Source organism: Rhodococcus sp. Leaf247, assembly GCF_001426185.1.
Taxonomy (GTDB): Bacteria; Actinomycetota; Actinomycetes; order Mycobacteriales; family Mycobacteriaceae; genus Rhodococcoides.
On record NZ_LMRP01000001.1, the window covers coordinates 1,489,717 to 1,603,209 of the forward strand.

At 65.9% G+C, this 113,493-nt stretch carries 121 protein-coding genes, 1 tRNA gene and 1 riboswitch (2 of these 123 cut by a window edge); of the genes, 39 read left to right on the plus strand and 83 right to left on the minus strand.

Annotated features, from left to right (window positions below):
- Both ASG64_RS06940 and ASG64_RS06945 read left to right on the plus strand, forming a co-directional pair.
- On the plus strand, positions 1-441 hold the end of the coding sequence (locus ASG64_RS06940; RefSeq protein ID WP_056071407.1) for a sugar transferase. Its footprint begins 1,092 nt before the window's first position; 441 of the gene's 1,533 nt are visible here — the last part of the coding sequence; the start codon falls outside the window, past its left edge; the stop codon is at positions 439-441.
- A 5-nt stretch (positions 442-446) separates the two neighbouring features.
- Entirely contained in the window at positions 447-980 is a 534-nt protein-coding gene (locus tag ASG64_RS06945) for a YdcF family protein (protein WP_056071410.1), read from the plus strand.
- A 209-nt stretch (positions 981-1,189) separates the two neighbouring features.
- On the opposite strand, the gene ASG64_RS06950 is transcribed toward ASG64_RS06945, so the two are convergent.
- Together ASG64_RS06950 and ASG64_RS06955 are read right to left on the minus strand one after the other, a co-directional pair.
- Positions 1,190-2,653: an Hsp70 family protein gene (locus ASG64_RS06950; RefSeq protein ID WP_056071413.1), complete on the minus strand. Its 1,464-nt coding sequence runs from the start codon at positions 2,651-2,653 to the stop codon at positions 1,190-1,192.
- A 147-nt stretch (positions 2,654-2,800) separates the two neighbouring features.
- Complete coding sequence (locus ASG64_RS06955) at positions 2,801-4,123, minus strand: NAD(P)/FAD-dependent oxidoreductase (RefSeq protein WP_056071416.1); 1,323 nt, start codon at positions 4,121-4,123, stop codon at positions 2,801-2,803.
- A 112-nt stretch (positions 4,124-4,235) separates the two neighbouring features.
- On the opposite strand from ASG64_RS06955, the gene ASG64_RS06960 reads away from it, so the two are divergent.
- From ASG64_RS06960 to ASG64_RS06970, 3 genes are all read left to right on the plus strand, one after another.
- Positions 4,236-5,348 carry a GGDEF domain-containing protein gene (locus ASG64_RS06960; RefSeq protein ID WP_082518162.1) on the plus strand — a complete coding sequence of 371 codons (1,113 nt, stop codon included), beginning with the start codon at positions 4,236-4,238 and terminating at the stop codon, positions 5,346-5,348.
- A gap of 26 nt (positions 5,349-5,374) precedes the next feature.
- Positions 5,375-5,887: an arsenate reductase/protein-tyrosine-phosphatase family protein gene (locus ASG64_RS06965; protein ID WP_056071422.1), complete on the plus strand. Its 513-nt coding sequence runs from the start codon at positions 5,375-5,377 to the stop codon at positions 5,885-5,887.
- Positions 5,888-5,972: 85 nt separating this feature from the next.
- Entirely contained in the window at positions 5,973-6,335 is a 363-nt protein-coding gene (locus ASG64_RS06970) for a hypothetical protein (protein WP_056071425.1), read from the plus strand.
- A gap of 238 nt (positions 6,336-6,573) precedes the next feature.
- On the opposite strand, the gene ASG64_RS06975 is transcribed toward ASG64_RS06970, so the two are convergent.
- On the minus strand, positions 6,574-7,119 hold the full coding sequence (locus ASG64_RS06975) for a LecA/PA-IL family lectin (protein WP_162245368.1): 546 nt from the start codon (positions 7,117-7,119) through the stop codon (positions 6,574-6,576).
- A gap of 266 nt (positions 7,120-7,385) precedes the next feature.
- On the opposite strand from ASG64_RS06975, the gene ASG64_RS21505 reads away from it, so the two are divergent.
- Complete coding sequence (locus ASG64_RS21505; RefSeq protein ID WP_156388273.1) at positions 7,386-7,571, plus strand: hypothetical protein; 186 nt, start codon at positions 7,386-7,388, stop codon at positions 7,569-7,571.
- 76 nt (positions 7,572-7,647) lie between these two features.
- Here ASG64_RS21505 and ASG64_RS06980 read toward each other — a convergent pair whose 3' ends face one another.
- Entirely contained in the window at positions 7,648-9,261 is a 1,614-nt protein-coding gene (locus ASG64_RS06980) for a polysaccharide biosynthesis tyrosine autokinase (protein ID WP_082518164.1), read from the minus strand.
- Positions 9,262-9,502: 241 nt separating this feature from the next.
- On the opposite strand from ASG64_RS06980, the gene ASG64_RS06985 reads away from it, so the two are divergent.
- From ASG64_RS06985 to ASG64_RS06995, 3 genes are all read left to right on the plus strand, one after another.
- Positions 9,503-9,985 (plus strand): Lrp/AsnC family transcriptional regulator, encoded by a 483-nt coding sequence (locus ASG64_RS06985; protein ID WP_056071434.1) that lies wholly within the window; start codon positions 9,503-9,505, stop codon positions 9,983-9,985.
- 97 nt (positions 9,986-10,082) lie between these two features.
- On the plus strand, positions 10,083-11,174 hold the full coding sequence (locus ASG64_RS06990; protein WP_156388274.1) for a GGDEF domain-containing protein: 1,092 nt from the start codon (positions 10,083-10,085) through the stop codon (positions 11,172-11,174).
- A gap of 77 nt (positions 11,175-11,251) precedes the next feature.
- Positions 11,252-11,440 (plus strand): DUF2795 domain-containing protein, encoded by a 189-nt coding sequence (locus tag ASG64_RS06995; protein ID WP_056071440.1) that lies wholly within the window; start codon positions 11,252-11,254, stop codon positions 11,438-11,440.
- Position 11,441: 1 nt separating this feature from the next.
- On the opposite strand, the gene ASG64_RS07000 is transcribed toward ASG64_RS06995, so the two are convergent.
- From ASG64_RS07000 to ASG64_RS07050, 17 genes are all read right to left on the minus strand, one after another.
- Entirely contained in the window at positions 11,442-12,206 is a 765-nt protein-coding gene (locus ASG64_RS07000; protein ID WP_056071442.1) for a GAF domain-containing protein, read from the minus strand.
- A complete protein-coding gene (locus tag ASG64_RS07005; protein ID WP_056071445.1) occupies positions 12,203-12,511 on the minus strand; it encodes an ANTAR domain-containing protein in 309 nt (102 codons plus the stop codon). The genes ASG64_RS07000 and ASG64_RS07005 overlap by 4 nt, the downstream gene beginning before the upstream one ends.
- A complete protein-coding gene (locus ASG64_RS07010) occupies positions 12,465-12,995 on the minus strand; it encodes a GAF domain-containing protein (RefSeq protein ID WP_056071449.1) in 531 nt (176 codons plus the stop codon). The genes ASG64_RS07005 and ASG64_RS07010 overlap by 47 nt, the downstream gene beginning before the upstream one ends.
- A gap of 82 nt (positions 12,996-13,077) precedes the next feature.
- Positions 13,078-13,833, minus strand: coding sequence for a polyprenol monophosphomannose synthase (locus tag ASG64_RS07015; RefSeq protein WP_056072857.1), 756 nt, complete (start codon positions 13,831-13,833; stop codon positions 13,078-13,080).
- Positions 13,834-13,888: 55 nt separating this feature from the next.
- Positions 13,889-14,770 carry a GGDEF domain-containing protein gene (locus ASG64_RS07020; RefSeq protein WP_056071452.1) on the minus strand — a complete coding sequence of 294 codons (882 nt, stop codon included), beginning with the start codon at positions 14,768-14,770 and terminating at the stop codon, positions 13,889-13,891.
- Between the two features lie 30 nt (positions 14,771-14,800).
- Positions 14,801-14,959 carry a hypothetical protein gene (locus tag ASG64_RS21510; protein WP_156388275.1) on the minus strand — a complete coding sequence of 53 codons (159 nt, stop codon included), beginning with the start codon at positions 14,957-14,959 and terminating at the stop codon, positions 14,801-14,803.
- The gene (locus tag ASG64_RS07025; RefSeq protein ID WP_056071454.1) at positions 14,956-15,201 is read right to left on the minus strand and encodes a hypothetical protein; all 246 of its coding nucleotides are present in this window, start codon (positions 15,199-15,201) and stop codon (positions 14,956-14,958) included. The genes ASG64_RS21510 and ASG64_RS07025 overlap by 4 nt, the downstream gene beginning before the upstream one ends.
- Before the next feature lie 272 nt (positions 15,202-15,473).
- On the minus strand, positions 15,474-16,553 hold the full coding sequence (locus ASG64_RS21160) for a polysaccharide pyruvyl transferase family protein (RefSeq protein ID WP_082518166.1): 1,080 nt from the start codon (positions 16,551-16,553) through the stop codon (positions 15,474-15,476).
- Entirely contained in the window at positions 16,550-17,584 is a 1,035-nt protein-coding gene (locus ASG64_RS21165) for a glycosyltransferase family 4 protein (protein ID WP_235579512.1), read from the minus strand. The genes ASG64_RS21160 and ASG64_RS21165 overlap by 4 nt, the downstream gene beginning before the upstream one ends.
- Complete coding sequence (locus ASG64_RS21170; protein ID WP_156388277.1) at positions 17,581-18,735, minus strand: glycosyltransferase; 1,155 nt, start codon at positions 18,733-18,735, stop codon at positions 17,581-17,583. Before ASG64_RS21170 ends, ASG64_RS21165 begins: the two co-directional genes overlap by 4 nt.
- 1,332 nt (positions 18,736-20,067) lie before the next feature.
- Complete coding sequence (locus ASG64_RS07035; RefSeq protein ID WP_268793317.1) at positions 20,068-21,450, minus strand: flippase; 1,383 nt, start codon at positions 21,448-21,450, stop codon at positions 20,068-20,070.
- A 54-nt stretch (positions 21,451-21,504) separates the two neighbouring features.
- Entirely contained in the window at positions 21,505-22,563 is a 1,059-nt protein-coding gene (locus tag ASG64_RS07040; RefSeq protein WP_082518172.1) for a nitroreductase family protein, read from the minus strand.
- The gene (locus ASG64_RS21175) at positions 22,560-23,660 is read right to left on the minus strand and encodes a polysaccharide pyruvyl transferase family protein (RefSeq protein WP_082518174.1); all 1,101 of its coding nucleotides are present in this window, start codon (positions 23,658-23,660) and stop codon (positions 22,560-22,562) included. The genes ASG64_RS07040 and ASG64_RS21175 overlap by 4 nt, the downstream gene beginning before the upstream one ends.
- Positions 23,660-25,021, minus strand: a complete 1,362-nt coding sequence (locus ASG64_RS21515; protein WP_156388278.1) for an oligosaccharide repeat unit polymerase — start codon at positions 25,019-25,021, stop codon at positions 23,660-23,662. Before ASG64_RS21515 ends, ASG64_RS21175 begins: the two co-directional genes overlap by 1 nt.
- Positions 25,018-25,752 (minus strand): hypothetical protein, encoded by a 735-nt coding sequence (locus ASG64_RS21520; protein ID WP_156388279.1) that lies wholly within the window; start codon positions 25,750-25,752, stop codon positions 25,018-25,020. The genes ASG64_RS21515 and ASG64_RS21520 overlap by 4 nt, the downstream gene beginning before the upstream one ends.
- 1,277 nt (positions 25,753-27,029) lie before the next feature.
- Positions 27,030-28,043, minus strand: a complete 1,014-nt coding sequence (locus ASG64_RS07045; protein ID WP_056071465.1) for a GDP-mannose 4,6-dehydratase — start codon at positions 28,041-28,043, stop codon at positions 27,030-27,032.
- Positions 28,040-29,113, minus strand: coding sequence for a glycosyltransferase (locus ASG64_RS07050; protein ID WP_056071468.1), 1,074 nt, complete (start codon positions 29,111-29,113; stop codon positions 28,040-28,042). Before ASG64_RS07050 ends, ASG64_RS07045 begins: the two co-directional genes overlap by 4 nt.
- 254 nt (positions 29,114-29,367) lie before the next feature.
- On the opposite strand from ASG64_RS07050, the gene ASG64_RS07055 reads away from it, so the two are divergent.
- Positions 29,368-29,964, plus strand: coding sequence for an acyltransferase (locus tag ASG64_RS07055; RefSeq protein WP_056071471.1), 597 nt, complete (start codon positions 29,368-29,370; stop codon positions 29,962-29,964).
- 7 nt (positions 29,965-29,971) lie between these two features.
- Here the strand turns inward: ASG64_RS07055 and ASG64_RS07060 are convergent, their stop codons facing one another.
- The gene (locus ASG64_RS07060; RefSeq protein ID WP_056071474.1) at positions 29,972-31,282 is read right to left on the minus strand and encodes a polysaccharide biosynthesis tyrosine autokinase; all 1,311 of its coding nucleotides are present in this window, start codon (positions 31,280-31,282) and stop codon (positions 29,972-29,974) included.
- Positions 31,283-31,495: 213 nt separating this feature from the next.
- On the opposite strand from ASG64_RS07060, the gene ASG64_RS07065 reads away from it, so the two are divergent.
- From ASG64_RS07065 to ASG64_RS07100, 8 genes are read left to right on the plus strand one after another with little or no spacing between them, the layout of a single operon-like run.
- Entirely contained in the window at positions 31,496-32,491 is a 996-nt protein-coding gene (locus tag ASG64_RS07065) for a GDP-mannose 4,6-dehydratase (RefSeq protein WP_056072860.1), read from the plus strand.
- Positions 32,488-33,036 (plus strand): acyltransferase, encoded by a 549-nt coding sequence (locus tag ASG64_RS07070; RefSeq protein WP_056071477.1) that lies wholly within the window; start codon positions 32,488-32,490, stop codon positions 33,034-33,036. The genes ASG64_RS07065 and ASG64_RS07070 overlap by 4 nt, the downstream gene beginning before the upstream one ends.
- Positions 33,037-33,075: 39 nt before the next feature.
- A complete protein-coding gene (locus ASG64_RS07075) occupies positions 33,076-34,185 on the plus strand; it encodes a glycosyltransferase family 1 protein (protein WP_056071480.1) in 1,110 nt (369 codons plus the stop codon).
- Positions 34,182-35,363: a hypothetical protein gene (locus ASG64_RS07080; RefSeq protein ID WP_056071482.1), complete on the plus strand. Its 1,182-nt coding sequence runs from the start codon at positions 34,182-34,184 to the stop codon at positions 35,361-35,363. The genes ASG64_RS07075 and ASG64_RS07080 overlap by 4 nt, the downstream gene beginning before the upstream one ends.
- Positions 35,360-36,472, plus strand: coding sequence for a glycosyltransferase (locus ASG64_RS07085; RefSeq protein WP_056071485.1), 1,113 nt, complete (start codon positions 35,360-35,362; stop codon positions 36,470-36,472). The genes ASG64_RS07080 and ASG64_RS07085 overlap by 4 nt, the downstream gene beginning before the upstream one ends.
- Positions 36,469-37,869, plus strand: a complete 1,401-nt coding sequence (locus ASG64_RS07090) for an O-antigen ligase family protein (protein ID WP_162245370.1) — start codon at positions 36,469-36,471, stop codon at positions 37,867-37,869. Before ASG64_RS07085 ends, ASG64_RS07090 begins: the two co-directional genes overlap by 4 nt.
- Complete coding sequence (locus ASG64_RS07095) at positions 37,866-39,095, plus strand: acyltransferase family protein (protein ID WP_056071492.1); 1,230 nt, start codon at positions 37,866-37,868, stop codon at positions 39,093-39,095. Before ASG64_RS07090 ends, ASG64_RS07095 begins: the two co-directional genes overlap by 4 nt.
- Positions 39,092-40,570, plus strand: coding sequence for a cellulase family glycosylhydrolase (locus ASG64_RS07100; protein WP_162245371.1), 1,479 nt, complete (start codon positions 39,092-39,094; stop codon positions 40,568-40,570). Before ASG64_RS07095 ends, ASG64_RS07100 begins: the two co-directional genes overlap by 4 nt.
- A gap of 11 nt (positions 40,571-40,581) precedes the next feature.
- Here the strand turns inward: ASG64_RS07100 and ASG64_RS21525 are convergent, their stop codons facing one another.
- Positions 40,582-40,752 (minus strand): hypothetical protein, encoded by a 171-nt coding sequence (locus ASG64_RS21525; RefSeq protein WP_156388280.1) that lies wholly within the window; start codon positions 40,750-40,752, stop codon positions 40,582-40,584.
- A 469-nt stretch (positions 40,753-41,221) separates the two neighbouring features.
- Here ASG64_RS21525 and ASG64_RS07105 point away from each other — a divergent pair, with 469 nt between their 5' ends.
- The gene (locus tag ASG64_RS07105; protein WP_056071498.1) at positions 41,222-42,661 is read left to right on the plus strand and encodes an HNH endonuclease signature motif containing protein; all 1,440 of its coding nucleotides are present in this window, start codon (positions 41,222-41,224) and stop codon (positions 42,659-42,661) included.
- Here the strand turns inward: ASG64_RS07105 and ASG64_RS07110 are convergent.
- The 3 genes from ASG64_RS07110 to ASG64_RS07120 form a co-directional block, all read right to left on the minus strand.
- Positions 42,628-43,467 carry a DUF72 domain-containing protein gene (locus ASG64_RS07110; RefSeq protein WP_056071501.1) on the minus strand — a complete coding sequence of 280 codons (840 nt, stop codon included), beginning with the start codon at positions 43,465-43,467 and terminating at the stop codon, positions 42,628-42,630. The two genes, ASG64_RS07105 and ASG64_RS07110, sit on opposite strands and share 34 nt — an antisense overlap.
- Before the next feature lie 73 nt (positions 43,468-43,540).
- On the minus strand, positions 43,541-44,188 hold the full coding sequence (locus tag ASG64_RS22035) for a DUF6226 family protein (protein WP_235579513.1): 648 nt from the start codon (positions 44,186-44,188) through the stop codon (positions 43,541-43,543).
- On the minus strand, positions 44,181-44,684 hold the full coding sequence (locus ASG64_RS07120) for a hypothetical protein (protein ID WP_056071508.1): 504 nt from the start codon (positions 44,682-44,684) through the stop codon (positions 44,181-44,183). Before ASG64_RS07120 ends, ASG64_RS22035 begins: the two co-directional genes overlap by 8 nt.
- 76 nt (positions 44,685-44,760) lie before the next feature.
- On the opposite strand from ASG64_RS07120, the gene ASG64_RS07125 reads away from it, so the two are divergent.
- Entirely contained in the window at positions 44,761-45,117 is a 357-nt protein-coding gene (locus tag ASG64_RS07125; protein ID WP_056071511.1) for a hypothetical protein, read from the plus strand.
- Positions 45,118-45,166: 49 nt separating this feature from the next.
- Here the strand turns inward: ASG64_RS07125 and ASG64_RS07130 are convergent, their stop codons facing one another.
- Genes ASG64_RS07130 through ASG64_RS07140 form a run of 3 tightly spaced genes read right to left on the minus strand, consistent with a single transcriptional unit; the run spans position 45,167 to position 48,511 of the window.
- Positions 45,167-45,868 (minus strand): TetR/AcrR family transcriptional regulator, encoded by a 702-nt coding sequence (locus ASG64_RS07130; protein WP_056071513.1) that lies wholly within the window; start codon positions 45,866-45,868, stop codon positions 45,167-45,169.
- A gap of 14 nt (positions 45,869-45,882) precedes the next feature.
- The gene (locus tag ASG64_RS07135) at positions 45,883-47,535 is read right to left on the minus strand and encodes an FAD-dependent oxidoreductase (RefSeq protein ID WP_056071516.1); all 1,653 of its coding nucleotides are present in this window, start codon (positions 47,533-47,535) and stop codon (positions 45,883-45,885) included.
- A 4-nt stretch (positions 47,536-47,539) separates the two neighbouring features.
- Positions 47,540-48,511 (minus strand): AurF N-oxygenase family protein, encoded by a 972-nt coding sequence (locus ASG64_RS07140; RefSeq protein WP_042576018.1) that lies wholly within the window; start codon positions 48,509-48,511, stop codon positions 47,540-47,542.
- A 376-nt stretch (positions 48,512-48,887) separates the two neighbouring features.
- Here ASG64_RS07140 and ASG64_RS07145 point away from each other — a divergent pair, with 376 nt between their 5' ends.
- Both ASG64_RS07145 and ASG64_RS07150 read left to right on the plus strand, forming a co-directional pair.
- Positions 48,888-50,555 (plus strand): EAL domain-containing protein, encoded by a 1,668-nt coding sequence (locus tag ASG64_RS07145; protein ID WP_162245372.1) that lies wholly within the window; start codon positions 48,888-48,890, stop codon positions 50,553-50,555.
- An 18-nt stretch (positions 50,556-50,573) separates the two neighbouring features.
- Positions 50,574-51,389 (plus strand): SDR family oxidoreductase, encoded by an 816-nt coding sequence (locus ASG64_RS07150; RefSeq protein WP_056071524.1) that lies wholly within the window; start codon positions 50,574-50,576, stop codon positions 51,387-51,389.
- Positions 51,390-51,475: 86 nt separating this feature from the next.
- On the opposite strand, the gene ASG64_RS21530 is transcribed toward ASG64_RS07150, so the two are convergent.
- Positions 51,476-52,159 carry a hypothetical protein gene (locus tag ASG64_RS21530; RefSeq protein WP_162245373.1) on the minus strand — a complete coding sequence of 228 codons (684 nt, stop codon included), beginning with the start codon at positions 52,157-52,159 and terminating at the stop codon, positions 51,476-51,478.
- Between the two features lie 522 nt (positions 52,160-52,681).
- Between ASG64_RS21530 and ASG64_RS07160 the strand changes: the two genes are divergently transcribed.
- Positions 52,682-53,296, plus strand: a complete 615-nt coding sequence (locus ASG64_RS07160; protein ID WP_056071531.1) for a class I SAM-dependent methyltransferase — start codon at positions 52,682-52,684, stop codon at positions 53,294-53,296.
- An 87-nt stretch (positions 53,297-53,383) separates the two neighbouring features.
- Positions 53,384-54,259, plus strand: a complete 876-nt coding sequence (locus ASG64_RS07165) for a type IV toxin-antitoxin system AbiEi family antitoxin domain-containing protein (protein WP_056072864.1) — start codon at positions 53,384-53,386, stop codon at positions 54,257-54,259.
- Between the two features lie 37 nt (positions 54,260-54,296).
- Here the strand turns inward: ASG64_RS07165 and ASG64_RS07170 are convergent, their stop codons facing one another.
- The 16 genes from ASG64_RS07170 to bluB all read right to left on the minus strand — a co-directional run bounded on the left by ASG64_RS07170 (position 54,297) and on the right by bluB (position 72,313).
- Positions 54,297-55,289, minus strand: coding sequence for a FecCD family ABC transporter permease (locus tag ASG64_RS07170; protein ID WP_235579514.1), 993 nt, complete (start codon positions 55,287-55,289; stop codon positions 54,297-54,299).
- Positions 55,286-56,296 (minus strand): ABC transporter substrate-binding protein, encoded by a 1,011-nt coding sequence (locus ASG64_RS07175; RefSeq protein WP_056071538.1) that lies wholly within the window; start codon positions 56,294-56,296, stop codon positions 55,286-55,288. Before ASG64_RS07175 ends, ASG64_RS07170 begins: the two co-directional genes overlap by 4 nt.
- A gap of 174 nt (positions 56,297-56,470) precedes the next feature.
- Positions 56,471-56,656 carry a hypothetical protein gene (locus tag ASG64_RS07180; protein ID WP_056071541.1) on the minus strand — a complete coding sequence of 62 codons (186 nt, stop codon included), beginning with the start codon at positions 56,654-56,656 and terminating at the stop codon, positions 56,471-56,473.
- A 64-nt stretch (positions 56,657-56,720) separates the two neighbouring features.
- Positions 56,721-58,712, minus strand: coding sequence for a CocE/NonD family hydrolase (locus tag ASG64_RS07185; RefSeq protein ID WP_235579515.1), 1,992 nt, complete (start codon positions 58,710-58,712; stop codon positions 56,721-56,723).
- 119 nt (positions 58,713-58,831) lie between these two features.
- Positions 58,832-60,130, minus strand: a complete 1,299-nt coding sequence (locus ASG64_RS07190; protein WP_056071547.1) for a hypothetical protein — start codon at positions 60,128-60,130, stop codon at positions 58,832-58,834.
- Positions 60,127-60,540: a hypothetical protein gene (locus ASG64_RS07195; protein WP_056071550.1), complete on the minus strand. Its 414-nt coding sequence runs from the start codon at positions 60,538-60,540 to the stop codon at positions 60,127-60,129. Before ASG64_RS07195 ends, ASG64_RS07190 begins: the two co-directional genes overlap by 4 nt.
- Entirely contained in the window at positions 60,537-60,725 is a 189-nt protein-coding gene (locus ASG64_RS07200) for a hypothetical protein (RefSeq protein ID WP_042576002.1), read from the minus strand. The genes ASG64_RS07195 and ASG64_RS07200 overlap by 4 nt, the downstream gene beginning before the upstream one ends.
- On the minus strand, positions 60,722-62,641 hold the full coding sequence (locus tag ASG64_RS07205) for a hypothetical protein (RefSeq protein ID WP_056071553.1): 1,920 nt from the start codon (positions 62,639-62,641) through the stop codon (positions 60,722-60,724). The genes ASG64_RS07200 and ASG64_RS07205 overlap by 4 nt, the downstream gene beginning before the upstream one ends.
- A 91-nt stretch (positions 62,642-62,732) precedes the next feature.
- Positions 62,733-64,403 carry an allophanate hydrolase gene (gene atzF / locus ASG64_RS07210; RefSeq protein WP_056071556.1) on the minus strand — a complete coding sequence of 557 codons (1,671 nt, stop codon included), beginning with the start codon at positions 64,401-64,403 and terminating at the stop codon, positions 62,733-62,735.
- Positions 64,403-66,394 (minus strand): 5-oxoprolinase/urea amidolyase family protein, encoded by a 1,992-nt coding sequence (locus tag ASG64_RS07215; RefSeq protein WP_268793318.1) that lies wholly within the window; start codon positions 66,392-66,394, stop codon positions 64,403-64,405. Before ASG64_RS07215 ends, atzF begins: the two co-directional genes overlap by 1 nt.
- Positions 66,391-67,038, minus strand: coding sequence for an urea amidolyase associated protein UAAP2 (locus tag ASG64_RS07220; RefSeq protein ID WP_056071559.1), 648 nt, complete (start codon positions 67,036-67,038; stop codon positions 66,391-66,393). The genes ASG64_RS07215 and ASG64_RS07220 overlap by 4 nt, the downstream gene beginning before the upstream one ends.
- Positions 67,035-67,856: an urea amidolyase associated protein UAAP1 gene (locus ASG64_RS07225; protein WP_056071561.1), complete on the minus strand. Its 822-nt coding sequence runs from the start codon at positions 67,854-67,856 to the stop codon at positions 67,035-67,037. Before ASG64_RS07225 ends, ASG64_RS07220 begins: the two co-directional genes overlap by 4 nt.
- The gene (locus ASG64_RS07230; RefSeq protein ID WP_056072873.1) at positions 67,853-69,397 is read right to left on the minus strand and encodes an amino acid permease; all 1,545 of its coding nucleotides are present in this window, start codon (positions 69,395-69,397) and stop codon (positions 67,853-67,855) included. The genes ASG64_RS07225 and ASG64_RS07230 overlap by 4 nt, the downstream gene beginning before the upstream one ends.
- A 91-nt stretch (positions 69,398-69,488) precedes the next feature.
- Entirely contained in the window at positions 69,489-70,322 is an 834-nt protein-coding gene (locus tag ASG64_RS07235; protein ID WP_082518192.1) for a Fic/DOC family protein, read from the minus strand.
- Positions 70,319-71,662: a putative nucleotidyltransferase substrate binding domain-containing protein gene (locus tag ASG64_RS07240; protein WP_235579545.1), complete on the minus strand. Its 1,344-nt coding sequence runs from the start codon at positions 71,660-71,662 to the stop codon at positions 70,319-70,321. The genes ASG64_RS07235 and ASG64_RS07240 overlap by 4 nt, the downstream gene beginning before the upstream one ends.
- Positions 71,663-71,674: 12 nt before the next feature.
- On the minus strand, positions 71,675-72,313 hold the full coding sequence (gene bluB, locus ASG64_RS07245; RefSeq protein WP_056072876.1) for a 5,6-dimethylbenzimidazole synthase: 639 nt from the start codon (positions 72,311-72,313) through the stop codon (positions 71,675-71,677).
- Positions 72,314-72,377: 64 nt separating this feature from the next.
- Here bluB and ASG64_RS07250 point away from each other — a divergent pair, with 64 nt between their 5' ends.
- Positions 72,378-73,073, plus strand: coding sequence for a TetR/AcrR family transcriptional regulator (locus ASG64_RS07250; RefSeq protein WP_235579516.1), 696 nt, complete (start codon positions 72,378-72,380; stop codon positions 73,071-73,073).
- On the opposite strand, the gene ASG64_RS07255 is transcribed toward ASG64_RS07250, so the two are convergent.
- Positions 73,058-73,798, minus strand: a complete 741-nt coding sequence (locus tag ASG64_RS07255) for a GAF and ANTAR domain-containing protein (RefSeq protein ID WP_056071570.1) — start codon at positions 73,796-73,798, stop codon at positions 73,058-73,060. The two genes, ASG64_RS07250 and ASG64_RS07255, sit on opposite strands and share 16 nt — an antisense overlap.
- 217 nt (positions 73,799-74,015) lie before the next feature.
- Between ASG64_RS07255 and ASG64_RS07260 the strand changes: the two genes are divergently transcribed.
- Positions 74,016-74,825 carry a GAF and ANTAR domain-containing protein gene (locus ASG64_RS07260; RefSeq protein WP_056071574.1) on the plus strand — a complete coding sequence of 270 codons (810 nt, stop codon included), beginning with the start codon at positions 74,016-74,018 and terminating at the stop codon, positions 74,823-74,825.
- On the opposite strand, the gene ASG64_RS07265 is transcribed toward ASG64_RS07260, so the two are convergent.
- The 5 genes from ASG64_RS07265 to ASG64_RS07285 all read right to left on the minus strand — a co-directional run bounded on the left by ASG64_RS07265 (position 74,788) and on the right by ASG64_RS07285 (position 78,398).
- On the minus strand, positions 74,788-75,543 hold the full coding sequence (locus ASG64_RS07265; RefSeq protein WP_056072882.1) for a hemerythrin domain-containing protein: 756 nt from the start codon (positions 75,541-75,543) through the stop codon (positions 74,788-74,790). The two genes, ASG64_RS07260 and ASG64_RS07265, sit on opposite strands and share 38 nt — an antisense overlap.
- A 5-nt stretch (positions 75,544-75,548) precedes the next feature.
- Complete coding sequence (locus ASG64_RS07270) at positions 75,549-76,907, minus strand: cytochrome P450 (protein WP_056071577.1); 1,359 nt, start codon at positions 76,905-76,907, stop codon at positions 75,549-75,551.
- A gap of 89 nt (positions 76,908-76,996) precedes the next feature.
- The gene (locus tag ASG64_RS21780) at positions 76,997-77,218 is read right to left on the minus strand and encodes an ANTAR domain-containing protein (protein WP_162245374.1); all 222 of its coding nucleotides are present in this window, start codon (positions 77,216-77,218) and stop codon (positions 76,997-76,999) included.
- An 11-nt stretch (positions 77,219-77,229) separates the two neighbouring features.
- Complete coding sequence (locus ASG64_RS21785) at positions 77,230-77,655, minus strand: hypothetical protein (RefSeq protein WP_056071584.1); 426 nt, start codon at positions 77,653-77,655, stop codon at positions 77,230-77,232.
- Positions 77,652-78,398 (minus strand): GAF domain-containing protein, encoded by a 747-nt coding sequence (locus ASG64_RS07285; protein ID WP_052493104.1) that lies wholly within the window; start codon positions 78,396-78,398, stop codon positions 77,652-77,654. Before ASG64_RS07285 ends, ASG64_RS21785 begins: the two co-directional genes overlap by 4 nt.
- Positions 78,399-78,570: 172 nt before the next feature.
- Between ASG64_RS07285 and ASG64_RS07290 the strand changes: the two genes are divergently transcribed.
- Entirely contained in the window at positions 78,571-79,353 is a 783-nt protein-coding gene (locus tag ASG64_RS07290) for an ANTAR domain-containing protein (protein WP_162245375.1), read from the plus strand.
- A gap of 2 nt (positions 79,354-79,355) precedes the next feature.
- Here the strand turns inward: ASG64_RS07290 and ASG64_RS07295 are convergent, their stop codons facing one another.
- The 3 genes from ASG64_RS07295 to ASG64_RS07305 form a co-directional block, all read right to left on the minus strand.
- Positions 79,356-80,867, minus strand: coding sequence for a sugar transferase (locus ASG64_RS07295; protein ID WP_082042856.1), 1,512 nt, complete (start codon positions 80,865-80,867; stop codon positions 79,356-79,358).
- 144 nt (positions 80,868-81,011) lie between these two features.
- Positions 81,012-81,680, minus strand: coding sequence for a phosphate signaling complex PhoU family protein (locus tag ASG64_RS07300; RefSeq protein WP_042573079.1), 669 nt, complete (start codon positions 81,678-81,680; stop codon positions 81,012-81,014).
- Positions 81,681-81,744: 64 nt separating this feature from the next.
- Positions 81,745-83,013 (minus strand): sensor domain-containing phosphodiesterase, encoded by a 1,269-nt coding sequence (locus tag ASG64_RS07305; RefSeq protein ID WP_056071589.1) that lies wholly within the window; start codon positions 83,011-83,013, stop codon positions 81,745-81,747.
- A gap of 189 nt (positions 83,014-83,202) precedes the next feature.
- On the opposite strand from ASG64_RS07305, the gene ASG64_RS07310 reads away from it, so the two are divergent.
- On the plus strand, positions 83,203-83,712 hold the full coding sequence (locus ASG64_RS07310) for a DUF6328 family protein (RefSeq protein WP_056071591.1): 510 nt from the start codon (positions 83,203-83,205) through the stop codon (positions 83,710-83,712).
- Between the two features lie 48 nt (positions 83,713-83,760).
- Complete coding sequence (locus tag ASG64_RS07315) at positions 83,761-84,219, plus strand: ATP-binding protein (RefSeq protein WP_056071594.1); 459 nt, start codon at positions 83,761-83,763, stop codon at positions 84,217-84,219.
- Between the two features lie 3 nt (positions 84,220-84,222).
- On the opposite strand, the gene ASG64_RS07320 is transcribed toward ASG64_RS07315, so the two are convergent.
- From ASG64_RS07320 to dcd, 4 genes are all read right to left on the minus strand, one after another.
- Entirely contained in the window at positions 84,223-85,143 is a 921-nt protein-coding gene (locus tag ASG64_RS07320; RefSeq protein ID WP_156388285.1) for an Hsp70 family protein, read from the minus strand.
- A gap of 115 nt (positions 85,144-85,258) precedes the next feature.
- A complete protein-coding gene (locus ASG64_RS21540; RefSeq protein ID WP_056071599.1) occupies positions 85,259-86,353 on the minus strand; it encodes a hypothetical protein in 1,095 nt (364 codons plus the stop codon).
- A 43-nt stretch (positions 86,354-86,396) separates the two neighbouring features.
- Positions 86,397-87,893 carry an Hsp70 family protein gene (locus tag ASG64_RS07330; RefSeq protein ID WP_056071601.1) on the minus strand — a complete coding sequence of 499 codons (1,497 nt, stop codon included), beginning with the start codon at positions 87,891-87,893 and terminating at the stop codon, positions 86,397-86,399.
- A 98-nt stretch (positions 87,894-87,991) separates the two neighbouring features.
- Positions 87,992-88,558 carry a dCTP deaminase gene (gene dcd / locus ASG64_RS07335; protein ID WP_042573083.1) on the minus strand — a complete coding sequence of 189 codons (567 nt, stop codon included), beginning with the start codon at positions 88,556-88,558 and terminating at the stop codon, positions 87,992-87,994.
- Positions 88,559-88,639: 81 nt separating this feature from the next.
- Between dcd and ASG64_RS07340 the strand changes: the two genes are divergently transcribed.
- From ASG64_RS07340 to ASG64_RS07350, 3 genes are all read left to right on the plus strand, one after another.
- Positions 88,640-88,713 (plus strand) — tRNA-Gly (locus ASG64_RS07340).
- Between the two features lie 156 nt (positions 88,714-88,869).
- Positions 88,870-89,676 carry a transglutaminase-like domain-containing protein gene (locus tag ASG64_RS07345; protein ID WP_056071603.1) on the plus strand — a complete coding sequence of 269 codons (807 nt, stop codon included), beginning with the start codon at positions 88,870-88,872 and terminating at the stop codon, positions 89,674-89,676.
- Between the two features lie 78 nt (positions 89,677-89,754).
- Positions 89,755-91,065, plus strand: coding sequence for a lipase family protein (locus tag ASG64_RS07350; protein ID WP_056071606.1), 1,311 nt, complete (start codon positions 89,755-89,757; stop codon positions 91,063-91,065).
- 3 nt (positions 91,066-91,068) lie between these two features.
- Here the strand turns inward: ASG64_RS07350 and ASG64_RS07355 are convergent, their stop codons facing one another.
- From ASG64_RS07355 to ASG64_RS07395, 9 genes are all read right to left on the minus strand, one after another.
- Entirely contained in the window at positions 91,069-91,644 is a 576-nt protein-coding gene (locus ASG64_RS07355) for a DUF3618 domain-containing protein (RefSeq protein ID WP_056071609.1), read from the minus strand.
- A complete protein-coding gene (locus ASG64_RS07360) occupies positions 91,641-92,087 on the minus strand; it encodes a phage holin family protein (RefSeq protein ID WP_056071610.1) in 447 nt (148 codons plus the stop codon). Before ASG64_RS07360 ends, ASG64_RS07355 begins: the two co-directional genes overlap by 4 nt.
- Positions 92,084-92,704, minus strand: coding sequence for a hypothetical protein (locus ASG64_RS07365; protein WP_056071614.1), 621 nt, complete (start codon positions 92,702-92,704; stop codon positions 92,084-92,086). Before ASG64_RS07365 ends, ASG64_RS07360 begins: the two co-directional genes overlap by 4 nt.
- Positions 92,705-92,877: 173 nt before the next feature.
- Positions 92,878-93,102: a hypothetical protein gene (locus ASG64_RS07370; RefSeq protein WP_056071617.1), complete on the minus strand. Its 225-nt coding sequence runs from the start codon at positions 93,100-93,102 to the stop codon at positions 92,878-92,880.
- A 26-nt stretch (positions 93,103-93,128) separates the two neighbouring features.
- Positions 93,129-93,566 carry a hypothetical protein gene (locus ASG64_RS07375; RefSeq protein ID WP_042574139.1) on the minus strand — a complete coding sequence of 146 codons (438 nt, stop codon included), beginning with the start codon at positions 93,564-93,566 and terminating at the stop codon, positions 93,129-93,131.
- Positions 93,563-94,033, minus strand: a complete 471-nt coding sequence (locus ASG64_RS07380) for a Fur family transcriptional regulator (RefSeq protein WP_042574140.1) — start codon at positions 94,031-94,033, stop codon at positions 93,563-93,565. The genes ASG64_RS07375 and ASG64_RS07380 overlap by 4 nt, the downstream gene beginning before the upstream one ends.
- Before the next feature lie 47 nt (positions 94,034-94,080).
- Entirely contained in the window at positions 94,081-94,263 is a 183-nt protein-coding gene (locus tag ASG64_RS07385) for a CDGSH iron-sulfur domain-containing protein (protein ID WP_042574141.1), read from the minus strand.
- Positions 94,264-94,288: 25 nt separating this feature from the next.
- Complete coding sequence (locus ASG64_RS07390) at positions 94,289-94,966, minus strand: methyltransferase (RefSeq protein ID WP_056071621.1); 678 nt, start codon at positions 94,964-94,966, stop codon at positions 94,289-94,291.
- 102 nt (positions 94,967-95,068) lie between these two features.
- Positions 95,069-95,641, minus strand: a complete 573-nt coding sequence (locus ASG64_RS07395) for a TetR/AcrR family transcriptional regulator (RefSeq protein WP_162245376.1) — start codon at positions 95,639-95,641, stop codon at positions 95,069-95,071.
- A gap of 127 nt (positions 95,642-95,768) precedes the next feature.
- On the opposite strand from ASG64_RS07395, the gene ASG64_RS07400 reads away from it, so the two are divergent.
- Complete coding sequence (locus tag ASG64_RS07400; RefSeq protein WP_235579517.1) at positions 95,769-96,707, plus strand: DAPG hydrolase family protein; 939 nt, start codon at positions 95,769-95,771, stop codon at positions 96,705-96,707.
- Between the two features lie 2 nt (positions 96,708-96,709).
- On the opposite strand, the gene ASG64_RS07405 is transcribed toward ASG64_RS07400, so the two are convergent.
- The gene (locus tag ASG64_RS07405) at positions 96,710-97,414 is read right to left on the minus strand and encodes a GAF and ANTAR domain-containing protein (RefSeq protein ID WP_056072892.1); all 705 of its coding nucleotides are present in this window, start codon (positions 97,412-97,414) and stop codon (positions 96,710-96,712) included.
- Positions 97,415-97,550: 136 nt separating this feature from the next.
- On the opposite strand from ASG64_RS07405, the gene ASG64_RS07410 reads away from it, so the two are divergent.
- From ASG64_RS07410 to ASG64_RS07420, 3 genes are read left to right on the plus strand one after another with little or no spacing between them, the layout of a single operon-like run.
- Positions 97,551-98,609: an NAD(P)H-binding protein gene (locus ASG64_RS07410; RefSeq protein ID WP_056071623.1), complete on the plus strand. Its 1,059-nt coding sequence runs from the start codon at positions 97,551-97,553 to the stop codon at positions 98,607-98,609.
- 39 nt (positions 98,610-98,648) lie between these two features.
- Positions 98,649-99,563 (plus strand): glucose 1-dehydrogenase, encoded by a 915-nt coding sequence (locus ASG64_RS07415; protein ID WP_042574261.1) that lies wholly within the window; start codon positions 98,649-98,651, stop codon positions 99,561-99,563.
- A 12-nt stretch (positions 99,564-99,575) separates the two neighbouring features.
- The gene (locus tag ASG64_RS07420; RefSeq protein ID WP_056071625.1) at positions 99,576-100,757 is read left to right on the plus strand and encodes a zinc-dependent alcohol dehydrogenase; all 1,182 of its coding nucleotides are present in this window, start codon (positions 99,576-99,578) and stop codon (positions 100,755-100,757) included.
- On the opposite strand, the gene ASG64_RS07425 is transcribed toward ASG64_RS07420, so the two are convergent.
- Both ASG64_RS07425 and ASG64_RS07430 read right to left on the minus strand, forming a co-directional pair.
- Complete coding sequence (locus ASG64_RS07425; RefSeq protein ID WP_056071629.1) at positions 100,741-101,079, minus strand: STAS domain-containing protein; 339 nt, start codon at positions 101,077-101,079, stop codon at positions 100,741-100,743. The genes ASG64_RS07420 and ASG64_RS07425 overlap by 17 nt on opposite strands.
- 199 nt (positions 101,080-101,278) lie before the next feature.
- Positions 101,279-102,136, minus strand: coding sequence for an SDR family oxidoreductase (locus tag ASG64_RS07430; protein WP_056071632.1), 858 nt, complete (start codon positions 102,134-102,136; stop codon positions 101,279-101,281).
- A gap of 129 nt (positions 102,137-102,265) precedes the next feature.
- On the opposite strand from ASG64_RS07430, the gene ASG64_RS07435 reads away from it, so the two are divergent.
- Complete coding sequence (locus tag ASG64_RS07435) at positions 102,266-102,655, plus strand: winged helix-turn-helix transcriptional regulator (RefSeq protein ID WP_042574146.1); 390 nt, start codon at positions 102,266-102,268, stop codon at positions 102,653-102,655.
- On the opposite strand, the gene ASG64_RS07440 is transcribed toward ASG64_RS07435, so the two are convergent.
- Positions 102,652-102,879, minus strand: a complete 228-nt coding sequence (locus tag ASG64_RS07440) for a DUF3072 domain-containing protein (protein ID WP_042574262.1) — start codon at positions 102,877-102,879, stop codon at positions 102,652-102,654. The genes ASG64_RS07435 and ASG64_RS07440 overlap by 4 nt on opposite strands.
- A 189-nt stretch (positions 102,880-103,068) precedes the next feature.
- Between ASG64_RS07440 and ASG64_RS21545 the strand changes: the two genes are divergently transcribed.
- On the plus strand, positions 103,069-103,218 hold the full coding sequence (locus tag ASG64_RS21545; RefSeq protein WP_156388287.1) for a hypothetical protein: 150 nt from the start codon (positions 103,069-103,071) through the stop codon (positions 103,216-103,218).
- Between the two features lie 26 nt (positions 103,219-103,244).
- On the opposite strand, the gene yczR is transcribed toward ASG64_RS21545, so the two are convergent.
- The 3 genes from yczR to ASG64_RS07455 all read right to left on the minus strand — a co-directional run bounded on the left by yczR (position 103,245) and on the right by ASG64_RS07455 (position 106,513).
- Entirely contained in the window at positions 103,245-104,708 is a 1,464-nt protein-coding gene (yczR, locus tag ASG64_RS07445) for a MocR-like transcription factor YczR (RefSeq protein WP_056071634.1), read from the minus strand.
- A 15-nt stretch (positions 104,709-104,723) separates the two neighbouring features.
- Entirely contained in the window at positions 104,724-105,086 is a 363-nt protein-coding gene (locus tag ASG64_RS07450) for an LGFP repeat-containing protein (RefSeq protein WP_042574263.1), read from the minus strand.
- 137 nt (positions 105,087-105,223) lie between these two features.
- The gene (locus tag ASG64_RS07455; protein WP_042574264.1) at positions 105,224-106,513 is read right to left on the minus strand and encodes an adenylosuccinate synthase; all 1,290 of its coding nucleotides are present in this window, start codon (positions 106,511-106,513) and stop codon (positions 105,224-105,226) included.
- 292 nt (positions 106,514-106,805) lie between these two features.
- On the opposite strand from ASG64_RS07455, the gene ASG64_RS07460 reads away from it, so the two are divergent.
- Positions 106,806-107,468 carry a hypothetical protein gene (locus tag ASG64_RS07460; RefSeq protein ID WP_056071637.1) on the plus strand — a complete coding sequence of 221 codons (663 nt, stop codon included), beginning with the start codon at positions 106,806-106,808 and terminating at the stop codon, positions 107,466-107,468.
- A gap of 1 nt (position 107,469) precedes the next feature.
- Here the strand turns inward: ASG64_RS07460 and ASG64_RS07465 are convergent, their stop codons facing one another.
- The 8 genes from ASG64_RS07465 to ASG64_RS07500 form a co-directional block, all read right to left on the minus strand.
- Positions 107,470-108,315 carry an energy-coupling factor ABC transporter ATP-binding protein gene (locus ASG64_RS07465; RefSeq protein WP_056071640.1) on the minus strand — a complete coding sequence of 282 codons (846 nt, stop codon included), beginning with the start codon at positions 108,313-108,315 and terminating at the stop codon, positions 107,470-107,472.
- Complete coding sequence (cbiQ, locus tag ASG64_RS07470) at positions 108,312-109,064, minus strand: cobalt ECF transporter T component CbiQ (RefSeq protein WP_042574150.1); 753 nt, start codon at positions 109,062-109,064, stop codon at positions 108,312-108,314. The genes ASG64_RS07465 and cbiQ overlap by 4 nt, the downstream gene beginning before the upstream one ends.
- Entirely contained in the window at positions 109,065-109,391 is a 327-nt protein-coding gene (locus tag ASG64_RS07475; RefSeq protein WP_056071642.1) for an energy-coupling factor ABC transporter substrate-binding protein, read from the minus strand. It lies immediately after the preceding gene.
- The gene (locus ASG64_RS07480; protein WP_056071644.1) at positions 109,384-110,067 is read right to left on the minus strand and encodes an energy-coupling factor ABC transporter permease; all 684 of its coding nucleotides are present in this window, start codon (positions 110,065-110,067) and stop codon (positions 109,384-109,386) included. Before ASG64_RS07480 ends, ASG64_RS07475 begins: the two co-directional genes overlap by 8 nt.
- Positions 110,052-110,236: riboswitch (cobalamin riboswitch) on the minus strand. Its footprint overlaps the gene before it by 16 nt.
- 6 nt (positions 110,237-110,242) lie before the next feature.
- Positions 110,243-111,154 (minus strand): cation diffusion facilitator family transporter, encoded by a 912-nt coding sequence (locus tag ASG64_RS07485; RefSeq protein WP_042574153.1) that lies wholly within the window; start codon positions 111,152-111,154, stop codon positions 110,243-110,245.
- Positions 111,155-111,257: 103 nt separating this feature from the next.
- Positions 111,258-112,130 (minus strand): type IV toxin-antitoxin system AbiEi family antitoxin domain-containing protein, encoded by an 873-nt coding sequence (locus ASG64_RS07490; protein ID WP_056071648.1) that lies wholly within the window; start codon positions 112,128-112,130, stop codon positions 111,258-111,260.
- A gap of 156 nt (positions 112,131-112,286) precedes the next feature.
- Entirely contained in the window at positions 112,287-113,459 is a 1,173-nt protein-coding gene (locus ASG64_RS07495; protein ID WP_082518208.1) for an FUSC family protein, read from the minus strand.
- Between the two features lie 15 nt (positions 113,460-113,474).
- Positions 113,475-113,493 carry the final stretch of a DUF3151 domain-containing protein gene (locus tag ASG64_RS07500; RefSeq protein ID WP_042574155.1) on the minus strand. 398 nt of this gene lie beyond the right edge of the window, so 19 of the gene's 417 nt are visible here — the last part of the coding sequence; its start codon lies beyond the right edge, outside the window; the stop codon is at positions 113,475-113,477.

Sequence of the window (113,493 nt, forward strand, 5' to 3'; positions counted from 1 at the left end):
GTCACCGGCGACGGTGAGCTGTTCAACTGCCTCAAGTTCCGCTCCATGAAGCCCGCGTCGCGCTCCGAGTCGGACACGACGTGGAACATCTCGCAGGACGATCGTGTCGGGCGTCTGGGCAGGTTCCTACGCAAGACCTCGCTCGACGAGCTCCCCCAGCTGTGGAACATCATGGTCGGCGATATGGACCTCGTCGGACCGCGTCCGGAGCGACCCCACTTCGTCGACAAGTTCACCACCGAGATCCCGGGCTACTCCGCACGTCACCGCGTGCCCGGCGGGCTCACGGGTTGGGCTGCCGTGCACGGTCTTCGAGGCGACACGTCGCTGAAGGACCGCGCGCTGTACGACAACTTCTACATCGAGAACTGGAGTCTCTGGCTCGACGTCAAGATCCTCCTCCGTACGGTGCTGTCCGTGCTGCGGCGGACCGGTGGCTGAGACCTGTGACTTTCCGCCGCCTCCTGGTGGCGTGCTCGGTGTTGTTCGCGGCAGTAGTGCTCGCGGGCTGGCCTGTGTACGTCCACCCGCAAGTAGACCCACTCCGACAGGCAGACGCCGTCGTCGTCCTCGGTGGAACGCCCTACGGACGCTTCCACTACGGCATCGACCTCGCCGAGCAGGGGTACGCACCCGAAGTGGTGCTCTCCAACTCGGTGGGCCCCGACGACGTTCGCATGCAACAGATCTGCAACGGCACCTACACGGTGAAGGTGTCGTGCTTCCTCCCCGATCCGTACTCCACGAAGGGCGAGGCGGAGGAGATCAAGCGTCGCGCCGCCGCGGAGAACTGGAAACACATCATCGTGGTCACCTACACGCCGCACCTGTCACGGTCGCGCTACATCGTGCAGCAGTGCTTCGACGGAGAAGTGACCATGTCTCCCAATCCCACCCAGGAATCCATAGGCCAGTGGATCGGCAGTTACATCTACCAGACTGCCGGCTACATCAAAGCTGCACTCGATAGCGAGTGCTAGTGACTCGGCCCCAGTGGCCGCGTCACAGGACGAACACGAACGCCGTAGTGCGGCATCGCTGCGATGCGATGCCGTCGGGGGCTACGGCGCTCGTGTTCGTCTTTTTCGTGCGCTAGGTCGGGTTCACTTCTGTTGTGCGCAGAGCCCGGCGTTGCAGCGCCCGGCGCGACTGAACCACCTGCAGCGCAACACCAACCGCCGGCGGCAGCTCAGAACCCCGGAATCAGCCCCGGCGGGATCTGGATGCCCGGGGGCAGCTGCACACCGGGAAGGCCCGGGATGGTGGGCGGGACATAGGGCGCGGGGGCCGGTGCCTCGGGTGCTTCCTCGACGGGCGCCGGCGCTTCGACGACGGGAGGCGGCGGTGCGATGGTCGTGGTGGGGGTAGCCGTGGTGGACCGTGCCCGCGTCGACGTCGTCGGAGGCACCGTCGTGGACGACGACGAGGTGGTCACCGCAGCGGGTTCGGCCGGCGACTCGTCCGCGGTGGAGGCCGGGGTCGCGCCGTAGCCGAGGGCGAGGCCGATCGCCGCGACCACGGCGAGTCCGAGCGCAGCGACGAGTGGCAGACGGGGACGTTTGGTGCGTTCCGGCGCGACGGAGCCCGACCCGGACAGCCAGGACGGAGTTTCGGCTGCGCGAGGATCCGCAACCTCCGAGGTAGGCAGAGCCGACGCGGACGCGGGGCGTTCCTGCACGTCGCTGTACGCCATCGTCGACGCGGACGGAGCAGTCAGGGGCCTTTCAGGCAAGGGCTCCTCGACCGCAGGCTCCGGCGGCCCCTGAACGGGAGCGGCGCGGAAGGGGACGTCGGAAGAGTCCACCGGGGTGGCGGACAGTGCTGCACCCTTGGCGGCGACGAGTTCGGGTTCCGCGGGGGTGATGGTGGGCAGGCCGACCCAGCCGGCCAGCGTTGCGCGGACCAGCGGGATCCGCGATCCACCACCGATCATGACGAGTGCGTCGACGGGCCGCCCTGCGCGGGCGATGACCTCGCGGGTCAGCCGGGCGGACTGCTCGACCGGAACGGCCACCATCGATTCGAACGCTTCGCGGGACAGCAGGATCAGTCCGCCGATGCCGGGCAGGCAGACTGCACCGCTCGACGACAACTGCTCCTTGGCGACGCGGCAGCGCAGTTCGAATTCGCGGCCGTCCACGTCGTCCAGGCCGCTCTGCTGCCGGCTGATCTGGCTGTCGCGGATGGTGGCGTCGAACATGTTGCCGCTGACGTCGAAACTGCGTTGCGACGCCAGGACCCGGCCGTCGTCGAGGTCGACCACGGTGACGCTGAGGCCGGAGCTACCCAGGTCGTACAGGGCGACGGCGTGCAGTCCGTCGAGGTCGCCGGTGGACCGCAGGAACTCGACGGCAGCGTGCACCTCGGGGACCAGGCGGTAGTTGACGATGTGCTGGCGCGCCATGGCTCGGGCGACGGCTCCGGCCTGCGCGTCGTCGCGGTAGGCGACGCCGGTGGCCGAGACGGACTCGGGATCGGCAGGGTCGGCGAGGATGACGCCGATGGACTCGGCGGCCAGTTGCTCCGCTTGGTCGAAGGTCGTGTCGATCGCGCGGTGGCGGAATGCTGCCTGCACACCGGCGCGTAAGCCGTGGACCGGCCGTGCCAGACGCACGGCACTGGTGCCTACCGACACCCCGAGTACCGAAGTCATGAACCGCCCCAGTCAGACCGATCGAGCGCACGATCGAGTCGGTGCGCGCTTGCAGTCGCCGAGTGTAACAAGACAATGCCGTAGCCGTCGCACCGACGGTTATTACGCCATTCCGTGAACGCGCAGACCGTTTCCGTTCCCTGCCATTCAGGCGTACGGCATGCGTGCCGTCTCGGGATCGCCGAAGGTCACCGCACGCTCACGCCGGGTTCCCGACGCCAACGTTGCAGCCCAGTTGATCAACGTCCCCGCGCGGTTGCGGCGACCGGAAAGGAAGGCGATGTGGATGGCGCCCCATGCGGCCCACCCGACGAAGCCGGACAGCTGAATGGGCCCTGCCTGCAACAACGCGTTGCGACGCGCGATGTAGGCGGCGCTGCCGAGGTCGTGGTACTTGAACGGAGACGCCACACGGGATCCGCTCTCGATGGTCTTGGCGATCATCTTGCCGGCGTGCCGACCACCCTGCATCGCGACTTCGGCGACACCGGGCAGATCGTCGAGCGCGCTGACGTCGCCGACGACGTAGACGTTCGGGTGGCCCGCGACGGACAGGTCCTTCTCGACCGGGATGCGGCCACCGCGTGCCTGCGTCACGCCGAGCGCGGCGGCGAGGGTGTGCGCGAAGGGCACGGCTTCGACGCCCGCGGTCCACAGCACGGTGTGGGTGTCGTACGTGGTCTTCTGCTTGTCCGACTTACGGGTCACTTCGATGTGGTCGGCCTTCACGTCGGTCACGTGAACCCCGAGGTGCGTCTCCACGCCGATGCTGTCGAGCGTCTTCTGCGCCTTGCCCGACAACCGGGCGTCGAAGGACTCCAAGACTCGATCGCCGCCGTGGAAGAGCAGCACGCGGGCTTCGGCGGGGTCGATGGAGCGGAATTCGTGCTCGAGGGCGCCCACCGCGAGTTCGCGGATCTGGCCGGCGATCTCCACACCGGTGGGGCCGCCTCCGGACACGGCGAAGGTCAGCCACGGGCGCCGCTCCTCGGCGGTGGGCAGCGACTCGGCCATCTCGAACGCGCCGATCAGTTTCCGTCGGATCGCGAGGGCGTCGTCGACGGTCTTCATGCCCGGTGCGTACTGCGCGAACTCCTCGTTGCCGTGGTAGCTCTGCTGCATCCCGGCAGCGAAGACGAGGTAGTCGAACGGCAGCTCGAAAGTCGATCCGTCCATGCGCGACGCGGTGAGGGTGCGCCCCTCCATGTCGATTGCCGACGCCTCCCCGAGCGCGACATGGGTGTTCTCCTGCTTGCGCAGCAGGTGCCGCAACGGCGAGGTGATCGATCCCTCGGAGAGCAGCCCGGTCGCGCACTGGTAGAGCAGCGGCTGGAACACGTGGGACGTTCCGCGGTCGAGCACGGTGACGTCGCCGTCGATGTGCCGTAGTTGCCGGGCGGCGTAGAGACCGCCGAATCCGCCGCCGACGACGACGACGCTCGGGCGCTGTCGTGAAAGTTCATCAACCATGGTCGAAATCCTGCCACGCGAGGCCGCTGTGCTGTAACGAAGCGGGGCGTCGTCACGAACTTGTGAGTAGGTCTACCTTTCCCCATTCTTCCCAGCCGAGAGATACCAGTCGATGTTCCGTGTTGTGGGTGAGTGGTGGACTCGGCCGTTCGACTACTCCGCCATGCCCGGCTACATGGCGCAGCGCGGGCTGCAGCGGCCCTACCGCCGCATGATGGCCGCAGTGGTGCTCATGGTGGTGCTCGCCGGTTCCCTGCTGCTGTTCACCAGCGGGGCACCTCCCTCACCTTTCGCCCGCGCCGTGTTCATCGCCTGTCTGGTCACCGGCGCCGTGTCGGCGCTGCTGTGGCTCCGCGGGACGTGGCCGTCTCGTCGACAATCACTCGTCTTCCTGTTCGGCGACGACGTGGCGTTGGTGGTGGGGCTGTCGATGCTGGCCGACGTGCAGGCCTCGTTCACCGTGTCCGTGGTGTTCGCCTTGCTCGGCATCTACTGCGGCTACTTCCACTCGATCCGCACGCTCGTGGCGCACATCGCGCTGACGGTGGCCGTGTCCCTGTACTTCTTCGTCTCGGCCGCCGTGGAGGGCGGCAGAGACGTGGCCTACCTGTCCGTTCTACTGGTCGTGCAGTTGGCGCTGTTCCTCCTCGCACCGTTGCTCTCGCAGATCCCGCTGTCCAACCTGCGGGACGACGCGTATCAATCGGGCACCGATCCGCTGACCGGAGCACTCAACCGCCGGGGGCTCGGCGCGGTGGTGCACGCGCCATTGCTGGCGACGGCGCGCCACGACGAGGTGGTGGCGATGATGGTGATCGACCTCGACAGGTTCAAGGCGGTCAACGACCGCGTGGGCCACGACGGCGGCGACGAGGTGCTGCGACGGGTCACCGAACGGTTGCAAACCCGCACGAACACCTGGGCGTACGTCGCCCGTCTCGGCGGCGAGGAGTTCTGTGTCATCGGGATCGTGACGTGCGCGGAGATGCGGAACCGTCTCGACGACGTGCACGCCGCCGTCCGGTGCGACGCCGACGAGGTACCCGTCACGGCGAGTGCCGGAGTCGCCTGGATTCCGGGCAGCAGGTGGACCCGCAACGTCGACGATGTCGAAGTGCTGATCCGCCGCGCGGATCGCCTGATGTACGAGGCGAAGCGCGCGGGAGGGGACAGCCTGCGGTTCGACGAACAGGCGTACACCACGACGGACAACGCGCGCGCCTGACACCGGCGCGGACCTACACTCCGCTCATGCATGTCCTCTACGTCTGCACGGGAAACATCTGCCGATCCCCCACTGCGGAACGGCTGACCGCGGCGTTCGCCCGCGACCTGAGCCTGGACGTCACCACCGACAGCGCCGGCACTCGCGCCGTGATCGGCCACGGAGTGCAGGCCGAGGCGGCTCGCGTTCTCGAGTCCCTGGGCGGTGATCCCACGGGCTTCGTGGCACGCCGGCTCACCCCCGCCATCGCGTCCGGGGCGGATCTGGTGCTGACGATGACCTCCAGGCACCGGGACGAGGTGCTGACAGTGACGCCCCGCAACCTGCGGCGCACGTTCACATTGCTCGAGGCGGCGGAGTTTGCACGACGCACCGGGGTGATCGACCCGGCCGCGTGGGTCTCCGAGCGCGCGGCCAACCCGGTGACGCAACTCGACATCATGGATCCGATCGGTCAGTCGACCGACGTGTACGAGCGGGTGGGCGACGCCATCTCCGAGGCGCTCGGTCCGCTGTTCGAGATCTGGGGCGCTCGCTGATCGGAGTTCGTCCTGCTCCTCGCCGTCTCCCCGGTTACGGTATGACTCGGCTCGAGAGCACGGGCGGAAACGGAGCGCGGAGAAGATGCGTGAGAGAGCTGCCGTCGCCGTCGTGATGGGCATCGCCGCGGCCGCCCTGGCCGGTGGACTCACCGTCGCCGCTGCCGGCGGAGTCTTCGACGCGGATGTGCAGCGAGTGTCGCCTCCGGCCATCGACCGTTCCGCGGTCTCGGGCAGCATCTCCGTCGCCCCCACGGTGTCGGTGCCGCCGTCGCCGACGTGGCAGATCGCGCCCGTCACGACACCCCGGCCCACCACGACGCCTCCTCCGACCACCGCCGCAGCGACGACCGATGACGACGAGCCGACCACTACGACGCGGCGCACCCGGACCCGCACGACGACGACCACAGCCGACGCGGACGAGACCGAGTCCGGGGACAACTGACACGCGGAATACTCCGCCCACGGGCGCCGTTACTCTCATCGACGGTGTTCGATACCGATGCCCCGGGTACCAACCATCAGCCGCTGCGAGCGGCCACCTGCCGAGAGGCGAACCGGCGGACACCGTCGCCGACAACGAAGCCGCAGACCCCTGGTCTGCGGCTTTCGTCGTGTACGGGAGCGAGAGAAGCACCCTCGCCGGATGGGACGAGGGGCTTCTGGTCGTGGTCGGTCGGGTATCAGGACCCGAACGCGGAGAGCGGGATGCAGACGAAGCCGAGGTCGAGGCAGTTCGGCTGCTCCGGCTCGGGGGTGATGCCGTCGTCGTAAGTGATGGTGACAGCGTAGGAACCGGCGTTGTCGGCATAGTTGTCGGCGCCTGCCACGTCGTTGTAGGCGAATCGAATCGCGCCTACACCTGTCACTACCGTCGGTCCGGTTCCGGCGAGGGTCGGGGCGCCGTCACCCACCTTCACGACGAGAGCGCCGATCTGTTCGTTCGGCAGTGGGCAGGTGTCGCCGCAGAGTCCGTACCCGCCGGCCGGAGTCGTGGTCGCTTGCGGTTCGGCGGCGAAGAACGCGGTACCGGTCGCGGAGACGGTAGCCGTACCGGTCGCTGTCGCGACGACGCCGGAGTCCTGAAAACCTTCTGTTGCCGCCTGGAGGTCGAACTGGGACGTCACCACTGCTGCTGACGCGGTCGACGCTCCGAACAGGAGCGCTCCGAGTGCGAGCGGTACGGAAGCAGCGTAGAGAGCGGGCTTAGCGAATGTTCGAGAGGTCATCATTGGCCTTCCGTCACGCGCCGCGTGGTCGTACCAGACTGCACCCCCGCATACCGGTCATCGCGAACGGCGCAAACCGACTGTAGTGCAACTACTTTCACGTCAAAGCGGTATCACGATGATTCATTCGATCGAATGAAGCGACTTTCACGACACAATGGCGTGCCACCCTTCTTGCACGCACGCATTGCGAGGCAAACCTGCACGATTCTGTGAATCGACCCCAGAACGGAGGTGATTGCTTGATTACATGTGACACTCGGTCGATGGGGTGGGTGATCGTCGGCGTCGTGGCCGTCTGGATGCTGGTGGCAGTCGCGCTCAGCGTCTGGATCGGTTTGTCGTTGCGCAACGCCGAGATCGAGGACGAAGCCGACCGTGTCCGACGGAGCGAGCGCGACGGCCGCCAGACGCCGGCCGACCAGGACCCGGACTGGGAATCCGCAGCCTGAACCTCCCCGGTCGCGCCGGGTCGGAACGGAATCTGCGACTACGGACGGATCGGGCGCCGAGGCGCGATCGTCTCCGTCAGGACTGGTACGGGCGGCGAGGCGGCGGGCGCATTGTCGACCGACTCGGAACCTGCTCGGCCTCGTAACCGATGCCGTTGCCGTTGCCGTTCCCGTTCTCGGCTTGACGACGAGCAGCTCGGCCGCCGTGGCTCCGCGTCGGCTCGTAGCGAGGCACGGGGTAGCTCTCGGGGGCGGGCTCCGGCGTCGGTTCGGGGACGACGGGCGACGCCGCCGGCCGCACTGCGGCGGAGGGAGCGTCCTGACGGGCGACCGTGTTGTCGGTCTCGTAGTAGTGGCGGTAGTCGTAGTCCCGCTTGCCGCGCGACGGGGCCATCGTGAGGATTACACCGAGGACGGGCGCACCGACCTGCGTGAGATTACCCAGGGCGCGGGTCAATTCGTCGCGACGCGTGTGGCCGTGACGGGTGACCACGATGGCGCCGTCCGCATGCGCGGTGATGACGGACGCGTCGGTGACGGGCAGCAGCGGCGGTGCGTCGACGACGACGTAGTCGAAGGCGGAGCGCAGCGTCTCCATGACCGTGCGTGCGGCTTCGGAACCGAGCAGTTCGGACGGGTTGGGCGGCAACGGACCGGACGCCAGCACATCGACGCCGTGGAACTTGGTCGGCTGCAACACTTCCTGCACATCGGCCTGACCCGACAGCACCGTGGACAGGCCGACGGAGCCGACGAGTCCCAGGTACTTGGACACGCGCGGTCGGCGCAGGTCGCCTTCGACGAGGACGACACGGTGACCGGCCTCGGCGAGCACCAGGGCGAGGTTGACGGCAGTCGTGGTCTTGCCCTCGGCGGGAACCGCGGACGTCACCACGATGACTCGTGGCGGTGAATCCACCTCCAGGAACTGCAGATTGGTGCGGAGCTCGCGGAACGCCTCCGCGGTGCCGGACGAGGATTCGGCGAACGACAGGGCCGCCTCCTCCTTGATCGTCTTGTCGAACGGGACGATGCCCACGACGGGGACGCCGGACAGATCGGCCAGAGTCGAACGATCCTTGATGGTGTTGTCCAGGCGGTCGCGGATCACGGCCAGCGCGATTCCGAGGAGCAGACCGACGGCGATACCGAGTGCGAGGTTGCGCGTGGTCTTCGGGGACACGGGAGCTGCCGGAACCTGAGCCGGCTCGACGACGCTGACCTTCGCCAAGGCCGCTCCGCCGCCGGGCGGCGTCTCGAGATCCTCGACGAATCCGACGAAGGTCGTTCCGATGCCGTTCGCGAGATCTCGTGCAGTGGTGGCATTCGCGTCGGACACGCACGTGTCGATGAGCACGGTGTCGGGTGACGACGTCGTGCGGACCTTCGACGCCAGCGACGACGGGCTCATGGAGAGGCCGAGGCTGTCGATGGTGCGCTGCGCGACGCTCTCGCCGCCGAGGAGCTGGGTGTAGGAGGCGACGCGCTGCTGCGAGGCCAGGTTGCCCTGGTACACCTCGGTCACCGAGGACGACGACGAACCGGTGGAGACGTAGAGGCGCGTGCAGGCCTCGTACACGGGCGTGGACACGAGTGAGAACACCAAGGACGCCGCGGCGGCGACCACCGTGGTCAACACGATCACGATCCACCGCGCGCGGAGAATTCTCACGTAATCAGATATCTCCACCGAGACGACTCCTCACATCGATGACGGCCGGACCAAGTACCCCGACCACACATCTGGGGACAAACTTCTGGGATCACCTTAACCATGTCGTGACCATCGGGCATCTCGGGAACGTGACGAATACCCCACTCCGGTTTTTACGCGATAAATGTGAGAAATACCGATTTCCGGAATCGCGATCGGAGGCACGAGCACTGCATACTTCGGGCCACTCCGCTTGCCGTGTGGCACAGTTCACCATGTGACCAAGCTCGACCGCACCGACGCTCGACTACTGCTCGCGCTCTGCGACATCCCACGCGCCACCGGAGTCCATCTCGCCTCGGTCCTCGGGCTGGCTCGAAACACCGTCCAGGCCAGACTCTCTCGTTGGGACGAATCACATACTCTCGCGCCGATGGACCGGCTCGTCTCCCCTCGGGACCTGGGGTATCCCCTCCGCGCGTACGTGGGCGCCGTGACGGACCAACACCGCCTCGAGGCGGTCATCGATCGCCTGCGAGACATTGCCGAGGTGACCGAGGTGGTCGGTGTCTCGGGCGGAGCGGATCTGCAGATCGGAGTCTCGGCTGCCGACGCCGACGATCTGTATCGGGTGGCCGGACTCATTCTTGCGGTCCCCGGAGTCGAACGCACGACGGTCTCCGTGGTGATGCGTGAAGCTATTCCCTATCGCACCCGACCGCTGATCGAGAGACTTGCGAGCGAGAACGACAATTCCTGATTCCGTTCCCGTTACGTCCGCGCAAAACAAGGATTCGGCCCGACGGAAGCGCCCATCCGCCCCTCGACGCAGGTTCCACGCTGATACCGTCCGACAGGTGATACGCCCAGGTTCCGGCGGCCGCAGTCGTGGTCGGTCCCGGGCACCCTTGACCGACGTCGTCCGTCGCCGTATCGCTGTGCTCATTCCGACCTTCGCCGTTCCCGGCATCCTGACGATGTTCAGCGCGGCCGGCCCCGCCGCCGGCGCTCCTCGTATCGCCGCCATCGCCGTGCTGCTCTCCACCCTCCCCGTGGCCGCGGTGGTCGCTACCGCCCGCAAGTCGTTCACGTGGTGGCGGCGGGCCCGCACCCAGCGCGCGGTCGCCCTGGCCTTCACCGTCTACGCCGACGTGGGGACGTCGATCTTCCTTCTGCTCTGCAGCAGTCACGCTCTGGGTCTGGCCGGGTGTGCCCTGTTCGCGGTCATCAGCTCCTACGTCGCCTTCTTCGGCGGGCGCGCCACCGTGGTGGTGCACCTGGTGCTGACCACTGTCGTGATCGCGTGGATGACGGCACTGGTGTTGCGCGAGCAGCCGATCGGCGCGATGGCGACCATTGCGGCGGCCACCAGCATCTGGCTGGCCGTGAACGCGACGATGTCCATCGTCAGCACCACCTCGATGTCCCTGCACCGGCACCTCGAGCGCCAGATCGACAGCGCCCGGACCGATCCGCTGACGGGACTGCTGAACCTGCGCGGCCTCGAGGTGCAGGCGAAGCGTCAGCTCCGCGGTCGATCACAGGTGGGGTTCCTGCTCGTCGACCTCGATCACTTCAAGTGGGTCAACGACCATCACGGCCACATCGCCGGTGACGGCGTGCTCGCGCTCGCTGCGCAGCGCCTACGCGATCACCTGGGCGATCGCGCGGTGGTCGCCCGACGCGGCGGCGAGGAGTTCCTGGTGGTGCTCGACGCGCAGTCCACGGGACTGCACGCTCTCGCCGAGTCGATCCGTCTCGCACTGTCCGACACGGCCGACCTCATCCCCGTGACGGTGAGCATCGGGGTCTCGTGCCTCGACACCACGCGGATGACGGCGGCCCCCATCGCGTCGACCATCAACCATGGGATGCACCTCGCGGACATCGCGATGTACCGCGCGAAGGCGGCGGGCCGCAACACCGTGGTGGTGTACGCCGACTCCTGACCGTGCGTCGGTTTGCCGCACTCGTCCTCGGGTAGATCGCACGCGAGCTGTCACCCGACCGACGAGAGGACCGTCCCATGGCCGTCAATCCGATCGAACTGCAGAAGCACTTGGCCGGCGCGAACTACCCGGCGTCGCCGAAGGACCTGGCCGATCTCGCGAAGAGCAACGGCGCCGACGACGACGTGGTCGACGCACTGTCGTCCATGCCCGACGATCAATACGACGGACCCGACGCCGTCAGCGCCGCCATCACCACGAAGTAGGTCAGGAATCGAAGCGTCGCGGCGGAACCGGTGCCTTCGGCAGGTGAATGAGTTCGGAGGAACCGATGTCGGCCGGAGCCACGTTCTGCGCGGCGATGATCGCGGCGGCGTGCTTGCTGTCGGTGGTCCCGTGCGCGCGAGCCAGCCGCGCGAGCCGGATGCGCGCCTCCGTCGTCGAGTCCCCGAAGTATTCGGCGAGGACACCGGTTGCACCCGAGATCGCGGCCGCGCCGTTGAGCACCGACTGCACGGCGGACGTACCGTCCGTGCGGCGCACGTCGGTAGTGCTGGTGGTGAGTGCGAGAGAGGCCAGATCTGCCAGCATCTGCCCGAGCTCGTCGGGGCGTTCCGAGCCCCACGGGTTTGCAGTGTGGACGGCCAGCGATCCGAGTCCCACGCCCAGTGATGCGATGGGATAGGCGCGAACGGCGCCCATCCCCGACGACTGCGCCAGCGTCCGGTACGACTCCCACCGTCCGGTGCCCGGCACCGTCACGTCCCCGATCATGGCCACGGCCGTTTCGCGAGCGCTGGTCAGGACGGGTCCCGTCGTGAAGAGCCGGTCGTCGGTGACGACGTCTCCCACTGCGGATGTCGCCACGGCGTGCAGCGCGTCACCCTCCAACAAGGAGATGACGACGATCCGGGCGTCGAACCCGTTCAGAGCTGTCGTGGCGATGCGTTCGAGGAGCGCAGGAAGGTCGAAGTGCGTGACCAGCGTTGCCGTGATGTCGGCGACGGCCAGCCTGGTAGGCGTGGTGTTCACAGGGATCCCCCTCCGCTGTCGCGTTCGTCTTTCAAGCTGATCCGGCGGGCCACGACGTCGGCGGCCACCTCGGTGACGCTCCGACCTCGGGCGAAGGCGTGTGCCCGCAGGCGGTCCATCGCGACGTCGGTGGTCACAGCCAGTTGCACGGAGATCATGCCCGCTGCGACGTACACCTCGGCGCGGCTGTAGTGGCCACCGCCTTCGATGAACACGATGTCGTCCGGGTCGGTCTCGACGGCCTCGTAGGGAACGGCGTCACTGTCGGTCTCCCCCGCGTCGGACGCTGTGTAGTGGCCGAGCACCGATCGAGCGATGGCGAGCGCACACATACGGGCCGCGTCGTGCTCGACGTCGGTGAGGTCGACCGGGGTGGTGCGGTAGAGCTCGAGGACACCGGAACGACGACGATCCGCCCAGGAGCGGATAGGCGAACATCCCGCGCGCCCCCAGGGACGCTGCGCCCCGGCCGAAGATGGGCCAGCGCTGGGTGGAGTACGAGGACCTGATGTCGTCAACTCGCACCGGCTCGGCCGCATGGTGAGCATCGATGCACGGGCCCTCACCGATGGTGAACTGGAGTTCGTCGAGCTGCTGGGCGAGCGACGTGGTGGCGAAGACGAGTTCCCGGACATCGCGGGAGGAACCGAGCAGCGCCACCGCGGCACCGTCCACACCCGTCAGTCGAACGGATGTCTCGGTGACATGCCGGATGCCGGTGAACGAGAACACCGAATCGGGCTGTGCACCCTCGTGATCGGGGCAGGGACTCTCGGGGGATACATCCACGAGCGAACCTCCTCCACGGGCGCCCTGTGCGCCGACATCGATTGTCCCATGTACGACACCCGGTGCGGCCGTCCGAGGGGCGCTATTTCGTCGTGTTGCGCCCGATTCCCGAGCGGAGCAGCTTCCACGGCACAGCGGCCGACTCGAGCTGCACGGACAGGCTCATCTTCGAGGTGCCGTCGACGCGTTCCTCGAAGTGGATGGGCACCTCGGCGATGCGCATTCCGTGCTTGATGACGCGGTAGTTCATCTCCACCTGGAAGGCGTATCCGTTGCTTCCCACTGAGCCGACGTCGATGGTGCGCAGGGTTGCCGCACGCCAGGCCTTGAAGCCGGCGGTCGCGTCCTTGACCTTCAGGCGGAGGATCGTGTTGACGTAGAGGTTGGCCCACTTGGACAGGGCCTTGCGGTGCCACGGCCAGTCCTCGGCCACTGCGCCACCGGGCACGTAGCGGGATCCGAGTACGACGGCCGCGTCGGTGTCGGCGAGGGTCTGCACCATGCGCGGAATTGCCTCGCACGGGTGCGAGAGGTCGGCGTCCATCTGGACGACGATGTCCGCGCCCTCGTCGAGTGCGCGCAGGATGCCGGCGACGTAGGCGCGACCGAGACCGTCCTTGGTGGTGCGATGCAGAACACTCACCGGGATCGCTGCCTCGACGCCCAGCTTCTCGGCTACCTCACCCGTCCCGTCGGGCGATCCGTCGTCGACCACGAGAACGCCGAGGTTCTTCATCTGCAGGTCGGTGAGCATCCCGACCAGCTTCGGAAGGTTCTCACGCTCGTTGTACGTGGGTACGACGACGGTGATACGGGGGTCAGGAGAGGCTTCGGACACTGTGGAATGGTGCTGGATCAGCGCCGCGATCGCAAGAACCGGACATTCCGCGTCGTCACCACGTGGCGTCGACGGGAGAGCCGAGGGACCTGTCCCCGTACGTGCGACCCCGTCCACCGTCTCTTTTCGCGCTGTAGAGAAGGTGGTCTGCGCGATCGAGGCAGTCGTGAATGTCCTCGTCGATGCCCAGCATCGCCCAGCCGGCGGAGAACGTCTGTTCTTCCGGCATGACAGCGATCAGCCGGGTCAGAAGTGCGGTGACGCGCTCCGGGCCGCCATCGGGGACCGCCATTGCGAACTCTTCGCCGCCCCACCGAGCTAGCACGACGTCAGGGCCGAGCATCCGGGTTGCCGCATCGGCGAACCCGACCAGCAGGGCGTCTCCGGCCGCGTGACCGTGAGCGTCGTTGTACGACTTGAACAGATCGAAGTCGAGCATCGCGAGAACCAACGAGCCGTCGCCGACCAGCGACTGCACACGCTCACGCCAGCCCCTGCGGTTCAGCAGGCCGGTGAGGCCGTCCGTCATCACGGCCTGCGCGAGGGCGTCCTCCTTGGTGCGACGGTCGGTGATGTCGTGGATCACCGCCATCGTCCAGACGGCTCCACGGGCGTTGACGACGCTGGTGGTCGAGACCCATCCCCACCGGATCTCACCGTCGGGACGCACGTATCGCTTCTCGAGGCGCAGCACCTCACCGCGCCGATCGGCGTCGGCCGTGAGCTGTTCCATCCCGTGGTGCTGGGCGATGTCGTCGGGATGGGTGAATCCGCGTGAGGACAGGCCCGCGATGTCGTTCCACGCTCGACCGACCAGACGGCAGTAGGCATCGTTGGCCAGCACCAGCAATCCTTGCTCGTCGGCCAGCGCCATGGGAACGGTGCTGGCGTCGAACATTGCCTGGTACGTGCCCTCGTCCACCTGCCGAGAACTCATCTCACAAGCGTACGCAGGTCAGAGCGGTCGTCAGGTCCTCATTGCCCGGACGGCCGCCAGGGCGGTCGACGCGACGAAGGCCCAGACGGCAACGGGAGGGCCGCCGCCCACCATGAGTGTCAGCGTGGTGCAGAGAAGAAGGACCGACAGGGCCGCCCAGATACGTGCGTCGACGCGAGACGCCCTCACTTACGACCCCTGCCCTTGTGTCCGCGCGACACGTCGTCCGGATCTGCGACTGCGGTGCCGGAGATGACGCGCTCCTCGCACGATGTCTCCCCGCCTGCGATCTCACCGATCAGACCGCCTACGCCAGCTCCGACCGCGACTCCCATGGGCCCTCCCCCGGCGCCCAGCATTCCGCCGACGCTGGCACCTCCCATCGCGCCGGTCACCATCCCCGACGAGCACTCGTCGACGGCCGTCTCCAACGATTCGACGAAGTTCTGGAGAGGATCCGATGTGGTTGCTGCACTCGCAGTTCCCGCCCCCGCAACCGCTATCGAGACTGCTGCGAGCAGAGTGCCGACAATGCGCCTTGTATTCAAAATGTCCCCCGACGTCGTGGGGACTGACCGTCAGTTCCCCTGCGACATCAAGCAGAACAGCGGGGTCGGTGGCAGTCCATGACGTGGGCGCACGAACTGTGTTGCCCTACATAGGCGCATGATCCCCACCAGCAACCGGAGGCAACCGCATCACCCTAGCCACGCTCACAATCGGTCGCCAGACACGAGAGCGTTTTGATCAGTGCGCGATAACTCACGGAGGCCTCAGTAAAGGTTTGAACCACTGCGGCGTCGTAACGAGACCTCGCATCTACCGACTCGACGAGTGTTCGAACTTGTTCTTGCACGCGTGCTGGCTCGAACATATTTACGTTGTGGACGTATTCCTGCAAACCCAGGTCTTGGAAAGCTCCAAACCCCTTCCGTTCATAGGCAAGGTGAATGACGAGATGCCCGGCGCGGAGTGCCATCAACGCTGCGTGCAGACGGACTGCTACAACAACGCGCCGTTCACCATCGGGACCGTGGCCCAGCAATTCAACTTGCGACAGAATAGCTCTAGGCCCTAGCTCCACCATCGTCGTCCGGTCGCGATTAGCCCCTGCATCGCTTTGGACGTACCCGTCAAACTTCTTAAGTGAGTGAGCCAATGATTGAACCAATGGGGGAACCTCGCCGCCGATAGGGCGAACAGACAGCACAGGAACTACGTCAGGCGCCGTATTTGAATCACGAGTAGAGCTAACATCGGCTGTTAAGATCGCCATGTCCGAAGTTCGGACCGCGTTGGCAATATCGAGTTCTTGCATTGACCTGTCGTCTCGCAAATACACAACCTTCGCACGGCGAAGGATTGCACGTATCAGGGGCCCAGATCCACCCCTGAGCGGACCCACACTCTGCGGCAAATAGGCAACCGACTTTTTAGAAATCACCGCCGTTAGCAGCTGCGGTCCATGAACTAACAAAACCTTAGTTGCCTCCAAAAAGCTTCCAGCTCTGAGATACCCTCCGCCAACTCCGATTAAAACATCAAAACTATTCACCCTAAACAGCATCCGGATGTACTCGCGCCGGTATCCGGTACGGTTTGGCTTAGCATCGACAAACTTGACATCGGGGATGTCAAAGGAAGCTGGATAAGACGCGCACACCGTAATAGCCGCATCCGCGCCGAATGCTTCTCGCACCGCAGCTATTGATTCGCTAACGAGCAATCCGTCTCCGAGATTAGCCGCACTATACGCGTGTAAAATCAACACCTTGCGCCTCACTGGCCGCAAACTTTCCGATAGACGTCGAGATGAGACTTGATACTTACTTCCCAGCTGAAACGCGTCACCCAGCGCGGTCCTTCTTCAACGCAGTGCGCAAGCCAACCGGAATCGTTCAACGCGGAAGCTATCGAGTCGCCGATACCTTCGCTCGACAAGTCTTCGGAAATCCAGGAGGGGCCAGCGACCTCGGCTAGAGAGCCACGATCGGACGTAATGACCGGACGTCCGGCCGACAGAGCTTCGAGAACCGGAAATCCAAACCCCTCATAACGACTTGGAAAAACAAAAGCCGTACACGCTTTCATCAATGCATTCCTATCTGAATCAGACACAAAGCCGAGGTAGATTACGTGCGACGACGACTTGATCGCCGCCATCGTCATATCGTAATTCCAAGCCGGCTTACCTGCTATAACTAGCTTGAGACCCAACGATCTGACACCCGGCTCGTCCATCGCAGCGATAAGCGCTTCCAAGTTTTTACGCGGTTCGATATTACCGACGTACAGAAGGAACTCCGCAGGTATACGGTTGCGTACTTCCTCAGACAGCGGTTGCAGGACACCATTTAGGGTCATATGTTCGATCCCATGAGGAATTACAGCAATTCTCTCAATAGGAACGTCGAATACTTCTGCGATATCGCACGCCGAAGATTTACTCGGAGTTACCACAGCGACCGAAGTGCTAATGGCTCGGTGAACACGAGACCTCCAAACATACTCCTTGAGCGGACTACGCACGCCGTCAATCCAACGACTAGCTATTCCGTGCACAGTCACAACGGACGGCGTACCACCACCAATCAGGGAACCGGTGTCTGCCAAGTAGTGAATCAAATCGGCGGGAACTTGCCGTCGGTAACGCGCCGCATTCTCCTTGATCAAAGTCGAAAGCGGATTTTCGCCGGCCGGGATCTCAGCGGTAGACAGACCAGCGCGCTGGACGCCCGCCATCACGGCGCGCCCATAAGTTGTATTGCCGCCGACATTCCGGCTTACTATTCGCCCGGGATAAAGAACTCTCAAGAGGAAACTCCTTCGGCGTCATTAACAATTCCCTTACAGGCACGCAGCGGATTCGCCGAGATCTCAAAAACCGAAGGAAGCGGAAAACCCGCATATAGTCTTTGTAAGGCTTCGTGTTGTACGTCTCTTGAGTGAACGCGAGCTGATATGCCACAAAGGTCCCGCACTTTTTGCTGGTTTGCATCGTCGAGAAAAAACTCTCTAATCGACGAAGCCATTTTTTCTGCAGTATCCCCGCCCGATGGAAACCCTAGGCCAATTAATGTCGGTACGTCACGAGCTATTACCGGCGTACCATTCGCTACCGCCTCCAACAGCGTGACCGGTGCGCCCTCCCACGCAGCCCCGTGCACATAAACCCGAGACTGCCGAAGTAGCTTCATCACTTCCGAATTCGGCAACCAACCGCTGACTTCGATGCCTGCCGAGAGCAAGGCGTCTTTACCGCTAGCATCGCCATCGCCAACCCAAACCCACCGGAGATTCTTTTCCGTATGGCGCGCCACATCAGCAACGAAGTGTGGATCCTTCTGAGCGGTGATTCGACCAATAGTGATGATGTCGATACTGCCCGAGGCAACTACTGACTGTTCATCCGAATATTGTTCACCATCACCTATCACAACGTTTGGTAGGTACAGCACCTCCGTTCGCCGGGGCGACAATCGCCTGGCGAGTCTGTACTCGTAGGGGCTGATGGCAGCTACGACGTGCGCCCGACGCGCAAACGCCAATTCCATGACGAGGTATGTCAACCTACTCAAACGAGATACGTCCGCCCTAAGGAATGCAAAAGCATGAGGAGTATAAATCAACTTCAATTTCCGCGATGCGAGCAATCTATAGGCCCCAGCGAAACTCGAGTGTAGATGGACGATGTCCGGCGACAGACGCGTGACTTCTGCAGACACAGATGCGAAGAATTGCCGTAACGATCCTCGAACTAATTGCACGGGGCAACCTAGATCTGCGTGAGTCTCGTGTCCGGATCGTTCGCGCGCAATAACACTGTGTGTCACGTGAACCGGCGAATTCGCCACGTATGACGCGATCGCTGTCTGGATGCCGCCGCCAAACGCTTCGGTAACGTGCAGGACACGTACCGGTCCCAGGGCAGTGGTTACTGACGGAGTGTTCTCTATGTCATTCATGGAGCGAAACGACCTGACCACTAAATTCTTTGAAACCGCCCGCTTCGTCCCCGTAGGTTTCGATCCTGGACACTATGACTCCATCTGATCCGCCAGCAACCGAAGCTATGGGCCTAGCAACAATATACGGTAAGGTGGCAATTTCTTCACGTAGCCATCCAACAGAACCTGGCGAACACCTTTCGATAACGCACGCCTGTCCCATATTTCGCACAATGATCACATCCGGCGAAACACGAGGATAGCCGTTGAAGCATGCACCTGACACGTAGTTGGCAGTGTCGGAATGCCCGAAGCGAACGCCGGCCGGCCCCAAACTGGAGGCGGTCCATAGCTCACCGACTGGACCTTCTGACGCCACCATGTAAGAACCCTGGTTCTCATTTGATAACTCCCACTCCGCGTACAGGACCGCGGGAGCACTCGGCCCCGCGGCTACCCCTAGGAATCGTCTACGCATACTCCCGCTAGCGGTTGGTCCGACGACGTAGCCTAGGCGCCGGTCAATTCGATCACGACTCAAGCCATCGTTCAAGGACCACATCAGAACCCCGGACGCGTTGTAAACCGTATCGTCTACAAGATCGTATGTTGCATATCGGATAGGCGCTTGGTCACCGCTCGTCACCGGGTGGTAACCGATAGCTAGACGAACAGTCCGATTCTCTCCGCCTCCCTGAACCGCACTGAGATATGGAACTCGGTTGTTGGTCGATGCAAATAGCGTTTCCTCCTTACCCTGCCATTGAACTGAATTATCGCCTTTGTCAACCAGCAGGTTGCAGACGCTCCAGGTATAGAGAAACTTGCCGCCCTCGTCGTAGCGCACTCTGACGAGCAACTTAAATCGCCAAGAATTACTTGAAAGGACTGTGCCCACGCGGAACAGTTTGGCGTAACTAACAGTCCCACCGAGCTCGAGAGTAAACTCCGGGCCAAAGGATAGCGCTTCCGACGACCCAGCGATACCGCCGACGCGTACCCTCACAAGTCGATCGGCGTTGTGCAACGACCAAGCGGTGACCAGAGGAACGCCGGACTCCGCCCACACCGCGGGTCCGTTATGGTCGTCTACACCCGATCTGGCGACCCGTACTGACTGACTCGAAGACTCGCCAACAGCATTGACCAGTACGGATCCGTCTGATCCTGCCGCTCCGAAGTAGGTGATTCCCTCCATTCCCATCGCGGGTGGATCGATCCACCATCCTGTGATTGCGTTTTCAACCAGTCCAGTGACGTCGACGCTACTTCGCGACCCTCCTGTGCATGACGATGTCGCGGTGACGCAGACCGCTCCTATCATCATTTGCAGCAGCGTTCTCCTGGCGATCACAGTCTTGTCCCCAAGTTGTCATCAGATACAGGTGCTTGGCCGACCGCTGACGGCAATGAGTCGACCAACTTCCTAACCCCCCTCGACCCGTATTTCCCCGGGACTGCTGCCCACAATATTATGAAGAACAACACCCGCGTACGCGATGTAAATAGGAGGAACAACAAGCCGGAAGTTGCGTACGAGATTACAGATACCCAGGCTGCACCAATTATTCCAAACCGGTCAAGCACCAGAGCGTTCCCGATGATGTTAACGGCAGCGCCTGTTCCGTGCGAAACTAGACTGAACATATACAAATCCTCGACAATTAGCCATCTAGACAACGCTGTGCGCATAAAGAGAAACATTCCGCCGAAAATATGGATGGAGAGAATCGTGGAGCTAGCCTGGAAGGAATCGCCATAGAGTATCTGAATTATCCATTGGCTCGTCGCCATCACCGCCAGGGCTCCTCCGAGGCTTATCCATATCAGCAACCTGAGCAATCGCGTTAAGCCAATTGAGTAGGCGTCCCGATCTGATTTCGAGGATCGCACGAGTGCTGGAAACGACGCAGATACCAGCGCCATGGCCAGAACTGTCCAAGACTCGGATAGCCTCCCCGCTGCGCTGTAGATGCCTACCTGGCTTACAGATACCAATGCGGCGATCATGATCGAATCAATACGAAGGTTGACCTGAGCCAGAAAGCCAGAAATCATTATTGGCCAACTTCGGCCGAGCAATTTCGACATTTCTGACCGACGAAAGCCCGGGGTATAACTGATCGATTCAACTGCTCGGCGCGCAATCCGGCGGAAGAAGAACATTGCCGGTAAAGCGTAGAGGAGCATATAATCTAAAGCGTAACCCACAGCCAGCCATCGGATGTCACCGTTCAACAGCAGAACCAGCACCTTAGCGCCTGTTGCCACCGTAACCCCCGCGATATGCAGCCCGACCAATCGCTTGAAGTCGCTGTCTGCATTGAAGTTTGCTTCGAAAACATCTAGCGAGGTGAACAAGTAACCGAGCCCAATGATGGCCGTTAGAACCAATAACTCGGACGAATCGAAGTACCAGACGATCACCAACATCAACCCGTAGAGGATTAAGCCCAGTATGAGCTTGCCCACGACTACGGTAGTCATGACTACGCCACGTTTTTGCGGGTTTTCGATCAACTCCTTCACGAGTATTCCGCTCATACCCAATGCTGAAAACCCTAAAACAATAGTGCACACTGCGATTGCAGTAGTTATAGACCCTAAACCGTCAGGCCCATAGACCCTGGCGACGAAGACTCCGACCAGCAGCGCAGCACCCATTCGGACCACGCTGTCTGTCAACAGGACGGCAGCATTGCCCCCCGTACCGAGTCGCGGAGCCGCGCTCAAGCCGAGTCCCGATTTCTTGGTGGAGTCGTATTGTTCGCGACTCTTCTTGCCGCCTCAGCCATAAGACCGTGTCGCATCCAACGACTTTTTCCCAGAATATGGGGTCAATCCGGTCGGGTCTGCATACCCGAAGGCCACCAGCATAATCACCCGTTCGTACGCCTCTAACCCCAGCAGTTCGGCCATTTTCGATTCGCGTTTCGGAATGTCCGGCCAATTAATGCAACAGCTGGATACGCCGGCGGCTTGAAGAGACAACACAAAGCTCATCGACGCCAACGATGCGTCTATATAGATGAGATGCCTGTCCCGCTCATCGAAGTACGCTGACTGGTCTCCGACGAAGACGGCAACATTTCTCACGCTGTCTAGATATCCTGCGGTTCCCATAGCCAACGCGGCGACTTTCTGCGCGCTGTCGGCATCATCGAAGATTCTCACATGCCACGGGACCCGGTTGCACGCGGTTGGGGCCTGGAGCGCAGTCGCTACACCCACGTCAACTACTTCCCGGGGCACCCTTTCCGGCGTAAACCATCTAACAGACGTCCTCTGGCTAGCGAGTGTTTCAAGGTCGGTCTGATCGAACGGCGACTTCTGGTGACCGACTGGGTACGGTGCGCTTTCGCCACCATTCGCCTCCAGCAGGCCTGAAGACGTCACACTACCGACTGCACGCTTGACGCGACTGTCGTCACTCAATTCAGTTGCGTCGGCATAGGTAGCAAGTACGGAGCCGATCCATTCTCGCTCCTCTATGTCGAGCACCGGAGACAGGTTCACGAAGGCCCTTACAGTGGCCTCGATGTACGAGGCTGCAAAAGTTTGCCTGCGCGGGCGCATACACAAGCCCTTTTCGATCATATGAACGTGCCTACGCAGTTCGAATTTCTGCTTCGCAGTTGCTGATTCTCGGTAATATTTCCTGGCGCCTGCGTGAAACGCCGCTTTTTCCCGACGGTAACTCTTAGGTCCACGGGTGTACAAGAGACGCGTTAACCGATACCCGTCGTCAAAGTACCACCGACGCATAATCTGCTCGGCTTGGGCTGCCCGTTCGCCGACATCCCTGGGAAGCAGTCGCTTCACCCCACGCTTAATGACAACCTTCATGAAGAACTCCCCAAAGTGCGGTGGACCTGCAGCCACATTTCAGCCACAGATTTCTTGATCTCCGCTCCGCGAAGCCTCAAGTTTTCAGCACCACTTTTGTCGCTTAACACGTTTGTCACATACTCATTTAGATCCTCGCCGTCATGCGCCACCCAATGTCTTACGCCGTAATCTGCAAACAATTCTGCGTACTTGTGGGACCAACCGAGGCCAACGGTTGGGCGTCCAGAGGAGAGCGAACCTACCAACGCGTGGAAGCGGCTGCCGACAACAATCTCCGCCGCACCCAGAAAGCCCTTGATCTCAAGTGGATCGGAAGTCCAGTACACCTCCGCGTTGGACCCTTCAACAATCTGTTTGGCCAGGTTAATGTCCGTCGACTCATGTGGCGCGACGACCGGCCGGAGCCCTAATCGTGCCAATGTACCAAGTACTTGTCGCGATGTACGAATGTAATCGCTCATCGACCTCGTGCCGTGCGTGACAAGCTTCGAATTTGGGACGAGAACGCCGAATGGACCAGCCGGCAACTGCCGGGGAGCGGTGCCGGCCTCAAGCACCGTAAAGTCGGGGCACAAACGAAGTCGGCTAGAACGCAGTCCTAGGTCTATGAGATACTGCATACTAACTTGGTCGCGTGCGTAAACGAGGTCTGCTTGCTGCAGGAGTTTCCGACTGTACTTTGCCGTCGTAGGGTCACGGAAAGGTCCGAAGGCCTGCGGAAGGAACACTCTAGGGGTCCCGTTTCGACGCCACAGCGGCACTAACGACGCTTCTCGCCGAGCGCGCAGCGGACCGAATGCGTCAGAATATGCGAAGCCAGACGCATCTAACACGCCTGTTAGATCTATCATTCGCGTCATCCCGAAAAGCTCAGTCCCACGCTTCGGCAGCAGCGATCCCCCCAGTGCTGAAAGTCTTGCTGCTTGATCAAGCAAAACAGTCTGGCGTAGTCCCAGCGCCGCGCGATCCTCAAACGACGAACCGTTCGGACTAGTGGCCGGCAACATGTCAGCGTCAAGTTGATTGACGATGGCCACCAACATCAAGTGGGCGCCTTTGTTGTGGGTATTGACGCCCCGAATGTCGATACTCATTATTGAGACACTTTCTTGTCTTTGGCCGAGGTGGCCCTACGAGATTCTGGCTTAAAAAATCTCTCGGTCGCATGTGATTCCCGCTTAACGACGTATGCTATTACGATGAGCACGAGAATCGTGGCCGTGAACCGGCCTTGCATCCAGTAAATAATTCGAGGCAGTTCAATCAATCCCACGTAACAAATCGGCAATGCAACCAGTCCGAATATCGATCCCGTTCGAAAAGAGCGATACACAATTGCTATCGCAAATCCACCGATCAACCAGTAAACGAACATTTGCATCAGTCCTAGTTCCGCAGCTGTCACCGCGAACGATCCAGGGTTGTTGAATTCGGGATTGGCTTCGGATGTAAGGGTCCACCGCCACCATGTTCTGACGCCAAGCGATCCAATCTCTGGAGTTCCTAAAATAGAAGATAGTAAAGGTGCATCCCATACCGACGCGAAAGAATACAGCGGTTCAGTATTCACTTTCGGATAAAAATCATAGAACAGAGCGCTATTGTTGACAGACGTAGCATAGTAGCCGCTGAGCCGTTGTGTTACGAATTCCGCATAGCTACCGTCGAACGAGTTCTTATAGGAAGCCCAGCTTCTTCCATATTCAAAAACTGCAAAGATGGCCCACAGAATAGGCAGAGCTGCTGCTGGTGCCCATTTTCCGAGGCTAGTCCTCCAGATGGATCTCGGGTGTTTCGGAAGTGCCATAGTAATGAATGCGAGTGGAAGAAGAACTTCAATTAGAGCAAGGCGCTCACCATAGAAAAGCGCTCTGACTGCAGCGAGGAACACAACCGTCAAAATAATGCGACGTGTACTTCTTATCGATGACCGCAGTAGCAGAACTTCTAGGACAATGATTGCGGGACCCAATTGGGTAAAAGACGTGAGGCCGCCTACGGGCGCCGCGCGATCCTTGACCCCGGAGACGGCACCTCTCTGAAATCCGAGCACAGCTTCTATATCTGCGCTGCTCAGCCCGCCTCTGACCGCGAGCACACCCCAAACCGCGTATGACATCAGGAGAAGCCCGAAAGCTACGGTGCTGATTCGATTAAGAGAGTGCAGCAAAGTCCATGAAAGCGACACTTCTTTAGGCGCCTTCGGAGCTTTGACAAGAGCCAAGAATGCAAATCCGAGCGCCATCGCTATCAAACCAAGCGCCATCACAGTCACGGTGTCGAGGTCTATAAACTTTTGCACGCGCCACAATGCATATTGCTGCGGAGTTGATCGGTAGGCGTATAGGACAATAATGGGGAGTAAGACGGCAATGACCCAAAGCGGATTCATCCACCAGTAGCTTCGGAATACAAGCTTTTTGGGTGCGTTCTGCATGTCGTACGAATCGGTCACCTGATGCCCCCGCCTATCTTTGATTCAACTAAAGGACGCAGTATCGATTTTAATTGATCTGCACGAGTGTCCCAGTCGAATTCCCTCGCATGTGCGACGCCCGCTGCGGTCCAGTTGCCAGCCAGTGCACGACCGGCTTGTAGGGCAATATCTGACTCACCTTCCCAGAGCCATGTCAGCGGTGCGTTACGTGTGCTCAATTCGGTTGTGCGTGTTCCCGCTACTGCGAGGCCAGCTGACAGATACTCATAGAATTTCATCGGACTGCGGCCGGCATTCAGGGTGTTCGAGTTGAACGGCAAGAGGCCGACTCGTGCCTGTGAGAGTAGTTTCGGCGTGTCGAGATATGGCTTCGCGCCCACGCAGGCGATATTAGACGGGAGGTTCGCTCTATGAGTTGTTAAGGGGCCGACCAGTGTCACCGGCTCATTCGGATACGTTTCGGCGATCGAAATTACGGCATTCCAATCGAATCTTGTGTCGATGGCACCAACGTAAACGAAGCCGCGACGGTCTTTCCAAGGCATTGCGGTACCTGATGATTCAAATAGGTTGGCGTCCACTCCATTCTCCAAGACAAATTTAGCTACAGCAGATCTCGGTTTCGTCTGCTCGACTACCGTATCCAGTGTGAAACGTGATGTAGCTACAATTGCGTCCGCTATACCCACAACGCGCCGCTCTGCTCTAGCGAGGGCACCGCTCGGGTGAATATCTGTCGGGCGATACACGATCAAGCTTCTTGAGCCGTAGTCCCTCGCTATTCGACGTGCGGTAGCGGAAAACAAGGGCTGATCGACGAGGACTACAACACTCGATACGTCATGCGCAGAAAGCGTGGAGGAAACCCAGGTCGCGGTTTGCCCTCGCACACCAAACTTGGGCGGCCATACCTGTCTTGGCACGAGATCAAGTACATGACCTCTGTTCACCGGCCCGGAAGCAGATGCAGAATATCGGCGAGTATCCGTCTCGTGACGCACCCTAGCTTGTAGGGAGGAAACTGGTGTTGAGGCATGAAGGACAACCGCCTCCTGCTCCGCTTTCGCGATCCTCTCCGAGAGATGATGGCTGCCAACCCGCACCCCGCCATCGAAGTAACTGTGACTCAAAAATACGTACCCGAGACGATGCAAGGAGCACTCACAATCTTCCGCGATCTTTCGGTCCTGTTCGGCCGCCGATGGCCCCAGCAAGTAGCTTCGCTCCCGGTGAATGTTCGTCAGTCAGTTCGACGTCACTCGGCAAGCCCTGTACGACTACGATTTCGACCTCCCGCCGGGCCACTGTTGCATCGGACTGCGTAAGAATACGGTCGAACCCGCCCCGAGGCGACTCGGACGATTGCACGCTCTCGATGAGGGGTGTCGATTCGGCGATTGACTGGTTCGGACCGATGCAATCGTCGAAACCTCAATTTGAGTGCACCAGTTGCGACCAGCTCCCCAGTTTGCTCCCTCGGACTGGTCACATGGCAGGTGCGCGGGTGGTAGGCGTCGCCGTCGCGAAAGTGGCTTCGAGCTGGCTTCCTGCCGCCCGCTTACCGTTCAGCTGCCGTGTGGCTGGCGTCGTCATCCGCTGATGCAGACAACCGCTATGCTGAAGCGGCCCGGTTAGCTGGTGCTTCCAATATTTCTCAAAGTGAAGTCTCCAGAAAGGCCCCGTGCGGCGCCGTGAACAAAGAGTGGGGCGAATCACACAAGACGGCTTGCTGGTGCGAACACGCATCTCAAACGAGTCTGCGAGCAAACTCCGAGCTTGCGACAGTCGCAACAACTCATCGGCCGTTCTGTTTCCGCGAATGCCGCTGAAGGGGAGCCTCACGGGTTAGCCATCGCTCTGGACAGCTCGCTTACGACTGAACGTTAAGTTCGGTAAGGTCCACGCTCCTTTTCCGTCGCTAATTTTCGGAATGGTAATCTGTCCTTAACTTTTAGTGCATGGAGTGTCCAAAGAATTTCCAACTGCCACCGTCTGATCAATGGGACATCGGGCGTCCCGTTGGTGTCTACGTTCCACGCACGACTTCGAACCCGGCATCGACGAGTGCACGGTCGTACTGGACCATTGACGCGACGATGGCATCGAAATTTGCCGAGTGATGCCACTTCAGCTCAAACCGTGCCTTTGAGGGGTTGCCGATACTCACTGCGGAATCGACAGGCCTGGTCAGCGACGCGTTCGACTGCACCAAACCTTGCCAGTCCGAGATTCCGGCCGCGTCGAACGCAGCGGCGACGAAGTCCATGATCGACCGCGCCTCCCCCGTCGCCACGATGAAATCGTCGCCCTTACCGTGCATCGCCATCCTGAACATAGCGTCGACGTAGTCCGGGGCCCAGCCCCAGTCCCGACGGATGCTTGTGTCGCCGAGGGTGAGGGTGTCCTGCTTGCCGGCGGCGATTGCTGCCACAGCCGACGTGATCTTCCGGGTCACGAAGGTGGTCGGCCGGCGGGGTGACTCGTGGTTGTAGAGGATCGCGTTCGTGCCCTCGAGGCCACGAGCTCGATAGATCTGGACCAAGTTGTGAGAGAGCGCCTTCGACGCACCGTACGGCGAGGTCGGCTTGATCGGAGTCTCCTCGGTCTGGGGCGACTGCGATGATCCGGCAAAGATCTCGGCCGACGACGCGTTCACCACCATGACCTTCTTGCCCGACTCCTCCTGCTGCTGCAGACAAGCATCCAGAAGTGCCGCAGCCGACACTCCGTTGACTCGGGTCGTGGTCACCGGGTCCTGCCACGACTGCCACACCGACGAAATGCCGGCCAGATGGAACACATAGTCGGGTGCGATCTCCCGGACGGCCGCGGCAGTAGCTGTGGGGTCTGCGATGTCCTGGTACCGGACGGTCACACCGTCGAGATACTGGAGGATCGGCGGTGCGTTGTCGTCCGGGCGGGTGATGCCGTGGACGTTCCATCCCTTCGACACCAGGAGCTCGGCCAGGTAAGTCCCGTCCTGTCCACCTACGCCGGTGATCATCGCGACAGGTGGTGTGGACGTCGCGTCGGTGCTCATGGGGTCAGTATGCCGTCCAGCTTCTTCCGATTCGGGACGCCGTTCGTGCCGTTGCCCAACCTGGACCTGGCGAAGTCGTAGGCCTCGGTCAACCGCCCGGCCATCAACGCGAAGTCGAACGACTTTGCCACCTCGACGGATTGGGCACGGACGGACTCGTTGTAGTCGGGGTCGGCGAAAAAGCGCCGCACCGCGATCGCCATCTCGACGGGTGTGGTTCCTGCCAGCGGGTAGTTGAGGGACACCATGCTGGGAATCGCACGGCTGAGTATCGGGCATCCCATCTCTGCTGCCTCGAGTGTGGACAGGGGCGCGCCCTCCCACGCCGCCGTGTGTAGATACAGGCTCGCGGCCTGGACCAGTGTGCGCACCTCGGCCGGCTCGATCCACCCGGTGATGCGCACACCGGCTCGTTCGAGGCACTCACGGCCCTCGTCACCGGAGCCGATCCACACGAACTCGCACGACGGTCCGACTACCTCGGCCACCTCGGCGAAGAAGTGCGGGTCCTTCTGGTCTGCGATGCGTCCGAGCATCGCGACGATCGGTCGGGCGGAGGGTGGCGGGCGGTCGACGACCAGCGCCATCGGGGTCACGGTGTTGGGAACCTCGCGGCTGGGCATGCCGGGACGCAATTCGTGGCCGATGGCCAGCTCCCGAGGGCTCACGGCCATCAACATCTGCTCCCTGCCGGCGAGAAACCGTTCCACCGCCCAGTACGTGAGTCTCTTGACGGGCGGATGCCCCTCTTCCATGGCGTAGCAGTGCGGTGAGTAGACGATGCGTGTTCCCGCCGGCAGCATCGCCCGCAGCAGGCCGGCATAACTCGAGTGCAGGTGCACGATGTCGAAGTCGTTGTCGAGAATGAACCTGCGTGCGTCCCGTAGGAAGCCCATGAGTTCGCCGTCGAACGTGGTGACCGTCGCGGTATCGGGAACATCGAAGGTTTCATGTCCCACACGGGTTCTGACGAATAGATGGTGCTCGTGAGTGTCGGCTCCGCGCACGTAGTTGACGATGGCGCTACGCAACCCACCGCCGAACGCTTCCGACACGTGCACGATCTTCATCCAGCACCTTTTCGTCGTGGGGTGGTGCCGCGCTCCCGGCCCGCGTGCCCACAGAACATAACGCCCATGACCATTTGCTGCACCCCGAACAATGACGCTTCCGGCCGTTTTGATTCTTACAAAAGAAAACGATTCCTCGTTCTGATCGATCGGACTGCTACCTGCCCGCGAAGGAGTCGTTCTGCACGTTTTGTCAATCCCGGTGTCGTTGTTCGAAACAGGACGCGAAGCCTGCGTCGTGCCATAGTGAGCACATGGTGGCACCGAACTCTGCGAGCGGGCAGACGGCCGCACAGCCGAAGCAGTGGGTCTCGCGAGTGAAGACCGGCGCACGCGAGCAGCTCGGCGAGCGGCTGTACAACGTGGTCATCACCAGGATCCCGTCACGCTGGGTCAGACTGGCGTGGTTGCGGGGGTTCGGGGCCTCGATCGGACGTGGCACGTCGATCGAACTGAACACTCGCGTGCTGGGACTGCGGTCCCTCGTCATCGGCGACAACTGCTCCATCGGATCCCGCTGCCTGCTCGATGCCCGTGGACAGGTGACCATCGGCGACGACGTCACCATCGGCTCCCATGTGCAGATGATCAGCGGCCAACATGTGGTCGACTCGGACGACTTCGGAACCACGTACTGCCCCATCGTCATCGACCACCATGTGTGGATCGCGAATCGATGCATGATCGTGGTCGGTGTGCGGATAGGCGCAGGTGCCGTGGTCGGAGCGGCAACCCTGGTTCGGGACGACGTGGGGTCGATGAGTATCGTCGCCGGCGTCCCTGCTCGTCCGATAGGCGTACGCAACTCGACACTGGACTACCACCCGGCAGCACCGCCGATTCTGACGTGAGTGACGGCTACCGGCGTCGACGGTGACTGTTGCCGACGCAGCCGAGCACGTGCACACCCGAGAGACCCAGCTTGCCGACCGAATGTCTCAGATCGCCCGATGTCGTCGACCCGAGCTGAGCCACCAGAAGGACGCCGTCGGCGACACCCGCCAGGACGGCCGCGTCGGCGGAGCACATCACCGGCGGTGCGTCGATCACCACGAATTCGAAGTACTCGTGAAGTTGCTTGACCATCTCGGTCATCGTCACGCGACCGAACAGCGCGCTGGACGACTCCTTGGCTGCGCCGGTTCCGATGATGCTGAGGTTGTCCAGGTCGGTCGGAACCACTACGTCGTCCAAAGATGCCTTGCCGGAGAGTAGTTCGCTCAGTCCCCGCCCCGGCCCCATTCCGAACAGGGTCGGTATCTTCCCGCCGCGGAAGTCAGCGTCGACAAGTGCGACCGACCTGCCGGTCTCCGCCAGCACCACCGACAACCCTGTCGCCACGGTAGTCGAGCCTGTCCCCGCTGCAGGCGCAGCGATCACGATGGTCCGGTGAGGAGTCGTCGTCTTCGACGCGAGGATCACCGTTCTGATCTCTCGGAACGCCTCCGCCGTGGCCGGATACGCCGGCCCCACGAGGAGCGACTCGGCGGACGACTTCTTCTGGCGCGGGATGATGCCCAGCACCGGCACACCGGCCGCCGCCTCGATGTCGTCGTCCGTCCGCACCGTCGAGTCCAACGCCGACCGCCCCACTGCCGCCGCGAGACCGAGCACCAGCCCGCCGAACAGCCCGAACACCAGGTTGCGACCCCATCGCGGGGTGGACGGAGCAGCGGGCAGATCCGCGACGCCCGCCACCGTGGCCGTGGCGGACGGCGTCCCACCTGTCTTCGACGTCTCCAATTCCTGCACCAGCTGACTCGTCTGAGACGCGATCGAATTGGCGAGGTCACGTGCCGAGACGGGGTCGGTGTCGGTGACCGTGACGTCGAGCAGCACCGACCCCGTCACCGCCGTCGCGGTGACCCTGGACATCACTTCTTCGGGCGAGATGGTCAACCCGAGTTCGTCGATGGCTCGCTCGGCCACCTGCTTGCCCACCGCCAGTCCCGCATAGGAGGCGACGCGTCCCGTCGAGAACAGACTCCCCTGGTACGCGTCGCTGATCGAGCCCGCACCCGTGGTGGAGATGAACAACCGTGCTGTCGCGACGTAGGTCGGCGAGGACAGTGCGGACGCCCCGGCAGCAGCGCCGACCGCCAACAGGGCGCACAGCGCGACCGTGACCCAGTAGGTACGCCAGGCTGCGAAATACTCCCGTATGTCCATGACCCGGTCTCCCCGCGGAATGGGCCCAGCGATTGTGGCCGGGAATGTTTGCTCATAGTATGCGTGCATCGGATGAATGCGCAGTGCAACAACGGCACCCGAGAATTGTCACCGCCACGACCCGCTCCGAGACAGAATGGCTCTCGCAACCGAGTGATCGCCCTGTTTGTCGGGGTGCAAATAGGCAGTACGAATAGCGAACGAAGGTGTGTGTTGACCAAGCGGGCTCTCATCACAGGCATCACCGGCCAGGACGGCATGTATCTCGCCGAACTGCTGCACGGTAAGGGATACGACGTGTTCGGTCTGGTGGCCGGGCAGAACAACCCCAAGGCGGATCAACTCCGCATCACTCACCCCTACGTCGAGATCATCAGCGGGAACCTTCTCGACCTCGTCAGCCTCATTCGCGCTGTGGCCCATGCCAAGCCGGACGAGGTCTACAACCTGGGCGCCATCTCCTTCGTCGCCTACTCGTGGGAGAACGCCAGGCTCACCAGTGACGTCACCGGCGGCGGCGTGCTGAACATTCTCGAGGCAGTGCGCTTCTTTCAGGACAGCTCGGGACGTGACGTCCGGTTCTACCAAGCGTCGAGCTCCGAGATGTTCGGCAAGGTCCAGGAAGTGCCCCAGAGCGAGTCGACTCTGCTGTGGCCGCGCTCCCCCTACGGCGTCGCCAAGGTCTACGGCCACTACATGACCATCAATTACCGCGAGTCGTACGGGATGCATGCCAGTTCCGGCGTGCTGTTCAATCATGAATCACCGCGCCGGGGACCGGAATTCGTCACCAGGAAGGTTTCGCAGGCAGTAGCGCGCATGAAGCTCGGACTTCAGGACACGATCGCTCTGGGAAACCTGGATGCGAAGCGGGACTGGGGTTTCGCCGGGGACTACGTCGAGGCGATGTGGTTGATGCTGCAACACGATCACGCGGACGACTACGTCATCTCCACCGGCGTGACCCACTCCATCCGCGACCTTCTCGACATCGCCTTCGACGAGATCGGCATCTCCGACTGGAACGACCGGGTCGAGATCGACCCCGCCTTCATGCGGCCGGCGGAAGTGGACGAGCTCATCGGTGACTCCACCAAAGCGCGAGAGACACTGGGGTGGCGGCCCAAGGTCGGCTTCGACGAACTGGTCCGCATGATGGTGCGACACGACATCGACGATCAGTCCAAGCGCGCAGCGGGTGGACTGTGAACACGGCGACCTACTCGAGCACGCGCAAGGAACAGCTCGGCGAGCGTGTCTTCAACTTCCTGATCACCAACATCCCCTCCCACACGGTCCGACAGGGCTGGCTCCGCTTCTTCGGCGCCACTATCGGAACGGGGTCCTCCATCATGCTGGGGTCCACCGTGCTCGGGCTCCGGCGGCTGGTCATCGGGAACAACGTCTCCATCGGCTCGTCCGTTCTTCTCGACGCCCGTGGCGGGTTGCTGATCGACGACGACGTGGTGATCGCCTCCGACGTTCACATCATCACTGGAGACCACGACGTCGACAGTGACGATTTCGCGGTACGGCTCGGGCCTGTCCACGTCGGACACCACGTGTGGATCGCCAGTCGCGCCACCGTCTTGCGGGACGTCGAGATCGGTGCCGGCGCCGTCATCGGAGCGTCGTCACTGGTGCGACGGGATGTCGCCGAGATGGAGATCGCCGCCGGCATTCCTGCGACGGCCCTCGGCAAGCGGACGTCCGCCCTCGACTACCACCCCACGTTCCGTCCTCTTCTCTACTGATCCCCCACCAAACCGCCGCACTACAGAGAGGGACACCCCGTGGTCGATCTCGCCCGCACGCGGCTGATCTACGTCGCACCGGCCGCCGGTCGAAGCGGCGTCGGTGACTACGCCGACGACTTCCTCGCCGAGGTAGCGCCTCACTTTCTCGACGTCGTCGATTACCGCATCGAGACCGAGGGCGCCGAGACCGTGCGTGAGGTCGTCGCCCATGCCCGCCGGGTCCGTGAGCTGGTCGTGTCGACAGCGAAGCTCGGACCCACTCTGGTGCACGTCGAGCAGAGTGGTGGCTCGCTGTCGGTGTTCTGGGCGTCCCTGCTCCGGGGTGTGAACGTCACCGCGACCGTGCACGATCCGCCGTTCCCGGTGTGGTGGCCGTTCAAGACCAAGTTCGTCGGGCGTCACCGTCTGCTGCACCACGCCGTTCACTACCCGTTCCGCGCCGTCACGACGGTCCTACAGCGCCGGGTTCTGCGCGGCCGTACCGTCTTCGCGCTGACGACGATGGGCGCCGACAGCATCCGGGAGAAGTTCCCGCAGTCGACACCGATCGCGGCGCGCATCTTCGTGCCCGCCCGCCCAGATCTGACGCCACCCGCCGAACGCCCGCTGGCCGTCGGCTTGTTCGGCCACGTGTACCGAGGGAAGGGCTTCGACCTGATCGGCCGTCTCCGCGAGGAACTGGACGCCGACATCGACATCCGGGCAGCGGGTCGCGGAACGGCCGACCTGCCCCCTGTCGACGGTGTGACGCTGGTCGGCGAGGTCAACGGACCCGACGAAGACCGCTTCTTCGAATCCATCCGCCTGCTGCTGGTGCCCTATTCGAAGCACAACCCCTACGGCAAGGCCTACCCGGCGTCGAGTGCCGTCACCCGATCCTTCGCCTACGGCACGCCGATCGTGTGCATCACCGAGGGCGCACTCGCCGAGACGGTCAGCCGAGGTGGCGCCGTCGGCGTCGACGGGGTGGACGACCTCGCGGCCGCCGTCCTGGACGTGGTCCGGGACACCGCTAGCCTCGACCGACTCGGTCGCGAGGTGACAGAAATCCGTCGTGCCGATGCCATGAACCGATGCGCCGCAGTCTTCCTCGACGCGTGGGCTGCCTTGGCAGACGTCGATACACCCGAATATTCGACGCGATGAAAGCGCTCGACAGCCACCTCCTCCGCACGGGTGTGGCGTCGTTCTGGAACTACAGCGGCCGACTCGTCGGTCTCGGCTGGACGTTCGCGCTGATCCACCAGCTCGGTATCGGGTCCTACGGGCAGTACGCCATCGCGGTGGCGACCGCCGCCATCGTCAACGCGGGCATCGACAACGCGTTCTTCGTGCGGTCCCTGCGGCTCGACGACGTGCGGTACCGACGGGAGCGGTGCGCACGAGTGCTGTTCGGTGCAGTCGTCGCCGTGGCCGGTGTCGTCGGCTTCACGATGTCGTTCGTCGTCGGATTCGCCGTCATGGTCGCCGCGGGCGAACTTCTCTTCAACACGTACAAGTCTCACCTCCTCCGCGAAGGCCGACCCGACATCGCCATGCGTTACGACGCAGTCCGACAGATCGCGAGCATCGGGCTCGGCGCCTCGTATCTCTATGCCGCGCAGGCACCGTCCTTGTCGACGGCCGGTGCGCTGTACGTCCTCCCCTACCTCGTCGTGGTCGGCGCGTGCTTGCGCTACATCCCCGGCCAGGTCCCCGCGTTTCCGGGTGGCCCCAAGGAATTCGCCCTGCTGTCCTTCGAAGCTCTGGCCGCGGCGCTGTACGCGCAGGGCGACGTGGTCGTCATCGGCTGGGTCGCCGGTGACGAGGTCGCCGGCTACTACTCCGTGGCACTCGTTGCCGCACTGGCGGTCTCGACCATCGGCCAGAACTACGCCAACACGTACCTCGAACAGATCCGAGCCGCGGGCGGTCACGTATCAGGAGCACCAGCCGTCCGCGATGTCGTGAAGGTCGGACTGCTGACGGGTGGTTCGATGGCCGCGATCGGTATCGGAATCCTCCTCTGGGGCGGCGCCGACTACACCGGGCACATCGCTCTGATCCTGTCGCTCTTCGTCGTCGCGCGTGCCGTCAACCACTCGTTCATCGTGGTGCTGTTCGTCCAGAAGCGCGACGCTTTCCGCGTCAAAGCAACTGTTGCCGTTGCCCTCGCGAAACTCGCCGCCCTGGCTCTTCTGGTCGGCCCGCTCGGTGGATACGGCGCCGCCGCGGCCTGCGTGGTGTGCGAAGCGGCTCTCCTGATCGTCTACTACCGCGCAGTCCACGGCACAGCAACGACGCTGCCGACAGACCTACCGCACCAGGACAAGGTGGCTCGATGAAAGCGGCATTCCTGCTCGCGAAGGACCCCGGGTTCGAGTCCACCGGGGACCTGACGATGGCCAATCTCGTGATGACGCTGGCCCGCAGCTCGTACGACGTGACCGTCATCTGCCTGTCCGGCAGACCGGAGGTGCAGGAGTGCGGCGTCGTGCGGATCGCGAAGACGTCGCCGCGAGTGACCGATCTCGTCGGCCGCAGTCTGCGCAGCAGGCGCAGCCTCGTCCACACCCGGTTCACGTCGGACCCGCTGGTCCAGGCGGTCGACAACGATGATTCCGACATCGTCGTCGCGGACCACAGCTACATGGCAGAAGCGTTCCTGCAGTCCTCCCGCGCCCACACCCGCCGGCACGGCGACCCCATCCTTGCTGTCAGCACCGTCGTGTCGGAGACGTTGGTGTGGAAAGCGACTCGGGGAATGCTGGGTCGAGTGGACTCGCACCGCATCGTGCGGGACGAGTTACGTGTCGCGCGCCAGGCGTACACCGTCGGCACCTACGACGAGGAAGAAGCGCAGTTCTACTCCGACCACGGAGTTCGCCGTGCGCACTGGCTCGATCTCACCCTGCCGCCGGTCGCGCAGGTGGACATCGGCGACTCGGGCCCCCGCCTCGTGTTCCTGGGTGATCGCCAGTGGTCACCCAACCAGGAGGCATACGAGCGCCTGCTGACGTGGTGGCCGGACATCGCTCACGGCATCGACGGTGCGGAGCTCCGAATCGTGGGCTCACCGGGGCCCGGCAAGGCCTTACCGCTGCCCGCCGGTGTGAAGGACATGGGCTTCGTCGACGATCTGGGCGCGTTCCTCTCGACGTGCCGCGCCATGGTCGCGCCCATCGTCACCGGCGGCGGCGTCCGGGTGAAGATTCTCGACGCTGCCAGCCGCGGCATGCCCGTCGTCGGCACCAGTGCCGCCGTCGGATCCCTCGGACCCGTTCTGGGTATCGACGGCATCGACGACAAGCACGAGTTCGTCCAGCGCTGCCGCCGTTACCTCCTGGATCGCTCCGCGGCGGTATCCGACGGTGACGCCCTGTACCGCACCAACTCCGATCGATGGAACGACGGCGCACCGCACCGTGCGGTGCAGGAGTGGTTGGCACCGTGAGTCCCCGCACGGCGTCCCTGCTCGTGGGACTTCTCGGAGCCGTCGTGGCCGTGGCGGTGGGGCTGCTGTCCGGAGCGAGCACCACCGCGGCACGCCTGCTGGCGATCGCCGTCATCGGCATGGTGGTCGGTATGACGGTGACCCTGGCATCGCCTCGTATCGTCTACGCAGCATTGGCATTCACGCTCGGCGGCATCCCGTTCGCCGTGATCCCGGGCGCCGGTCCCGCCGTTCTGCTGCTCGCGGTGGCGGTGTGGGCAGCGGTGCTCACCCATCCACCTCCGAACTGGCGTATCCGGACTCTCGACGTGTCGGTAGCTCTCCTCCTGCTCGTCTCACTCGCGTCCGTCACCGAGAGTGCAGCGAGCAGTGTGCATGTCACGGAATTCCTCAAGTGGGTGGTCGCGACGTCGGTGATGTTCCCGCTCCTGCGTCTAGGCGCCACCGATCTCCGTCGTTTCGGGCTCGCCTACGTCTGCGGAGCGGTTGTCGGCGGCGGCTTTTCGCTCCTCCTCGTGTTCGTCGATCGCACCGGCTCCCTGATCGGGATCCTTTCGCCCATCGGGTACGGGGCCACCGGCGCGACCGGTACGACACTGCGGTCGTTCCAGGTGGACGGAGCATCCATCACCCGCCTGGCCGGCACGTACGTGGACCCGAACGTCGCCGGCATCTTCCTGTTCCTCGGCCTCACCCTCGCGCTGGCACTCACGCGCGGATGGGTACTCGTGCTGTCCGGCAGCATCATCGGGCTTGCCCTGATAGCCACACTGTCGCGGTCGGCCATCCTGTCGGCGATCGTGGCGCTCGCCGTCTTCCTGGCGTTCCAGCGCCTGACCGCCCTGACGCGAGCCATGGTCGTCGTCGCGACACTGGCAGGAACCGCCGTCGCGCTGGCCGTCCCGGCCGTCAATAGTCGCTTTCTCAACAGCTTCGGTTCCTCCGATCGAGGCACCAGCGACAGGGCGAGGGCATTCCACGACTTCCTGCCGTCGATGGACGGTCACTGGTTGTTCGGCCGAGGATGGGGCGCGATCGAATTGATCGACGAGGTCGCCGGCTACAACGCCAACTACGTCGCCAACACGCCGCTGCTGACGCTCTACCGCGGAGGCATCTTTGTCGGGGTCGCCTTCCTCGTTCTCCTCGTGGTGGGGGTGGTGGCTGCCTACCGGCATCTGCGAGCGAGCACCCACTGGCAGTCCGGTGTGATCGGTGCGGCCTTCGTCGGATTCACGCTCGTGGCCTTGCAACTCGACTTCCCGGTGGTCACCAACCCGGTGGTCACCATGATGTTCTCGGTCCTGCTGGCCATGCTGGCCGCCAACCCGACACCCACTCCGGACGACACCGCCGTCGAACCCGACCATGCCCGACTGCAGGAGGTTCCGCGGTGACCGATACCCCCGCTCCCGTCACCGCACCACCGACTCAGCGCAAGGCCTGGATCGCCGGGCTGGAAGGCCCCCGCGGTATCGCCGCGATCTGCGTCGTCCTCGCCCACGTGTCCGTCGTGTACGCCCCGAACATCGTCGAGTCGACACGCATCGACTTCCTCGGCCAGGCCCTCACGTTCTTCTTCGCGCTGTCCGGTTTCCTCCTGTACCTGCCCTACGTCACGCGCTTCGCCAACGGTGCGGCGTATCCGAACACGAAGCGCTACTTCGCCGCTCGCATCCGACGAGTGTTCCCCGCCTACATCGTCATCTTCCTGATCGTGAACTTCGTACTCGGCGCGGGCTACGTCGTCAATCCGGTGACGAACGGGTGGGACCATTCCGACAACGGCACCGGCACCATCACCGCGCCTCTCCCCCTGCTCGCCCACCTGACCCTGACGCAGTCGTACTTCCCGAGCACCCTGCAGACCGGCATCAACCCCGCCTGGTCGCTGAGCACGGAGTGGGGTTTCTACCTCGTACTCCCGCTCGCCGGCTTCCTGCTGTTCCGGTTCGGCCGCGGAGGCCGTCACCCCTTCGTCACGGCGCTGATACCGGCGGGGGCGCTCATCGCGCTCGGACTGATCGCGAACACCGTGGTCGGCCGGCTGCAGCACGCGAGTGGTCTCCCGCCGCTCGAGCAGTACTGGGGACCCAACTGGATCGCGGTGTTCTCCCGCAGCTTCCTCGCACTCGCCGACAACTTTGCGTGGGGCATGGTGGCGGCCGTCGTCTACGCCGCGATTGCCCGAGGAGCCTTCTCACGCTTGTCGACGCCGCGACTGTCGGCAGTTCTCATCAGCATCACCATCCTCGCGACATCGGCCTCGATGCTGGTGTTCGCACTCGGATCTCGCTACACCGCATCGGTGTTCGCGATCGCGTCGTGTGCCTTCATTCTCTCGATCGTCGCGCCGCTCGGCCGCGGCGAGGACTCCCGGCTCGCGAGGTTGACCGACTGGGCACCCCTCAAATACCTGGGCATGGTCTCGCTGTCCTCGTATCTGTGGCACTACCCGGTCCTCGTCCTGGTGGGCCGTGCCGGCGTTCCCATCCCGCCCACGGCCCTCGGCCTGCTGTGGGGACTCGTGCTGGTCATGTCCATCACGGTGATCCTCGGGTCGCTGACCTACTACCTCGTGGAACGACCGATGATGCGGTGGCGGGCCGGACGCACCGCGTGAACCGACGGGGCTTCCTCGTGCTCGCCGCGGCCGCGGTCGCCGCGGGGTGTGCGCAGGACCGGACCGTCACTGTCCCGGCCGCAGCGTCGCGTCGTGTGCTCGGCTACTCCACCGGCGCGTCCATCCTGTGGGCCGACGACGCCGACGTGACCCGCACGATGGCCGCGGTCCGTGACGGCGGCGCGACGTCGGTGCGCATCGACGTGTCGTGGCGCTTCGCCGAACCTGTTCGTGGACAGTACGACTGGCGACCCTCCGATCGGGTGGTCGATGCCGCCAGGGCGGCCGGCCTGGACGTGGTGGCCACGCTGACCACGACACCGGCCTGGGCGGCCATCGGGTTCTCCGACCTGCCCGCAGCGGCTCCCCGGAACCCTCAGGAGTACGGAGCCTTCGCCGGCGTCGTCGCCGAGCGCTACCGCGGCAGGGTGTCGTCCTACGAGATCTGGAACGAGCCGAACGGTCGACTGTTCTTCTGGCCGAACCCCGACCCCGTCCGCTACACCGCGATGCTGCGATCGGCTTTCACCACCGTCACCGCCGCGGACCCCGACGCCGTCGTCGTGGCCGGGGCACTGGGCAACACGGACACCGCCGACGGCCGTGTCGACTCTCACGACTTCCTCGTGGGCATGTACGACGCCGGTGCGGCCGGGTCGTTCCACGCGCTGTCCTACCACGCGTACGACTACGGAACCACCCTCGCGGATGCCGGCCTGTACCCCAATTCCGCTGTGCAGCAGATCATCAGGATGCGGCAGACGATGGTGGAGCGCGGGGACGCGTCGGCAAGCATCTGGATCACCGAGTACGGCGCACCCGACACCGGCGTGGACGCGGACACGCAGGCGCGGCTCATCGTGGACTCCGCCCAGCAGTGGGGCGAGGTGCCGTACGGCGGGCCGTTCTACATCTATACCGTCCGCGACGGCGACAGCGCGTCCGCCGATTCCGAGGCTCGCTTCGGCGTGCTCGACGACGCCTTCGTACCCAAACCCGTCTACGGGCAGTTGGCCGCGCTCGCGGCAGCGGGCCTGCCGAACCGCGACGTCGCGAACCGGTTCGATGCCGCCGCGACACCCGACCTCGGCGACCCCCTGGGTCCGGTCTTCGCCCTCTCCGCCGGCGCGGGCCGCCAGTACGCGCGGGGCAGCCTGTATTCGACTGCGGGCGGCTGGCTCACCTCACCGCCGGCGGTCGCGGATATCGCCCGCACCACCGGGCTCGTTCCGGCAGGCCCGTTCCGCGACGGGTACCAGGATCTGCTCGCCGATGGCGGGTTCCGCGTGTTCTCTCACCCGCAGTTCGGGACGTGGGCCGTCGTCGGCGCGATCCTCGATCGGTGGCGGCCCGACCTCGGGTTCCCGGTCACCGGGGAGTACGAGACGCCCGACGGTCAGCGCGTCGTGGACTTCGAGTTCGGCCGCATCCTGTGGACGCCGATCGACGGGGCAGTGGTCGTTCGGGATCGGTGAGATCGCCGCCGCTATTCCAGCGTGGCCGGCTTCCTGAGAAGAGGGTTCACAGGCGTGTCCTCGCGCAGAATGCGAGCGCCGTCCTCTATGTCCGCATTGTGAATGGCTCGGCCCATGATGACGCTGGCGACCAGGGCTGCAACAACCCAGACGGCGCCGATGCCGTAGACGATCCACCACATCACACGAGTGTGACACCGGAACCAGGAATTGCAACGAAAATGGCAATAAAACCATCAAGAACGTTTTTTACGGCGCGCGGAAGCGCCACCACGGGAGACTAGGGCGGCCGTCTGCTGCGCAGAGCCTGTCATTCGGTTGCACGACGGAGTCGAGGCCGGTTCTGGCGGTCGGCGCTGTTCAGACCGCGTTCATCCTTGATTCGGCGCTGCCTGCTCTGCGGACGGGTAGCCGAATGACTTGCAGCAGAAACAGCGGCTGGCCATACTTTCCGCATGGCCAAGAGACGCTCGCGCATTGTTGCGCCCGATAAACCGACGCTCGGACAAGTCAGTTCCGTCGGTATCAGTTTTGTCGCTTTTCTGGTCCTGCTGGGCTTGTGCGTGAGTCACGGCTTGCTCTGACATTGCGCGCATGTAGGCAGATCGAACGTGTGTTCGATTTTGTCGGTGAGTCGCGGTACCGTAAGTCATGTTTTCGGGGGGAAACGCAGGGGACGGTCGTCGTGACGACGGCTCCATCGGCGACCCCGTTCTCGCACAGCTCATCGCCGAGCAGGAGGAGCTGACGCGTCGCATCGCGGCGTACGGCACACAGCACCTCGACACGGCGGACCGTCTCGCTCTCCTGGTGCGGGACGAGAAGGTGACGCGTGCCCGTCTGGGCCAGGCCCACGTGTGGCTGGCGGAGCTCGAGCAGCAGCGCGGCTTCGAGGAGACCGGAGCACGCAATGCCGATGCCCTGGCACTGCTCCTCACCATCGACCGCTCGGCCGCCTCGACGCGCCTGGCCCTCGCCGCACAGCTCGGTAACAGGACCACACTGCTCGGTGACGTCATGGAACCGGAGCTACCCACCACAGCCGCAGCGCTGCGTGAAGGCGCCATCGACCCGGCTCACGTGACGGTCATCCGGAAGTTCGACAAGAACCTCCCCGCCGCTGTGGACGCCGACACCCGCGCTCACGCTGAGCGGCACCTGGCCACTGCGGCGCGCGAGGTCCGTCCTGCGGAGCTCACCGCACTCGCCGAGCGCCTCACCGCGCACATCGTCGAGGAAGGCGAGTTCGAGCTGCCACCGGAGCGCGTGCGTAAGCGCGGCATCTTCATGAACAAGCAGGGCAGCGACGGCATGCGCACCGGCAGGTTCGTTCTCGATTCCGAGACCGCGGCGTACATGGACGCCTACAACAGCAAGTACGCGGCGCGCGGAGTGGGGAATCCCGAGGACACGCGTGCGCCCGTCGTCGGCACGGACCCGGACGACGAGACCCGCCGGCGCGACACCCGGACCACACCGCAACGCAGGCACGACGCCCTGAAGCTGCTCCTGCGCGACACACTGGCCTCCGACGATCTCGGCAAGCATCGCGGCGTGCCGGTCAAGGTCATCATCGTCGCCAGGCTCGAAGACCTGCTGCGCGGCACCGGACTCGCCACCACCGCAACGGGTTCCACCGTGTCGATTCGAGACGTCATCCGCATGGGGTCGCACGCCGACCACTACCTCGCGGTCTTCGGCGACGACGACGGCAGGCCACTGCACTTCGGCCGCACCCGCCGCATCGCCAGCGAAGATCAGCGCCTCGTCCTCATGGCCACCGACCGCGGGTGCACCGCACCGGGATGCGATCGCCCCGCCGTCGCAACACAGGCGCACCACATCCACGAGTGGCAGGACGGCGGGCCGACCGACATCGAATCGCTCACCTTCGTGTGCGACATGCACCATCCGATGATCAACGACGGCGCACTCGGATGGTCCACCACCACAGCGCCACCAGGTCACCCCTACGCCGGGCGCACTCTGTGGCACCCGCCTGCCCTCATCGACCCGTCAAGGACAGGCCGGGTGAACCACTATCACCATCCACAGGACTATCTGTGGGAGGACGACGAGCCAGCCGCGTGAGTCATCTCGATGAGCCGCAACGCATCCCACGGCGCGAAGCCCTTCGCATCGTTGTCGAAGTAGACGTACACGTCTCGCTTCGCTGCGCGCCACTCTCCGATGCGCTCGCCCCACCGGCCGAGCGCATCGTCGGAGTACCCGCTCGTGTACAGCTCGGTGTCGCCGTGCAGCCGGACGTAGACCACGTCGCTCGTCACCTCGGTGAGCATCGGGAACTTTCCGGCCGAATCAGCGACCACACAGCCGATGTCGTGTGCGCGCATGAGCTCGTACGCCTCGGGTGAGTCGAAGCTCGGGTGCCGCACCTCGAGACAGTGCCGCAGCGGACGATCCTCGTCGACGTCGAGAAACACCCGGTCGTCGGCGAGCTTGTCGTCGTGCTTCTCCCCCAGCCGGGCTGCCTCCGTCGTCGACCGCGGCAGCAACGCGAAGAAGTCGGCCATCCTGGTGGCGTCGAAACGAAAGGTAGCCGGCAGCTGCCACAGGATCGGCCCGAGCCGTGGCCCCAGCGCGAGAACACCCGACGCGAAGAAGTTGCCCAGCGCGGCGTCCACTCCTACAAGCTTCTTCATGTGGGTGACGAAGCGCGGCCCCTTCACCGCGAACACGAACCAGTCCGGCGTTTCTGCACGCCACCGCTGATAGCTTGACGGCCGCTGCAGGGAGTAGAACGAGCCGTTGATCTCGATGGAGGTCAGGGCACGCGAGGCGTACTCCAGCTCGCGGCGCTGGGCCAGCCCCGCAGGGTAGAAGTCGCCCCGCCAGCCCGCGTAACGCCAGCCGGAGATGCCGATACGAAGTTCCATCGACTACCTCCGTCCTTGTGCCGTCGTCAGCAGTTACCCGCATGCCGGGCCGCGACACATGGGCCTGATGCGATCACGGTCGCGGCGGCCAGGCGGCCCAGCCGCCAGGAAGTGCACTGAGAATGCGGTCCGCGGCGTCGATACGTGCTGCGGGGATACCTCCGGCGCCGGACTTCCCCGAGTTCCCGCCGCCCGGGTAGGTGAATGAGTGCTCGACCCACAGACGGTTACCGCGTTCGACTTTCTCGCGGTAGTTGCCGGTGACGACCGCGAACACCTGACGCTCGAGGAGATCGGCTTCCTCCTGCCACGTCGAGTCGCAGGCGTCGCACCCGCAGCTCGGGAAGTAGAAGTCGTGCAGCAGACCAGCGTGCATCCCGATCCCAGGGTACGACGTGAATACGAATGTCAGTGTCGCGCAGGTCGAATCGTTAGGTCTGATCCGAACAGCACGGGTCGCATCGCGATGCGGGCGAACCAACTCCGCGGCCGCCTCCGGTCCCTCGTCGATCTCGACGTCGTAGGTTACGCGTATGTGTTCGATGAGGGCGTCGGCAACGGTGTGAAGGGGCGCATAGCGTTCCGGGTGTTCGGTCACGGAATAGGCGCTCTCCGGGGGAGAGTCTGCCCACAGGTTCCCGTAGTCGATTCTCCGACCGTCGGAGTCACGGAAGACCTGCTCGTCGATCGTCGGTCGTACGTACGACGTCACGTCAGTCATCCTCTCTCGCTGCGAGCAGTCCGATCGGTGCTATCTCCCGATCGGTGCGGGGATCGCGCCATACTGCTTCCCCGTCGACGACCGTCGGCCACAGCAGACGCTTCTCTTCGACGGGCCACTCGACCCACGGCGGGTACCCCGCGAGTTCGGTCTGCACGATGTCAGCGATGACCACGGTCGCCTCCGCGAGGGACAGATCCATGTGCAGCGCAACCGTGTAGAGCGAGATACCGACGGTCCTCTCGTCGACGCTGGTCACCTTTACTCTTCGGCGAGGGCCGCTGGAGTTCACTCCGAGTCCGACGACACCCGTCTCGTGCAGCGAGAGGGTCCATCGAAGTCGGTCGAGGTCCAGGTGGGCACCGGACCGGCGCCAGTGCAGGTCCGACCCCACCGCGAAACACGCGTCGACCATCTGGGTAGGCGCACCCGTTCCGGATTCGGGGAGCAACGGCAGCGTCCACTCATCGACGTACTCGAGATCATGGCCCCACATCGGTCCAGTGTGGCAAGCATTCCGGTGCTCGAATAATTGTTTTTCATGATCTCGTCGACACCGTACGGTTCGGTGCATGGACGAGGTGGTGACCCGGCGGAAGAACCAGCCGCCGCCCCGTCATGTCGTCTTCGACGATCTCGTCAATCCCGGACGCGAGACCATACGGCCGTGGTTGCACCTGCTCGACGATGAGACGCTCCCGCGTGTCGTCGAGTCCGAAGCTCCGTCGCTCGTCGTGTGGTCGTCGCTCTGGCCGGCGAGACCCGGTGCCCTCATTCGCTTCGACCTGGCGGAGGACGGCACTGGGACGAGTCTTCGATGGACGTTGTTACTCGATCAACCGCACCCCGATGACGACGTCGTTCGGACTTTGCGTAAGCGCATCGACAGGCTGATCAACGCGAACCTGCGATTCACCTACGGGCAGTGACCGACCCGTGCGGTGGACGGGAGCGTGGAAGCCACCATGACGCCAGAGATCAGGGGCCGTCCAGAACCCGCTCGAGCGGCACGTCCGGGATCGTGATGCCGCGGGATGCGCCGAGGCCGGTGATCTGCAGCCAGATGGTGTCGGCGAGGAATGCGGAGAAGGTGTCGAGGCCGACCGAATCCTCCTGTGTGCGCCAGGTTCTCACGGCCCCGACGCAGCCGGAGATGAGGCTCGACACCCAGGGTCCGACCAAGCGAAGGTCGTCGTCACCCAGGTCCGCGCCGACGAGGGCCAGGAAGCCGCCGACGGCCACCTCGATCTTCTGGGCGACGCGGGCGATCGTGCTCTGCAGAGGCGACTCCGAGGAGCCGGTGACGTTCTGTTCGACGACGTATGTCCAGGTGGGATGGGCCACCACCCAACGCACGTAGGAATCGACGACACGCTGCACCACCGAGCGCGGCAGACCCTCGAGCGTCACCGACGCGGTCAGGGTCTGTTCCAGCTGCTCGCAGATGGTGCGCTGGATGGCGACGTCGAGGTCAGCGCGGTCGGCGAAGTAGCGGTAGATGCCGGTGCGGTGGATGCGCGCCTCGTCGGCGATCTGCTGCGCCGTGATCCACTCCCCCGGATTCACGCCCCGCTCGAGCACGTCGAGGGCAGCGGCGATCACCTGACGGCGACGGTCGGCGTTGTGCTGCTCCCACCGTCGCCTCCGGCCGTCACCGGAGGCAGTGCGCTCGGTGCTCATTGCACCGAAGCATCTCACGTACGCAGCAGTCTCCGCGGTGCCCTGACCTTCACGCGTGCCGCGACGGCCTCCTGTTCGAGCCGATCGACGATCTTCACGCGCGGACGGCCTGCGCGTCGACCGAGCGCGAGCTCCTCCGCATCCAGCCGGCGCCACGATGCCAGGTCACCCGCCCGCGGGGTCGTCGCCGCGATGAGCTCGTCGGGCGTGTGGTGTGGATCGGCGATGTCGGAGTCCAGGTGGTCGAGCACTGCCTCCACCGTCTCCTGCGCGCAGGTCTTGTTCGTGCCGATGAAGCCGCGCGGTCCACGCTTGATCCACCCGACGACGAACACACCCGGCGCCACCCGCCCGTGATCGTTGGGGACGGTGCCCGTGCGCTCGTCGAACGGGAGCCCGGGCAGACCGACGCCGCGGAAGCCGACCGATCGCACTACCAGGCCGGCGTCGAGGACGTACTCCTCCGACCTCGGGACGGCGACGACGGAACCGTCGACACCCTCGACGAGGTCGTTCCGCGCGACGCGGACGCCGGTCACCCGGCCGTCCTCGCCCAGAATCTCCACCGGCGACACCGCGAACGTCAGCACGATGCGGCGACGCGTGGGATCCGTCGAGTGCGGTCGAGCAGCCAGTTCGGCGAGCAGGCGACTCCGCTGATCGTCACCCTGCAGCTGCGCCGGGTCCGCTTCGACGACGACGTCGACATCGGTGAGCGCTGCGAGACCCATCAGCTCGGGCACGGTGAAGGCCGCGTCGGCCGGTCCGCGTCGACCAAGAATCTGTACCTCATGGATCCCCGAGTTCCTGAGCTGATCGAGAGCGTGCGGCGCGATGTCCGTTCTCTCCGAGAGCCATTCGGGGTCGCGGGTGAGCATGCGCGCGACGTCGAGGGCGACGTTGCCGTTACCGACCACGACAGCGCGCTCGTGATCGAGCGTGACGGCGGCGTCCCGGTGATCGGGATGGCCGTTGTACCAGCCGACGACGTCGGTCGCGGCGACCGAACCCGTCAGCCCCTCGCCGGGGATCCCCAGCACGCGATCGGACGATGCGCCGACGGCGAACACGACGGCGTGATAGACCGACTGCAGTTGCGCCACAGTGATATCGGATCCTACTTCTGCTCCCAGCACGTACCGGAAACCCGGCTCGTTCTCGATCGCCTCGAAGAGATCGGTGACCTTCTTGGTGGTCGCGTGGTCGGGCGCGACGCCGTGCCGCACCAGACCGTGCGGAGTATTCAGCTTGTCGTAGACGTCCACCGACGCCACCTCGGGATGCTTGAGCAGCTCGTCCGCGGTGTACAACCCGGCCGGACCGGCACCGATCACCGCGACGCGGAACGGACCGCCGCGGCGCAGACGTCGTTGCGGCGCAACGAGAGCCAGCGGTGTGCGATCGGCGTGCGGCATCCTCTCGAAGTACTCCGCATTGAGGGCGGCGTACGGAGCTGTCGCGATCGTCAGCTTCGTGTCGGGAACGATCGCGCCCACCGGGCACGCCGTCACACAGGCACTGCACCCCACGCACGTCGCCGGATCGATGAACAGCATGTCGGTGGTCCCGAACCCGGGCTCGCCCGGTGCGGGGTGGATGCAGTTGACCGGGCACGCGAGGACGCAGGACGCGTCGGCGCAGCACGTCCCGGTGACGACGTGGGGCATCGAATCAGGCCGCGGCGGAGGCGGGCTCGCTGCGGAACCGCGAGGGGCGTCCGTCGATACGCAGACTCGTCCACAGACGCTTCGAGACGCGGTTCATCAGGCCCATGTCCTCGGACAGCTTGCGGACGTCACCGAACATGTCGCGCAACGTCTTCGCGGAGGCGTCGTTGTCCCACCACACCTCACGCACCACCTCACGCGGGATGCCGAGCTCGCGCTGAACCTGCTTGCTGGGCTTCATGATGACGTCGCACAGCACGCGCATGATGATCGGCGTCGCGATCGACATCGCGAATCGCTGACGTCGGGACAGCTTCGGGGCGCGGTGTTCCAGGTACTGGTGCGCGAACCCGATGTGCCGCGCTTCCTCGGCCACGTGGATCTGCATGATGCGCGTCATCAACGGGTGCTGCGACTCGCCGGCACGCAGGATCGACTTCTGCGCGTGATCGATGGGCTCCTCGCCCGCCAACACTCCGACGAAGAAGCCGAACGGCAAGGGACCTGCGAACAGAGGGAGCAGCGGGCCGGCCTTGCGGAACCACTTCGGGCCACCCGGGACAGCGACGCCGATACGGTTCACCAACTCCTGGAACATCTGGGTGTGGTGGCACTCCTCCGTCGCCTCGTGCGTGGAGTAGCGGAACTCCGGCGAGCCGTTGGGGAGGCGCAGCGCGTAGTTCATGATGCCGGCGATAAGCACCTGCTCGAACTGCAGACCCACCTTGAGGATGTTGGCCTGGCGGTACATGCCGACCGCGATCTGCCGATCGAGCGGAAGCGACCGGTACCAGTCGGTGTTGCCCAGCGGATCGGCAGCCGGAAGCACCCAGCGGGGATCGTCGGCCACGATCGCGTAGTGCGGATCGTCCCAGGGAATGTCGAGGAAAGCGTCGAAGTGCTGATGCACCGACGCCTCCGACAGAGTGCGCAGCGTCTGCTCGTACTCGGAGCGCGTGTCGGATGTGATCGTCATGGCGTGAACCTCCGTGAGTGCCGGGCCGACTTGATGCGACAGGCTGTCGCAGTAAAGTTACTGCAACCAGCTGTACCACGCAACCACTGAGCCGCCCCTGATTGGTACAACGCTCGTTGTCATCATGGCGGTAATCGGGCCATTCCCGGTTGTTGCATTCACTCGGCAACTATTCTGCGAACGTCGGGTACCGTTTCGCCCGTCCTTCCGTACCGCTGTTCCGAATACCGGGAACTCGACCTGTCCTTCTCTTCACTGCCGCATCGTTCGTCGGGGGTCGACGCGGCTCGACGAACGAGAGAGTGCGTTGCCCGTACGTCCGATCCCGACAGCCGAGCGCGGCTCGGCTCACCGTGAGTACCCGAGCGTGCCCACCATGCGTCTGATCGTCCTGACGCTGGTCATCACGGTCGGCCTGTCGGGACTTGCCTGGGGGATGTCGCCGCAATTCGACGGCGTGTCCTTCACCGTCGTCGTCGTGGCGGCACTGACAACACTCCCGTCCGCCGCCCTGTTCTATCTCTACGGCCGGACCATGCGGTATTCGATCGCCTTCATCGTCTACTCCGACATCGGTATCGGCCTCGTGTTGTTCAGCTCGCAGTCACCATTCGACGCACTTCCCGGCGTGGTCCTGCTGATGCTGGTGTCCCTGTTCGCCGGTGTCTTCGCAAGCGGACGCGTTCTCACTGTTCAATTGATCTTCGTGGCAGTCGTCCTAGTGGCGCTGTCCGTGCTCTCGCTGCAGGACGGGGTCGACGGCTGGCTCGTCTCCTCCAGATCCCTCACCCTGCTCACCGCGATCATCGTGCCGATCCTGCTGAAAATGCACGTCGACTACCTCACCGAGAAGCTCGAGAACAGCCGACGCGACGGCGTCAGCGGTCTGCTCAACCGACGCGGGCTCGACGGTGCCGTCGCGCGGTTCGACATTGCCCGCGGAGTCGAGCAGACCCTTGGCGCGGCTGTGGTCCACCTCCGGGACTTCGTGCAGATCGAGCGTCGCCTCGGCCGCGCCACGAGCCACGACCTGGTCGCCGAGACGTCTGCACTGCTCTCGGAGGCGTTCCCCGATGCCATCGTCGCCCGGACACAACCCGGGGAGTTCGCCTGCATCTGGCTCGGTTCCGAAGACGACGTGGTGTCCCGGCTCGCCGCGGTCCGGTCGCTCGTCGAGTCCACCCGTCTGCGCAGCGCCACCGTCAGCATGACGTGCACCAGTTCCACCGTGCCGGTCGACTACCGCACCACGGCGACCGTAGCGCTCGGCAAGACACTCACCGCCGCCGCGTTCCTCCAGTACGGCGACGTCGTGGCTCCCCGGAACAACGACCACGTCGCCGAACTCATCGCCGACGGTGGGCCCACCATCGTCTTCCAACCCGTGCTGTCGGTGGCGACGGGTCGCATCATGGGCTACGAAGCGTTGTCCCGCTTCCCTTCCGGGCACGGCACCACCCAGAGCTGGTTCCTCGACGCCGCTGCCGACGGCCTGCAGATCCCGCTCGAACTCGCCGCCGTGCGACGCGCTGTCGCCGCGTCGCGCGATCTCCCGGCCGACGCCTTCCTCGCCGTCAACGTCTCGGCGACCACCATCGTCGCCACCGATCTGGTGCCGATCCTCGACGAGGCCACGACGTGTCGACGCGTCGTCGTCGAGATCACCGAGCACGACCTGGTCAGCGACTACACCGCACTGGGCGCAGCCCTCGACCACCTGCGCGACGCGGGCCTGTCCATCTCCGTCGACGACGTCGGGGCCGGATACTCCGGTCTGCGTCAGCTGGTCGAGATCAAGCCCGACGTCATCAAGCTCGACGCGTCGATCGTCCGCGGCATCGACACCGACGACATGCGCCGCGCCGCTGCGAGCGCACTGACCACGTTCGCGGCCGCCATCGGTGCGCAGTGCATCTACGAGGGCGTCGAGACGCAGAAGGAACTCGACTCCGCGCGGGCTCTCGGAGCCGACATGGTGCAGGGCTTCCTCGTCGGCCGACCGCAGGAAATCTCCGGAGTGAACGGTCGCATGATCGCTCCCTGACCGGGTACAGCCGACACCATGACTTCCCCGTTCACCGATTCGACGTTCGTTCCCCGCACCGCGGTGGTCACCGGCGGTGATTCCGGCATCGGCCGCGCAGTCGCCGTCGCTCTGGCCGGCGCCGGCATCGATGTCGGCGTGACCTACAACCGCGACAAGGACGGTGCCGACGCCACCGTGCAGGAGATCCGTCAACTGGCCTGTGCAGCGTTCAGCACCCACATGGATCTGACGGACCTGCCCGGTGCCGCCGCCGCCGTCGACACCCTCGCCGGCCAGCTCGGCGGCATCGACGTACTGGTCAACTGTTCCGGTACCGGTACTGCCACACCGTTTCTCGACCTCGACCTCGACTACGACTCGTGGCGCGAGGTGTTGTCCGTCGACGTCGACGGCGCCTTCCTGTGCAGCCAGCGCGCCGCGCGCCTGATGGTGGAGCAGGGCCGCGGTGGTCGCATCGTCAACATCACCAGCGTTCACGAGCATCTCCCGAAGGTCGGCGCGGCACCGTACTGCGCGGCCAAGGCCGGCCTGGGTGGGCTCACCCAGGTGATGGCCCTGGAACTCGCGCAGCACGGCATCACGGTCAATTCGGTTGCACCGGGAGAGATCTCGACACCCATGACCGGTCAGGAGGGCGAGATCAACGCGCGCCCCGGCGTGCCGCTGGGGCGTACCGGGGACGCGCGTGAAATCGCCTCCGTCGTGGCGTTCCTCGCGTCGGCCACGTCCTCCTACATGACGGGAGCGTCACTGGTGGTCGACGGCGGAATGGCACTGATGGGTCCACAAGCCGTGCAGTTCGTGCCCGACGACTCGTGGCGGAACGTCTAACGGCTCGTTGCTACGTAGCCGGTCCCCTGGTGCGCGGCAAGTAGGCATGTAATCGCGAAGATGTACGTCGGACAAGGCCCCCACCGTCACGAGGAGACTTCAGCATCCCCCACCAGTAGGTCGTCTTGCAGAGCGAAGGCATGCTGCGGAGAAACCGCGGGACAGTAGACATCAGCCTGGTCGCCTGCCAATCGCATCGACTCGACTCTCCAACTACGCCGCTCTGCTGCGTGCATCCCGCTGATGAACCGTTCGCGGTGATCAGGGATGAGGAAGAAAGAGGGATCCAAATCCGCGCGCATCAGACCCATCAAGTACATCATAGCTTTCTCACCTCGACTGTAAGGTGTTATCGCTGAACGTGTTCGGATCCCGAACGTGCCTACACCGATAAGGCGACACAACGTCCGGACGTACTCGAGATTTTCGAACACCGCTGAACAAATGGTTGGTCGGCCCGTCTTACCCACATCGCCGTCCGCTGCAAAGTAGCCGGCCAACCATCCATATAGGACTGACTGGTGTTGGTCGAGATCCGGACGATGCGACTTCCAAGCTCCAGGAAGTCCGCTGATCTTGATCAACCCGGTGTAAGCCCGAGGCGCATTGCCGATTCCCTCGAAGAGTGGAAGAAGCGCCTTGTCTTTCTCGCCGGCGAACAGTGCGATGGACTTGGTACGGCCTCTCGGCCGCGTGCCGTCACCGAACACGAATCCGCGAGCCGCAGAACTCGCGTCGACCGTCACCCCATCCGGTCGAGCAGCGAACACTGACTGCATGATGTCGCCGCCGCGTAGATCGATTGTTGGCGAGGGGTACACGCGAGAGCGACGTGTTCGTACGAACCATGGATGCTGGGGAGCCGCTCGAATCGTCTTACGGACGCCAGACCGGATAAGAACGACCTCACAGATCTCTCGCCGGCCGAGTCCCGATACAGTGGCGTCGACCCACACCCCACCATTCGACAACACTGGATGCGTTGCTCCCGCTAAAGCGCGAATGGTCGTTACGCCCGTCTTGGTAATGACCTCCGTTTCACCTGCAAAACCTGCCGAAGTCGGTGCTGCACCAACTCCGCTTCGGCTACCGCTTCCGGTATGCGAACCATGTGACGACATTTGGCCCCCGGCCCCTCTCCCGACTCGAACTCGCTGAACAAGTTAGCTCTGAGGCCCGACAAGAAAAGCTTCCGCCGGTGTGACAGAGCTCCAAGCGCAGGTCCTACTGCTCCGTAGATGGCCACTCGCTGCGAGGGCTCGCTTGGATCGGTTCCTGAGTACGCTGAGGCGGTGGCTCAAACGGCGTTGTACGACGCGATCGCGGCGGACTATGCGCGTGAGTTCCACGACGAGTTCGCATCCCGCCCCTTCGACCGCGGCTTCCTCGCATCGTTCGCGCGGTCCGTGCACTCGACGCGCGGCACCACCGTGCTCGACGCCGGCTGCGGTCCAGGTCAGGCGGCGCGGGAACTGGCTGGCGCCGGACTCGACGTCATCGGTCTGGACGCGTCGAGAGGCATGATCGCGGCGGCATCCGGGCCGGCCTCGTGGGTGGTGGGCGACATGACATCGCTGCCTCTCGCCGACGGCTCCGTCGACGGCGTGTGCGCCTGGTACTCGATCGTCCACACCCCCACCGATGCGCTGGGCGCATTGTTCGCGGAGTTCCGGCGCGTCACGGCTGCGGACGGCTGGCTCCTGTTGGCGTTCCAGACCGCGGCGCCGACGCTGGAACTGCGCTCGGCGTTCGGTCAGCCCGTGCACCTCGACTACCTCCGCCACGACGTCGACGAGGTGCAGACCCTCCTGATCGAGAGCGGCTACCTGCTGCACCGGGATGCCGTGCGGTCTGCCAACGCGTCGGAAACCGCAGCGCAGGCCTTCGTGGTGGCGCGGCGCTGCTGATCGTGGAATGTGGACCCCGGATTCCGGGGTCCACATTCCACCTTCGTACGACGGATCCTCGACGAGCGCATCGGCGTCCAAGGAGGTGTGGACGAACTGGATAGATTCGCGGGCCGGCACGACGGCGTCATCAGCCGGACGCAGGCACTCGACCTGGGTCTGTCGTCCACCGCGCTCGAGCGCCGCGTGTCCGTGGGACGGTGGACGCGCATGGCAACGGGCATCTACATGCCGGCAGGCCAACCGATCAGCCAGAAGGCCATGGTGCGCATCGCGGTACTGAGATGCGGTCGCGGCGCGCTGGCGTGCGGACCCACCGCCGCCTGGTGGCTCGGCCTCCTCGAACGACCGCCCACCCACACCTGGGTGACCATTCCGCGCGAGCGTCGGTACCGCGACAGGTCTGTCACGGTGAGGCGACGCGACGTTCCCGCGGCCGACGTGGCAGTCGTCCGTGAGCTGCGTGTCACCGGCGTCGCTCTGACGGTGCTGGAGACTGCCATGATCTTGGAGGAGGCACGGCCCGGCGACGGAACACAGTTCCTCGATCGAGCACTGCAGACCAGCACCTCGCTGGCACGCCTCATGAGTGCGCACGCTCGCAACCCCGGACGGATCGGCAACCCCCGTTCCGCGGCGATGCTCGTACACGCGGCATCCGGCGGCGAGTCCGAGGCGGAGCGGATCTTCCTGCGGTTACTGCGCGCCGCTCGCATCACGGGATGGGCGTGCGCCGTTCGGTCGTGCGGCTACGTGATCGACGTGGCCTTCGTCGACCGACGGGTGGCGATAGAGATCGACGGCTGGGCATATCACCGGACGTCCGAACGCATGGCTCACGACGCGGTGCGCCAGAACGCGCTCGTGAACGACGGCTGGACGGTGCTCCGGTTCACGTACCACCGGCTGATACGGGAACCGGATGCCGTGATCGCCGAGGTGCGTCGGGCTCTGCGTCGATAGTGGAATCGGCGCCCCGGATTCCGGGGTCCCGATTCCACTATCCCCGTCTCCCACGCAGCAGGATCACCGCGAACGCCGGCACACCCACGAGCGCCGTCACTACACCTACCGGAATTTCCTGCGGCGCGAAGATGCTGCGCGCCAGGGTGTCCGCCCACACCATGAAGACGGCGCCGATAGCCATGGACGTCGGCAAGACCCGATGGTGCGCGGTACCGACGAGGATGCGGGCGGCGTGCGGTATCACCAGCCCGACGAAGCCGATGGCACCTGCCGACGCCACGATGGTCGCGGTCATCAGCGCGGTGACGCCGAGCAGAACGATGTTCAGCCGGAGCAGTGACACTCCCAGAGCGCGCGCGGTATCCGATCCCAGTGTGACCGCGTCGAGCGACGGTGCCGCGACCACACAGGCCACCACTCCGAGACCGACTGCCCCTGCACACACCGCGACATCGCTCCACCCTGCCCCGGCGAGCGAACCCAGCAGCCAGAACAGCACGCCACGAGTCTGTTCGGCGTCGGCAGACGACAGCACGATGAACGAGGTGAGGGCCGAGAACAGTTGCGTTCCTGCCACACCCGCCAGGATCACCGGACCGGTGCCACCACCGGCACCGGTCGCGAGCAACATCACCAGCACGAACGACACCAGGGCACCGACGAAGGCGCCCGTCGACAAGGACAGCGCGCCCGCCCCTACTCCGAGCACCGCAACGGACACTGCGCCCGTCGAGGCGCCGGAAGAGATACCGAGGACGAACGGGTCCGCGAGCCTGTTGCGCAGCAGCGACTGCATGATCGCGCCGCACAGCGCCAGACCGCATCCACTGATCGCGGCGAGAAGCGCACGGGGCAGCCGCAATTCCCACACGATGCCGTCCTGGATACGGCTCACGTCGGCCGGTGGTCCTCCGAGATGCGAGATCACGACTGCCACGACGTCGGGCACCGTCACGTTCGCCGGACCCAGCGCGATGGACGCGGCGATCGAGGCGAGGACGACGACCAGAGCGGCCGCCACTCTCACGTGCTGGGGTTCCACTCCCGCAGGGCCGCAGCCACTTTCTCGATGCCGTCGATCGTGCGGATCGACGGATTGAGATCCGCGCCGTTCACCACGATGTAGCGCTTGTCGATCACCGCCTGCATGCGACTGGTCACCGGGTTGCTCTCGAGGAAGGCGATCTTGCTCGCCAGCGCGTCGCCGTCGATGCTGCGTCGACTGAGGTCGGCGAGCACCAGTGCGGAGGGGTTGCGGTCTGCAACACTCTCCCAATTCACCTGCGGCCATTCGTCTGTCGTGTCCGCGAAGATGTTGCGAGCACCCACCGCGTCGGAGATGACACCCGACGCTCCACAGCAGCCGGCCATGTACGGCGCCGTCGTATCGGCGAACCAGAACGCGAGCGAGGCATCGGACGCCCGGCTGGACGCTGCGTCGTAGCGCGCCCGCAAAGAGTCCACCAGAGCATCGCCGCGCTCCCGCACGTCGAAGATCGCCGCCAGATCGTGCACCTCCTGGAACACGGTCTCGATGCTCAGCGGCTCGTCACGGGCACCGTCCGCGTTGACACTGGTGGCCGACTTGCCGATGCAGTCGGTCGGCGACAGGTATGTCGGGACGCCGAGCGCGTCGAAGCGGTCCCGATCCGCGACCCCGCCCTCCCCCAGCGTGCCGCCGAACGACGCGGTGACCATGTCGGGATCGGAGTCCAGGACCGCTTCGAGGGAGGGCTGGTTGTCTGCCAGTCGGGGAACCGTCGAGTTCGCGTCGGCCAGATTCGCCCGCACCGGGTCGGTCCACGTGGCGGTGCCCACCATCCGATCGGCCAGGCCGAGGGACAGCAGAATTTCGGTCGATCCTTGGTTCAGTGACACCGCGCGCTGCGGAGGCGCATCGAGGGTGATCGTGCGGCCGCAGTTCTCGAGAGTGAGAAAGTGATCGTCGGCGGTTGTCGTCGGGCCGGTGGTGCATCCAGTAGCGAGGAGGCCGACTGTCGTGACGACAGCGGCGATCGCGAGGCGTGGGGTCATGTTCTGTTGTGCCGTCCTGCTGGGAGCCCGTGCGCGGAGCTTCGAGGGTGGTGCCGGACAGCAAGCGATCGGACTTCGAGCCGGAGCTCGTCACCGTTGCGCGCCAGTCCCGGAGTCACACCGGGTTCCCTCGCTGAACGACTGTTCGAGTGTCACTCTAGACGCACGGACTCCTCAGACAGCGGACTCGGGATCGTGGTGGGGTTCCTTCTCGACGACGTCACACTCGTCGCGGCGGACCCGGCGGGCCTCGTCCTCGATGTCGGCGGTGCGGAGAGCAAGGCCGATCCAGACTCCGATCATGACCGCGACCAGCACCCAGAAGGCCACGACGCCGACGACGATCCACCCAGTGGTCACGATCAGCTTTCGTCACCACCGATCACGAGGATGACCGTGGTCGGTCACGATCAGGTCTCGGAGTTCACCTCACGTACGGAATGTTCACGAAGCTCGGATTCGCCGGGTCCAACTGCACGTGCTGGGGTGCCAGGGCGGAGTCGACGAGCATCGGGCCGAGGGGCAGGTAGCGCGGCACGCTGGCGGCGTAGATGTCCACGCGGATCCGGTGGCCCGGCTGAATCACGGCGTCCGTCGGGAGCAGGTTGATGTCCACCGTCGTCGGGACGCCGGGCACCAGTGGCTGCCTGCTGGCCAAGGTCAGCGCGGGCTTCGCGTCGACGTAATCACCGTTGGCGGAGCGGGTGCTCTTGCCCTCGTCGATCTGGCGTAGCGACGCGGTGAGAGCACCGTGTGTCAGCGGCGTCGACGTGCCGTCAGGCGCGACGTCGTTCATGGTGGCGGCCCAGAATCCGTCGGGTCGATCCAGCACCGTGTTGAGGTGGATGTTGGTCGCACCCGAGATCTGCGTCGGCGACTCGGCCGGCGCACTGGTGAACGTCAGTGCCTCGGCTTCGTTGAACCGGGAGTCCTTCGTGCACGCAGAGCCCAGAATCGCCGCCGCGCCCGCCGTACCGACAGCGGCATCACGCGAACAGACGCCCCGCAATCCGGGAGCGACGGTGAGCCGCGCGGTGTCCGGTGTCGGCGACGAGGACAGCGTGCCGTCGTACGACGCATGCCCGGCGGTACCACTGGGTGCCGCTGACAGATAGGTGCGCTGCGACTCCGCACCGGCGCGGGGGAACTGATCCGTGGTGGTCCATCCGCCGCCCTGCTGGAGCAATGTCACGGGTCCGTAATTCTCGACGCCGTTGTCGATCCCCTTGAGCCAGTGGTCGAACCACGCGCGCTCGAGCGCGTCGAGACGCGGCGGGTTGCCCGGGCGACCGAAACCCGCACCGGGGTTGATGTGGTAGCCGTCGCCCATGATCAACTGCTTGCGCCCGGGCTCGATCGGGATGTCGTTGTAGATGCGCGGCTCGCTGTTGGTGAAGATGTCGTGCCAGCCGCCGTAGACCATGGTGGGCACCTCGATCTGCGACAAGTTCGCGGATCGATCCGCATAGAACGCACCGTCCTGCGCGACACCGAGGGTCTCGGGCCGGATGTCTCCGATGGTCGGCGCGGTGAAAGCGTTCGCGAGTTCCGGAATCAGGATCGCCGGATCCGCCAGTCGGTCCGCGAGCCACCGAGTGTCGAACTGCCCCTGCAGGATCGACTGCACGTTCGGGACGAACTTGAGCACGTTCACCAACGTGAGCCACAGCGGCATGAACCCGACACCCAGCGCGCCGCCCGTGCCCACGATGTCGCGCAGCAGGTCGTTGCCGGGCTCGACCGGGAAGATGGCCTTCAGGGCAGGCGGCCGAAGTGCCGCAGCTTGAACGGAATTGATGGCCGAGTACGAGATCCCCGACATGCCGACCTTGCCGCCGGACCAGGACTGCCGGGACGTCCAGTCGATGATCTCCGCCGAATCCTGTTGCTCGCGTGGACCCAACACGTCCCAGGCACCCTGGGAGAAGCCGGTTCCGCGGGCGTCGACGACCACCTGCGCGTACCCGTTCTGGACGAGGTTCCGGTTCACGGCGAAGATCCGCAGTCCGCCGCCGTCGACCGCCTGCGTCAGATCGGTGATGCCGTCGAACGGTGTCCCCGCGAAGTTCAGGCTCGCCAGGAAGTCGAGCACCGGCTCGCTGACACCGGGGATCTGCTGGATCGAGTCGATCAGGTTGCCGACGAGCTTGGTATACGGCGTGATGTTCAGGATCGTCGGCAGGTCGGTCTCCACCGGGCGACCGGACGCGTCCGCGGGCCGGTAGATGTTGGCCTGCAACACCGTTCCGTCGCTCATCGTGATGGGTACGTCCCAGTCGATGGCCACCTGCGGGTACTGCGGCGGGGCATCGGCCGCGGCGGTCCAGGCGATAGCGTCGGCGCCGCCGGTGGGGTCTGCCGTCGCCGGCACCGCGGTACCGGATGCGACGAGAAGAGCGACCAGAACGCCAGACATGACCGTGGAACGACGCCGCACTCGAGCCCCCATGCTCACAAGGAAAGGCGCTCGATCTGTGACCGGCACCACTAGCTTACCGGACGGTAACCTACGGTTGCGTAGAGGTCAACGGTTACTCACGCACCGAACAAGAGGTACAGCCCGAGAAACGTGTAAAGGACCATGACGATCATCAGCGCCAGTTCCCCCAGCAGCGCATGCCTCTTCGGGATCAGCCGTAATGCCGCGTCGTGGGCCAGCGTCACTCCGACGACGTGCCCGATGACCACGCTCAACACGGTGACGGTCGCGACCACCGACGGGTGCGAGGACAGCGCGTAATTCACCGACGCATCCGCGATCCCCAGCGGATTCCACCCTCGGTCGAACGGATCGAACAACGTGAAGATGCTCTGTTGACCCTTTTCCACCAGATAGGTCAGGTAATGCGCGAAGAAATAGCCGACGACGATGGGTATCAACGAGTGCGCGAGCAGCCCCGGCAGCTGGGCTCGTTTCTCCTTGGTCACCCCGCCGGTCGCACGTGACGCCAGCTGGAAGAACCCACCCACGACGGCGACGCAGACCAGGATTCCGAGGGTGCGCGCCACCACCGGATCACCGACGTCGCGCACGAGGTTCTTCCACGTCGGTGTCTGCGCCAGCGAGTCGAAGGCAGTGGAGCCCAGCAGCATCGCCAGGACAGCAACAGTTCCCCGTCGGACGGGCAGCGACGCCGCACCGTCGAGCGGGTTGCGCAGCACCACCTGCCGCGTCTCGGGATCGCGTGCCGTCACGGACAGTCGAGCGACAGTGTCGCTGAACACCTCGAACGGGTCGGCCCGCGCGAACCATTCCTCACCGAACACGAGGGCGCCGACCAACATGACGACCACGTAGAGCAGGCACCACAGTCGCACTGCAGCAACAGAACCCGGGTCACTGGACGCCAGTTCGAGCCACACGAACGCGAACAGTCCGACCACCGCGGGGAGTACCCCGATGCTCTCCGGCAACGTTCGACGAGGACGCACGGGCAGCACCCGGTAGACGGCGCGGACCGGCGACACGATGCGCCACACGGGCCCGAAGATCAGGGACGCCGGAACCAGGCCCACCCACACGAGGACGTAGAAGACTCCGAGCAACGCGTTGGACGAGTCCTGCGGTCCCAGCAGCGATGCCGCTCCGACCCACACCGCCGACGCGACGGACACCCCGCCGACGACTCCGCGGAACACGGCAGAATCGACGACGCGGGCCAGCGGTGTCGCGGTCCAGTACCGCAGAGGGTTCAGTCGCGGTGTCTTCCACGCCAGCAACAGGATTGCGAACGAGGCTGCCAGCGCCCACGCGCCGCCGATGAGGGCGTACGTGACCGGGATGGGGAGATCGGACGAGCCGCCGAGTCCGTGGGCGAGGAGCTCGCTGCTCACGGCCGAACGAGCACCGTGGCGACGGTGACGTCGGCTTCGTGCAGTTCGATGTCGACCGAGCCCGGCACGTCGACCGTGAAGCGGAACTGCTGATCGTCACCGACGGCCACCGGGAAGCTGTGCTCCGGAACCGAATGCACGTGGATCTCGTCCTCCGCGTCGCTGGACACGGTCACGAGGATCTCCTCGCCGACCGTGCCCTCGAGGCGCTGGTCCACCGGCGTGACCTCACCGCCGGCGATGGAGACGTCCAGGGTCGTGGTGGGCGTGATGCGCGGGGCGTCCGACGCCGCGACAGATGTGGCCGGTGCCGACGACGCCTGCTCGAGCGTTGCCTCGGTCTCCGGTTCCGACTGCGAGCACCCCGCCAACGCCAAGGCCGCCAACCCGAGCACCACTACCCGCCTCACGCCGTGTCCTCCCTCTCGTTCGCATCCTTCAGCTCGTTCTCGGCGTTCTCCGCCCGCTCGGCACGCCGGTCGCGCACGACGATGACGATCACCACGAGGGCGATCAGCAGCGCCGGGATGACAGCCGGAAGTGCCAGGACGACAGAGTGATCCGCCAGGTAGATCACGTTCGGGGCAGGCGTCATACGCGACTGCGCTCCTTGCTGCCCTTCGTCGCGGTGTTACCCGGAGTGGCGAGGCTGATGCGCGCGGTGCCCCAGGAGAGCGACCAGATGAGGGCCAGCGAGCAGGCCAGCACCACGAGGCACGCGGCGGTGAAGAGCCAGGCCGGGTGGTCGAAGGAGCGTTCACGCTGCAGCAGCTTGGTCTCGTACTGCAGGTCGCGGGTGAACTCGGTGGTCGCCGGAACCTCTTCGGCTCCGATGCCCTCGTCGCCCGCCATGAAGATGGGAGCGCCGGCCATGGTGCGGCCGTCCTGCACGCGCAGGAACGTCTTCCAAGTGCCGTCGACGGGAACCGCTCGCGTCGAACGGTATTCACCCGGTCCGGTGCGCTCGAGGTTGTCGACGACGAGTCCGTGCAGCGAGTCGCCCGCGCCCTGCCAGGCGAGGATGGACACCCACTGGGGGTCGTCGGACACCAGGTCGCTCGGGTCGATGCTGACGGTCGCGGTCACCATGCGGAACCCGTCGACGCGGGGAGCGTCGGTCAAGGACACGGTGGCACTCGCGTTCTCCGGGACCTCGATCATCAGGCCGTTGGCGACGCTGCCGCCGAGGACCAGCACCATGGCGACGACGATGGATCGACGGACCGCCGGTCGCGGGATGCCGTCGCCGCTGAGCGCTTGCGCGAACAGACCGGCGGTCAGACCGACGACGAGTCCGGCCGGGACCGTGGTGGCCAGAGCCTCGACCCACATACTGCTGGGCCACGGGTAGAGGAAGACGGCGTCGACCCAGAAGGACTCGAGGTACAGGCCGATGGTTCCGACGGCGACGCCGGCGACGGCGCCGAACAGGATGCGGCGCTTGATCAGTGCGGTCAGGCCCAGGATCTCCACTACGACGGCCATGCCGAGGTAGAGGGTGAAGACGCTGTGCGGCTCGCCGAGGACGGGTCCGACGATCAACGCGGTGATCTCGCGGATGACGGCGGCGAACGCGACGGCGAACAGCGCCGATCCGCGACCGACCATGAGGCGGGCAGCGATGAGTGCGAAGGCGCCGGCTGCGGTCATCAGCAGCGGCTGGAAGACCAGGCGGAACTGCTCGACACCGAAGTCGTATTCGATCTGGAACACGGACAGGCCGATGACCAGTCCACCGAACGCGGAGCTACGCAGGAACCACGTGATGATGGAGCGCTGACGGGAGTCGACTGCCTGCGCAGGATCGGCCTTGATGTCGCCGTCGGGTTCGCCGGCGGTCTCGGCCGTGGTGACGGCGGTCGACGCCATGGAGACGCGACCTTCGTGTTCGAGCAGGAGGACGCCGACGAGCGAGAGGCCCGCGCCGCCGATGAGCATCAGGTGGGTCGGGCCCCACAGCGTGACGTCCTGGCCGAACATGCGGTGCCAGATGTCGTCCAGCGGGAAGCCGATCAGGGCGTACAGCCCGGCACCGGCGATGAGGAGTCCGCCGGTGGGGGCGTACCAGGTGCGGGTGATCTTGATGGCCGCAGGCCCCGGCTTCTCGTCGCGCGGCAGAATGATGGCCAGCGCGCCGGTGATGAACAGGAAGAAGAGTCCGACCAGGATGAAGTAGTGGGCCGGGTTGGCCAGCGGGCCCTCGTCGCGGCCGCGCCCGATGTGCAGGCTGACGTCCCAGATGAAGCCGAAGAACGCGGTGAGGATCGTCGAGATGAACATGACGAGCGGCAGTGCGACCCACCCGGGGCGGTGCAGCTTCTCGCCCGCGAAGTCCGCGAGCCGCTGCAGCCAGGTGATGCGCCTTGTCCGGTGCATCACCGCCAGGTACAGCAGGAAGAGCGAGATGACACCCGCCGCAGCAGTCATGCCGAAGACCTGATCGAGAGCGGCGCCGCCACCGGCTTGCGCCTGTGCGATCAAGTTACCCGAGGTAACACTTACATTCGTCACGCATCGGATTGTGTCTGTAACCGGGCGTAAACACAAGACTTACCGAACAGTAATCCACTGATCATGGAATCCCGACCCCGGAATCCGGGGTTCAGAGTCCACGATCAGCCATGTACGCCCGCCAGCCCCCGAACTCGGTGATGTCCGTACCCGCCTCGGCCGCGTCGGCGGCGCACATGAAGCCGACAACCTGCCGACCGTCCGACAGCGTCACCGGGCCCAGACCCATCGGCGCCGGCAGCGCCGCGAGGAACGTGCCGAGGTGCGCGGGCGCCATCCGGTAGAGCTCGCCCGCGATGGAGGCACTGCCGTTACGTACCAGACCGGGCTTGGGCGGGGTCGTGCCCAGATCGACCAGCCGGTAGTCGGCGGAGGTGCCCACCTCACCGAGGAAGCGTGCACCGCGCTCGACCAGCTGGCCGTTCAACGGGAAGCCCCGCAGGTGCGCGCCCACGACCAGGACGTCGACACCCTCGTCGACGACCACGGCAGTCCGATCCCCCGCTACCAGTGCTGCGACGTCCAGGACCACCTGGTCGCTGAACGCCGGTCCCACCACCATCACGCCGAACGGGGCACCGGCCGTCGTCGGAGCGCCGGGAACCGCCACCGCGGCCATGTCGAGGAGGTTGCAGAAGTTGGTGAACGTGCCGAGCCGCCGGTTGATCCCCATCGGATCCGCCTGCACCGCAGCGATAGTGGGGTGCTCGGTCGTGGTCGGCAGCAAGAGGCCGTCGAGTCCGTCCAGAAGCGTCGCGGCATAGGACTTCGCGGCGAGGAGCGTCGAGAGGTCGTCGACGTAGGCGTGCGCGGCAGGCGTCCGCGCGCCGAGGACGATCGCCTCGACCGTCGGGTCGGCAGTAGCCCGACCCGTGGACAGGAACTCACCGACCGCCGCGTACCGCTGCGCCACGATCGCTCCGTCGTACAGCAACACCGCGGCGTCGAGAAGCGGGGAGATGTCGACGACGTCGTGGTCCATACCGGCAGCGTCGAGTCCGGTCACGGTGCGCGCGAACGCCTCCGCGTACTCCGGGCACAGTGCGACGAGGTCCTCGCGGCGCGGGACACCGACACGGGGTCGAGGCGGAGCAGCCAGCGGAACCGTCGCCGGCCACGAGCGACTCCGGGGATCGGCGGCATCCGGCCCGATCATCACGCTCATCACCGTGGCCGCCGTCGCTGTGTCGTCCGCGAAGACGGTGACCGCGTCGTAGTCGACGCACGCCGGCACCACTCCGGTGTTCGGCACCAGTCCCAGCGTGGGCTTGATGCCCACGAGCGACGCGAATGCCGCCGGCACCCGACCGGAGCCTGCGGTGTCGGTGCCCAGGGCGACGTCGACGATCCCCAGCGCGACAGCGGTGGCCGACCCGGAACTCGAGCCGCCGGAGATCTTCTCGGGATCGTGCGCATGCCGCACGGCTCCGTGAGGGCTGCGGGTGCCGACCAGTCCGGTCGCGAACTGGTCGAGATTGGTCTTCCCCAGCACCAGCGCCCCGGCCGCACGCAGCCGTGCCACCACGGTGGCGTCCTCGGTCGGGTCGTACGAGAACTCGGGGCACGCGGCGGTGGTCGGGAGCCCGGCCACGTCGATGTTGTCCTTGACCGCGACGAGCATCCCGTACAGCGGCAGATCCTCCGCCAGGGACGCCGCCTCTGCCAGTACCTCGGCCTCGTCCCGCAGTGCGATCCACACCTCGGGGCGGTCGACCTCGGCAATGCGCTTGTACGCGAGCAGTACTCGATCGGTTGCAGTCATCACGCTTCCTGTGCGGTCGTCAGGGCGAATTCTCCGGCGGCGGACCAGGCGTCGCGTTCGATGCCGAACGCCTCGGCCTGCTTCTTCCGGAATTCGGCGATGGAGGAGTCGTTCGCGGCGAGGAACTCGTCGTGATCGGCCAGCGAGAACGTGCCGTCGGTGATCTCGACGCCCGCACCGCGACCGGCGGCGAGGTCCGCGCGCATGTCGCCGAGTTCCTCGGTGCTGACCGGGTACCAGGAGATGCGGTCGAAGAAACGTAGCAACCACGGCGTGCCCTCCTCGAACCCCTTCGCGGTCAGAGGATGGCGGTGGTTCCAGACCTGCGTGGTCCGCCCGACGAACTGGTAGCCGCCCGGTCCCTCCATGCCGTAGATGCACAGGTAGGCGCCGCCGATACCGACGGCATTCTCGGGAGTCCACGTGCGGGCCGGGTTGTACTTGGTCGTCACCAGACGGTGGCGCGGGTCGAGCGGCGTGGCGACGGGAGCACCGAGGTACACGTCCCCGAGCCCCAGGACCATGTACTCGGCGTCGAACACCGTGTCGTACACGTCGTCGACCGAGTCCAGACCGTTCATGCGGCGGATGAACTCGATGTTCCACGGGCACCACGGCGCGTCGGAGCGGACACCGTGCATGTAGCGCTGAATCGCCTCGCGTGTCGACGGGTCGTCCCACGAGAGCGGCAGCCGCACATGACGACTGGGGACGCTGAGCTCGGACGTGTCCGGAAGTGCCGCCTCCGCCTCGAGCAGTAGATCCAGCAGCTTCCCGGTCGGCAGGACGTCGGGGTCGACCTTGACCTGCAGGGAGCGGATACCGGGAGTCAGGTCCACCAGTCCTGCGGGACCGATCTCCTGGACTGCCTCGTGCAACGCGTGCACCCGGGCCCGCAGCGCGAGGTCCAGCGACATCTCGCCGTACTCGACCAGGATGTTGTCGTCGCCGGACCGGCGGTAGGTCACCGGGGTGAGACCGTCGCGGCGCGCGATGACTCCGTCGTCTCCGTCTCCGCCGCGGGAGAAGACGACGGGAAGCGATGCACGTCGGGCGAGACCCACGGTGTTCTTCGATGCTGCCGCCGCGACCTCGATGGGCACGAAGCGCACGGTGTCACCGGGGCGGAGCTGACCGAGCTTCCAGCGGTCGGCCGCGACCACCGTCACCGGGCAGACGAATCCGCCGAGGCTGGGGCCGTCGGGACCGAGCAGGATCGGGGTGTCGCCCGTGAAGTCCAGCGCGCCGACGGAATACGCGTTGTCGTGGATGTTCGACGGGTGCAGCCCGGCTTCGCCGCCGTCGGTGCGGGCCCAGTCCGGCCGCGGTCCGACGAGTCGCACACCGGTGCGGTCGGAGTTGAAGTGCACCTCGTAATCGGTGCCGACGATGGTGTCCATGTCGGCGCGGGTGAAGAACTCCGGCGCACCGTGCGGACCTTCGGTGACCGCGAGCTGCCACGCATGGGTCAGTGCAGGAACGTGTTCCATCGGAACGGCCGCCGGTGTGCCGACGGCGCGCGTGTCCAACTGCAGATCGTCGCCGTCCCGCAGCACGCGGCCGTCCTTGCCGCCGAACGTGCCCAGCGTGAAGGTCGACGCGCTGCCCAGGTACTCCTCGGCCAGGACACCGCCACGGATCGCGATGTACATGCGCAATCCGGCGCCCGAGACCAGGCCGACGTCGAGCACGCCGCCGGCCGGCACCGTCACGGGTGTGAACCGGTCCACGGCAATCCCGTTCACCGTGACCGGCGAATCGGCACCTGTCACGCACACGACGGTCTCGTCGTCGAAACGCAGGGCCGGACCGCTCATCGTCGTCTCGAGGGCGGGAGCGCCCTCCGGGTTGCCGACGGCGATGTTGGCCAGTCGCAGCGACAGGTCGTCCATCGGTCCCGACGGCGGAACGCCCACCTTCCAGTAGCCGACACGTCCCGGCCAGTCCTGGATGGTGGTGAGCATGCCGGGGCGCTCGACGGTGACGGTCACGAGTCCGGCCTGGTGACGATGAGCCGGACCGGCGTCGGGTCGAAACCGTTGCACGGGTTGTTGATCTGTGGGCAGTTCGAGATCAGCACCAGCGAGTCGATCTCCGCGCGCAGGGCGAGGCGCTTGCCCGGCGCGGACAACCCGTCGACGATGCCGAGGGTGCCGTCCGCGTCGACCGGCACGTTCATGAAGAAGTTGATGTTGGAGACGATGTCGCGCTTGCCCAGGCCCCAGCGCGAGCCTTCGAGAATGAAGTTCTCGACGCAGGCATGCTGGTGCTTGGTGTGATGGCCGTAGCGCAGCGTGTTCGACTCCTGCGAGCAGGCGCCGCCGATGGTGTCGTGGTTGCCCACCTCGTCGGCGACGATGGTCATCATCGGCCGGGACTCGCTGTCGCGCAGCACAGTTCCGGTGGTCAGGTAGACGTTGCCCTGACCCACCATCGTCGCGGGTGCGCTGTAGCGGACGCTGTGGTCCTCGGCGCCGTAGACCAGCGTGTCGACGGCCTGGTTGCCCTCGAGGTCGAGAATCGTGAGGACGTCTCCGGCGCGGACGACAGCCGACCACGGGCCACGGGCAGGCGCGACCTCGTCGAGGATCACCCGGCCGGCCACCAGCGCCAGTTCCTGTACTGCTGCGGTCATTTCGAGCCTCCTGCTGCGTACGTGTCCTCCGTGTTGGCGACGGCGCGGAGGTATTCGGGATCGGTGTTCGGCAGCTCTTCGAGATCCTGCGGCGACGGCCATGCCAGGACTTCGAGCGAGGTGGTGTCGAACGTGGGCGACGGGTCCACCGGGTGGGCCGTGTTGGCGATGGAGACAATGACCGGAAGGTGCACGATCAGGTCGACGATCGTTCCCGCCCCGGCGGATCCGGTACTGCGCAGCGCGCCGTCGGGGTCCACCGTGACGCCGTGGAAGAAGCTGACGGTCGGCGGCACGTCGCGCGGGCCCAGACCGTTCTTCAGGGCGGCCAGCACCAGCAGCTCCCGTCCGGCCGGCGATGCCGAGTAGGCGGAGCCGTCGCCGTACTTGTCGGTGTTGGTCAGCAGCGTGGTCGTTCCGCAGAGCGCGTCGTGCCGACCGGAGGTATCGGCCAGCACGGTCGCGAGGACGCGGCCCTGGTCCGACAGCAGTGGATGCCCGACGCCCATGTACGCCTGCCACGGCACCTTGACGGTGTCGGCCGCGTTGAGACGCTCCCACGGAGCATCGGCACGGTGGAGCATGACGTGTGCGCAGGCGCGTCCGTGCACGTCCCGCAACCGCAGCCGGGTGCCGCGCTGCAGCACCTTGGTGGTGTACCGGCCTCCGGGAACAGTTTCCGCCCAGATCAACGACGCGGCGTCAGTACCGTCGATCTCGTTCGGCCACAACGATGCCGGGACGACGGGCATCGAATCGGTGATCTCACGGGCTTGTGCACGGGCGTGCTCGCGAGCCGCGGTGGTCGTGGCGGTCATGCGTTCGCTCCTGTCGGAATCGGGTTGGGGTGGCTCTTGCCGCGCGGGAAGCAGAGCGCACCGAGGGCAACGACGGCCAGCACCGTCAGCGGGGCGGCCCAGCGCAGCAGCGGGAAGTCGCCGGACGGGTCGTAGATCTCCGACCGCGGCCAGGACAGGTTGATCACCATGGCGGCGCCGTACACGACGGCGAGAATGTTGACGGGCAACCCGAGCCATCCGAGCGTGAACAGGGGCTTGCCCTCGGAGTCGACCTGCGAGGTGCGGTGCGGCCAGCCCTTAAGGCGGCGGAGGAGCAGCGGCACCGTCACCATCATGTACGCGAGGTAGATGAGCACGATGCAGACGCTGGCGAGGGTGGAGAAGATCGCCGAGTTGCCCACGTTGACCACCAGGACCAGGACACAGCCGAGGCCGATGACGACGGCCGGGGCGATGGGTGTTCCCGTCGTCTTGTTGACGCTGCCCAGGATGCGCGAGCCGGGCAGCCGGCCGTCGCGAGCCATCGAGAACATCAGGCGTGATGCGGCGGTCTGAATTGCCAAGGTGCAGATGAGGATCGCGATGGCGACGTCGACCAGCAGGACGGTGCCCCACGGCGAGGACAGCACCGAGTTCAACACGTAGGGCAGTCCCTGCGTCGCCAGTTCCCCGTCGGTCAGGCTGGGCGCTGCCATGAGGGCGCCGATGATCATGAGGCCACCGCCGAGTGCCGACACCGACAGGGCGAGCCGGATGGTGCGGGGGGCGACGCGGCGCGGGTTCTTGGTCTCCTCGGCCAGCTCGCCCGCCGAGCCGAAGCCCACCATGACGTAGGCGGCCATCAGGCCGGAGACGATCCATGCGCCGATGTAGCTCGAATCGACTGCGGCACCGCCGGTGTCGAAGACGACGTCGGGTCCACGCTGGGCGTGAGTGAAGAACACCCCGATCACGGCGATGACGCCGACGATCTCGCACGTGACGCCGATCGAGTTGATGCGTGCCATCGCATTGACGCCGATGGAGTTGATGGTCGTGGTGATCACCAGCAGGATCGTGCCGAGCACGACGGCATTGGTGGCACCGTCCGAGGAAGTAAGCGCAGTGTCGGAGCCGACGATCTGGAAGCCGCTCCAGACGTTCGGCAACACCACCTGCAGCGCGATCGCGGCGGCGGAGGCCGTCACGATCTGCGCGATGATCATGAACCAGCCCGCAAACCATCCGGTGATCTCGCCGCCCACGCGCCGCGACCACTGGTAGATGGCGCCGGAGATGGGGTAGCGCGCCGCCAGTTCGGCGAAGCACAGCGCGACCATGAACTGGCCGACGAAGACCACCGGCCAGGCCCAGAAGAACGCCGGTCCGGCGAAGCTGAAGCCCAGGCCGAAGAGTTGGAAGATCGTGGTCAGGATCGAGACGAACGAGAACCCGGCCGCGAACGAGGCGAATTTGCCCAGCTTGCGGTGCAGTTGCTGTTCGTACCCGAACTCGAGCAGATCGTCGGAGTCGCCGTCTGCGCGACGGTCCGACGGGGGTGGGAGCACGGCCTGGCTCATGGTGTTCTCCATCAGGAGGGGTGGCTTAACTGTCGAGTGATAGTTAATCCGACGCAAAGGTCTCGCCGGTATCGACGATGTTGCATCTCTGTTAACCCTCGCGAGGGACGAGGGCACGCCGGAAGATCGGGATGAAGGGCCTCGGCGACGGCGCACCGGCCTGCCGGAACGGCGCCGAATCGCGGGACGCCTGGATCCAGTCCGCCCGGTCGACACCCGTCAGGTCCAGGTCGAACGCCGTCTGCCGAACCAACAGATGCAGCAGCATCGTGCCCGTACGGCCGTTGCCCTCGCGGAACGGATGCGCCTGATTGAGCTCCGCGTACGTCCGTGCGAGCAGGTACGCCGATTCGCCGAGATCCGCCGACTCCCACGGCGCTGCGAGCAGAGCGTCGTGGATCGAGATCAGGACGTCCCACACAGCGGATGCCCGGGTGAAGGAATGGCCGTTCTTGGACAGGTCGACGGTTCGGACCTGCCCGGCCCACGAGTACACGTCCTGGAACACGTAGCGGTGCAGCGCGATCAGGCGGTGGATGCCGTCCTCGACGAGAGGGTCCGCCCTGTCGGTGTGGCATCGGACGAGCCTGATGGCCGTCAGGATCGATTCGGCGCGGTGCAACGCGGCGGCGTCGTGCAGTCCGAGCTCGTTCCGGAGGACCCTCGACCCGGGAAGGAGATACGGCGCGCGGCCGGGACGCAGTGCAGCCCAGCGCGATTCACGAATCTTACCGTCCCCGCGAACCGCGGTGCGCACACCGTCCAGCACCTCCTCCCCGCGGCATTCCGCCGCGAGCAGCAGCAACTCGTCCCGGGTGGGATGCCACCCCTCCAACTGCTCGGCAGCGACGGCCTGATCCATCGCACGGCACTGCCGGCGATCGAGACCGGCGACGACGTCCGGGGCGTCCCGTGACGGTCTCATCCGGCCAGGTACGCGGACGCGCGCACCACCCCGGAGACTTCTCGCGCCGCCGTGCCCACCAAGCTGCGATCCAGCGGCGTCAACTCCGACGGACGCACCAGATCGTCCACCGGATCGCCGGCAGCGACCGCATCGCACTGATGACGGAGTCGGATGCGCTGCACCACCTCGAAGGACTCGGCCAACACCGCCGCGTCGTCCGCCGACAGCACGGACGCGTCGGCACCCGCGGCGAGGCGAGCCAGGGTCGAATGCCCGACGTATCCGGCCGACACGCCGGCCCACCGCGCGATGTCGACGATCGGAGCGAGGATCCCTGCTTTGACATCGACCACCTCGGCGCGTCGGAACATCCTGTCCCGCATGCTCACCCGAGGTCGGTTCTCGGTCGCTTCCCGCAACAGCAGCGTGCGCGAACGGGGCGCATCCGTCATCGCGGACACCGCGGCCGACGCCGGGCCCCAGCTACCCGGCACCACCGGTCGTGCGTCGAGAGCGAGCGAGAGCATCACCAACCCCGTGTCCTCGAACGGATCCCGTGCCCAGCCGTCGACAGCCGTCGACCACTCCTCCCGGGTGCGGACGAAGCGCCGGGACGCCGCCGTCGCGTTGTTCGGATCCGCGATGAGACCACACTGCGCGAGGAGTGCGTGCACCTTCTCGCCGGATGCCCCGCCGTCACCGGCGACCCGCGCCGTCTCCACATCCGACGACAACGCCGACTCGCGGCGCGCGACACTGCCCGACACCAGCCACGAGGACGCGTCGTCTCCCAGCAGTTCGGCCGCCCGACGCACGGCCGCGGTGACGACGACGGAACGGATCATCATCACCTCGGACGTCGGTACGCGAGAGTCGCACAGCGACACCATGATCGGCGTCAGCTGCGCACAGGCCGCGATCAGCGCATCCGCGTCGGCAGCACGGGCGATCTCCGCGCGCACCGCGATACCCGGTCGGAGCGCCGGCGACATCAGATCGGCGTCGTCGACCACACCCAGCACGGCGCCGCCCGCGTCGAGCACCACCAGACGACGGACCCCGGCGCTCAACGCCACACCGGCGGCGTCGCGCACCGGGAGGTCGGCGGCAACTGTCACGGCGGGCGTCGACGCGACAGCAGAGAGCGGAACGTCCGAGCCGAGACCGGCGGCCACCACTCGTCGGCGCAGATCGCCGTCCGTCAACACACCCCGCGACCCGTCCGGGTACGACACGATCGCGGTGTGCGAGTGCGCCCGTGTCATCGCGGCGGCCGCGTCGGCGACACGCACATCGGACGGGCACACCGGGACCCCACGGCGTGTGACCGCACCCACACGCGCGGAAGTCGGGGACATCACGCCCACACGCTAACCCTGGCGTCCCCACCGTTCGTGATGGATCGCCTCGGACAGGGCACGCCGCGGACGCCACCCGAATCGCTCGAGGTCCGGGACCTCCTGGAATTCGGTCACCGGGCCGACACAGAGCCACGCCACGGGTCGCACGTCGACCGCACCGATCAGGTCTCGGAGGAACTCCTCGTCGTAGAACGAGACCCACCCGACACCGATGCCCTCCGCGACCCCCGCGAGCCACAGGTTCTCGATGGCCAACGCCACCGAGAGCAGACCCGTGTCCCGCACCGTCGCACGTCCGAGAACGTGGTCACCACCGCGACTTTCGTCGTAGGTGACGACGATGCCGGTACCGCTCGGGACGATCCCCTCCACACGGATCGGGTCGAACGTCTCAGCACGGTCCGCGGGCAGGGATGCCGCGAAATCCGCTCGGCACTGCGCCACGTGGGCCGCGAAACGCGTCAACGTGTCCTCGTTCCGAACGATCACGAAGTCCCACGGTTGGGTGTTGCCGACGCTCGGAGCTCGGTGCGCCGCCGTCAGGATGCGCTCCAGGACATCGTCGGCCACCACCTCTCCCGAGAACTCCGCGCGCACGTCTCGACGTGCGGCGATGGCGTCGTGAACGGACATCGGAACCGTGCTCATGTAGAGACCGTGCCAGAACACGCCTAGAGTCGGCCGCACATCGTCTCGAGAAAAGGGGTGAGTCGTGGCTGTCTCCATGCCTGCCGGTCGCGGGCAGCTCACCCGCACCGTGATTCTCCGAGCCGGCATCGCCTTCATCGACGACAACGGCGCGGGCGATCTGACGATGCGCCGCCTCGGCGCGCGTCTCGGTGTCGAGGCCATGGCGCTCTACCACTATTTTCCCGGCAAGGAGAATCTGCTCGACGGAATAGTCGACCAGGTCATCGACGATCTGGACAGCGATCCGCAGGTGCTGATGAAGGGCGCCGTCAGCTGGCAGGACTACCTGCAGCGACTCGCGCACGGAGTCCGCAGGATGGCGCTCGAACATCCCGAGATCTTTCCCCTCATCGCCACTCGCCCCCACAGCGCGCCGTGGGTGCGCCCACCTCTGCGCAGCGTGCGGTGGCTGGAGAACTTCCTCGCGAGCCTTGTCGACTGGGGTTTCGACGACGCCGCCGCTGCTGCGGCGTACCGGTCGTTCACCAGCTTCCTGATGGGCAATCTGCTGCTGGAAGTTTCTGCGAAGGGGGTCTCGATCGGCCCCGTCGACGAGGCCGACACAGGGCAGGACAGCGACATCGACCCGTCCGAATTTCCGACGATCATCCGGATGCGGGCCGAGCTGTCCAAGGATCTCGCCCTGTCGGAATTCGAGAAAGCTCTCGAAGCACTGCTGGACCGGCTCGAATCCGAGCTACCTCAGCTCGATTCCTGACGCAGTTTCGCTCCGGCCTCGACGATGTCCGCCGCCAGCAGATGCAGCGGACGATTGTTGTCCTGCGACAGCCGGGACAACATCTCGAACGCCTGGACGGAATCGACCTCGAACCGTTCCATCAGCATTCCCTTCGCCTGGCCGATGATGTCCCGCGACGCCAGCCCCGACCGGAACTGGGCTTCCTTCTGCACACCCTGCAGCGCGATCGCCGCGTGCGCTGCCACAGCCGTCGCCACGGTCAGATCGTCGTCGTCGAACGCGGATTCGGTCACCGAGTAGAGCGTCAACACACCCAGCGTGCGCTCCTTGGTGAACATCGGCACCGCAGCGATGGACCGGACACCGGACGCCGTCGCCGTCTCCGCGAGTGCCGGCCACTGCTCGACCGACCCGGCGATCGCGGTCGGCTCCTCGTCGACGGTCGAGAGCACCTCGACGGACGGTCCCGCCCCCGCCGAGACCTGGACGTCGTCGAGCGTCGACGCCACATCACTCGTGGCCCGTCTCGGGAAACCGGTAGCGCTCGTCGCCGCGCCGCCCACCGAGCCGACCGACGCGTGGTCCGCCGGCTCGACCAGCTCGATCGACACCGACAACACGCTGTCCAGCACATCGTCGGTGGTGCGCACCTGCCGTGAGTTTCCGAATTCACGCGCCAGATCAGCCAGCGTGCGTACCAGATCGAGGTGATCGGCACTCGCCGGCCGACCGTCGTTGCTCATGTGAGGTGGTGATCCCTTCGTCTGCGATGTCCGTCGTTCCTGCCGACAGGGACGACAAAAGGCGGCACCCACAAGTGCCGACGCCTACTGCTGGACGCCGGGCGGGGTGTCGCCTTCGCGGCAATCATAACCGGACAGATGGTCGGGGGTACGGTGGTCTCGGATCGGCGTTCAGGGGTTCGGACAATCGATGCTCCACCACGTGAGGAGATGCGATATGACCGACAGCCCACGCCGGCTCGACGACGACACGGCCCTGTCGTCGTTGGCCGCCGCGATCGAGGATCTGGATCTGGTCCGCTCGTCGCACCAGCCCGAAGACATCGCACTGACGACCATCTGCACGCGCGTCGTCTCCGCGATTTCCGACGCCGACGCCGCCGGAATCACTGTGTTCCGTCGCGGAAAGCCCGAGACCGTGGCCAGTACCAGCACCTTCGTGCTGACTGTCGACCACGCTCAGTACCGGCACGGCCAAGGTCCGTGCATCGAGTCCGCGTTGACCCGCGAGCTGGTCCGAGCGGACCTCACGGACGCCGAGCGCCGCTGGCCCGATTTCGCCGCCGAAGTGGCCGACGTGGACATCACCAGTTTCCTGTCCGCGCCCATCACGGCGGGTGACACGTATGTCGGCGCCCTCAACCTCTACAGCCACAGCGGCCACCGGTTCGATTCGGTGGACGAGACGGCCATGCGCATCTACATCAACGCCGCCCAGTCCGTCCTGACCGGAGTCGAGCAGTACGGCCACGCGAACCGGCAGGCACAGGACTACGCCGCAGCCCTGGAATCGCGCGCCGCGATCGAGCAGGTGAAGGGTGCGTTGATGCTCGGGCTCAACGTCTCGGCGGACAAGGCGTTCGATCTGCTGCTGTGGCGTTCTCAGCAGACCAACATCAAGGTGCGGGCACTGTGCGAGCAGTTGATCTCGGACATCGCCGCGCTCGGCGATGCTCCCGAGTCACTGGCCGGCGAGTTGGGCAAACTGCTCATGACCGTCCACGACCGCGTCGGCTCGAACGGGTAGACGGGTCATCTCCCCGAGTCAACGGGGGGACGTGCTCGACGACCCCGGCCGCTCGCCGCAGTATGTCGCTGGTGCGTCGCAACGTGGCCGACGTCGCCGCTCCCCCGGTCCGACGCGACGTCGTGTCCAGCACGTCGCGGGCCCGGTCCAGGACGGTCAGCGGGAGCGCCGCCACCACGTTGCCCGGTGGGCGACGCGCCACCACCGGGTGTGGCCGGGTGGGCGCCGTTCGCCGCACTGCCTCCCACGCATAGCCGAGCCGTTGCAGCTGGGTGTCGTTCAGGCGGGCGCGCAGCATCGGGAACAGCCGGTCCTCCTCGTCGCGCACGTCTTCGCGCAGCAGCACCGTGATGCGATCGAACAGTTCCCTACCCTCGGGTGACTCGTGGCCGCGCACCTCGAGTTCGGAGAACAACTCGTTGATCTCCTGATGCTCCTGCTCGATCTCGAGAGTCGACGACCCCCCCTCGGGCAACCACTTCCGGATCGCCGGCCACAGCACCGACTCCTCGGCGAAGGCGTGGGGGAACACCAAGCGGCACAACGCCGTCAGAGTATCGGCGCGCTCGCGGCCTGTCGCGGTGTCCAGACGCCGCCTCAGGAGCTCGTCGAGTTCGATGTGGTCGCGGCGTTGCCGGGCAAGGACACTGGTGCGCCCGCCGAGTTGTTCCACCGTGGCGTCGGCGATGGACGGGAGGGACTCGTCGTGGTCGGTCATGCTGGTCACCATTTTCCGGGGGTGTCGGTGACGGCGTCGAGTGCGAACTCCACGCAGTACGTGTTCAGGGTGGGCGGCAGGGGGTCGGTCGTCATCGGCCGCGACAGGCGAACCCGAGCGCGGGCGAGCAGGGACGCCAGCATCGCCGACGTGGACATCAGCACCAAGTTCCGACCCGGGCACACCACAGGACCCGCGCTGAACGGGACCAACTGGGGATACTTCTCCGCAGTGCCGTCGAGCCAGATGCGCGGGGTGAACCGATTCGCGAACGGGAGCGCCTCGTCGTCGCGGTGAAAGCCCGACGCCAGGATCGCGAACGACGTCCCGGCCCGGATCGAGCGGGTCCCGTGGGGACCCGACCAGTGCGTGTCCACGGTCGAATCCCGCAGGATCGCCGGGGTCGTCGGCCACAGCCGCAGCGATTCGAGAAGGCAGGCCCTGAGGTACGGGAGCTCCCGTGGGCGACCCGCGTCTCCCGAATTCGCTTCGTCCCGTGCCGGCTCGCCCTCCTCTGGGTGTGCCGCGATCAACGCGAGTGCCCGTACCGCGGCCATCCCGGCGGCGTCGAAGGCGAACAACCACTGCGGGATCTGACCCACCGGGTCCACTGCTCCACCGACCCGCGCCTCGGCGATGACCGACGCTAGCGAATTCGGTTCCGCCGCAGCGACATAGCGGTACAGATCGTCGATGAACGCGTCCTTCAGCCGTCGTCGCCGCGGGCCGAAGTACGACCAGTTGCCCTCTCCGCGCAGAGAACGCAGACGATCGGTCACCTGCTCGTCGTCGCGGGCGGAGGCGCCCAGCACGACGCGGCGCACGATGCGCCACCACATCCGCAGCAGATCGTCCGCAGTGAGGGTGCCGGATGCGCCGGACAGAAGCGTGTCCACCTCCTCGTCCACCACGGACACGAACGGGATCGCCAGGTGATGCATCGGCTGCGGCGTGTCCAGTACGTGCTCGTTCAGGGCGCGGCGCTGCTCACGCACCCGGCCCCGGGAGATCAGCACCCCGTGCGGTTGGAACGGCCCCAGCGCACCGATCTTCTCCCGACTCGCCGCCGTGAAGTCCTCCGGCGACTCGACGAGAACTCGGTGGACATCGGCGGGGTCGAGGACGACGGCCACGGTGCGCCCGGGCATCCTCAGCTGCACCGGCGCCGATCCGTGAGCACGGCGGAGCTCCCGCATCGCGGACAGGGTGGCCGCGTCGGCACCCACCTTCTCTGCCATCGCCATGGCCCCCGGACGACGCAGGATCACTCCCGCCGCGATCGACGGGCCCATCAGTCTCATCGCGTACCGGAGCGCACGGGGACCGGCGAGAACGGACGTGTCGTCGGGTCGCGAGTCGGTCATGGCGCTGCGTTACCCGCGGCTGGGCGCTCGAAACTGGCCCGACCTGTCTCCTCGCTGGAGCAATTCCGCGTGCTCGCGTGAGTCGAAAGTCAGACGGCAGAAGCGACGATGGCGCGCGCTCGCTCCGACAGCGGTACGAGCGTGCGTCGTGCCTCGACGACCAGCATGGCGGTCGCGGTCGCGATGTCGACACCTCGAAGCTCCGCGAGCACCCCGATGGCCTGATCGATGACGGCGGAATCGTCGAGAACCCGGCGTCGACGCCGGGCCTCGGCCGACAGGCGCTCCTCGCCGTCCGTGTCGGCACTCACCGCGAGTGCCGTCAGGTCCGCCACTGCCTGCACGAATGCCGCGGCGCTTCCGCCGGACCGCCACGGGCCGACCGTGTGGACGACCACCCCGGGGAGAACTCGAGATCGTCGGCCAGGACCGCCGCGCCCGTCCGGACGCACATCGTGGCCGGACCCGTGACGGACAGCGACCTGTCCACCGATCCGCTGGACGCCACCGACACCAGGTCGAAGTCGTCGCCGTCCGGTGCGGATGCCGCGTCCATCACGACGGACACCGCCGCCGCGTCGAGCACGTCACGCGTTCGAGTCGCCACTCCGTGCAGGACGTACGAGATGTCCACGCCGGAGCTGAGATGACCGGTGAGCTCGGCGAGGACGACGACGGGCGACGGGTTGTCGGGACCGTCGCCCGAGGTGTCGACATCCTGTCGATCGAAGGTCGGAGGAAGGGTCACGACGGCTGTCCTTTCGTCGTCGAGTCGGAAGCGGTGTCGTCGGCGGAGAAGCGAACCTTGCGTTCGACCACCTCGCGAGCGAGGTCGTCCACCGGCCTCCGCGCGCTGTACGCGGCGGCACGCAGGCGCGCGAGCGCCTCGGTCGGAGAGACTCTCAACTGCACGGTGATCATGCCGACTGCCAGATTGACGTAGGGCCTGGTGCGGTGATCGCCCAGCGAGCTGATGTCCGGCGAGCCCCACTTGTCCACCGTGTGGCCGAGTTTCGGGGCGAACGCCTCGAGAAGGCTGACGGCTGCGGCATCGGCGGTCAGTTGGGCCAGTGCTGCGAATTCCTCGCTCAGTGCACCCGTCGACGCGCGATACAGCTCGAGCACGCCGAAGACCGTCGACCCTCCGCGGAGAGGAAATGCGAACAGGGCGGAGGCGCCCCCGTTGGAGGCATCCGCTGCGAACCCGGGCCAGTGCTCCTCGGCCTCCGTGTCCAGATCCGCGACGAGGACGGACGTGCCACGGTCGAACGAATCGACGCACGGGCCCTGACCGGTGGTGAACTGCAGTTCGTCCAGGTACTGGGCGACCGCATCGGTCGCGTAGACGAGTTCACGGGTGTTGCCGCTCATCACCGTGATCGCTGCGCCGTCCACGTCCACCAGCGAGACGACGCTGCGGCAGAGGTCGGGAATGTCGGTGATGGCCAACGACCCGTCCGCGTCGTCGTCTCCACCGGACCCTTTCGTCATGCCTGTGCCAGCTCCTTGCTCGTCGACGCCCGATCGCCGTGCTCTCCATGCCGATTCTGCGGCAAGGATGCCCGACGTACCATCATCCAACCGTCACGAGAACACATCGATCACAATGTACGACCGGCGTATCGTCCGAACCGGACACCGCACCGACAGAGAGCCGAACGCGATGAGCTCCGACCCTGTCGACAACGATCGACCGGACCCGTTGGGATCCGACGCGTTCCGCCGTCTGCTCCGGGCGGACGGCGATGTGGCGCAGTCCCTCGCCGACGCGCTGTCGATCCGGATCGAGAGCGCCGACGACGTCCTGGAACTCGCGGCACGAGTCTCTGCGTTGGCCGTCCGATACGTACCCGGAGTGGACAGCGCCGCCGTGACGCTGGCCTTCGACACGGTTCGCCCGTTCACGGCGGCCGCCACCGACCAGTCGTCGTCGTCCCTGGACCGCGCGCAGTACGACATCGGCGACGGCCCGTCCCTGCGTGCCCTGCGAACCGGAACCGTCGTCGACATGTCCGTCGACGATCTGGACGGAACGTGGTCCGTCCTGGCCCGGTTCGCGCGATCGGCCGGCATCGGTCGGATCACGGCGTACCCGGTCCTGTCGGAGTCGGCCGACACCCTGGGCACCGTGAATCTCTACAGCAGGAACACGGCTCGGATCGCGCCCACGCACGTGTGCGAGGACGTGATCGCGGTGCTGGTGACGTATCTCTGCGCGTCCCTCACGACGCTGGGCCTCGAGTCGTCGTGGCGCCGCGCCGCCGATCGCGTGAAGGACTTGATGGACGCACGCGTCGTGATCGATCTCGCGATCGGCATCCTCATGATTCGTCGGGACTGCGACCTACCGGCAGCGGTGAGTGCCCTGAACGATCTCGCGTTCGGAAACGGAACGACGCTTCACGACGCGGCCGTCGCCGTGGTCGACTCGATCGACGGGGTCTGACCTCAGTACGCGCCGTCGCTGCTGACGACAGCTTTCAACGTCTTGAGCACGATGAGCAGATCACCGGTCATCGACCAGTTCTCGACGTAACTCAGGTCCAGGCGCACCGACTCCTCCCAGGAGAGATCGGACCGCCCGCTGACTTGCCACAGACCCGTGAGACCCGGCTTGACCAGCAGCCGGCGTCGCACGTCGCCGTCGTAGGTCTCGACTTCGCGGCGCAACGGCGGACGCGGACCCACTACGGACATCTCGCGCCGCACCACGTTGAAGAACTGGGGAAGCTCGTCGATGCTCAACCGCCGCATGACCCGTCCCACCGTGGTCACGCGCGGGTCCTCGCGCATCTTGAACAGAACCCCGCCGACGCTGTCGTTGTGCGACAGCAGGTCGGCGACCTTGGTGTCCGCATCCTGGACCATCGAGCGGAACTTGATCATCTGGAACGGCTTGCCGTCCAGCCCCATCCGTTCCGAGCGGTAGAAGACCGGGCCCCTGCTCGTGAGCTTGATCAGCAGGGCGACGATGAGAAGCATCGGCGCCACGAGTGTCAGGGCCGCGATCGCGAACACCAGGTCGAAGGCCGTCTTCCCGAACCTGCTGGCTCCGTTGTACTGCGGCTTCTCGACGTGGATGAGCGGCAGACCCGCCACCGGACGCATGTGCAGGCGCGGGCCGGCGACGTCGACGACGCCGGGAGCGACGACCAGGTCGACGTTCTTCTTCTCCAGGTCCCACACCATCCGGCGGATACCGTCGTGGCCGATGTGGTCGGTGGCCGTCACGGCGACCGTGTCCGCGCCGGACACCTCGATCGCGTCGAGAACGTCCTGCTCCGTGCCCAGCACGGGAATCTCGAGTCCGTCCACCGACAGCTGCTCGTCGTCCACCAGCTGCGTCCGGGGAAGACAGACACCCACGACCGAGTACCCGGCGGAACCGTCGCGACTGAACGATCGGGCCATCGACAGGGCCGAACTGAGACTGCCGACGATGACCACGGCGGTCTGATACCGGCCGTGACGCCGGGCCTTGGCCACGTGCCGGCGGAAGAGCCATCGAGTCGTGAGCAATCCCGCCAACCCGACCGGAAGCGCGATGGCGAGATACCCGCGCGCGAGTTCCGCTCGGAAGAGCAGCGACACGATCGCGACGAGACCGAACAACCGGAACGTCGCCGAGAGGATTCGTCGGTACTCCTCCGCGCCGGATCCCAGCACCCGCGGCGAGCGGGTGCGGAAGATGGCGAGGAAGGCGATCCACGTCGCGGCGAGGATCACGGAGACGGCGGTGTAGTTGAACGCGGCCATCACCGATTCCCGGGCGGGGGTGCCGAAGCGAACCAACTGCGCACAGGCGACCGCGGCCACGACGACCGTCACGTCGGTGACGCGAACGCGATGGATGTACCCGCGCTCCCACTCTCGACGTGACGACGGTCGACGGACTCGCCTCGTCCGAGTCAGGGCAGCAACCGACCGCTCGGCGCCGTGCTCAGGACTCGGAGCAATCACGTTCGGCCTCGATTCTGGACTCGGCAGCGGGGTCGAGTGCGGTGATGCACTGTCGAAACCCTATTGCCTCACCGGACAACCCGCCCAGACAAGCACAGTGCGATGGATCACATCGCCTGTTTTCACAGAATTAATATATTGGACTCAAAGGTCGTCCGAAATGGGCCGGACCAATTCTTTCCGACCGCTGACATAAAAGACGATTCGCGATGCCACATCGATTATCTGGTCGGCATATCGCTCGAAATACCGACCGAGAAGGGCGATGTCGACGGCGTTCATCACATCGTGCCCGTATTCGTCCAGCGATACGGTGTCGATGACCGTTGTCTTCAATGCGTCGACTCTGTCGTTCTGCGCACTGAGCGAACCGACCGTGTCGAGGTCGTTGGTGCGCAACGCCTCGACGATGCTGCGCGACATCTGCAGACACAGGTCGCTCATCTCGCGGAACTGGGGCGCAAGGTGATCCGGGACGATCGGCTCCGGGAAACGGCGACGCGCTGCTTCGGCGATGTGGACAGCCAATCCCGCCATTCGTGCCAGATCACTACTGATGCGCACGGTGGAGAACACGCGACGCAGATCCGCGGCCACCGGCGCCTGCAATGCCAGAACCGTCACGGCCTGATCCTCGCACCGCGCCCCCAGCGCACCCAGCGACTCACCGCGCGCGATGACACTCTCCGCGACGGAGAGATTCACATCGAGCAGCGCCGTACTGGCATCCCGCATGACCGACTCGGCAGCGTCCGCGAGTGCACAGAGATCAGCGTTCAACTCGTCGAGTTGCACTGTGTAGGCATTGCGCATGTTCTCGTCATTCTCCTGCGGGCGTCGGACGTGCGAAGGCCTATATACCCGCGCTGTCGGCGTTTCAACCCAGAAGAACACCGATATCGGACGCGGGTACCGCACGAGAGTAGAGAAAACCCTGGACGCGTGTGCACCCATTACGCCGAGCGGATGCAAGTTGAGCGTCGGTTTCGATGCCTTCGATCACCAGAGTGCGGTCCGTATCGGTCGCAAAACCTGCCAGCGCTCGCACCAGGGAGTCGCCGGCGGGCGTACCGAGAGTTCTCGCGATGGCCGCATCGATCTTGAATCCGTCGACCGGATACTCGATCAGTCGCTCGAGGGAGGAGAAGCCGATGCCGATGTCGTCGAGCAGCACGCGGAAGCCCTCGGCCTGCAGCGCGACGACGAAGTCGTGAGCTCGCGCTCGATCGGCGTTCGACCGGGTCTCGGTGAGTTCGAAGACGACGCGACCGGCCGGAACAGCGGACCGGTTCACGATGCCCACGAGGAACTGCACGGCATCGGGTGTGACCAGGTGCCGAGCGGACAGGTTGACGTGGAGATCGACGTCCTCGGCCAACCAGGACTCGAACCTCACCAGCGCAGCGACAAGCACGGCGTGGTCGACGTCGATCTCGAGCTCGCTGCCCTCGATCGACGGGAGGAAGTCCGCCGGGCTCACCACCGTGATGTCGGTTCCGTCGCTCGTCGGCCGGTGCCAGCGCGCGAGCGCCTCCACCGCGGTGACGGTGCCGGACTCGAGGTCGACGACGGGCTGGAACCACGGCACGATTTCGCCGGCGATCACCGCGTCGGCAACGATGCGATCGCGGAGCGAGAACAGGGACCGGCCGCGCGCACGCATGCCGTCGAGGTGCGTCTCGACGAGTCGAGCGAACTCGAGCAGGGTGGAGACGGTGTACTCGTCCGCCGGGTGCGGATCGTCGTCGACGAGGCACAGGGTGCCCACGACGAGGCCCTCACGGCCGTACAGCGGGACGGCGACGTAGGAACCGCACGATGCCGCGAACACCGACTCGGACGCTGCTGCGTGCGCGGGATCGGCGGAGAATCGACCGCGGTCGGCGTCGGGAACCACGACGGGGCCGGCACTGTCCACGACGAACGCGCAGGTAGCAGTCGATCGGGGACGCAGCGCCATCGTGTCGCCGCTGCTCTGCGCCAACGTGTACTGGGTGTCGGCATCGAGAATGTTGACCATGGCCTGACCGAAACCCAGGGTCGTGGCGGCGAGGGATGCCAGCGTGCTCAGGGCCGGATCGCTGACCGAGAAATCGACGTAGTGGCGCGCGGACTCGCTCTGGCGCCTGGCCGCAGTCCTGTGCATCGCACTTCCGTTCTTCCGCAGGACCCCGCAATCCTGAACAACCGATCGACGATATTTCAGTGATTCGTACCTGTTCCCCGCCCGTATCGGTCACGGACGAGACAATGTTTCACGCGAACCGAGAAGGTCACACTTTACCGCCTCGGAAACAGCCACCCCGACCATTTACGGGAGACGTATCATCGGTCGATGACGGCGGACGACAGCCTTCGCGATTCCGACTGGAACGCCCGCGAGAGGAACGAGACGGACACTCAGCGGCTGGACCGGAACTGGTCGAACCTGCTGCAGGAACTGCGCGTCGTCCAGACCGGCATCCAATTGCTCACCGGATTCCTGTTGACGCTTCCCTTCCAGGCTCGATTCCCGGAGCTGCGAACGTACGAACAGGTGATCTACCTGGTCACGTTGGGCGCTTCCGTGACGGCAACCATTCTGCTGGTCGCTCCTGTGGCATTGCACAGAATCCTTTTCCGTCGCCGAGCGCTCCGACAACTCGTCGACTACGCGAACCGCTTCGCCATCATCGGGTTCGTCCTCCTCGGCATCGCCATGTCCGGCGTCCCGATCATCATTTTCGGCCTGGTCGTCGGTCCGGTGGCAGGGGTGGTCGCGGGCGCCGTGTCCGCCTGCCTCTTCGCGACGGTCTGCGTCGCACTCCCCTTACGTGTGCGGCGCACACTCGGTCCCCAGCAGTGATGTGCGCCATCGAGGTGATAAATCGCCCGCTCTGGGTACACAGGGTCTGTGATCACCTCGATATCGGCCGGAGCGCCCGCTACCGCCACGAGTGATCCATCGTCCGACCTGGTGATGAACGCCATTCCGGCCGTCGCCGCTCGACTGACAGCGGTGCGCACCTCTGTTCTCGGATGGCTGCGCACACGCGGTCTGGACGAGGACACCTGCCAGGACATCACGCTCGCCACCTATGAGGCGCTGGCCAACGGCGTCGAGCACGCCTACGACCATGCGCCGAGCGGCGGCCCGGGCACCATCGACCTGCGAGCGGAGTTCGGCCCCGAGGGCAGCGTCGTGATCCGCGTGACAGATCAGGGCATCTGGACCATCAGCGCCGACGACCCGCGCCGAGGACGAGGACTGCCGTTGATTCACGCCCTGGCACACGAGGCATCCGTCGAGACGACGGATCAGGGAACGACAGTCGTCATGCGATGGATGAGCGACCGCGCCGTCTCGCGCTGACGGTCACACGACGAGTGCGGCGTGACGGGGCTGCGACTCGACTGTTCGGATAGGTCCGCTGATAGGTGAACCCGATCGTCGCGCAGCCAACAACGCCGCGCCGGTGGCCGCGATGGATTGCGGTTCCTGCGGCATGACGAGGGACGAACCCCATTCACGGGCGAACACGCCGCGGAGTAACGGGAGGTTCGCCGGACCGCCGGCGAGTACGACCGCGTCGACCTGCCGCGGCCCCCGACGTACGACATCGCTGACCCAGTCCGCCGCGTCGGAGACGTAGTCGAGCATCAAGCGATCGACGGTGGTGCGCCAGACGTTCACGGTCCCACCGACGAACGGGCCGCTGACACGCACGACGCGATGCAGGGCGATCATCTCCATCGCCCACTCCACACCGTCGGTCAAGGACTGGGAGTCGCTGGGCGACAACGGGTCCGACGTTCCGTATGCGGAGAGCAGATGTTCACGCACGCTGTCCGCGAACGCGCTGCCACGGAACCTGTCGGTCCAGGCTGCGTCCTGTACGAAGCCGGTGGCGACATCGACGACGGACACCGATGTTCCGCTCTTGCCCATGTCGACGATGGCCACGGTGGACCCGGCCTCGACCAGACCCCGCATGCGCAGGTACATCAACTGCGCTCCGAGTTCGGACGCCAGACGGACGCATCCGCCGGAATGTATCGACAGCGCGATGGTTCCGATGCGGGAGCAGGGCTCGTCCGGGACCACCAGGACTGCGCTGTCGCGGTCGGCTCCGTGCCGGGTGCAGACGGAATCGACGACCTCGACCGCCACTTCCAACCGGTCACGTCCGCGGACCACCGGCACGGATTCGGTGCCGAGAAGCGCGCGGCCCATCGGGTCCATGACTGCTGCCCGGATTGCCGACGCACCGAGAGAAATTCCGACCACTGCTCGCATGACCCGCCCCGTTCGTACCTGCTCGTACTCGCAGCCTATGTTGCCGAACAGGGAAAAGGTCGGTTCTCCAGCGTTCCGCACGATCTTTGGTTGGTTTCACTACGAGCCGACGGTTTCACTCCGCGTCGGACGAGCCTCCGTCGGGCGCCGGACCGTCGGAGGGGTCGGGCGTGGTGGGCTCCGGCGCCGGATCCGTGTCGGTGACGACCGGCCCGCCTCCGGAATCGGTACCCGTGCCACCTGTGCCGGTGCCGTCCGTTCCGGTACCCGAACCGGTGCCGCCGGTGCCCGATCCGGAACCCGTACCGCCGGTCCCTGTCCCAGTGCCCGTGCCTGTACCGCCCGAGCCTCCTGACCCTGTGCTACCGGATCCTCCGGAGGCGGTCGGCTCCTCGTCCGTACCGGTCGCCCTCGGCGTCGAGGACCCGGCGGACGGCGATGCCGGCCTCGGCCGCGGCGCAGCGGGCGATGCGGAGCCGGCAGCCGGAGCCTGCGCTGCGCCGGTACCGAGAGGGCCCGGATCGATGACCAGGCCGTCGCTCGACGTGGTGGCCGGCACGCCCGGCTGCGTCGAACCCGGCGCAGAGGGCGCGGGCCGAGCCGGAGACGAGGCGGGCGCCGCGGGATTCGGCTCGATGGTCGTGTCGCTCTCGGCGACCGAGTCGGCCCCGGTCCGCGTCACACCGGCGATCTCGGCGTCGCGCGCACCGGTGACGGCCCACACGGCGAACGATCCCGCGATGACGGCCGCGGCGATACCGGCTCCGACCACTGCGTAACCACGTCGAGTGTCCGCCGGAACGGGCTCGGGCAGCGCGAGAACGACAGGTATGGGTCCGGTCTGCGCATCCGACACGACCGCATCCGACGACACCGCCACGGCGACGGCAGGTGAATACGACAGGTCGGTGTCGACGGCGTCGACCAGGGTGACGTCGCTGATGTGCTGATCGGCCAGCGCGCGAGCGATCGGTTCGCGCAGCGCCGGCGACTCGAGGAGTACGGCAGTTCCCCAGACGGGCAGGTCGGCACGAGCGGCGCGGAGCCGCATCAGCCCGACCGCCGTGGCCACGGCGGAGCCCACGGCCGCGGAGTCGCCCCCGAGATCGGTGACCCGCTCGTCGACCGGTCCCAGATGCGGGAGTTCGACGTCGACGAGTGCCGCGGTCACGTCATCGGCAGTCGCCGAGATACCCAGCACGATGTGCACGTCTCTCCCCCTTCTGTTCGTTCGTTCGGTCGTGCGCTGACGGTCAGTTGACGCGGGTTCCGGTCGAGGTCGGCGCCGGGACCGTGGTCGTCGGTCGGACCGTGGTGGTGACCGGCGCGGAGGGCGCGGTCGTCACTGCCGACGTGGTGGGCCGGTTGTTCGGTCGACGCGTCGTCGTCACGGGCGACTCCTGCTCTGTGGGAGCCGCCTCCTGAGGTTGCGTCGGGGCGGCCACGGGCCGGCGACTCTGCGGCGTGGGCTCGGTGACGGCGGTGGTCGACGGCGCATCGGTCACATCCGTGACGGATGTCGTGGTCGTGGTCGAGGTGCGCGTCGACGGCTCCACCGATGTCGTGGCAGGCGGCGCCTGCGGCGATTCGGTATCAGGCGTCGTGGTCTCGGCGGTCGTCGGGGAGACGGAGGAGGTCACGACGACACGATCGGCCGACCGCACGTCGACGTCCTCGGACTGGCCCGACGCTGCCGCTGCGGCGCCGAGAGTCACGGCCGCCAGGAGCGCCGACGTACCCACGACCACGCCGACACGCGAGCGGCGCCGACGCCGTGCCGGCCGTGAGCGACGCACGGGAACGGACGACCGCGCGGGTGGCGGTGTCGGGAGAACCGCACGCGAGACCGGCGTGAGCACCGTGGTGACGGAGTCGTCGGCCGGAAACTGGTCGGGGACGGGGATCGGCGCGCTCATCGGAGAGGGTGGGATCACCGTGGAGAGGTGCGCCGCGCCGAGTGCTGCGAAGTGCTGCGGGTACCGGGCGACGACCATCGGGACGGCGACGTGCTCGGTCACCACGCGCTGGAGGAAGGGAATGTGCGCACCGCCGCCGACGAGCAGCACGGCGTCGACGCCCTGCGTGACCGCATCGCTCAGATGGCCCAGGAACTCCGCGAGCAACGGAGTGACGAGAAGTTCGAAGTCCGTGCGGCGCAACCGAACCGGATCGACGACGAACGGCCCCGACATGTCGATGGCGCGCTCGTCCGACAACATCTCCTTGGCGACGACGCTGTCCTGAGCCAGGTTCTGCACGGCGGCAGGGCTCATCTTCTCGGCAGCGCCGAAGGTGGCCGCGAGGTACTCGGCGACAGCGGCATCGATAGCGTCGCCGCTGAGTTCCGCGGTGCCTGCGCTGAAGAACAACTCGCCTGTGGAGGAGTCGAGGACATGGACGCGGGTGCCCACTCGACCCAGGTCCACGATGGCGACGGTGCGGGCGAATTCGAGGCAGCCGTCCATGCGAGCCGCGGCGAGGAAGGCATCGCACTCGCCGATCAGGCGGACGCCGCCCGGTCCGTACACGTCCTCGGGGTCACCGCCCACTGCCATGACGGGCGCGTCGCGGGCCCATCCCAGTTCGGCGGACATGTCCGCGGCAGCGGTCGACGCATCGGTCAGCGGATGCAGGGCGTCGGTGAACGACGTCCGCGCCTCGACCAGACGGCCCCCGCCGTCCACGACCACTCCACGTACACACCCGGTGCTCATGGAGACACCGAACGTTTCCGTGTCGGAGCGCATCATGGATCACCACCATCGGCTGTCGGGGGAACGTACCGACCGATAGTAGAGCCTCAAACCGGGCATAGCAATGTAGCGGACCGTAAAAACAAACCGGAGGTCTACTGGAGAAAGTTCAAATAAGCCTTCGACGGGGTCGGCCCGCGCTGTCCCTGATACTTCGAACCGAGCGATGAACTGCCGTACGGATTGATCGCCGGACTGGAGAGACGGAACAAGCAGAGCTGCCCGATCTTCATGCCCGGCCACAATGTGATGGGCAGATTGGCGACGTTCGACAGCTCCAGCGTGATGTGGCCGCTGAAGCCCGGATCGATGAAGCCCGCCGTCGAGTGTGTGAGAAGTCCCAGACGGCCCAGACTCGACTTGCCTTCGAGCCGGCCCGCGAGGTCGTTCGGCAGCGTCGTCAGCTCCAGCGTCGACCCCAGCACGAACTCGCCCGGGTGGAGAACGAACGGCTCGCCCTCCGCGGGTTCGACCAGCGTCGTCAGCTCGTCCTGGCGAAGTTTGGGGTCGATGTGGGTGTAGCGGGAGTTGTCGAACACCCGGAAGAGGCCGTCCAGTCGAACGTCGACACTCGACGGCTGCACCATCGCCTCGTCGTACGGCTCGATACCCAGCGTCCCGGCGTCGACCTCGGCCTTGATGTCACGATCGGAGAGCAGCACGTCCAGAAGGCTATAGACCGGCAGCGCCTGCCTCCATGTTCGCCCTGCTAATCTGGTCGCTGCGCACCTCACGGGTGCCGCGCCGATGTAGTTCAATGGCAGAACATCAGCTTCCCAAGCTGAATACGCGGGTTCGATTCCCGTCATCGGCTCCACCTCGCCCAGTCGGGCGATAGTGGAATCGAGACCCCGGAATCCGGGGTCCGTCTTCCACTATCCGCATCCACTGTGTCCGGCGACACGCGTCGTTCCTGGTCAGGATGGGTACACGTCCGCCCATCACTGTCTACCTCCCCGAAACGAGTACCTCCATGACCGAACGCGTCGTCTCCGCACGCCTCGATGTCGACATCACGGCCGCCAGCACCCTGGAGTTCCAGATCGCGGTCGCCCCGCACCCGGGTGCACAGGTGGCGGAGACGCTGTCGTTCATGCTCGACGGCACTGCTGTCGACGCGCGGGAGGTCAGCGGCAACCACGGGAACCGCATCCACGTTCTCGAGGTCGGCGAGGGCAACCTGCAGGTGTACTACGACGCGACGATCACCGGAAACGCCGAGCCGGCGCCGGTCACCGATCTCGATCGCTCCGTCTACCTTCGCCCCAGCCGCTACGCCGAGGCCGACAAGTTCTTCGGGTTCGCCGCCACCGAGTTCGGCAGCGAGTCGGACGACGCGGTCCTCCTCTCCAAGGTGTCCGACTGGGTCGGCCGACGCCTGCAGTACGTCCCGGGCAGCAGCGACCCCATCGACGGCGCGGCGGACACGCTGTTGGCCGGCGCGGGTGTGTGCCGCGACTACGCCCACCTCGTCGTCGCGATGCTCCGCGCTCTGAACGTGCCCGCGCGTCTCGTCGCGGTGTACGCACCGGGATGCGACCCGATGGACTTCCATGCCGTCGCCGAAGCTCTGGTGGGCGATACCTGGCAGGTCGTCGATGCCACGTGCCTCGCGCCGCGCTCGACCCTGGTCCGTATCGCGACCGGCCGCGACGCTGCGGACACCGCGTTCCTGGACAACCACAAGGGCTCGATCACCCTGAACAGCTCGACCGTCACGGCCGTCGTCTCCGGCGACCTTCCCCGTGACGACATCCACGAGCTGGTGGCCCTGTCCTGACCGGCTGAACGGGCGTTCCGTCGGTCGCGTCGCCGAGCCGCGTTACTGTGACTCGACGAAGCAGGAAGCGAGACGCCCATGAGCATCGAACCGGATGCAGCGCTCAGCAGTGAGTATCGGGAGACGGACGACGGTGACTACGACACCGTCATCACTCCCGGCAAGGACCCGTTCTACCGAGCTCCGGCTGGGTTCGAGCAGACGCGTCCCGGAACGGTGCTGCGCTCCCGCGAGGTATCGATCGCGCTCTTCGGCATCGTCCGTCAGCAGGTCACGGCGTGGCAGCTGCTCTATCGCACCGACAGCATCGATCACGAACCTCGCGTCGCCGTGACCACGGTCCTGCTGCCGGTGGGCGCGGATCCCGGTGCTCCGCAGGCCCTGCTGTCGTACCAGTGCGCCATCGATGCCGTCTCCGACCGCTGCTTCCCGTCGTACGCGTTGCGCAAGGGCGCACACGCCAGTGGCGCGGTTCCGCAGTTCGAACTGATGATCATCCTGTACGCGTTGCGCCGGGGTTGGGCGCTGTCCCTTCCCGACCACGAGGGCACGGACGGGCGATGGGGAGCACCCGTCGAGCCCGGCTACTGCACCCTCGACGGTATCCGCGCCGCGCTGTCCTTCGACTCGCTCGGACTGGACGCCTCCACTCCCGTCGCCCTGTGGGGATATTCGGGCGGTGGACTGGCGACGTCGTGGGCAGTCGAGGCTGCGGGCGAGTATGCCCCGGAGATCGATGTGGTCTGCGCCGCGCTGGGGTCACCGGTCGGCGACCCGGCGTCGGCGTTCTCGCGACTGAACGGAACCCTCTTCGCGGCTCTGCCGACGATGGTGGTCGAAGGCCTCCGGCGCACGTACCCGGCACTCGATTCGGTCATCCGCGAGCACGTCGCGTCCCCCGGCCTCCACATCCTGGACACCCTCGAACGCAAGACCACGATGCACGCCGTGATGACCCTGCTCATGCACGATCTCGAGCGATACACCGACATTCCCCTCGCCGATGTCATGGCCACACCCGCACTGGTGCAGATCTTCCAGGACATCCAGCCCGGCAAATCGGCACCGACGTTTCCTCTGCTGGTGTTCCAAGCCGTGCACGATCCGATCATCGCCGTCGACGACGTGGACGGACAGGTCGAGCGGTACCGCGCCGCCGGGGCCCACGTCACGTACGTCCGCGACCGTCTCAGCGAGCACCTGTCGCTGCACCCGATCGCCGCTCCCGCGACGCTCGACTGGATCGCCGACCGCTTCGCCGGAAAGCCGTTGCCCGACTCGACCACCGAGACCGTGTGGTCGACCGCGCTGACCCTCGGGGGTCTGCGCGGACTGCTCGGCCTCACGGTCTCGACAGGTCGTGCGTTCCTCGGTAGGAAGGTCGGCTGAGCCTCAGCTCTGCTGCTGGACAGTGTCTTTCGCGTCCTTGGCCTGGTTGCCGACATCCTGCGCCGCGGACGTGCCCTCGTCCTTGACGGTGCCGACGGCGTCGGTGGCGGTCTCCTTGACGGACATCGCCGCGTCCTTTGCCGGCTCCTTCAAGTTGGCCGCCGTGCTCTGCGCGACATCCCTGGCCTCGTCGACCAGCGGGGAAGCCTTGTCCTTCAGCGTTTCCGCTGCCTGCTGTTCCTTCGAACTCGCCGGGAGCAGCGACGCGGCGATGAGTCCCGCCCCGAACGCCACCAGACCGGCCGCCAACGGGTTACCTCGTGCCGCGCCCGTGACACCGCTCGGAGCACCCTTGACCTTGTCCCCCGCCGACGACAGCGACGACTGCGCGCTCGACGTCGTGTCGTGGGCAGACCCCATCACACGGTCCCGGACACCGGACACGGCTCCGGTGACACTGCTGACCTTGCGCTTGGCCATGGTGGCCGGATTCGCCTCGTAGGCGAGGGTATCGACGTCGTTGCTCAGTGTCCGCCGCGTACGTTCGATATCCGCGCGGATCGCATCGGGTTCGGTCATGGTCGCCTCTCCTCATGATGTGCGCTCGTGTCTCGAGCGACGGTGTCCGGGTGGGGTGTGAGCGCCCCGGGGATGTCCTTCACGGTGTCGGTGGTGCGGGGCATCCCGGGTGCCGACTTCAGCGACGAGCGCCCGACCACGGCGAGAACGGCCGCGATGACGGCCCAGATCACGGTCACCACCAGTGCCGACCATCCGCGCCCGATGGCGTTGCCGAGGCTCCACCACAGAGCGACCGACAGGAACAGCAGCACGAAATACCCGGCAACTGCTGCGCCGGCGAGCATTCCGGCCCCTTTACCGGCGCGGGTGGCGGTCTGACGGGCCTCCGCCTTGGCCAGCGCGAGCTCCTGGCGCATCAGCACCGAGAGATCCGCACTGACGTTGGAGAGCAGTTCACCGATCGACGGGTTTCCGTCCGACCGGGTGTTCGGTGCGGTCACGGCAGCCGCCCGGTGGGATCGGTGCCGAAGTCGGGGGGACCCATCGCCTCACCGAAGCCCGACGGCTGCACACCCCCGGCGGGCGGGATGCCGCCGGTGGGTGGAATGCCGCCACCGGGGGTGACGCCCGCACCCGGATCGGCGTATCCGACCGTCGTCGTGGTGGCGAGAGGTTCGACGCCGCCGTCGGCGTGTACCGGCGTCGCTGCGTCGGATCCCGAATCGTCCTGCTGCGCAGCGAACAAGCCGCGTCCCAGACGGCCGGCCAACAGACCGGCACCCGCCGCGATCGCCAGGAAGGCACCCGGCCGTCGGCGTGCGAAGCCCGTGACCTCGTCCAGGACGTGGCCCGGTTCACGGTCGTCCAACCACGATGCGATGGTGTGCGAGCGCTCGGCGGCCTGCCGTGCCAGATCGGTCGCCACGCCCGGGTTCTGCGAGCCGTCGGCCATCGAACCCAGTTCGTCGGCCAGGGACCGCAGGCCGGAGGCGACCCGCTTCTGTTGCGCGCCCGCCTGATCCGTCAGTTCGCGTCGCGTCTGGTGCGCGAGTTCCTTCGCGCGGTCGGTCGCCTCGCCGGCGACGGACGCAGCCTGATCCTGCGCGACGGATGCCACGTGCTTCGGCCGGGCGGGGGCCCGCGGACACCGGAGGCGGAGGTGCAGGAATATTTCCGGTGGAGTGAGTCATGGTATGTCTCAACAGGTTCGCGAGTCGTACTCGGACCCGGCTGAGATACCCCGCGAAGAACGGAGAAACCGTTCTCACCGAAGAAAACCGGAAGGAATGGTCAGGCTCCGAGTTTGTCCACCGTGTCGTCCAGGGCGGCCGCCGCGGTCGCCAAACGTTCCGGGGACCTGTCGTCGCCCAGTTGCTCCACGATCGCCGCTTTCGTGGTGATCAACACGGAGTCGGACTCGTCGTCGGTCACGACGGGCCGACCGTCACGCAGCACCAACGACGTTCCGTCGGGTGCCTCCAGCAGGTGCTCGAGCATGTCTGCAGTCACTGTCATCGTCGTTCTCCTCGTGTCTCGAAAGGTCAGGGCGTGGCTTCGTGCCCTCGTTGGCCGTGGGTGCGACGGTCCTCTTTCATCTCCGCCTCGAAGACGTGTCTGCGGCCGCCCATCAGATCGTCGCGGATCCGACGCTCGTGCTCGCGCACCGTGGACCAGTACCCGTCGTCGAAATCCTCGACGATCTGAAAGGTCCATCGGCCCTCGATCACGTTGCGTCCGACGACCTCTGCCTCGAGCGCGTCGGCTGCAGCAGTGTGGCCGGCCTCCCGCAGCTCGTCGGCAGCCTTACCCAGTTGCAGATCTGCGTGCCCCATCATCTGATGGAACGAATACAGCTGTCCGCGTGCACGTTCCACCCACTCCAGGGCCTCGGACACCGAACCCACAGCGGACACCGTGGCGTCGTCCGCGTCGGTGGGACGGCGGTGGTCGGCCAGCATCTTCTCGCGGTCTTCACTCATGTCGAGTGGTTACCCTCGCCGTATCCGTGCGAACCGCGACAGCGTCCGCACACCCCCCAGAAGAAGACGTCGATACCGTCGACCGCGAAGTCGTCCGGGTCGCCCGTCGAGCGGCGGACGTCGGTGGTCAGCGACGTGTCGAACACCTGCCGGCATTGCCGACACATCAGGTGATGGTGGTCGTCTCCGTCCACCCGTAGTTCGTACAGCGCGGGGGAGTTGGCCGGCTCGATCCGGCGGAGCAACCGCGCCGACACCAGGGCGTCCAGGTTCCCGTACACGGTCTGGCGGGACATCCCCTGCGGCGACAGTGTGCGCGCCACGAAACCGGCGTCGACGTGCGGGTGCTCGGCCACCACGCGAAGCACTCGCATGCGGGGCCGCGTCACCCGCAGGCCTCGATCGCGCAGCACCCGCTTCCAGTGCGTTTCCGACGGTGCGACCGTCGCGACTTCGTCTGTTTGCACGACGCCGGTGTGCCCTCGGACGGACGTGCGAAACCACTTCGTCCCGGTCAGTCCGTGGTCGGCGCCGCCGCCCTGATCTTGCGACGGTGACTGGTGTCGCAGAAGGGATAATTCTTGCTGCGGCGGCACGCGCACAGCGCCACCATGAACCGATCGGAACGCACGCTCGTGCCGTCGTCGAGTTCGACGACGACGGGACCCTCCACCATGACGGGGCCGCCGGGCACCATCCGGACGGCTCGGGCAGCCCGCGGGTCAGGGGCGTCGGGCACGGATGACCACCAGTTCCTCGGAACGACGGCCCGGCTGCAGCGCACCTGTCGACTCGAGCCACTCGGCACGTGCGTGCATCACCGGACCGAACGCGATGCGGCGACGCGCGACGACGTCCACGGTGGTTCCAGCGCGACGCAGGCGCTCGACCGTGCGCGCCTCCCCGGCGAACTCGGACTGCACGATCAGCATCGTGCCGCCCGGGACGAGAAGATCGAACGCGTTGTCGCACAGGGGATCCAGGACGATCCGGCCGTCGGAACCCGCATCCCACGCGCGATGCACTCCGCGTCCGGTGGGCGCTGCGGGCGACGGAACATAGGGAGGATTGGACACCACCAGATCGAAGGGCGCCTCGAGAAGCGCGTCCTCGAGAGTTCCCTGCCGAGCATCGACGGTCACGCCGATCCGATCGGCGTTGTCCAATGCGCACGCGACGGCACGGGAGTCGAGGTCGTAGGCGAGCACCTCGCGAGCCCCGAGACATGCCGCCTCCAGGGCGAGGACGCCGGTTCCGGTGCACAGGTCCAGGACTCGGGCATCGAGCGGCGATGCTGCGACAGGCATGACGTCGCACATCAGTCGGGAGTCGTCCTGCGGCGCATACACACCGGGGTGAGCGCGAATCATGTCGATCGTGTCGCGGTGAACCGTCGTCACACGAGTACCTTCCGTCGGCGCAGCGGTGCGCTGGCGACAATTGCCGCCATCAGTTACCTATGCATTCCCGCTCACCGGTTACTCAAACGCCGCGAAGAATGGTCACCACCGTCGCGCGATGATCTCCGCGATGCGCGGAATCTCGTCGTCCGGCAATGGTTCCGACCCGATCACGACCTGTCTGCTCAGCAGACCGTCCACCGACATCGCGAACAACTCCGCGGATGCGACGGTGGCCGGGTATCCCGCCTCGGCCATCTTGGACGCCACCAAGGCCACGAATGCCCCGAGTTGCGAGTCGAACGCTGCCTTCAGTTCGGGACGCACCAAGCCTTCGCCGAGGAGGTGGTGACGCGCCATGACCCGGCCGCGATGCGCGTCGCTGCACATCTCGCGGACGAACCCCACGAGGGCACCGACGACTGCTTCGTGCTCCCACGACTGCAGGGCGAAGTGCCGCGCGGCCACCTCGAGATCGCGGCGGAACACCTCGTCGAGGGCCAACGCGAGCAGGGTCGCGCGGTTCGGAGCGTGGTAGTTGACGGCCCCGGCACCGAGGCCGGTGGCCTCGTCGACAGCGCGATGGGTGAACCCCCGCGGCCCGCGTTCGGCCAGCACACGAACGGCAGCTTCGGCGATGAGCAGCCGCCTACTGGGCTTGTTCGCTGGATCCACGTCGAGCATATTACGGCCCTGACGTGCGGAAAGATAATCAATCGGACATCCGTGCCCGCCGTCGCATCGATGTCCGGTCCGGGGAGAAGCTCTTGACACCGGAGCCACCGACCCGTTTTCTATACAGATGTTGAGGAATCGAACCATGGGTCGCCGCGGCTTCTTCGCTGCTGCCGCTGTCGCCGCCGGGGCTGTCACGATCGCCGTCGCACCACGAAGCTCCGCCGCTCCCGTCGCTCTCGGAGCGCCTGCCGACACGCACCGCTATCCGGGGTACCGGGGCGCCGACGTCGATCTGCCCTACGCGCGGTACATGCAGCCGCGCACCGCCCCCGCTCAGCAGCACGTGCTCGACGCCGTCGCTGCTCCCCCACTGCCCGCGGCAGCGGTGCCCCGCTTCGACGACATCACCCGCGACCTCGCCGCCACCGGAACCTCGGCCGTCGAGACCGGATACGGGCAGGGCGCCGACAGTGTGGTGTTCGTGGCGGCGCGGACGGAGATGCCGGGCGTCACCGCCGCGATGTGGGACTGGTGGTTCGGATGGCATTCCACCGAGGCCGCGCGCTACAAGTTGTGGCACCCCGACGCCCACCAGTACGCGTCATTGGCGACCGATCTGACGGGCACATCGCTGCCGGACAAGCAGAAGTACATCGGCAACACGACGTACGTCGACGAGTACGTGGGACCCAAGCTGCAGCAGCTGGGGATCAACTTCCGGGACCCCGTCGCTCACGGATTCACCGTGCCGGCCGACCAGACGATCATCTTCGGACGCGTCGGCAGCAGCATCGCACCGGTCGACCTGGGGTGGCTCGCCCATCAGGTCCGGCCGATCGACGGCGGCGCCGAGATGCGCAGCCGTTTCCACCTCAATCTGCGGGGGCTGCACGTTCCCGACCTGACGCAGGCAGCGAATGCCATAGCCCGAGGCGCCTCGGTGGACCCGACGGACCTGCAACTGGGCCTGGACCTCGGTCGGGACCTGATGCTGCACTGCGGGCAGGAGATGAACCACCTCGCGCAGTTCCTACCGGAGCTGTACGCGGAATTCTCGAGCTGAGATCAGCCCGTCGACCCCGAGTTCTTCGACTCGGAACCCTTCGACACGAGCTCGGCCGACAACCGGCTGATCGCGGTGTTGGAATCCTGGGACAGACGGGTCAGCAGGGAGAACGCGTGCTCGGCGTCCACACCGAACCGCTCCATGATCATTCCCTTGGCCTGACCGATGATGTCGCGCGACGCCAGGGCCGAGTGGAGCTGGTCCTCGACCCGGCTGGAGGTCAGGGCGATAGCCGCGTGGGTCGCCAACGCCTCCCCCACGGCGATCGCCTCGTCGCTGAAAGCGGACGGTTCATGAGCGAACAGGTTGAGGGCGCCGAACGTGTCCCTGTGGGTGAACAGCTGGAACGACAGCGAACTACGGACACCGGCCTCGACGGCTGCGGGCGCGTACTTCGGCCACCGCATCTCGAGAGTGAGATCGTCCGCTCGCACGACTTCCACCGACGTCGCCGCGTCCAGACACGGACCCTCGCCGAACTCGATCTGCAGCGCGTCGAGGCGGGGAGGGAGATCGGACGTCGGTCCATGCGAGGTGAACGTCGACTTGCGTCCGGCGATCTCCACGATGTCCGCCGCGTCGGCGCCCGGGACCAGGTCCAACGCCGCTCGCGTGATCTCTCTGAGCTTGGTGTCGAGGTCGCCGTGCGCCGTCAGGTCGCGGGCGAACAGCGCCAACGCCGACGTGATGTCTCGCTCGCTCATACGCTGCTCCATCCATGTCGGGAGGGCTGAACGGAACACCCCACTGTGCCGACCGGACATATGTGTCCGTCGGCACCTATGGATTGACCGCGCGGCCCCTCGGGTAAACAAGGACGACCCACCGAAAGGCACGTCGTTGCGCATTCTCGTCACCGGGTCCACCGGCTACATCGGTTCCCGGCTCATCCCTTTCCTCCTCGGCGACGGCCACGTCGTCCTCGCAGCCATGCGCGACGACAGCAAAGCGTCGTCGTTCGCCTGGAACGAGGACGTGACGCCGGTGCACTTCGACATCACCGACCACGACTCCATCGACAGCGCGGTGAGCGGCGCCGACGCGGTGGTCTACCTGGTGCATTCGATGGACGACGGCGACTTCGTCACCAAGGACCGCGAGGCAGCTCAGGCTGTCGCGGCGGCCGCGGAGAAGCACGGCGTCGGCCGCATCGTCTATCTCTCCGGGCACGTTCCCGACGACGACATCGAGCTGTCCGACCACATCCGCTCCCGCCTACAGGTCGAGGAGGTCTTCCTCAACTCGTCGGTGCCGGCCACCGTGCTGCGCGCGGCAATCATCCTGGGCGCGGGATCGACGTCGTTCGAGTTGGTCCGCAAGATGGTCGAGCGGCTGCCCGTCACCCCGGTTCCCAGTTGGATGGTGAACAAGGTGCAGCCCATCGCCACGACCGATGTCCTGCAGATCATTGCCGCCGCGCTGAAGGGCGACCCGATCGCCGGATCCTTCGACATCGGCGGAACCGAAGTGCTCACCTACCCCGAGCTGCTCTCGCGCTACGCGGACATCGCGGGCTTGGCGCGGCCGCAGTTCCGAGTACCGCTGGTCCCCACACCCGTCGTCGGGCGGGCGGTCGCCACCATCACCGGCATGCCCCCGGGCACCGTGATCTCTCTGGTCGACAGCCTTCACCACGACATGATCGTCCGACGAGGCAACGCGGCGACGGACACCTTCGCCGACGCGGTGGGCGAGTTGGTCGGGATCGACGAGTCGATCAGGCGCTCCCTCGAAACCAGCACCCACGACGGCACGGACGCGGAGGGAACGACCGATCCCCAGTCCGCTGCCGACACCGACCCCTCGTGGGCCGGCGGCGTGGTCAGCCTGCAGGACGGCGACGTCGTCCACTCCCCGACCGGGAAGATCTCGCGGGCAATGCTGCATCCCAAGTCCTGACGGGTGGTTCCGGCGTCGTCCTTCGGGTACCCGCCGAAGATGACGAATACCGAAGAGACAGTCGACCAGTACACCAAACGTGACCCGACGACTGCGTACGGAGTACCGGATCGCGAAGGGCAGGAACCGATCTCGCATCCGGGACTCACCGGCGACCTCCGGACCACACCCGACCACGGGGAGAGCACCTACCGGGGATCGGGCCGACTCACGGGCCGCAAAGCGCTGATCACCGGCGCCGACAGCGGCATCGGCCGGGCCGTCGCGCTGGCCTTCGCGCGCGAAGGCGCGGACGTCGTCCTGTCCTATCTCGACGCCGAGGAGGAGGACGCGACGCAGACGGCGCGCCTGGTCGAGGAGGCCGGCCGGCGGGCGGTGAAGGCTCCGGGCGACATCCGCAGCGAAGAGCACTGCAACGATCTGATCGACACGGCGTTCCGCGAACTCGGCGGTCTGGACATCCTGGTGAACAACGCCGCGTTCCAGATGGCGCAGAGCGGCGGCATCGCCGACATCAGCACCGAGCAGTTCGACCGAGTTCTCAAGACGAATCTGTACGCACTGTTCTGGTTGTCGAAAAAGGCCGTGTCGGTGATGGAGCCGGGCGCGACCATCGTCAACACCGCCTCGGTGCAAGGGGTGTCCCCGTCACCGGAGCTGCTCGACTACGCCACCACCAAGGCCGGCATCATCAACTTCTCGAAAGGACTGGCGTCCGAGGTGGCGCCTCGCGGCATCCGCATCAATGTCGTTGCGCCGGGGCCGATCTGGACCCCACTGATTCCCGCGACGATGCCGTCCGACAGTGTCGACGGCTTCGGTGACCAGGTACCGCTGGGCCGCGCCGGTCAACCCGCCGAACTCGCACCCGCCTACGTGTTCCTCGCGTCGGGCGAATCCAGCTACATCACAGGTCAGGTCATCGGTGTCACCGGTGGCGCACCCATTCTCTGAGAGGCAACACTCATGAAAGCAGTGACATGGCACGGCAAGCGTGACGTTCGAGTCGATACCGTCCCGGATCCGGTGATCCAGGAGCCCACCGACGCCATCATCGAAGTGACATCGACCAACATCTGCGGATCCGATCTGCACCTCTACGAGGTGCTCGGCCCGTTCATGAATGCGGGCGACATCCTGGGCCACGAGCCCATGGGCATCGTGCGTGAGGTGGGAAGCGCGGTGTCGAACCTGTCGGTCGGCGACCGTGTGGTCATCCCGTTCCAGATCTCCTGTGGCTCGTGCTACATGTGCGACAAGCTGCTCTACACGCAGTGCGAGACGACGCAGGTCCGCGAATCCGGCATGGGCGCAGCGTTGTTCGGCTACTCCGAGCTGTACGGATCCGTGCCCGGCGGACAGGCCGAGTTCCTCCGGGTCCCGCACGCCGACTTCACTCACATCGCGGTGCCGGAGGGTCCCGACGACTCCCGGTTCGTCTACCTGTCCGATGTCCTGCCGACGGCATGGCAGGCCGTGCAGTACGCCGATGTACCCGAGGGCGGCACACTCACGGTTCTCGGACTCGGCCCCATCGGCGACATGGCCGCACGCATCGGCATCCATCTGGGCTATCGAGTCATCGGCGTCGACAGGGTGCCGGAGCGCCTCGAACGTGCGCGCGCCCGCGGTGTCGAGACCGTCGATCTCCGCGCCCACGGTGGACAGGTCGGGGATGCCATCCGTGACCTGACCGACGGCCGCGGAACGGATTCCGTCGTCGATGCTGTCGGCATGGAGGCGCACGGTTCCCCGGTGGCCAAGGCGGCGCAGCAGCTCGCCGGTCTACTTCCCGATGCACTGGCGAAGCCGATGATGGAGAAAGCGGGAGTAGACCGACTCGACGCGGTGTACTCCGCTGTCGACATCGTGCGCCGCGGCGGAACGATCTCACTGTCGGGTGTCTACGGCGGCGCGGCGGACCCCATGCCGATGATGACGATGTTCGACAAGCAGATCCGCCTCCACATGGGTCAGGCGAACGTGAAGCGGTGGGTCGACGACATCATGCCGTTACTGACCGATGCGGATCCGCTCGGCGTCGACGACTTCGCGACGCACACACTGCCGTTGGCCGACGCACCGCACGCCTACGACATCTTTCAGAAGAAGCAGGACGGCGCGGTGAAGATCATTCTCCGACCGTGATCGGGACCAGTCGGTCGAGCTCGAGGACACCGAGGGTTCGCCGTACGCGCATCGACGGCGCGATGACGCTGTCGATGGCGTGCGGCGACTCCGCCAGCGCGTTCTCGATGGCCGTCACGCCGGCCGAGCTGAAGAACTCGACGCCGCCGAGATCGAGGACTAGGGCGGAGACCGCCAGCCGATGTCGTAGCGCGGTTTCGAACTCGAAAGCCGTGACCAGGTCGACGTCGCCGTGAACGGTGAGCGTCGGCGAGCCGGTGACGGGGGCATCGATGGTGAAGGAGATCGGGAGTTGATCGGTGGACGGGGTGTGTGACGTCATCGATGTACCTTTTCGGCGCTTCCCGGCCACGACCGGGTGTGTTGAGCGAAGGGCCCGACTCTGGACCACCGTGTCGATGATGTTGCCGGACCCGGGTGACGGTCCCACAGACGGCAAGATCACGAATAGATCACGGTAAATAACAGAAGGGTCACGGCGGTACCGGCACCCCGATCGAGCTGCCGGTACCGCTCCCGTGTCAGCTCCGGGTGGCTCGCAACGCATCGGCGGCCGACACGGGCTCGCGGCCGAGGAGCCTCGCCAGATCACCGGACTCGGTGTCCAGATCCCCGCGTGCGATGCCCGCGTCGGCGCTGGCGAGCATCTGCGCGACCGGGGTGGGCAGACCTGCACCTTCGAGCGCACCGACGTGCTCGTCGGTGGACAGATCCTTGTAGGTGACGCCGGAGCCGATGACCGCGGCGATCGCGTCGGCCACGCCGTCGTAGGTCAGACGCTCGCCACCCAGCTCGTAGACCTTGCCGGCCTGATCGTCGGAGAGTAGGACGGCCACCGCAGCGGTGGCGTAGTCGGCACGTGCCGCACCTGCGAGGACACCCTGGCCACCGCTGCCGATGATGGCTCCGGTCGCCGAAGCCTGGTCGACCGACGCGGCGTAGTTCTCCCAGTACCACCCGTTACGAAGCAGGACGGACGGCACCGACGACGACGCCAGGCGCTCCTCGGTGGCGATATGTTCGGGAGCGAGACTGACCGTGCTGGTATCGGCCTTGAGCAGGCTGGTGTACGCGACGAGTGAGACACCTGCGGCCTCGGCAGCCTCGATCACGTTGGTGTGCTGCGCAACTCGCTTGCCGACCTCCGAACCCGACACGAGCAGCAGCTTGTCGACGCCGTCGAACGCGGCGCGCAAACTCGCCGGATCGCCGTAGTCGGCGACGCGAATGGTCACGCCGCGAGCGGCCAGATCGGCAGCCTTGGCCTCGTTGCGGACGACGGCGACGATGTCGCTCGCCGCGACACCGTGGTCGAGAAGTGCGTGGACGGCTGCCGAACCGAACTGGCCCGTAGCTCCGGTCACCGCATATGTGGTCATGACATGTCTCCTGGGTCGAAAAGGCGAACGCGGCTCGGTCCGAACCGCTCGTCGACCACTATGCACTTACTTTTCGTACAGTGCAACATCATCAGTAACCAGTGACTGTTCGGCTGGTACTCTGAACGAGTGCCCGACATCGATCCCACACTCGAAGCAGACGTGTTCTCGCGCAACTGCTCGTCTCGCGACACGATGCAGGACATCACCGGTCGATGGGGCGTGCTGGCGCTCGCTGCGCTGGCGGAGGGCCCCTACCGCTTCGGGGCGCTGCGACGCCGCGTGGACGGAGTGAGCGAGCGGATGCTGTCCCAGACGCTGCAACGTCTCGAGCGCGACGGTCTGGTCACCAGGACGGTGCTGGAGCAGATCCCGCCCAAGGTGGAGTACACCCTGACGGATCTGGGGCGTGCGGCCGCCGACCACCTGGTGGGTCTGATCGACCTCGTCCAGTCGAACATCGCGACCGTGACGGCTGCGCGCGCCGAGTACGACGCGCGCAGCACGGCCACGATCTAGCTGGTGCCGCGACCGGTCTCGGACTGCAGCCGGTCGATCATCTCGGACGCCTGCGCCTTGTTCAGGTCGGACGGAACGTCCTCCTTGGCCTCACGGGCGAGCGTCTCCAGGTAGCTCAGCTGGGGACCGGTGGGCGGCTCGTCGCCGGTCACCCAGTCGGACGGATCCTTCTCGGCACTCTGGTCGACAGCGCCGGTGTTCTCTGGTGTGTTGTCATCGCTCATACGTTCGACTGTACCCATCGCGCCGTCCTCGCAAACCGTCTCGACGTGCGCCACAAACGGCAACGGTGCGGTCCATTGGCTCGCCGAGCCGTATTCGTGCCGCTTTACTTCGTACAAACCCGCGCAACACACTCGTTTCCCAGCAAATCTTCAGCCCGGGGTGCTACAAACGGCGTTGTGATCGTCTTCGTGGCAATAGCAGTGCTCTGGTTCGGAGCCGCACTGGCCATTGCTGTGCTCCTCGGACGCGCGGCATCTCGTGCCGATCGCGAGGAGCTGGGCTCGCAGAACGACTGGGACATCGCCGAGATCGACCAGGAATTCCACGGTTCACGCTGACCGTTCTGCCGATAACGGTCCGATATCTACAGCACGACCGAAGAAGCATTCTCCGCGGTCGGTTCCAACGACATGTACGCCGTTTCCAATCGGTGCACCGCAGCGATGAGACGATCACCGTTCTCGGCATAGGGCAATCGGACATAGCGCTCGAAAGCCCCCTCCACTCCGAAACGAGGACCCGCCGCCACCGCCACCCCGTGCGACGGTGCGACGGCCGCCAGCGCCGTGGACGTCGCCGTCGGCATCTGCAACCACAGCGACAGGCCGCCCGGCGCGCGGTCGTAGGTCCAGTCGGGAAGACGGTCCGCCAACGCGGCCGTCAGGGCATCACGGTTGCGCCGCAGTTCGGCGCGGCGAGGGACGACCACTTCGTCGTGCCTTTCGATGAGGGCCGCGCACGCCAGCTGGTCCATGATCGGCGTGCCGATGTCGACGGCTGCCCGCGACGTCGCCAAGCGCGAGATCAGCGACGGTGCCGCCCGGATCCATCCGACCCGCAGTCCACCCCAGTACGACTTCGAGGCCGACCCGACGGTCACGACCGTCGACGGATGCCCGACCGACGCCACCGGCGGCGGGGGCGCCTCGTCGAGCCACAGATCGGCCATGGACTCGTCGACCACGAGGGTCGTGCCGGTACGACGCGCATTCGACGCCAGTTCGGCTCGACCGTCCGCGTCGAGCAGTGCGCCCGTCGGATTGTGGAAGTCGGGGAGAACGTAGGCCATCCGGGCCCCGGTCTGCGACGCCGCGTCGCGTATCGCGTCCAGATCCCACCGTCGCGCGGAGTCACCGGACGGGCGCAGCGGCACCGGTACCGCGCGGGCTGCCGTACGTCGGATGGCCTCCAGCGCATTGGGATACGTCGGATGATCGACCACGACCCGATCGCCGGGCGAGACCAACACCTCGAGCAGGAGTCGCCACGCCTGCTGCGCGCCGGAGGTCACCATGATCTGATCCGGCGACGTCGGGAGACCACGCTCGTCGTAGCGTCGAGCGATCGCGCGACGCAGGGCGACGATCCCGACGGGCTCGATACCGTGGCCGGTGTAGTACGCCGGAAGCGCTTCCAGCGCAGCGGTATACGCGCGCGTGACCTCCTCGGAGGGTGCGGTCACCGCAGCATGGGTCATGTCGATCACCGATGCCGGCCCGGGCTGCCCGGCGCTCACGGCGCGACCGGAACTCGGACGGCGGGTCGCCGGTGGAAGTGCGACCGTGCTGCGTGAGCCCTGCCTGCTGAGCAGGTAGCCCTCGTCCCGCAGTGCCGCATAGGTATTGGTGACGGTCGTCCGGGACAGGGTCAGCGCACCGGCCAGGTCGCGTTCGCTGGGCAGCGCCACCCCGAGCGGGATACGGCCGTCGTGCACCAGGAGGCGGATCCCGTCGGCCAGCGCCCGGTACACGGGCCGATGCTTGCCGGACGGACGCCAGTGACCGAGGTCGCGCACCAGCGTCGCCGCACCGATCACTCGACTCACCATGAGAGCCAGTATCGCTCAGGCCGTGCGGGCGGATCCCATCAGGAAGGCGCCCGTGCCCGGTAGCCACCCGACGGTGCCACCCTCGAACACGTTGTACCGGCCGTGGCCGGTAGGCGTGCGCTTCTGATTGGTCACCGGATACCCGAGCGTGCCGCCGGCTCCGCCGTGGTCGAGATACCAGGCGAGGATCTCGCCGTGCACCTCGAACGCACCACCCTCGGGGAGCGCGAACACGACCGCGTGCTGGAACTCGAGCATGCCGCCGCCGCGCGGACCGAGCATCAGTTCACCGACACGGGTGCCGATCCACGAATGCTCCAGGGCGAACCGCTCGAACTGGCACTCGAAGACCTCGAGTCCGACGTACGTGCTGTCCATGGCGGCCACCCTCCAGTGACTCGGTCCCGCCGAGAAACGGATCCAACTGTTCCGTCTCATAGCGAGCCTGAGCCACAGTATGAGCTATGCAGGCACTTTCGTCATCACATTTGTGACAAGCCGGAAAAATCGACCGGTCAGCCCAGAATGTCCCGACGCACGATGGTCTGATCCCGACCCGGCCCGACGCCGATGTACGACATGTGGGACCCGGACAGCTCCTCGAGTCGCAACACGTACTTCTGGGCGTTGACGGGCAGCTCCTCGAACGAGCGCGCGCCCGAGATGTCTTCCCACCACCCCGGCATCTCCTCGTAGATCGGCTTCGCGTGGTGGAAACCGGTCTGCGTCATCGGCATGTCGTCGTGGCGGACGCCGTCCACGTCGTACGCGACGCAGATCGGGATGGTGTCGAGTGACGACAGCACGTCCAGCTTGGTGAGGAAGTAGTCCGTGATGCCGTTGACCCGCGTCGCATAGCGGGCGATGACGGCATCGAACCAGCCGGTGCGGCGTGCGCGGCCGGTGGTGACACCCACCTCGCCGCCCTGCTTGGCCAGGTACTCCCCCGACTCGTCGAACAGCTCCGTGGGGAACGGGCCCGAGCCGACACGCGTCGTGTACGCCTTCAGGATGCCGAGGACCGTGGTGATGCGGCCGGGACCCACACCGGATCCGACGGATGCGCCACCCGCGGTCGGGTTGGACGACGTCACGAACGGATAGGTCCCGTGGTCGACGTCGAGCAACGTGCCCTGCGAACCCTCGAGCAGCACGGTCTCCCCGCGCTCGAGCGCCTGGTTCAGCGCGAGCCTGGTGTCGGAGATGCGGTGCTTGAAGCCCTCGGCCTGGCCGAGAACCTCCTCGACGACGGCTGCCGGATCCAGCGCGCGACGGTTGTAGATCTTGGCCAGCACCTGGTTCTTGAACTCCAGCGCCGCCTCGACTTTCTGCGTGAGGATCTTCTCGTCCAGGACATCCGCGGCGCGCACTCCCACGCGGGCGATCTTGTCCTGGTAGCACGGGCCGATGCCGCGGCCCGTGGTGCCGATCTTGCGAGCTCCGAGGAACCGTTCAGTGACTTTGTCGATGGCCACGTGGTACGGCATGATCAGGTGCGCATCGGCGCTGAGCAGCAGTTTCGTGGTGTCGACGTCACGCTTCTCGAGGCCGTCGAGCTCGGTGAGCAGCACACCCGGATCCACCACGACGCCGTTGCCGATCACGTTGTTCACGCCCGGGGACAGGATTCCCGACGGGATCAGGTGCAGCGCGAACTTGTCACCGTTGGGCAGGACGACGGTGTGGCCGGCGTTGTTGCCACCCTGGTAGCGCACCACCCACTGCAGCCGCTCGCCGAAGAGATCGGTGGCCTTGCCCTTGCCCTCGTCGCCCCACTGGGCGCCGATGAGGACGATTGCCGGCATGTGTTGCTCCATCACTCGAATGAGCAGCCGGACCGTCCCGGGCTGCGGCTCGTGAGGATGACACGACGAACGTCGTGCATCGACCATGACCGGTGACACAGTGTACCGCCCGGGCCGAACGCCACCGCTCGCAGCCGACCGCACACCGTACTGCCTGGTCTTCTGTCGCGGTCGCCCGGTCAAAGCGACGCGTAATCGAGACCCGGCGACGCTCACTCCGGAGTCCACGTCCCCGAAGTCCTGATTATGGTGGACAACGACCCTCCCGAGCGATAACAAAGGACCCTTTCGCGTGACTCCGTTCGTCTTGCAGTGCGGCAGGCCCCTGGTGCCCATCGCGCTGTCCTCGCTACCGCTGACCGCGGTGCCCGAGGTGCCGTCGAAGGAAGAATGCGATGCGGTGCTCGCGGAACTCGACGGACTGCACGACCCGCGTCTGATCGTGCTGGGCACCGACGCCTCGCTCGCCGCCGTCCTCACCCGACTCATGCGACGCGACCGTCTCGACATCGAACTCGCGTACGTCGCGGAATCGGCCAGCGAGGCCAGCCACCTGTTCCGCGTCGGCACCGGGTCCCGCGCAGCGAAGGTCGCGTTGTCGGGAAAAGCGTCCCCCACCCCGCTGATCCGCGACGATGCCGGCTCCGCGGTCGTCGGGCTCGCCACCGTCTCCGGTCCGCGAGGCCACCTGGTCGGCGAGGCATACGTCGACGACACCCGACTCTTCTCCGGTGAGGTGCCCGGCATCGAGGTCTCCCCCACCCTGGAGATGCCCGGTCTGCGGGCACGCGTCCAGGGCAAGCGCGGCCTGTTCCGTAAGCGCTGGATCACCGGCCGGGCGATGCAGCTGGGTGCTACCGCCGCGCGGCTCACCAAGGACGGTGTCGACATTCCCCGCGAGACCACGCGGTCGACGATCTACCGCCACGACAAGCAGTGGTTGCTCGTCCGCTGACCTAGACGCCGGCGTTCCGCGAGGCCGCCAAGGACTCACGCAGTTCGGCAGCATTGCGAGGCCGGGCGTTCGGATCCAGCAACCCGTCGGCCGCCAGCTCCGCCGCCAACGCCAGCGTCCACGGAGTCCGCAGACGGGCCCGCCTCACCAGATCCTCGTCCGACAGCAGTGTCACCGGGTCCCCCTGCACCACGACGCCGTCGACGACGACGGCAACCGAGTGAGACCACTCGAGCGCGAGCGCGACGTCGTGCGTCGACAACACCACCGTCGTATGCGCGTTCTCGAGGCGGGACAGCGCGGCGAACATCTCGTCGACACCCTGCGGATCCAGGCCGGCAGTGGGCTCGTCGAGAAGCAGGATGCAGGGACGCATAGCCACGGCTCCTGCCGTCGCCACACGCTTGCGCTCGCCGTAGGAGAGCTGATGCGTCGGGCGGGACCGCAGATGGTCGATACCCATCACGTCGAGCGCGGCGTCCGTCCGGTCGCGGATCTCCCCGGCGGTGAGGCCCAAATTGACCGGGCCGTACGCGACGTCGCGATAGACGTCGACCGAGAACAGTTGATCGTCGGGGTCCTGCAGCACCAACTGCACTTCCTGTCGGTGCGCGCGCAGGCGGGGCCGCGAATACCGCAGCGGAACGTCGTCGATCTCCACACGGCCGGCGTCGGGCTCGACAGCTCCCGACAGACAGCGCAGCAGAGTTGTCTTTCCCGACCCGTTGGCTCCCAACAGCGACACCCGTCGCGCCGCGGGTACGTCGATCGTCGCACCCCGCAGGACCGGCGGACCGCCCTGATAGCGGACGACGATGTCGCGAGCAGTCATCGTGCGATGGCTCATCGCGCACCTCCGAGCGACACCGCGACCACCGCGGCGAGAACCAGCACCGTGACCGACAGGAAAGCCGGTGAACTGCGCTGCACGTCGATCGGATCGGCGGACACGGCGTCACCGAACTCGCGCCCGGCCAGCCCCGCTTCGAGTCGGGACGCCCGATCCCAGGACTTCACCAGGACGGCAGCCGTCAGCAGACCCGCCGACTGCATCGAGCGCCGCGGCGAGGAGTAGCCCAGCCGCGAGGACTGCGACTGACGGATGGTGTGGACCGACACCAGCAGCACGAACAGGAACCGGTACATCACGGCGGCGACGTCGATGCACGCCTGCGGGACCCGGAGTCGTCGCAGTCCCGACAGGATGTCGATCATCGGAGTCGTCATGGCGAGCAGGAGAACCGCCGACGTCCCGGCGACCGCGTGCCCGGACACCTCGAGGGCGCGCCCGACGCTGTCCTGCGTCACACCGATGCTCCAGTCGGGCGTCGCCGTGACGGTGATCGCGACCGAGACGGCACCCAGCGCGATGAACACCGCAGGGGCAGCGAGTGCGCGCAGCACCGGCCGCAGCGGCGTTCGAGCCATGACCGTCACAGCGCCCAGAGAGACCGCGGTGACGACGACGGCCCCCGGCCACGGCGGCAGCAGCAACGCGCACACCACGAGACCGAGCGACAGCAGTGCCTTGTCGGCGACGGATCGCGTGCGCCACGCACTGGCCCACGCCGCGTCGTCGGTCGCGAGACCCTGCATCTAGGTCCGCTCGAGTTCGGCGCGCAACGCTTCCAATTTCCGACGTCCACGCAGCGACGCCAGCACGTATCCGAGGATCAGTCCCCCGGCCGCGGCCTGCAGCGCGAACAAGCCCGACTCGACCTCGCCGGACGTCGGGGAGAACACGGAGGTGAACCACGGGACGTAGTCCGGGTGGTCCTCCTCGATCCGCGCAGTGGCCGCCGAATCGGATCCGACGAACCGTTCCTGGTCACCGCTGCGGCCGGCGTCGAGCAGCAGCGCAGCACCGACGATGAGCACGACCCCGCCCGCGAGCAGCAGGTTGATCCACACGTTCCTACGCATCGACGGCGCCCTTCTCCCGTCGGAGCACACCCAGAGATAGCAGTTCCGGCGTCGCGACGGTGCGCAGGACGCGGAACACCAGGACACCCAGCAGACCCTCGGCGATGGCGAGAGGAATCTGGGTGACGGCGAAGATCGACAGGAACTTCGTGACGGCACCGAGCACGCCGCTCTGCGGATCGGGGAACGCCAACGCGATCTGCACGGACGTCGTGCAGTACGTGGAGAGATCCGCCAGCATCATCGCGAAGAACACCGAGAGCGACAGACCTCCGCCCAGCATCCCGGTGAGGCGGAACGCGGCGTACCCCACCCACGGACCGACGACGGCCATCGAGAACGCGTTGGCTCCGAGCGTCGTCAAGCCTCCGTGGGCCAACAGCAAGGCCTGGAACAGCAGCACCACCGTGCCGAGGAACGCCATGACCGGGGGCTTGAACAGCACCGCCCCCAGCCCGGTTCCGGTGGGGTGGCTCGAGCTGCCGGTCACCGACGGAAGTTTGATCGCGGACAGGACGAACGTGAACGCCCCCGCCGCGCCCAGAAGCAGCCTGCTGCTCGGGTTCTCCCTGACCTGGATGACGACGGCGCGAGCACCGTGAACGACGAACGGCGCCGCGGCGCACGTCCAGACTGCCGCGTGAACGGGTGGCAGAAAACCCTCGGCGATATGCACGAGTGGAACTCCTCAGATTGCGCGTCCGATTCGAGTTACCGTGCACGGCTCGGCGATCTGACTCACGGACTGGTAGTCCGTTCACAGTGGCGCGACCGTCCCGGAATCTCACCGGGTTCCCCTCACCAGCACGGAGCGAGTGCTGGTGACTCGCTCCGGTCATACTCGCACACCGTCACCAGGTGAGTTCGTCCCTGCATGTCGGACCGTGAACAGCAGGTTCGACCTGCACGGTCGCGTGATCGAGACCGTACGAGGACAACACCGTCTTCCCCCTGGCGAGCATCACGGACGCCGAGCCGTCGGAGGTGATGTGCACGGTGGCCACGTCCATGCCGGTGGTCAGAGTCCACACGTGCAGGTCGTGCACGTCCACGACACCGGGCAGCGCGCGGAGATCGGCCTCGAGGGCGGCGATGTCCACGTTCGACGGGCTCGCCTGGGTGAGGATGCGCAGCGACTGGCCCGCCAGCGACAGCGCGCGCGGCACCACCCACAGCGAGATGGCTATACCGACGACGATGTCCGCCCACGTCCAGTCGAAGACGAGAAGGAGGACGCCCGCGATCAGCACTCCGACGCTGCCCACCGTGTCCGCCAGCACTTCGAGATAGGCACCGCGTACCGCGATCGAATCCTTCGCGTCGGCGCGGATGAGCAGCATGACCACGAGGTTCGCGACCAGACCCGCCGCGGCCGTCAGCACCATCGCGAGGCCGGGGATGTCCGGCTGGTCGCCGATACGCCGGATCGCCTCGACGAAGATGAATACCGCGACACCGAGCAGCAGCACCGCATTGGCCACGGCCGTCAGCACCTCGGCGCGGTGCCAACCGAATGTCCGTGCAGCAGAATTACTTCCGCGGCGCGCGAGGCTCAGTGCGATGAGGCCCATCGTCATCCCGATGATGTCGGTGAGCATGTGGCCCGCGTCGGCAAGCAGGCCGAGGGACCCGATGACCAGGCCGACCGTCAACTCGAGCGCGAAGAACGCGACGAGGACGAACCAGGCGATCCCCATCCGCCGCAGCCGCCCCTCGCCGGCCCCCTGTGCCGGTGTGTGCGCGTGTCCGTGCCCCGCTCCCATGCCCGTGACGATACATGCAGGATCGTGCATATGGGGAGCCACCTGTTCCCGCGGGAGTTCTGGCTTCCCTCCGTGGTTGCAGTGACCGCGGGAAGACGGAAGGTCAGCGGGAAGCCCGTTCCATCGCTGCCGCCAGCAGACGTCGCAGCCTTTCGGGTTCGCGCAGATCCGCCCACGTCCACCGCACCACGTGGCATCCGAGCGCTCGGAGAGCATCCTCGCGCAGCTTCTCCTGGACGACGGACAACGCCCCGCCCTCGTACTTCACCATGCCGTCGAACTCGCCGACCAGGGTGCCGTCCCAGTCGAAGTCCGTCCGTGCGACGACGCGACCGTCGACGTCACGGAAGACATGTTGCAGCCTCGGCGCCGGAACCTCGGGCCACCGCATCATCAGAGCTCTGCTCCAGGACTCCCCGATGCTCTCGGTCAGCGGACTCGCCATGTCGACAGCTCGCCGCGCTGTCCCGACACCTCGTCGACGACCCATGCGCTCGAGGGTGTCGGGCAGGTCGGCTCGGTGACACCTCAGCGCTGACTCGACGGCACAGAGCGCCGCCTCGAACGGGACCGTGCACGCAATGTCGAGCGCGGTCCGTGCAGGTGTGGTCACCGCGAGACCGTCTACGAGCATGACGTCCGACGCCGTGAGCGGCACTCGATGCTCGGCGACCGTCGAACTGGTCGATCCCCCGCCGCGCCCGTCCATGCTGATGTGAACGCGTGTCCTGTCGGGCGCGAGGATCGGTAGTCGGTGCAGCACTGCGGCCGATTCGTGGCTGGCGACGGCGTCGGACGATCGCCGCGACAGTGTGCTCAGCACTCTCATCCGATAGCGCTCGTCAGCCGACGCCGCCGCCCACTCCTGACGAGTGATGTACGTGCCGCGGCTGACTCTGATCAGCTCACCCCTGCTCACGAGGCCCCGGAGCGTCGCGTCGGTCACCTCGCTCGTCGAACGGTGCAGCAGTGTCATGGCACGAGTGTGGGCGACTCGCCGCCGGCCGAGGCCGTGGTGCTGGCTGCTGCCTGTGGAGCAATCAGGATTCGTCCACAGGGAGTTCCCGCTGGACTTCCGGCTTCCCTCAGTAGTTGCAGTGACCGCGGGAAGACGCACGGTCAGCGGGAAGGCTCAGTCGAACAATTCCGGCGGCACGGCCGGGTGCTCGACGGTCGGAGGCAGCGTCGCCAGGGCCGAGATGCGCGACAACCCGGCGACCTGCAGCAGATCGACGACGATGGAGCGGATCTGCGCCAGCACCACGACTGCGGACAGACCGGCGTCCCGCATGAGTTCCGCCTTGGCACCGACCGCGACGTGTCGCAGCACCCTGGCGGCCTCGGCGCGGTCGGGTTGCTCGCCGGGGTCCGCCAGCATCATGTGCCGCACGACGTCGGTGGCCTGCGCGAGCTTCTCCACCAGGTCGACCAGGCGCGGGTCGAGGATCTCGTCGTCGCGCACCAGGGACAGCGACCGGCGGGCGAGCACCCGGATGTTGCGGACCGCGTTGTCCAGCGGATCGGCCGTCGCGGCCAGTTCCGCGAGCCGTTGCTTGCTGCTCCAGTACAGAGGAGAGATCCGGCTGATCTCGCGCCCGCCCTTGAGGTCGGTGCGCATCGTGTCGATGGCGGGCTGGGTCGCGCGCGCCGCCTTCAACGCCTGCTCGATGGGGCCCGAGTCGTTGGCCATCAGTCCGTCCGCGACCAACTGCAGCACCCGACCGGCCGTCGCGATGACGGCGCCGGCATCCTTGCGCGCCCGACGTACCGGGTGGGTAGGTACGACGGCGACGACGGCCAGACCCACGAGCCCGCCGACCAGTGCGTCCACCATGCGGTCGACGCCGCCGGAGTTGCCGGGTGGAATCAGCGTCGCCACGAGCACGGCCGACGAGCCGGCCTGCATGGGGATGATCGCGCCACCGTCGAGGAACACCGCGGTGGACATCGCCAGGGCGACGACCAGCGCGATCTGCCACGGACCACTGCCGATCCCGGCGATGATCGCATCCCCCACACCGATACCCACCGTCACGCCGACCACCAGCTCGGCCGAGCGGCGCATGCGCGCACCGAGAGACACCCCGAGCGAGACGACGGCGGCGATCGGCGCGAAGAACGGGGTGAGGTGACCGACGATGTCGGTGGCCACGAACCACGCCAGGCCGGCGGCCAGCGCGCACTGGATGACGGGCAGGCCCGACACCCTCAACCTGCGTGACGACGCCGCGACACGGGCGCGGCCGCGCTGGCGGAGGCCGAGCTGCGGCCTCGTGAACTGCGGGTAGTCCCGGAAACGGGCCATGAACGCCGGGACGCTCTAGCCGACGCCCAACTGT

Excerpts from the sequence above, each read along its gene's own strand:
- ASG64_RS07415 (WP_042574261.1), top strand. The coding sequence starts at position 98,649 with ATGACGAATACCGAAGAGACAGTCGACCAGTACACCAAACGTGACCCG.
- ASG64_RS07370 (WP_056071617.1), bottom strand. The coding sequence starts at position 93,102 with ATGACAGTGACTGCAGACATGCTCGAGCACCTGCTGGAGGCACCCGAC.
- ASG64_RS07455 (WP_042574264.1), bottom strand. The coding sequence starts at position 106,513 with ATGCCGGCAATCGTCCTCATCGGCGCCCAGTGGGGCGACGAGGGCAAG.
- ASG64_RS07185 (WP_235579515.1), bottom strand. The coding sequence starts at position 58,712 with ATGTCTGGCGTTCTGGTCGCTCTTCTCGTCGCATCCGGTACCGCGGTG.
- ASG64_RS07345 (WP_056071603.1), top strand. The coding sequence starts at position 88,870 with ATGACCGAACGCGTCGTCTCCGCACGCCTCGATGTCGACATCACGGCC.
- ASG64_RS07290 (WP_162245375.1), top strand. The coding sequence starts at position 78,571 with ATGAGCTCCGACCCTGTCGACAACGATCGACCGGACCCGTTGGGATCC.
- ASG64_RS07045 (WP_056071465.1), bottom strand. The coding sequence starts at position 28,043 with ATGAGCACCGACGCGACGTCCACACCACCTGTCGCGATGATCACCGGC.
- ASG64_RS21505 (WP_156388273.1), top strand. The coding sequence starts at position 7,386 with ATGGGGTGGGTGATCGTCGGCGTCGTGGCCGTCTGGATGCTGGTGGCA.
- ASG64_RS06995 (WP_056071440.1), top strand. The coding sequence starts at position 11,252 with ATGGCCGTCAATCCGATCGAACTGCAGAAGCACTTGGCCGGCGCGAAC.
- ASG64_RS07255 (WP_056071570.1), bottom strand. The coding sequence starts at position 73,798 with ATGAGCAACGACGGTCGGCCGGCGAGTGCCGATCACCTCGATCTGGTA.
- ASG64_RS07475 (WP_056071642.1), bottom strand. The coding sequence starts at position 109,391 with ATGCGTAGGAACGTGTGGATCAACCTGCTGCTCGCGGGCGGGGTCGTG.
- ASG64_RS07425 (WP_056071629.1), bottom strand. The coding sequence starts at position 101,079 with ATGACGTCACACACCCCGTCCACCGATCAACTCCCGATCTCCTTCACC.
- ASG64_RS07145 (WP_162245372.1), top strand. The coding sequence starts at position 48,888 with ATGCGTCTGATCGTCCTGACGCTGGTCATCACGGTCGGCCTGTCGGGA.
- ASG64_RS07130 (WP_056071513.1), bottom strand. The coding sequence starts at position 45,868 with ATGAGCACCGAGCGCACTGCCTCCGGTGACGGCCGGAGGCGACGGTGG.
- ASG64_RS07495 (WP_082518208.1), bottom strand. The coding sequence starts at position 113,459 with ATGGCCCGTTTCCGGGACTACCCGCAGTTCACGAGGCCGCAGCTCGGC.
- ASG64_RS07230 (WP_056072873.1), bottom strand. The coding sequence starts at position 69,397 with ATGAGCCAGGCCGTGCTCCCACCCCCGTCGGACCGTCGCGCAGACGGC.
- ASG64_RS07060 (WP_056071474.1), bottom strand. The coding sequence starts at position 31,282 with ATGGACATACGGGAGTATTTCGCAGCCTGGCGTACCTACTGGGTCACG.
- ASG64_RS07225 (WP_056071561.1), bottom strand. The coding sequence starts at position 67,856 with ATGACCGCCACGACCACCGCGGCTCGCGAGCACGCCCGTGCACAAGCC.
- ASG64_RS07235 (WP_082518192.1), bottom strand. The coding sequence starts at position 70,322 with ATGAGACCGTCACGGGACGCCCCGGACGTCGTCGCCGGTCTCGATCGC.
- ASG64_RS21170 (WP_156388277.1), bottom strand. The coding sequence starts at position 18,735 with ATGAATGACATAGAGAACACTCCGTCAGTAACCACTGCCCTGGGACCG.
- bluB (WP_056072876.1), bottom strand. The coding sequence starts at position 72,313 with ATGAGCACGGTTCCGATGTCCGTTCACGACGCCATCGCCGCACGTCGA.
- ASG64_RS07175 (WP_056071538.1), bottom strand. The coding sequence starts at position 56,296 with ATGACCCCACGCCTCGCGATCGCCGCTGTCGTCACGACAGTCGGCCTC.
- ASG64_RS06960 (WP_082518162.1), top strand. The coding sequence starts at position 4,236 with ATGTTCCGTGTTGTGGGTGAGTGGTGGACTCGGCCGTTCGACTACTCC.
- ASG64_RS07385 (WP_042574141.1), bottom strand. The coding sequence starts at position 94,263 with ATGGTGCCCGGCGGCCCCGTCATGGTGGAGGGTCCCGTCGTCGTCGAA.
- ASG64_RS07135 (WP_056071516.1), bottom strand. The coding sequence starts at position 47,535 with ATGCCCCACGTCGTCACCGGGACGTGCTGCGCCGACGCGTCCTGCGTC.
- ASG64_RS07125 (WP_056071511.1), top strand. The coding sequence starts at position 44,761 with ATGGACGAGGTGGTGACCCGGCGGAAGAACCAGCCGCCGCCCCGTCAT.
- ASG64_RS07490 (WP_056071648.1), bottom strand. The coding sequence starts at position 112,130 with ATGACACTGCTGCACCGTTCGACGAGCGAGGTGACCGACGCGACGCTC.
- ASG64_RS07355 (WP_056071609.1), bottom strand. The coding sequence starts at position 91,644 with ATGACCGAACCCGATGCGATCCGCGCGGATATCGAACGTACGCGGCGG.
- ASG64_RS07330 (WP_056071601.1), bottom strand. The coding sequence starts at position 87,893 with ATGATGCGCTCCGACACGGAAACGTTCGGTGTCTCCATGAGCACCGGG.
- ASG64_RS07265 (WP_056072882.1), bottom strand. The coding sequence starts at position 75,543 with ATGACCGACCACGACGAGTCCCTCCCGTCCATCGCCGACGCCACGGTG.
- ASG64_RS06975 (WP_162245368.1), bottom strand. The coding sequence starts at position 7,119 with ATGACCTCTCGAACATTCGCTAAGCCCGCTCTCTACGCTGCTTCCGTA.
- ASG64_RS07375 (WP_042574139.1), bottom strand. The coding sequence starts at position 93,566 with ATGAGTGAAGACCGCGAGAAGATGCTGGCCGACCACCGCCGTCCCACC.
- ASG64_RS07285 (WP_052493104.1), bottom strand. The coding sequence starts at position 78,398 with ATGACGAAAGGGTCCGGTGGAGACGACGACGCGGACGGGTCGTTGGCC.
- ASG64_RS07450 (WP_042574263.1), bottom strand. The coding sequence starts at position 105,086 with ATGGACAGCACGTACGTCGGACTCGAGGTCTTCGAGTGCCAGTTCGAG.
- ASG64_RS07300 (WP_042573079.1), bottom strand. The coding sequence starts at position 81,680 with ATGCGCAATGCCTACACAGTGCAACTCGACGAGTTGAACGCTGATCTC.
- cbiQ (WP_042574150.1), bottom strand. The coding sequence starts at position 109,064 with ATGCAGGGTCTCGCGACCGACGACGCGGCGTGGGCCAGTGCGTGGCGC.
- ASG64_RS07350 (WP_056071606.1), top strand. The coding sequence starts at position 89,755 with ATGAGCATCGAACCGGATGCAGCGCTCAGCAGTGAGTATCGGGAGACG.
- ASG64_RS07440 (WP_042574262.1), bottom strand. The coding sequence starts at position 102,879 with ATGAGCGATGACAACACACCAGAGAACACCGGCGCTGTCGACCAGAGT.
- ASG64_RS07310 (WP_056071591.1), top strand. The coding sequence starts at position 83,203 with ATGACGGCGGACGACAGCCTTCGCGATTCCGACTGGAACGCCCGCGAG.
- ASG64_RS07110 (WP_056071501.1), bottom strand. The coding sequence starts at position 43,467 with ATGGAACTTCGTATCGGCATCTCCGGCTGGCGTTACGCGGGCTGGCGG.
- ASG64_RS07055 (WP_056071471.1), top strand. The coding sequence starts at position 29,368 with ATGGTGGCACCGAACTCTGCGAGCGGGCAGACGGCCGCACAGCCGAAG.
- ASG64_RS07405 (WP_056072892.1), bottom strand. The coding sequence starts at position 97,414 with ATGAGCGAGCGAGACATCACGTCGGCGTTGGCGCTGTTCGCCCGCGAC.
- ASG64_RS07400 (WP_235579517.1), top strand. The coding sequence starts at position 95,769 with ATGTTGAGGAATCGAACCATGGGTCGCCGCGGCTTCTTCGCTGCTGCC.
- ASG64_RS07220 (WP_056071559.1), bottom strand. The coding sequence starts at position 67,038 with ATGACCGCAGCAGTACAGGAACTGGCGCTGGTGGCCGGCCGGGTGATC.
- ASG64_RS07320 (WP_156388285.1), bottom strand. The coding sequence starts at position 85,143 with ATGCGAGCAGTGGTCGGAATTTCTCTCGGTGCGTCGGCAATCCGGGCA.
- ASG64_RS07020 (WP_056071452.1), bottom strand. The coding sequence starts at position 14,770 with ATGAGTTCTCGGCAGGTGGACGAGGGCACGTACCAGGCAATGTTCGAC.
- ASG64_RS07270 (WP_056071577.1), bottom strand. The coding sequence starts at position 76,907 with ATGACCGACTCGCGACCCGACGACACGTCCGTTCTCGCCGGTCCCCGT.
- ASG64_RS06970 (WP_056071425.1), top strand. The coding sequence starts at position 5,973 with ATGCGTGAGAGAGCTGCCGTCGCCGTCGTGATGGGCATCGCCGCGGCC.
- ASG64_RS07305 (WP_056071589.1), bottom strand. The coding sequence starts at position 83,013 with ATGCACAGGACTGCGGCCAGGCGCCAGAGCGAGTCCGCGCGCCACTAC.
- ASG64_RS07420 (WP_056071625.1), top strand. The coding sequence starts at position 99,576 with ATGAAAGCAGTGACATGGCACGGCAAGCGTGACGTTCGAGTCGATACC.
- atzF (WP_056071556.1), bottom strand. The coding sequence starts at position 64,403 with ATGACTGCAACCGATCGAGTACTGCTCGCGTACAAGCGCATTGCCGAG.
- ASG64_RS07050 (WP_056071468.1), bottom strand. The coding sequence starts at position 29,113 with ATGAAGATCGTGCACGTGTCGGAAGCGTTCGGCGGTGGGTTGCGTAGC.
- ASG64_RS21525 (WP_156388280.1), bottom strand. The coding sequence starts at position 40,752 with ATGTGGTGGATCGTCTACGGCATCGGCGCCGTCTGGGTTGTTGCAGCC.
- ASG64_RS07040 (WP_082518172.1), bottom strand. The coding sequence starts at position 22,563 with ATGAAGGTTGTCATTAAGCGTGGGGTGAAGCGACTGCTTCCCAGGGAT.
- ASG64_RS07200 (WP_042576002.1), bottom strand. The coding sequence starts at position 60,725 with ATGACGCCTGCCCCGAACGTGATCTACCTGGCGGATCACTCTGTCGTC.
- ASG64_RS07120 (WP_056071508.1), bottom strand. The coding sequence starts at position 44,684 with ATGTGGGGCCATGATCTCGAGTACGTCGATGAGTGGACGCTGCCGTTG.
- ASG64_RS07150 (WP_056071524.1), top strand. The coding sequence starts at position 50,574 with ATGACTTCCCCGTTCACCGATTCGACGTTCGTTCCCCGCACCGCGGTG.
- ASG64_RS07485 (WP_042574153.1), bottom strand. The coding sequence starts at position 111,154 with ATGGGAGCGGGGCACGGACACGCGCACACACCGGCACAGGGGGCCGGC.
- ASG64_RS06965 (WP_056071422.1), top strand. The coding sequence starts at position 5,375 with ATGCATGTCCTCTACGTCTGCACGGGAAACATCTGCCGATCCCCCACT.
- ASG64_RS07465 (WP_056071640.1), bottom strand. The coding sequence starts at position 108,315 with ATGAGCCATCGCACGATGACTGCTCGCGACATCGTCGTCCGCTATCAG.
- ASG64_RS22035 (WP_235579513.1), bottom strand. The coding sequence starts at position 44,188 with ATGACTGACGTGACGTCGTACGTACGACCGACGATCGACGAGCAGGTC.
- yczR (WP_056071634.1), bottom strand. The coding sequence starts at position 104,708 with ATGGTGAGTCGAGTGATCGGTGCGGCGACGCTGGTGCGCGACCTCGGT.
- ASG64_RS07140 (WP_042576018.1), bottom strand. The coding sequence starts at position 48,511 with ATGACGATCACATCCGACACGCGCTCCGAGTACGAGCAGACGCTGCGC.
- ASG64_RS07240 (WP_235579545.1), bottom strand. The coding sequence starts at position 71,662 with ATGTCCCCGACTTCCGCGCGTGTGGGTGCGGTCACACGCCGTGGGGTC.
- ASG64_RS21175 (WP_082518174.1), bottom strand. The coding sequence starts at position 23,660 with ATGAGTATCGACATTCGGGGCGTCAATACCCACAACAAAGGCGCCCAC.
- ASG64_RS07105 (WP_056071498.1), top strand. The coding sequence starts at position 41,222 with ATGTTTTCGGGGGGAAACGCAGGGGACGGTCGTCGTGACGACGGCTCC.
- ASG64_RS07085 (WP_056071485.1), top strand. The coding sequence starts at position 35,360 with ATGAAAGCGGCATTCCTGCTCGCGAAGGACCCCGGGTTCGAGTCCACC.
- ASG64_RS06955 (WP_056071416.1), bottom strand. The coding sequence starts at position 4,123 with ATGGTTGATGAACTTTCACGACAGCGCCCGAGCGTCGTCGTCGTCGGC.
- ASG64_RS07260 (WP_056071574.1), top strand. The coding sequence starts at position 74,016 with ATGACCGACAGCCCACGCCGGCTCGACGACGACACGGCCCTGTCGTCG.
- ASG64_RS07430 (WP_056071632.1), bottom strand. The coding sequence starts at position 102,136 with ATGACCACATATGCGGTGACCGGAGCTACGGGCCAGTTCGGTTCGGCA.
- ASG64_RS06950 (WP_056071413.1), bottom strand. The coding sequence starts at position 2,653 with ATGACTTCGGTACTCGGGGTGTCGGTAGGCACCAGTGCCGTGCGTCTG.
- ASG64_RS07080 (WP_056071482.1), top strand. The coding sequence starts at position 34,182 with ATGAAAGCGCTCGACAGCCACCTCCTCCGCACGGGTGTGGCGTCGTTC.